Origin of the sequence: Brachybacterium sp. SGAir0954, assembly GCF_005490785.1 — a bacterium.
Lineage (GTDB): Bacteria > Actinomycetota > Actinomycetes > Actinomycetales > Dermabacteraceae > Brachybacterium > Brachybacterium rhamnosum.
The window spans coordinates 1972534-2087876 of sequence record NZ_CP027295.1 but is presented as its reverse complement, the minus strand read 5'-3'; the positions used below and the strand labels follow the sequence as shown (position 1 = coordinate 2087876).

Genomic DNA, 115343 nt, shown 5'->3' with positions numbered 1-115343 from the left:
GGCCCTCGCGGGGCTGAGGGCGCTCACCGGCCGGGAGGACGCCCGGTTCCATGAGGGGCAGTTCGAGGCGATCGAGGCGATCGTCGCGGAGCACCGGCGGGTGCTCGTCGTCCAGCGCACCGGCTGGGGGAAGTCCGCCGTCTACTTCCTCGCCGCGCTGCTGCAGCGCCACCGGGGGGCCGGTCCGGCGCTGATCATCTCCCCGCTCATCGCGCTCATGCGGGACCAGGTCGCCGCGGCCCACCGCGCCGGGGTGCGCGCCGAGGCGATCAGCTCCGCGAACCCCACCGAGTGGCGTGACATCGAGGACGGCCTCGCGGCCGACGCGATCGACGTCCTGCTGGTCTCCCCCGAGCGCCTGGTCAACCCGCGCTTCCGCGAGGAGCAGCTGCCGCGCCTGGTGGACCGCTGCGGGCTGCTCGTGATCGACGAGGCCCACTGCATCTCCGACTGGGGCCACGACTTCCGGCCCGACTACCGCCGGTTGCGGGATCTCGTCACCGAGCTCGGCGGGCACGTGCCCGTCCTCGCCACGACCGCCACCGCGAACTCCCGCGTGGTCGCCGACGTCGCCGAGCAGCTCGGCACCGGCGAGACGGGCGCGGAGGTGCTCACCCTGCGCGGCTCCCTCACCCGCGAGTCGCTGCGGCTCGGCTCGCTGAGCCTGGAGGACGACCGGCAGCGGCTGGACTACCTGGTGCGCCACCTGGACTCCTTCGAGGGCTCCGGGATCATCTACGCGCTGACCGTCTCCGCCGCGGAGGATCTCGCCTCCCTGCTGGACCGGCCGGGGCGGCGCGTGCGCGCCTACACCGGGCGCACCGACCCCGAGGAGCGGGCCGAGCTCGAGCAGGCGCTCAAGGACAACGAGGTCAAGGCGCTCGCCGCGACGAGCGCGCTGGGGATGGGCTTCGACAAGCCGGACCTCGGCTTCGTGATCCATCTCGGGGCGCCCTCCTCCCCCGTCGCCTACTACCAGCAGGTGGGCCGCGCGGGGCGCGCGACCGACCGGGCGGACGTGCTCCTGCTGCCAGGCCGGGAGGACCGCGCGATCTGGGAGTACTTCGCGACCTCCTCGATGCCCTCGCAGGAGAGCGCCTCGCAGGTGCTCACCGCCCTCGCGGAGTCCGGGGCGCCGCTGAGCACCCCGGCGCTCGAGGCGCGGGTGGACGTGCGCCGCAGCGCGCTCGAGCTGCTGCTCAAGGTGCTCGCCGTCGACGGCGCGGTGCAGAACGTCAAGGGCGGCTGGATCGCGACCGGGGCACCCTGGCACTACGACGCCGAGCGCTACGCGACCGTGGCCCGCGCGCGCCGGGAGGAGCAGCAGGCCATGCTCGAGTACGAGCGCCTCGCGGGCGGCCCCGAGCAGTGCCGGATGGTGTTCCTCGCCCGGCAGCTCGACGACGCGACCGCAGAGCCCTGCGGCCGCTGCGACGTATGCGCCGGGCCGTGGTTCCCCACCCCCGACGCCCCGGCCTCCGGTGCCGACGGCTCCGAGGGTGCCGAGGGCGCCGATGCGCGCGTCGCGGCCCTGCTCGACCGGGTCGGGGTGCCGGTCGAGCCGCGGGCGAGCTGGCCCTCGGGCCTGGACCGTCTGCTGGGGGCGGGCGCCCCCAAGGGACGCATCCCGGAGGGCGAGCGTGCCGCGGAGGGGCGGGTCATCGCCCGCATGTCCGACCTCGGCTGGGCGGTCCCGCTGCGGGAGCTCCTGCGCACGGACGAGGACGGCCGCCCCGTGGACGACGTCGTGCCCGAGCGGATCGGCTCCCGGATCGTCGAGGTGCTGAAGGACTGGGACTGGGCGCAGCGGCCCGCGGCGGTCGTCGCCGTCCCCTCGAGCACGCGGCCCCGGCTGGTGGGCTCGCTCGCCGCGGGGATCGCGGGGATCGGCCGGCTCGAGGACCTCGGCGCCCTCGACCTCGCCGCGGGCGCCGGCCCGCTGCGGGGCGGCGGGAACAGCGCCTTCCGCGTCGCGGACCTGTGGGAGCGCTTCACCGTGGGCGAGCAGCTGCAGGCCCGGCTCGAGCAGCTCGACGGTGCACCGGTCCTGCTGGTCGACGACGTGATCGACACCCGCTGGACCATGGCGGTCGCGGCGCGCCTGCTGCGCCGTGCGGGCTCCGGGCCCGTGCTGCCGCTCGCGCTCGCGCAGCAGGCGTGAGCGCCGCGGAAGGTCAGCTGTAGCCGCTCTGCTCCACGGCGAACACCGCACGGAACCCCTCGCCCTCGGTGAGGGACCACAGGAGGTCGGGGCCGTCCGCGTCCTCCCAGTAGCTCAGCGACTGTCCCCAGGAGACCCAGGGATAGGTGGTGAGCGCTCCCTCGCCGGGCCAGTGGGAGAGGGTCTTCCGGCGGGAGCTGTTGAACCACCAGCGCCCGTTGTGGGAGCCGACGCCGTTGAGGTTGTGCAGCGGCACCTCGAGCGCCTCGCTCGCGGTCGTGGACCGGGCGAAGGTGGGGCCGCCCTGCTGGAAGCCGAAGCGAACGGCACGGGTGGTGCCCGTGGGGTGGTCGTCGCAGTCCTCGCAGCGGTACTCGGTCATGACGATCGACCGGGTCACGCGGTCCAGCGAGATCGTCGACCACACGAGCGGCGCGGTGCCCGCGTCCACCTCCGAGGAGATCGTCCCGACCTGCGGCAGGGCGTAGGCGTAGTTGTGCGCGTAGAAGGTCCCGCCCACGCGACCGATCTGGTCCTTCGTACCGCCGGTGTCGGTGGTGAGGATCCTGCTCATGTCGAACACCCGCATCCCGCCGGGCTTCGCCGCGGAGTCCGCGACGTAGAGCAGGTCCCCGTACCAGGCGATCCCGCCGGCGTGGATCTCCACGTCACGGAAGCTGGGCTCCTCCGCGGTCCCGGTCGGCTCGACGAGCAGGATCCGCCGATAGGCGTCGGGATGGTCCGCGTCCCAGTCGATGAGGTTGATGCGGCTGGACTTCGGGGAGTTGTTGTAGAAGCTGACGGCGATCACCTGGCGCCCGTCGTAGCGACCGTTCCCCGCGGTGCCCACCGCGTCGCGGCTCGTGGCGATCCCCTGCGGGAAGGCGTCGGGGTCGTTCTCGTCGCTCGTGGCGAAGCGGAACCCGTGGACCTGCGTGTCGATCACCGTGGCGGGAGTGCGCTCGTGGTTGGCGTGGTCCATCACCTCGCTGACGCTCGCCCGACCGGCCTGCTCCAGCAGCGCCTCGACCCGTGCGGTGAAGGACGTGTAGTCGGCGGTCAGGCGGAAGGCGGCTGGATCCACCGTCGCGGGCGCCGGGGCGGCCTGGGCGGGAGCGATCGCCGCCCCGGTCGCGGCGACGGCCCCGAGCAGACCGGCGCCGCGCAGCAGCGCGCGTCGGTCCACACCGGGGCCAGAGGGCTGCGGGTGAGGGGCCGTGGACCGGCCGGGACGGTGTGCGGGACGTGGGGCGCTCACGGGTGAGCAGCCTTCCTGTCGGGTGCGAGGTGCGTTACACACCGTTCCATCAGCCGTGGGCGATGTCGAGACCGTCGGCCCTCTCGTCCCCGGACGCCGCGAGCGCGGCGAGCCCGTCGGCCACCCGGGCGCGCCCGGCGGCGTCGAGACCGCGCAGCGGGCGTGGGAGGGGATCCTCCCCGACCAGCCCGCGCTGCACGGCGATCTCCGCGATCACGCGCACGCTCCCGCCGTGCTCCGCGAACAGGGAGAAGAAGCCGTCCAGGTGGGCCGCGAGGGCGCGCGCCTCCTCGTCCCGTCCCGCCTCGTGCGCGCGGACGATCGCCATGGTCTGCTCGGGCAGCACCCCGCCGATCGCGGAGAACCACAGGTCGCAGCCCGCCTCGAGGCCCACCGCGCCGACGGCGTCGCCGGAGACGCCCACCCGCACGTGCTCCGGGACCGCGGAGCGCACCTGGGCGACCCGCTCGCGCGCCGCGGGGAGCGCCGCGGGAACCGGCGGGATCTTGATCCCCGCGACGGCCGGCAGCGCCGCGACCTCGGCGTGGAGCTCCGGGGTGAAGGTCACGTGTGTGGTGCCGGGGTTGTCGTAGACCACGAGCGGGACGGACAGCTCCGCGGCGACGTCGGAGAACAGCCCCACCACCTCGGGATCGGCGAGCGGGTGGTAGCTGACGGGAGCGAGGAGCACGCCGCCCGCCCCGGCGGTCTGGGCGTCCTCGGCGAGCGCGAGCACGTCCGCCGTGGCGAGGGCGCCGATCCCGGCGAGGACCGGCACGCCCTCGGAGGCGGCGACGGCGACCTCGATCGCGCGGCGTCGCACGTCCCGGGGCAGGTACGGGTACACCCCCGTCGAGCCGAGCACGCCGATCGACGCGGGGCCCGCCTCGACGATGCTCCGCACGAGGGCGGTGAGGGCATGCTCGTCGAGGGCGCCGTCCCGCAGCGGGGTGAGAGGGAAGGCGCTGAGCCCCCGCAGCCAGGTCGCCTCCGCGCTCATGCCTGCTCCGCCTCGGCCCCGTCGGCGTCGTCGGGCTCCGCCTGCTCGGGCAGCCCGGCAGGCCCCTGCTCGAGCAGGATCGTGAAGCCGGCCTCGTCCAGGATCCGCAGGCCCAGGTCCCGGGCCTTGGTCTCCTTGGAGCCGGCGTTCTCCCCCACCACCACGAAGTCGGTCTTCTTCGAGACGGAGCCGGAGGCCTTGCCGCCGCGGGAGATGATCGCCTCCTTCGCGCCGTCGCGGGAGTAGCCCTCGAGGCCGCCGGTGACGACGACGGTGAGTCCCTCGAGGGTCTTCACGAAGCCCTCCTCGACGTCGTCCGCCATGCGCACGCCGGACGCGGCCCAGGCATCGACGATCTCCCCGTGCCAGTCCACGGCGAACCACTCGCGCAGGCTCTCGGCGATGATGCCGCCCACGCCGTCGGTCTCCGTGAGCGCCTCGAGATCCGCCGCACGGATCGCGTCCATCGTGCCGTAGGCGGTCGCGAGGGAGCGGGCCGCGGCAGGGCCCACGTGGCGGATGGACAGGGCGACGAGCACACGCCACAGCGGCTGCTCCTTCGCCTTGGCGAGCTCGTCCATGAGCTTCTGGGTGTTCGCCCCGGGCGCCGCGGGCTTGGTGAGTGTCCACTCGCCGCGGGACTTGTAGTACCGCCACTGGGGGCGGGACCAGAAGGCGGGCACGAGCTGCCAGTCCCCCGTCGGCTCCCCGTTCCGCCGCAGGGGCTGCCAGACGGCGACCTCCTCCAGCTGCTCGGGGGTGAGGTCGAAGAGGTTCGCCCCGGTCGTGACGACGGGCTGCTGCGGGGCGGGCAGCATACCGGCGGTCTCCTCGGTGATGCGGAGCATGGGGACGCCGTCGTTGCCCTGCGTCTCCTTGCCGCCCCGGACCGTCACGAAGACCGGGGAGTCGAACTCCTCCTCGCGACGCAGCGGCAGGTAGATCGCGTGCCCGGCGCGCAGGGCGGCGAGGGCCTCCTCGCGCCGTCCCTCCGGGTCGGTGAGCGCGATCGCGCTCTCCTCGCCGAGGGTCTCGATGTCGAAGCCGCCGCGGGAGGCGGCGTGCTCGACGCGGCCCGTCACCTGGGCGGGGCAGTCGCGCGTGTTGGGGCAGCGCCAGTCCTTGTCGCCCTCCTTCTCGGGGCGGATCTCCGTGCCGCAGGAGGGACAGCGCTCGGGCATGACGAAGGGCGTCTCGGAGCCGTCGCGCAGGGCGTCCACCGGGCCCAGGATCTCGGGGATCACGTCGCCGGCCTTGCGCAGCACGACCATGTCCCCGATGAGCACGCCCTTGCGCTCGACCTCGAACTGGTTGTGCAGCGTCGCCTTCTCGACCGTGGACCCGGCGACCTGCACGGGCTCCATGACGCCGAAGGGGGTGACCCGGCCGGTGCGGCCCACCTGCACCTGGATGTCGATGAGGCGGGTGGTGACCTCCTCCGGCGGGTACTTGAAGGCGATCGCCCAGCGCGGGGCGCGGGAGGTGGAGCCCAGGCGACGCTGCTGCGCGAAGTGGTCGACCTTCACGACGATGCCGTCGATCTCGTGCTCGACGTCGTGGCGGTGCTCGCCGTGGTGCTCGACGTAGGCGACGACCTCGTCGATCGAGGTGACGACGTCCTTGTAGCGGCTCGTGGGCAGGCCCCAGGAGGCGAGGAGGTCGTAGATCTCGCTCTGGGAGCCGACGGGCGGATCGGGCCAGGCGCCGAGGCCGTGGACGGTGAGCCTCAGCGCCCCGAGGCGCGCCTCCCCCGCCTCGCGCTCGAGGCCCTCCTTCTTCTCGAGCTGCTGGCGCAGGCCGCCCGCGGCGGTGTTGCGGGGGTTCGCGAAGGTCGGGAAGCGACGGGTCGCGGCGAGCTGCTCGCGCTCCTCGTCGAAGGGCCGGGAGGTGGCCAGGCGGGACTCCCAGCGGGTGCGGGACTCGGCGACGGCGCGCTCGCGCAGCTCGACCTGGAGATCGTTGAGTCGGGCGAAGGCGGCGGTGGGCATGAAGACCTCCCCGCGCACCTCGACCAGGGCGGGGTGGCCCTCGCCCTCGAGGCGGCGCGGGATCCCCTCGATGCGCAGGGCGTTGGTCGTGATGTCCTCGCCGGTGCGGCCGTCGCCGCGGGTGGCGGCGGTGACGAGCTCGCCGTGCTCGTAGCGGAGGTTGATCGCGAGGCCGTCGATCTTGAGCTCCGTCAGCCAGCGCACCTCGCCGCCGATCTCCTCCACGGCGTGGGCGCACCAGTCCCGCAGCTCCTGCACGGAGAACACGTTGTCCAGGCTCTGCATGCGCTCGGCGTGGTCGATCGTCGCGAGGCCGGTGGCGGCCCGCCCGCCGACCGTCCGTGTGGGCGAGTCCTCCTTCGCGAGCTGAGGGTTCTCCTCCTCGAGCGCGCGCAGCTCCTTCTCGAGGGCGTCGTACTCGCCGTCGGTGAGGGTGGGGGCGTCGTGCTCGTAGTACTCCGCGCGCGCCTGCTCGATGCGGGCGGTCAGCTCCGCGATGCGCTCCTGCGCGTCGCGGGTCCGGGCGTCATGACCGCCGTCCTCGGGGTCGCGGGGGTCGAGCTCGGCATCGGTGCGGGGGTTCTCGTGCGTCACGCCCGTCATTGTCCTCCATGGCCCCGACGACCCTCCACCCACCCCGCTCCCCCTCGATCCCCCGTTCGCGTCGATAGGGTGCCGGGATGGAGCTGATGGAGGACGTGAGGGCCGGTGACTGGCTGCTGGCCCGCGCCGGCGGCTGGGCGCAGGTGGACGGCGTGGCCGGCACCGGCTTCGAGGCCTATGCCCGCATCCTGCACCCGGTCCCGGCGTGGCGGGTCGAACCGGCCGACACCGATTCCTGGGGGATCCCGACGACGGTCGAGGAGGGCCGTTGGCGCTGGGCGGACGTCGCCGCCCGCACGGGCGCGACCATGCATCCGCTGGTCCAGTGGCGCTCCCTGACCGGCGGCGAGCAGGATCCGGAGCTGCCCGGGGACTGGAGCGTGCAGTCCCCCGAGCAGGGGCTGTTGGACACCGACCTGCTCGCGGCGCTCACCGAGCATCTCGCCCCGGCCACCTCGACCCCGCAGCAGCTCGTCGCCGGTCTCTGGACGGGGCACGGCGAGCTGCACGACGGCGGCGTGCACTTTGTCGCGCTGGTCACCGACGGGGAGGCCCACGAGCTGCCCGACACCGCCCCGGTCACGGAGCACGCGGTGCCCCGCGACGTCCGCGCGCGGGCGCTGTCCGGTCCCTTCCTCGACTGGCCGGGTCGGGAGATGCTCCTGTTCTCCACCTCCGCGCGCGAGCTCGCCGACCCGTCCTGGCCGCGCACCGCGAGGTGGGGATGGTCCGAGGAGTGGGGTGCCGGGATGACCCCACAGCTGCTGTGGCCCGCGGGCCACGAGTGGGCGCTCGCCTCGGAGATCGACTGGGACTCGACGATCGTCGCGGGATCCGCGGAGCTCGTGGCGGCGATCCTCGCCGATCCCCGGCTCGAGGCGTTCCCCGTCGGCCCCGAGGACGCGCTCACCGAGGACAGCGACCTCGTCAACGGCTCCTGAACCGGCGCGTCGCCGGCCCTCGCGCCGGTCAGTCCGCGACGCGCTCCGCCCAGGCGGGGGCGGCGCGCAGCAGGGCGACGAGCGCGTCCTCGTCCAGCAGGTCCTCGATGGCGGGAGCCGTGGAGGGATCCGTGCGTCCCTCGTGGACGCGGTGGGAGGCGCCCGTGTGGGCGATGAGGGTGAACCCGGCGGCGTCGGACTCCGCGTAGCCCAGCTCGTGCCAGATCCGCAGCACCGCCCCGAGCTCCCGCTCCATGCCGCCGGCCGGGCGCGGGTCCACGACGAGCTCGAGCGCCACGCCCGCCTCGTGCACGTTCGCGATCTCCTCCCAGAGCGCCCGCCCGGCCCCCGCGAGGGCGGGGAGGCGGCGCGGGGCGAGGGCGAGCCGACGGGCGCCCGCGGTGCGGGCCTCCGCGATCAGCCGTGCGTCGGCGCCCACCCCGAGCGTCACCTGCGCGGGATCGAGCCCCGCGCCCGTGCGCAGGGCCTCGAGCAGGCTCTGCCAGAGCAGGGCCACACGCGCCGGCGGCACCGGGTCGTAGTGGCGGCGCCCCGAGGGGGTGGGGATCGAACCGGCGACCACGGCCGCGACGGCGTCCTCCCGCACGAGCAGGTGCGGCGCGGCGCCGGGGACCCGCTCGCGCAGGGCGTGCAGGTGCTCCGCGAGCCCCTCGGCGAGCAGCAGCGGCAGGTCCCGCACGGCGCCCGTGTCCGAGAGCGTCCGCTCCCCGGTCGCGACGAAGGTCGAGGCGGCGAGGGTCGCCGGCCCCAGCACGGTGCTCTGCAGCGGTCCCTCGTAGCCGAGCAGGGCGATGCGGGCCGCGTCGAGCATCCGACCGCGCAGGTCCGTCGCATGCGCCCAGGCCCGGCCGAGGCCCGGGCCGATCCGCCAGCCGTAGGGGGCGAGGTCCCCCGTGATGCCGGAGAGCAGGGAGAGCGTCGCGGGGAGCAGGTGGTCGGTGGGGTCCGAGCCGAGGGCGGCGGGCAGCGCGAGCCGGGTCGCGATCTGCGCATCGAGGTCGTCGCCGAGCAGGGCGCGCAGGCGCATCAGCGCGGCGAGCGGCGGATCCGCCGGCAGGTCCAGCCGCTCGATGCGGGAGGCATCGGGGGCGCGAAAGGTGCCGTCACCAGCGAGGGTGACGAGGGTCGGGGCGGGGCTCATGGGGTGCGGCGCTCCAGGGTCGCGGCGGCGAGCACGCGGTCGCCGTCGTAGAGGACGAGGGTCTGGCCGGCGGCGACACCGCGCACCGGCTGCTCGAGGTGCACCCGCAGCAGCGGGTCGCCCTCGGACGGGATCGAGGAGACCTGCGCGGGCACGGCCTCGCCGTGGGCGCGGATCTGCGCGGAGACCGCACGGCCCGGCTCGAGCTCCTCGAAGGTGACGAGGTCCGTCGCCTCGAGCTCCGTGGTGGAGAGCAGCTCGGAGGCACCGATGACGACACGACGGGAGGCGGGGTCGACGTCGACGACGTAGCGGGGCCGGCCGTCCTCCGCGGGGCGCTCCACGCCGAGACCCTTGCGCTGGCCGACGGTGAAGCCGTGGGTCCCGCGGTGGTGGCCGAGCACGGCGCCCTCGGTGTCGACGACCTCGCCGGGGGCCTCGCCGAGGCTCCGCTCGAGGAAGCCGCGGGTGTCGCCGTCGGGGATGAAGCAGATGTCGTAGCTGTCCGGCTTCGTGGAGACGCCGAGCCGGCGCTCGCGGGCCTCGGCGCGCACGGCCGCCTTGTCCTCCATCTCCCCGAGCGGGAACAGGGAGCGGGCCGCGGCCTCCGGGCCCATCACGGCGATCACGTAGGACTGGTCCTTGCGGGCGTCCCGCGAACGATGCAGCGAGGCGGCGCCGCCCGGGCCCTCGGCGCGCACGGAGGCGTAGTGGCCGGTGCAGACGGCGTCGAAGCCCAGCAGGGTGGCCCGCTCGAGGAGGGAGGCGAACTTGATGCGCTCGTTGCAGCGCACGCACGGGTTCGGGGTGCGGCCGGCGGCGTACTCGGCGAGGAAGTCCTCGACGACGAGGTCGTGGAAGTCCGCGGAGAGGTCCCACACGTAGAAGGGGATGCCGATCCGCTCCGCCGCGCGGCGGGCGTCCTCCGCGTCCTCGACCGTGCAGCAGCCGCGCGATCCGGTGCGCCGCGCCTCGCGCGAGGTCGACAGGGCCATGTGCACGCCCACCACCTCATGGCCGGCCTCGGCGGCGCGGGCCGCCGCCACGGCGGAGTCCACCCCGCCGCTCATCGCCGCGAGCACCTTCATCCCGCGCACCTCCTCCGTGTCCCGGGCGAGTCTACGGAGCCGTGCCCCGCTCCCCCGCACCGCGGAGGCGTGAGATGCGTCCAGCGTCCCGGCTCAGCGGGCGAGGGCCCCCACGGCCCGTGCGCGCCGCAGCGACTCCGGCAGCGCCGCGAGCAGCAGGTCGACGTCCTCCGCGGTGCTCGTCCACCCCAGCGAGAGCCGGAGCGCCCCGCGCGAGCGGGCCGCGTCCATGCCCATCGCCGCGAGGACGGGGCTGTGCTGGGTGACACCTGCGGAGCACGCGGACCCCGCGGAGCTGTCCACCCCGCGCTCGTCGAGCAGGAACAGCAGCGCGTCCGAGTCCGCCCCGGGGAAGACCACGTGCACGATGTGCCCGGACTGCGGGGAGTCCTCGGGGAGGGTGAAGCGGGCCTCCGGGTCGATCCGGGCGATCCCCTCCCGCATCCGCGCCGCGAGCTCCCGCAGGCGGCCCGCCTGCTCGGCCCGCTCCGCGAGCACCTCCCGCAGCGCCGCGGCGAAAGCCGCCGCGTGCGGCCCGTCGAGCGTGCCCGAGCGCACGCCGCGCTGCTGGCCGCCGCCGGTCGAGAGCGCGGCGAAGGGCACCTCGGGCCGGGCGACGAGCACGCCGACCCCCACCGGGGCGCCGATCTTGTGCCCGGTCAGCGACATGAGGTCGAGGTCCTCGAGGGCGGGGAGGTCGACGTGCCCGAGCGCCTGCACGGCGTCGGTGTGCACGAGGGTGCCGTGGCGGCGGGCCGCGGCGGCGAGGGCGGCGACGTCCTGCCGCGCCCCGGTCTCATTGTTCACGAGCGCCGCGCTGAGGACGCCGACGGCGCCGTCGGCGAGCACCTGCTCGACCGCCCCGGCGTCCAGCAGCCCCGCGGCGTCCACGGCGAGCTCGCGCGCCTCGATCGTCGGGGCGAGGGAGCGCGCGGTCGCGAGCACAGCGGGGTGGTCGGTCGCGCAGACGGCGACCGCGGTGCGGGCGGGGTCCTGCGCGAGCACGCCGAGCGGGGCGGCCCGCAGAGCGAGGTTGTCCGCCTCGGTGCCCCCGGAGGTCATGATCAGCCAGCTGCGCGGCACCCCGAGCAGCTCGCCGATCTCCTCGAGGGCGTCGTCGAGCACCGTCCGGGCGGCACGGCCCGAGGCGTGCATCGCGGAGGGGTTGCCGCGCACGGCCGCCGCGCGCAGGTACGCCTCGGCCGCGGCCGGCCGCAGGACCGTCGTCGCCGCATGGTCGAGGTAGGCGCGACGCTGCGCGCTCTCCTCAGGATCGGGCACAGCGGGATCGGGCGCGGCGGGATCGAGGGCGCTCACCATGGCTGAGACGGGTCCTCGTCGGTGCCGCCCTCGGTCTCCTCGCCCTCGCCGCCCTGGGCGTCGCGGTTGCGCTGCTCGAGCTCGTCGCCCTTGTCCGGGTCCTCCGTGGGGCCCTCGGTCGTGGCCTCCTCGGTGGGGCCGTCGCCCTCGGGGTCCTCGTGCTTCGGGGTGCCGGGGTCCATCGGCTCACCGCCCCCGGGGTCGGTGCTCTCAGAGCCGTCCTCACCGCGCGCGTCGGGGTCCTTGCCGGCCTGCTCGTCCGCCTCGCGACGCTTCTCCTTGATGCGCTCGCCGTTCTCGCCGGTGGTGCCCTCGTCCTCGTTCCCGGTGCCGCCGCCTCCGCCGCCGCCCTGGCCCTCGCCCTCACCCTCGCCGCCTCCGCCGCCGCCCGCGCACGGGGCGAGCAGCTCCTCGGCCTCGTACAGACGATCCGCCTTCTGGGTGGGATCGGTGAGCTCGTCGGCCTGGTTCTCGATGGAGATCGCGAGATTGTTGAGGATCTTGCACTGGGCGTGGGCCGGCTGGTTGAGGTCCGTGCCCGCCTCCCACGCGGAGAGCGAGGCCCGCAGCTCCTCCTCGGCCTCCGCGTCCTTCCCCTGCCGCAGCAGGTCCGTGCCCTTGGTCAGGTGCGGGAGGTAGGGCTCGAAGCGGTTGACCACCCAGACCGGCGCGAGGCGCTCGATCGCGCCCTCGTAGTCGCCGTCGCCGTACGCGGACTGGTGGTACGCCTGCGTGATCGGCATCGACACGAACTTCACCGCGAGCAGGGACAGGAAGAGGATCGGCAGCGCGAGCACCGCGAAGACGATGATCCGGGTGCGGCGCAGCCGGCGCCGGTTCAGCCCGAAGTCCGCCGGGCGGCCTCCCGCGTCCTGGTGCAGCGGGTCCCCCTCAGGCCGTCCGGACGGGCCCGACGACGGGGCCGACGGGGTCGCCGGGGTCGACGAGGGCTGATCCTGCACGGGTGCGCTCATCGCGAGGCTCCTTCGAGGTCGTGCCGGTCGAGCTTGCGGGGCAGGCGATAGGTCATCTCGCCGAGCTCCCAGATCATCAGGGCGGCGAGAGGGATCGCCGCGATCCAGTACCAGTCGCGGAAGTTCGTCGTCTCGCGGGTGGACTCGATCGGCACCGGGCGCAGCGTCACGCCGTCCATGGTGCCCTCGATCGGCTCGTCCGGCGAGGTCCGGTGCAGATAGGGCACGCCCATCTGCCCGGCGATCGTCTGCAGCTGCTTCTCGTCGATCTTCGACAGGCCCTGCTGGCCCGAGCCGTCGGTGATGTAGTCCCCGTCGTGGGCCCCGCCCTGCGCCCTCATCGGCCCGCCCTCGGCGGTGCCGTAGCCGAGCACGCCGCCGCCGTCCACGAATCCGGCGACGGCGGAGTACGGCTGGGTCTCCTTGCCGTCGGTGTTCTCCCCGTCGGAGAGCACGTAGACGAGCACCGAGGAGTCCGGGTCCTCCCGCTGGGTCTCGGTGACCGCGGTGGTCAGCGCCTGCAGCGGCCGGTCCACGTTCGAGCCCTGCGAGTAGTCGGTGGGCTCGGTGGTGAGCGTGTCGATCCAGGCCTTCGCGGCGCCCGCGTCGGTCGTCAGCGGCAGCTGCTGGGTCGCGGTCGAGTCGAAGGCGATGATCGAGTAGCGCGCCCCCTCGGTCATGCCCATGATCCGGGTCATGTCGGCCTTGACGCCCTCGAGCCGCGGCTGGTCGCCGTCGGCCCCGTAGTCCTCGGCGTTCATCGATCCGGTGCGATCCACGAGGAAGAACACGTTCGCGTCCATGCGCTGGGTCTGGCGGTCGTCGAGCGGCGTCACGGGGCGCAGGGCGACGACGAGCAGCAGAAGGACCATCAGGCAGCGCCGCAGCCAGGCCGTGCGCTGGCGCGGCCGCCGCACCAGCAGCACCACGCACAGCACGAGCATCGCGCCGAAAAGCGGGACCGCGGCCCACGGCGTGAGCAGGGGCTCGAGGCGGATCATCGCGACCTCCATCCGAGCGCGAGGACGGCCATCAGCGCGAGCAGCGTGAGCACGAACATCGGCCCGGGGTGGTCGCTGCGCACGAGCACAGGCTCCGCCCCCATCTCCTGGGCCTGGCTCTTCTGGATCTGCTGGATGATCGTCGGGATCGCCTGCGGGTCCGAGGACTGGTAGAGCTTCCCGTCATGGGACTCCGTCGCGCTGCGGAGCTCCTCGAGGCACTCGGGACCGCATTCGTAGGCGCCCGGGTAGAAGGTGAACAGCGAGATGTCCCGCGAGGTGACGGCGTCCGCCGCCTCGTCGAGCGTGAAGATCGACTCGCCGTTGACCTCGTTGTCCGTCGCGAAGATGATCGAGCGCGAGCGGTCCTCCTCCGCCTGGTCGAACAGCTGGGCGCACGAGGCGAGGCCGTCGGGCACGATCGAGGCCTGGTCCGCGACGCCGCGGGTCCCGTCGACGAAGTCGACGTACTGGCGCACCTTGTCCTCGGAGTAGTCGCGCTGGCCCAGGCGGTAGCCGAACTCGTCGAAGTCGATCGCCTCGGAGCCCTGGCGCAGCTGCTTCTCGATGAGGTCGTAGTCGTTGGTGAGCGGGAAGACCGTGCGGCTGGTCGAGTTGAAGATCGACAGCGCCACCCGCTCCCCGTCGAAGGAGTCCACGAGCTCAGCGAAGGTCGCGAGGATCTGGGTGTCGTACTCGTACATCGACCCGGAGACGTCCAGGCACAGCACGATGTCCCGCGAGGCGAAGGACGGCGTCTCCACGCGCTCGGAGGCCACCCGCCCGGAGAGCACCGAGGAGGAGAGCACACCGATCACGGTGACGCCGACGAGCGCCACCCGGAGCACGCCGGCGACCCGCTGGGCGCGCGTGAAGCTCGGGATGCGGTCCATGAATCGGCTGTTCGCGACCACCACCGGGGAGCGCCGCATCGCCCGGCGGTTCCAGAACGTGATCGCCCAGACCGCGATCGCGGCGAGCAGGAGCAGGAGGGTCACCCACCACAGGGTCATGACCATCGGCGCACCACCTCCCGGGCGCGGCGCACGGAGTCGCGCAGGGCGGTGTCCGAGGCGGCGGCGAAGTCCGGCTCGTAGAGCGCGGCGATCAGCTCGCCCACCTCGCGGGTGCGGGGGTCGGCGCGGAGCGTGCCGACATCCTGGCTCGTGACGTCGTGCCCCGTGGTGCGCCGCACGAAGCGGCGCATGATCGCGGTGAGCTCCTGGTGGCCCTCGCGGGCTTCGAGCTCCCCCGCCTCGTGGCGGTCGGCGAGGTCGTTGACCGCGCGCAGGAACTCCGCCTTCAGGGTGTCGACGTCCGTGGGCCGGGCCCGGTAGGCGATGCGCCGCTCGATGCCGCGGGTGATGCGCAGCGTGCCCACGATCAGCGCGGCCACGACGATCACGCACAGCGCCGCGAGGATCAGCCAGGCGACGGAGTACTGCGGCGGGTCGATGATCTCCGGCGGGGCGGGCTCGGCGAGCACGGTGCCCGCGGCCAGCAGGGGCTCAGGCACGGGCATGGCGGTACTCCCGGGAGCGGAGCATGGCGATCATGTCCTCGACGACGGTGGACTCCCCCTCGGTGATCACGTGCGTGAGGTGGAGGCGGTCGAGCATCTCGGTGATGCCCTCCTCACGGGCGCGGCGATAGTTCTCCACGTCCCGGCGCACGCGCTTCGAGGTGCGGGCGAGAGAGGTCAGGTCCCGCGGGTCCTCGATGTCCACCACGTCGTTCTCGAGCGCCTCCGCCTGCAGCGGGTCCGCGTCCCGGATCCGCACCACGAGCACGTCGTGGCGGGTCGTGAGACGGCGCAGCGAGGCGAAGTCCTCGACGGAGGGGTGCGCCTCGTCGGTGATGATCGTCATGAGGGTGGAGCGACTGGTGACGCGGAAGGCGCGCTCGAGCAGCCAGGCGCTGTCCGGCGCCGGGGAGCTCGCCGTGGTGCCCTGCTGGATCGAGCGCAGCAGCAGCTCGAGATGTCCGTCGCTCGAGCGCGCGGGCAGCTGCATCGGCGAGCGCTCGGAGCCGCCGACGAGCCCCACGAGGTCACCGCTGCGCTGGGCGAGGAAGCAGATGAAGCCCGCGGCCATCACGGCGGCGTCGCGCTTGGAGGTGCCGTCCGCCGCGGTCGCGGACATGGCGGAGGAGGTGTCCGCGACGATCGAGAGGTGACGCACGCGCTCCTCGTTGAACTGGCGGATGAGGGGCTCGCCGGAGCGGGCCGTCGCCTTCCAGTCGATGTCGGAGATCTTGTCCCCGGGCTGGTAGTACTTCAGGTCGTCGAAGTCCTCGCCGCTGCCCTTGAACAGGGACCGGCCGCGGCCCTGGATCAGTCCCCGGGCGCGGTGGGAGGTGTGCAGGTCCACCCGGGCCTTGACCCGGGTGATCAGCGAGGTCGCCATGGCGTGACCTCCTTCCGCGTGCTCGTCGGCACCGATCAGGGCATCGGCACGGCGTGGAAGACCGCGTCGATGATCTGCTCGGGCTTGATGCCGCCGGCGAGGGCGTCGAAGGTCAGCACGAGGCGGTGGCGCAGCACGCCGTAGCGCATGGCGCGGACGTCGTCCGGGGTGACGTAGTCGCGGCCGTGGAGCAGGGCGTGCGCCTGGCCCACCCGCATCAGCGCGAGGGAGCCGCGGGGGCTCGCGCCCACCCGCACGGACTGCGTGAGGTTCGGGACGGGGCGGGGGCCGGAGCCGCGCGTGGTGAAGACGAGGTCGATGATGTAGCGCTTGACGGCCGGGTCGACGTGGACCTGGTCGACCTTCTCCTGGAGGAAGCGGATGTCCTCGAGGGAGACGGTGCCCACGCTCTCGCGGGGCCCGGTGAGGCTGCCCGCCGTCGAGCGGTCGAGGATCTCGTGCTCCTCGCCGGGACGCGGGTAGGTGAGCACCTCCTTCATGAGGAAGCGGTCCATCTGCGCCTCGGGGAGGACGTACGTGCCCTCCTCCTCGATCGGGTTCTGGGTCGCGAGCACCATGAACGGCTCGGGCAGGCGGTGGATCTCGCCGCCGATGGAGGTCTGCCGCTCCTGCATCGCCTCGAGCATCGCGGACTGCGTCTTCGCGCTCGAGCGGTTCACCTCGTCGAGCAGCACGACGTTCGCGTGCACGGGGCCCAGCTGGGTCGTGAAGGTGCTCGTGCCGTAGTTGAAGATCTGCGTGCCGATGATGTCGTTCGGCATGAGGTCGGGCGTGCACTGGATACGCGAGAAGGACCCCGAGATCGCGGAGGCGAGCGCCGAGGCGGCGGTCGTCTTGGCGAGGCCGGGCACGGACTCGAGCAGCACGTGGCCGCCCGCGGCGAGCGCGGTGAGCAGGGTCAGACGGAGGTTCTCCTGGCCCACGACGCGGGAGCCGAAGACCCGCGAGATGGTGCGCACGATCTCCGCGCTGCGCTCCATGTCACCCGGGGCGATCGCGGCGCCGCCCGGAGCGGCGAAGTCGCCGCTGCGGCGGGGACGACCGGTCGCCTGCGCGCCGGGCTGCGCGGGGGCGGGATGCCCGGACGCCTGGACCTGGGGTGACGGCTGGGGCGCGGCGCCGCGCGCGGCGGGCTGCGGGATGGGTGGCTGTGTCATGTGCTGCGTGTCCCCCGTCGGAGCGGCGTGCGCCTAGCGGTCTGCGGTCGTGGACGGACCGTGAGGTCCGCTGCGGTGCGGGTCCCGGCTCCCCCGGGCCGCGTCGGCGCCCGGCCCTCCCCGGAGCGGAGCGCGGGGCACCGGGCCGATCCTAGCCGCTGTGGTCCAGGTCGCGTCGCCGCGGCTCAGGCGCGGGGACGGCGGCCGGCCCCCGGGTGGGAGAATGCGCGGGTGCAGGCAGACCGATTCGACCGCGCGACCCCGCCGCTCGCGCCCACCTCCCCCGGGCTCGTCGTCGACGAGCTGGGTCGCGGGACCTTCGCCGTCGCCGCCCCCCGCGCGACCGCGGTGGACCTGTGCGTGCGCTCCTCCGGGGCGGAGCGGCGCCAGCGCCTGCGGCACTTCGACGGCGGCCTGCGCTGGGACCACGTGACCGGCATGCTGCCCGGCACCCAGTACGGCCTGAGGGTCGAGGGACCCTGGGACCCCGGCGCCGGGCTCTTTGGGAACCCGCGCCAGCTGCTGCTGGACCCCACGGCCCGCGGCATCTCGCACGCCTCGCCGCTGCTGAGCTCCTTCTTCCCCTTCGAGGTGGACTCGATGCTGGAGGCCGTCGGCCCCGCCGCCGAGCCCAGCCCCGTGGACTCGGGCCCCGAGGCCGTGTGGTCCGTCGTCGTGCGGGACGACTTCGACTGGCAGGACGACCTGCGCCCGCTCGTGGACTGGGACGCGACCGTGCTCTACGAGCTCCACGTCAAGGGCTTCACCCGCCTCCACCCGGCGCTGCCGGCCCCGCTGCGCGGCACCTACGCGGGGCTCGGCCATCCCGCGATCACCGGCTACCTGCGCGAGCTCGGGGTCACCTCCGTCGAGCTGCTGCCGATCCACGCGGCGATGGACGAGCCGCACCTGACCCGCCTGGGCCTCACGAACTACTGGGGCTACTCCTCGCTCTCCTTCTTCGCGCCCGAGCCCTCGCTCGCGACCGCCGCCGCCCAGCGCGCCGGCGCGCAGGCGGTGCTCGACGAGGTGCGGACCATGATCCGCAGCCTCCACGCGGCAGGGCTCGAGGTCATCCTCGACGTCGTCTACAACCACACCGCGGAGGGCGGGGCGGAGGGCCCCTCGCTGTCCCTGCGGGGACTGGACAATCTCGCCTACTACGCGATGGACCACGGCTCCTTCCAGGACGTCACGGGCACCGGCGGCACCCTCGACGCGACCTCCGTGCACGTCGTGGACCTCGTGCTGGGCTCCCTGCGGTACTGGGTCCAGGAGATGCACGTGGACGGCTTCCGCTTCGACCTCGCCGCGACGCTCGGCCGGGACGCGGGCGGCTTCCGCCCCGATCATCCGCTGCTGCGCGCGATCGTCACCGACCCGGTGCTGCGCGGGGTGAAGCTCATCGCCGAGCCCTGGGACGTGGGCACCGGCGGCTGGCAGACGGGCGGCTTCCCGCCGCCCTTCGCCGAGTGGAACGACGCCTTCCGCGACGACGTGCGCTCCTTCTGGCTCTCCGACCGCGCCCACCGCGAGCGCTCCGGCGACCGGGCGGTCGGCGGGGTCCGCGATCTCGCGACCCGGCTCGCGGGATCGAGCGACCTGTTCACCGGCGGCGACCCCGAGCACCTGCCGCAGGGGCGCAGCCTCCGCTCCCCCTGGGCATCCGTGAACTACGTGAGCGCGCACGACGGCTTCACTCTCCACGACCTCACGGCCTACGAGGAGAAGCACAACGAGGCCAACGGCGAGGAGAACCGGGACGGCACCGGGAACAACCGCTCGTGGAACCACGGCGTCGAGGGCGAGCCCGAGGACGGACCCGAGGGCGGTGCCGCGCGGGAGTCCCTGCGCCGGGAGCGGCTGCGCACCCAGCGGGCGCTGCTCGCGACCCTGATCCTCGCCTCCGGCACCCCATGCTCACCGCCGGGGACGAGATCGCCCGCACCCAGCGCGGCAACAACAACGCCTACTGCCAGGACAACGAGATCTCGTGGCTGAGCTGGGACGTCGACGAGCTCGCCCGCGTCCAGCGGGAGGCCGTGCGACGGCTCCTGCAGCTGCGGGCGACCTACCCCTCGCTGCGCACCCCTCACTTCCTCCAGCCCGCTCACGCCGAGGCCCTGGACCCGGGGCAGGTCGCCTGGTTCCGCGCCGACGGCGAGGGCATGACCCATGCCGACTGGATGGACCCCACCCGGCACCTGCTCGCCATGCTCCGGCCCGGGATCCCGGGCGAGCCCGGCACCGGGGAGGCGACCGAGCACCTGCTGATCGTCGTCTCCGCGGAGTCCGAGCCGGTGCCGCTGCACCTCCCCGGCGCGCCCTGGCCGCAGGGGGTCGCCCGAGTGCTTTTCGACAGCGATCTCGAGGACATGTCCTCCCTCCCCTCCGCTCCCCTGGCCCCGGGCTCCCGCCTGATCGCCCCCGGGAGCGTCCTCGTGGTCGGGATCGCGGAGCCCTGACCCCGGCGGGACGGCTAGGGTGAGCACCGTCACCGCGCCCGGGTGCGGGCGCGCGTCCGCGCAGTCAGGAGAGCTCGTGTCATCTTCGTCGTCCCCCCTGGACCGGACCCCGGCGACCACCGCTCCCACCGGGAGCGGGAGCCGCCCGCTGCAGCACGCCGCACCGTCCACCACCGCCGCCCCGGCCGTGGCAGCCACGGCGCCGGACCCGCTGGACGCCGGCGTCGGCCGGATCCCGATCATGGGCGTCACCCCCGTGGTCGACGGCGGTCGGTTCCCCGCCTCGTGCGTCGTCGGCGAGAGCGTCCGGATCACGGCGAACGCCTTCCGCGAGGGCCACGACGCGATGGGCGTGCAGGTGGTGCTCACGGACCCGCAGGGCGCCGAGACCGTGCGCCGCCTGCGCTCGACGAACCCCGGCCTGGACCTGTGGGAGACGCGCGTGGGCCCGGACTCCGCGGGTCACTGGTCCTTCCGGATCGAGGCCTTCTCCTCGCCGTACGACACCTGGGCCCACGTGGCGGAGGTGAAGATCCCCGCCGGCATCGACGAGCCGCTCGTGTGCGCCGAGGGCGTCGCCGTGCTGCGCGCCGCCCTCGCCGAGGTCGCCGACGGCACCCGCCCCGCCGCGGACCGCCCCCTGCTCGAGGCCGCGATCGCGAGCCTCCAGGACTCCTCCCTCTCCCCCGCCGCGCGGGTGGCCCCGGCGCTCGCCGCGGACCTCCGCGGGGTGCTCGACGTGCGCCCGCTGCGCGAGGGGGTCACCGTCTCCGGCCCCCACGCGCTCGTCGTGCACCGCCCCCGCGCCCTGTTCGGCTCCTGGTACGAGATGTTCCCCCGCTCCGAGGGCGCGCGCTTCGACCCGGAGAGCGGCTGGGTCTCCGGCACGCTGCGCACCGCGGCCGACTCCCTGGACCGCGTCGCCGCGATGGGCTTCGACGTCGCCTACCTGACCCCGATCCACCCGATCGGCACCGCCTTCCGCAAGGGCCGCAACAACTCGCTGGACCCGCGGCCGGGCGATCCCGGCTCCCCCTACGCGATCGGCGCCGCGGAGGGCGGCCACGACGCGATCCACCCGGACCTCGGCACCATGGAGGACTTCGACGCCTTCGTCGCCCGTGCGAAGGAGCTCGACCTCGAGGTCGCCCTCGACGTGGCCCTGCAGTGCTCGCCGGACCATCCCTGGGTCACCGAGCACCCCGAGTGGTTCGTCGTGCGGCCGGACGGCTCGATCGCTTACGCCGAGAACCCGCCGAAGAAGTACCAGGACATCTACCCGCTGAGCTTCGACACGGACTACGAGGGCCTGTACGCGGCGATCCGCGACGTGCTCGAGCTCTGGGTCGAGCACGGCGTGACCCTGTTCCGGGTGGACAACCCGCACACGAAGCCCGTGCGCTTCTGGGAGCAGCTGCTCGCGGAGTTCGACGAGAAGCACCCCGAGGTCGTCTTCCTCGCCGAGGCGTTCACCCGCCCCACGATGATGCACACCCTGGGCAAGGTCGGCTTCCACCAGAGCTACACCTACTTCACCTGGCGCCACACCCCCGCCGAGCTCCAGGAGTACCTCGAGGAGCTCGTCGAGGCGGCCCCCTACATGCGCCCCAGCTTCTGGCCGACGACCCACGACATCCTCACCCCGTTCATGAGCTCCGGGGGCCGGGCGGCCTTCGCGCTGCGGGCGGTCCTCGCCGCGACCCTCGTGCCCACCTGGGGCATCTACTCCGGCTACGAGCTCGTCGAGGACGTCCCCCGCCCGGGCGCGGAGGAGCAGATCGACAACGAGAAGTACGAGTACCGGCCGCGCGACTTCGCCGGGGCGCTCGCCCAGGGCACGAGCCTCGAGCCGCTGCTGGGCGACCTCAACCGGATCCGTCGCGAGCACCCCGCCCTGCAGACCCTCACCACGATCCGCTTCCACGAGGCGGAGGACGAGGACGTCGTCGTGTTCTCCAAGCACCTGCCGGCCGACGAGTCCCCCACCGGGCAGGCGGACACGGTGCTCGTCGCCTCGCTCACCGTGCACGACCGCGGCGCCTGGACCCGCCTCTCCCTGGACCTCGGCGCCCTCGACGTCGGCGCGTCCTTCGAGGTCGAGGACCTGCTCACCGGGGAGCGCTTCACCTGGGGCGAGGACCCCTTCGTCATCCTCGACCCGCACGACCGCCCCGCGCACGTGCTGCGCATCGTCCGACCCGAGGAGGACCCCCATGTCCGATGACGCGACCCCCGTCGTCCCCGCAGGCGCCGGACCCGCCGGTGACCGGACGACACCCGACGCCGGCCCCTCCCGGCTGCAGCTCGCGGTCCACGAGCTCGGCGCGGCGGCGACCGGCTCGTACCACGACCCGCATTCCGTGCTCGGGGCCCAGCCCTACGAGGGCGCCGTCACCGTCCGCGCCCTCAAGCCGCTCGCGCACGCGGTCGAGGTGGTGCTCGAGGACGGCACCTCCGTCCCCATGGAGCACGAGTACGACGGCATCTGGGTCGCGGTCGTCGACCGCCCCGAGATCGAGCGCTACCGTCTGCGCGTGACCTGGGCCGCCGGGGAGCCCGCGGTCGAGGTCGAGGACCCGTACCGCTTCCTGCCCACCCTCGGCGAGCTCGACCTGCACCTCATCCGGGAGGGCCGCCACGAGGAGCTGTGGCGCGCGCTCGGCGCGCACGTGCGCACCGTCGACGGCGTGCCGGGCACCTCCTTCGCGGTCTGGGCCCCCGGGGCAAGGGCCGTGCAGGTCATCGGCGCGTTCTCCGGCTGGGACGGCCGACAGACCGCCCTGCGCTCCCTCGGCGCCTCCGGCGTGTGGGAGATCTTCCTGCCCGGGATCGGCGCGGGAGAGGTCTACAAGTTCCGGATCCTCAGCGCCGACGGCACCTGGCGGGACAAGGCGGACCCGATGGCCCGCCGCGCCGAGGTCCCGCCCGCGACCGGCTCGATCGTCGCCGAGAGCGACTACGAGTGGACGGACGACGCCTGGCTCGCCCGGCGTGCGCAGCAGCAGCCCGTGAGCTCCCGCATGTCGATCTACGAGCTGCACCTGCCGAGCTGGCGACCGGGCCTCGGCTACACCGAGCTCGCGACGGAGCTCGTGGACTACGTGGTCGAGATGGGCTTCACGCACGTGGAGTTCATGCCGCTCGCCGAGCACCCCTTCGGCGGCTCCTGGGGATACCAGGTGACCGGCTACTACGCCCCCACCTCGCGGCTGGGCTCCCCGGACGAGCTGCGCGCGCTGATCGACGCCCTGCACGCGGCGGGGATCGGCGTGATCATGGACTGGGTGCCCGCCCACTTCCCCAAGGACGAGTGGGCCCTGGGCCGCTTCGACGGCACGCCCCTGTACGAGCACGCGGACCCGCGGCGCGGCGAGCACCCCGACTGGGGCACCTACGTGTTCGACGTGGGACGCCACGAGGTGCGCAACTTCCTCGTCGCCAACGCCTGCTACTGGCTCGAGGAGTTCCACGTCGACGGCCTGCGCGTGGACGCCGTCGCCTCGATGCTCTACCTGGACTACTCCCGCGAGGAGGGCCAGTGGGTGCCCAACGTCCACGGCGGGCGGGAGGACCTCGAGGCGATCGCCTTCCTCCAGGAGGCCAACGCGACCGCCTACAAGCGGGCCCCGGGCATCGTCATGATCGCCGAGGAGTCCACCTCGTTCCCCGGGGTCACGCGCCCCACGGACGCCGGCGGACTGGGCTTCGGCTTCAAGTGGAACATGGGCTGGATGCACGACACCCTCGAGTACCTCGGCGAGGACCCGGTGCACCGTCAGCACCACCACGGCGAGCTGACCTTCTCGATGGTCTACCAGTACTCCGAGAACTTCGTGCTGCCGATCTCCCACGACGAGGTCGTCCACGGCAAGGGCTCGCTGCTGCGCAAGGCGCCCGGCGACGACTGGCAGCAGGCCGCCTCGCTGCGCGTCTACCTGGCCCTGCAGTGGACCCATCCTGGCAAGCAGCTGCTGTTCATGGGCAGCGAGTTCGCCCAGGGCACCGAGTGGTCGGAGCAGGACGGCCTGCCCTGGTGGCTCGTCGAGTACCCGCTGCACCGCGGCGTCCAGCAGCTCGTGAAGGACCTCAACGCGCTGCAGGCGGAGCTCCCGGCCCTCCACGAGCTGGACCAGGACCCCGCGGGCTTCGAGTGGCTGATCGGGGACGACGCGGGCCACAACCTCGTGGCGTTCGTGCGCCGCGACGGCGCCGGGGACCCGGTCGTCGTGGTGCTGAGCTTCTCCCCCGAGCCGTGGCTGGACCTGCGGGTCCCGCTGCCCGAGGGCGGCACCTGGCTCGAGGTCCTCAACTCCGACGCGACCGTCTACGGCGGCAGCGGCGTGGGCAACCTCGGCCGCGTCCACGCCGAGACGGTGGCGGCGCACGGCCGGGAGCACTCCGTGCGGCTCGCGGTCCCGCCGCTCGGCGCCGTGGTCCTCGTGCCCGCACGGCTCCGCGAGGGCTGAGCGCGCCGCCTCCGATGCACGAGGGCCTGCCCGATCCGCGGATCGGGCAGGCCCTCGTGCGTGCCCCGGCCGCCCGCGAGGGGCGGGCGGGACGGTGCGCTCAGTAGAGCAGGTTCGCGAGGCGGCGGCGCGCCGGCCCCACCCGCGGGTCCTCGGCTCCGGCGACCTCGAACAGCTCGAGCAGCCGGGCGCGCACGGCGTCCTTCGTCTCCTGGTCGGCGCCGCGCAGGAGGTCGAGCAGGCGCCCGAAGGCGTCGTCGACGTGGCCGCCGAGCATGTCGAGGTCCGCGACGAGCAGCTGCGCGTCGAGATCGGCGGGAGCCTCGGCGGCGGCGGTGCGGGCGGCCGCGGGATCGGCCTGCTGGGTGCGACGCATGAGCTCGACGGTGGCGCGTCCGGCCTTCGCCTCGTCGTCCGCCGGGCTCTGCTGGAGGCGGCGGTCGTAGGCGTCGACGGCGGCGTCGAGGTCCCCGCGCTCGATCGCGGCGTAGGCCTCGGCGATCAGCGGGTCCAGGGGCTCCTCCGCCGGGGCGTCGGCCGCGTCGTCGGCGCCGGCCGCGGCGCCGGAGACGTCCATGCCCTGCTGCTGGGCGAGCTGGACGACCTGGTCGAGCAGCGGGCCGATCTCCTCCGCGCCGAGCACGGAGTCCACGATCGGCTGGAGCTGACCCTGCAGGAGCAGGAGGAGCGTGGGTAGCTGCTGCACGCGGAGGGCGCCCGCGACGCGGGGCTGGGTGTCGGCGTCGACGACCGCGAGGCGCACGGCGCCGCCGCGCGCGGTCACGCCGTCGCGGAGCGACTGCAGGAAGGCCTCGCCCTCGGGGACGCGGGAGCTCGTGACGAGCAGCAGCGTCGCGACCTGCTGGGAGTCGGCGATGAGCTGCTCGAGCCCCTGCTCGGTGACCGCGACCTCGTAGGGACCGGCGGTGCCGGATGCGCCGACCGCGTCCCCCGCGGGCTGCTTGAGCTGGGCGAGATCGATGATGCCGTAGGGATCGGACACGGAGGAGCTCCTTCGACGGGGGCGGAAACCCCCTCAGTCTACGAAGCCCGCGGCCGCCGGCCGCTCGTGTTCGCCAGCGGCTGTGCGCCGCGCCCCGGGAGCGTCCCCGGGCGGGAGCGCACCGGGACGACAGCGCCCCGGGCCCGCCATGGCGGGGTCCCGGGGCGCGTCACGGGGAGGGCCGGTCAGGAGCCGCTCGTGCCCGTCGCCGTCTGGGTCGCGCCGATGGGCTGGACCTGGGCGTCGGAGTCCTTCGCGGGGATGTACACGGCGACCTGGGTGCCGAACTCGCGGATGAACTCCTTGGTGAACTCCTTGGTGCCGATCACCGTCGTGTACTTGTTGTCCTCGGCGTAGCGGACGGTCGCGCCGTCCTTGATCGCCACCTTGCGCACGGACGTGAGGGTCGCGAGCACGATGGCGCCGCCGTCCGCGGTGCGCAGACCGGCGAACTCGTCCTCGACGACCGTGAACACCTCCTTGATGGTGGCCACCTCGTCCTTCTCGACGCCCGCGTTGAGCTCCTTGCGCTCCGTCTGGATGCGCTTGTGGGTCTCGGTCTGGAACGGGTTCTCGGCGAGCTTGTCGTCCTTGTCGGCGGCGTCGCCGTCGGAGAGCACCTTCGCGTAGAGCGCGAGGGCGTCCTTCGGGGTCATCAGCAGGTCGTCGGTGTCCGGGGTGACCGGAGCGGAGCCCACGACATCCGCGGGGACCTCCGGCATCTCGACGCCGCTCGCCTGCTGCGCCCAGCCCCAGGTGGTGTACGGGGAGCGGGCATCAGCCTGCTGGAGCGCCATGAACATCGGCACGCCGTCCTTCGCGGAGCTCGCGACCAGCGCGATCGCGGTGCGCGGGAACTCGGCGTCCGTCGAGGTCATGGGGACCATGAGCGACTCGCCGGGAGCGGTGAGGTCCTCCGCCCACTGGTCGTCCTTCTCGATGAGGCCGTACATCGCCTTGCGGAACGCGGCGACGGAGCCGACGACGCGGGGTGCCAGCTTGCCCGCGTCCCGGGCCTTGTCCGCCGCGGCGACGGCAGCGCTGATCTCGGTGACGACGGTCGTGAGCTGGCCCTCGGTGGTGTTGGGGGTGGGCTCGGCGAGGGTGGGGCCGGCCTCGGCGGCGGGCGGGGCCTCGGGGGTCTCGGCGCACGCGGCGAGGAGGCCGGCGAGGGCGAGACCGCCTCCACCGAGCACGAGACGACGCCGGGCGACGGTGCGGGGGCGGGGGCTGGTCATCGGTCCTCCTCGGGGGACTCGACGCGGCGCTGGTCCTCGTCGACCACGGACCAGAGGTCGGCGTCGTCGGCGGAGGCCGGGGCCTCCGGGGCGGTGGGGGCGGTGGGAGGGGTCCGGTCGGAGGCCGCGGTCGCGGCGCCGGCAGCGCTCGACGAGGTGGGCGCGAGCGGGGCGCCGCCGTCCTCCGCGCGCGGCAGCTCCTCGGTGGGATCGACGGCGGCGACAGGCTCCTCGCCCTCCGCGCTCCCGTCCGCATCCTCGATCCCCTCGTCGCGGCGGCGGCCGCCGCCCAGGGAGACCACGAGCAGCACGAGGCCGATCACGGCGATCGCGGCGCCGCCGGCGTAGGCGAAGGGCACCCAGCGGTTCTCCGCCTCGACCGGCCAGGTGATGCTGACCTTCTCCGCGCCCGCGGACTTCCCGTCCGTGACCAGGAGGATCGGGCGGTACTCCTGCTCCTCGTCCCCGGTCTCCGCGGCCGCGAAGTCGGCGATGTCGATCGTCACGGGGCTCGGGGAAGTCTCCACCGTGCGCCACAGGTCCGAGCTGGTCGGGTCATCGATCTCAGTCGCGCCGTCCGCGCCCACGACCTCGGTGGTCAGCGTGGACCAGTCGCTCGCGCCCGTGATGCGGGTGTACTTCGTGCCGTCGAGGTAGGCGGTCACGTCGCCCTCGGGGGCGGTGATGACGGAGACGTCGGAGGCACCGGTCACCGTGACCGTGCCCTCCTTGCCGCCGATGTACAGCACTCCGGGATCGATGACGACGGCGGGGCCGGCGTCGGCGAGCTCCGCGGTCGCGGTGACCTCGGTCGCGGGAGCCCAGGTGGTCTCTCCGAGACGGCCCAGCACGAGACCGATCACTCCGATCAGGACCAGCAGGATGGCCAGCAGACGTTGCACGGTGGCAGCTCCTTCGAGTTTCACCGGGCACCGCCCGGGCAGGGGACCCGCCCACGATACGGGCGCTCACTCGACGGGACCACCCCCACGTGAGCACTCGCACCCGGCGCCGCTCCGCGATCGGCTAGCCTTACCGGGTGCGTCTCGTGGTTGCCCGTTGCTCCGTCGACTACACCGGTCGACTCACCGCCCATCTCCCGCTTGCCCCTCGGCTCCTGATCCTCAAGGCCGACGGCAGCGTGCTGGTGCATTCCGACGGCGGCAGCTACAAGCCGCTGAACTGGATGAGCCCGCCCGCGACCCTGCGCACCACCGAGCGCTCGGCCGCCGAGGCCGAGGCCGATCCGGAGGGCGCCTGGATCCAGCAGTGGGACGTGACCCACACCAAGACCGGCGACACCCTCCGCGTGCGGATCCACGAGCTGATCGAGGAGTCCGCCCACGAGCTCGGCGAGGACCCCGGTCTGCAGAAGGACGGCGTCGAGGCGCACCTCCAGGCGCTCCTGGCCGAGCACATACACACCCTCGGCGAGGGCTGGAGCCTGGTGCGCCGCGAGTACGGCACCGCGATCGGCCCCGTGGACATCCTCGCCCGCGACGCGCAGGGACGCGCGGTCGCCGTCGAGATCAAGCGGCGCGGCGAGATCGACGGCGTCGAGCAGCTCACCCGCTACCTCGAGCTCCTCAACCGCGACCCCCTGCTCGCGCCCGTGCGCGGCATCTTCGCCGCCCAAATCATCAAGCCCCAGGCCCGCGTCCTCGCGCAGGACCGCGGCATCGAGTGCGTGACCCTCGACTACGACGCCCTGCGCGGCATGGACGACGCGGAGTCCCGCCTGTTCTGACGCGCACCCAGCAGTTCCCACCCCGCCCGGATTCCGGGACCCGTCCCGCCCCGGCCCTGTCCCACCGAGGAGTCCCGTCGTGAGCACCACCCCCTCTCCCGCCGTTCCCCACGGCGGCGACGCCGACCTCGCGGTGCGCGGCACGGCCGTGCTGCCCGGCGGGCTCGTGCCCGACGCCCTCGTCCTCGTCGCCGGCGGGACGATCCGCTGGTCCGGACCCGCGGCGTCCGCGCCGGAGCATCGCGCGACCCGCACGATCGAGCACGAGGGCCTGATCCTCCCCGGCCTCGTCGACCTCCACTGCCACGGCGGCGGCGGCGCGTCCTTCCCGGACTCCACCACCTCCGAGGAGATGCTCACCGCGGTCCACGAGCACCGGCGCCACGGGACCACCTCGCTCGTCGCCTCGCTCGTCACCGCCTCCGCGGACACGCTCCGCGCCCGCGTGCGCGACCTCGCCCTGCTCGCCGCGGCCGGGGAGATCGTGGGGATCCACTCCGAGGGCCCCTTCGTCTCGGTCGAGCGCCGCGGCGCCCAGAACGCGCAGCACATCGTCGACGGCGACCCGCACCTCGTCGCGGAGCTCGCGGAGCTGGGCGGGGGCGCCCTCGCGACGATGACGCTTGCCCCGGAGACCCCGGCCGCCGAGGCCGTCATCGACGCCCTCGCCGCCGCCGGCGCCGTCCCCTCCCTCGGGCACAGCGACGGCTCCAGCGCGGAGATGACGGCCGCGATCGCCCGCTCCACGCAGGCGCTGCGCCGTCACCGCGGCCGCAGCCCGCTGCCCACCGCGACGCACCTGTTCAACGGCATGCGCCCGGTGCACCACCGCGATCCGGGTCCTGCGCTCGCGGCGCTCGACGCGGGGGCCCGCGGCGAGATGGTCCTCGAGGTCATCGCCGACGGTGTCCACCTCGACGCACGGACCGTCGCCCATGTCCTCGCGATCGCCGCCCCGGACCACGTGGCCCTCGTGACCGATGCGATGGCCGCCGCCGGCATGGCGGACGGCACCTACACGCTCGGCGCGCAGGAGGTCACGGTCGCCGGCGGCACCGCCACGCTCACCGACGGCGGGGCGATCGCCGGCGGCACGGCGCACCTGATCGACGTGGTGCGCTTCGCGGTGCAGGAGGCGGGCGTCGATCTCGCGGTCGCCGTGCGCGCCGCGAGCATCGTCCCGGCCCGGGTGCTGGGGCTCGAGGACTCGATCGGCTCTCTCGCCGCCGGCCGGAGCGCGGACCTGCTGCTCACGGATCGAGGTCTCCAGGTCACCGAGGTGCTGCGCCGCGGGGAGATCGTCACCGTCTGAGCCGGGGCGCGGCCCCGGGCCCGAGGGTCAGTCGGCGTCGCCGAGGACGAGGCCCGTCGGCGCCGCCTCGAGCCAGGACTGCAGCGCCGCGGCGGCGGGGGCGTCCATGAGCGCCTGCACGGTGCGGCCGCCCCGCAGGAAGAAGGCGACGAGCACGCGCTCGGGCGCCGGTCCTCCGGGTCCCGTCGGGCCCGAGGGCTCTACGAGCCGTTCCCGCTCGACCTCGAGGATGTCCCGGCGCGGGATCATCAGCTGCGGCCCGGGCAGCAGCGACAGGTCACGGAACCAGCGCAGGCGGTCGTTGCCCACCTGCAGCACGCCGTGCTGCCAGACCTCGCGGCGCCCCAGGAGGCTCCGCGCCATCTGGCACTGGACGGCGCCCGCGCGGTCGAGGACGACGGCGCGGCGCACGTTGAGCGCGAAGAGCACGACCAGCGCCAGAACGACGAGCATCCCGACCCCCACGAGGAGGATCGGGATGCTCGGATGATGCATCGGCGTCAGCGCCGGTTCAGCGCTCGGCCGGATCGCGGCGCGCCGCGCGGTCGACAGCGATGGTGACGACGTCGGCGTCCACGGAGACGAACCCGCCCGCGACCTCGCGCTCGGTGACCTGGCCGGACTCGTCGTGGATGCGCACCACACCGCGGTCGAGGATCGCGAGGGTCGGCTGCATGCGGGGCAGGATGCCCATCGAGCCGTCCGCCGCCGGCACCACGACCTGAGAGGCGCTGCCGGACCACACGGTCCGGTCCGAGGTGACGAAGGTGACCGCGAGGGAGCTCACTGGCCGAGCTCCTTCTGGATGTTGTGCCAGTTCTCGAGCACCATGTCGATGCCGCCGACGTTGAAGAACGCCTGCTCCGGGACGTGGTCGAACTCGCCGTCGCAGATGCCCTTGAACGACTCGATGGTGTCCTTGAGGGGCACGTCGGAGCCGTCCACGCCGGTGAACTGCTTGGCGAGGTGGGTGTTCTGCGAGAGGAACTGCTGGATGCGCCGTGCACGCGACACGGTGACCTTGTCCTCCTCGGAGAGCTCGTCGACGCCCAGCATCGCGATGATGTCCTGGAGCTCCTTGTTGCGCTGCAGGATCTGCTTCACGCGGACCGCGACGTCGTAGTGCTCCTGGCCCACGTAGCGCGGGTCGAGGATGCGCGAGGTCGAGGACAGCGGGTCGATCGCCGGGTACAGACCGCGCGAGGCGATCTCACGGGAGAGCTCCGTGGTCGCGTCCAGGTGGGCGAAGGTGGTCGCCGGCGCCGGGTCGGTGTAGTCGTCCGCCGGCACGTAGATCGCCTGCATCGAGGTGATCGAGTGGCCGCGGGTCGAGGTGATGCGCTCCTGGAGCACACCCATCTCGTCCGCCAGGTTGGGCTGGTAGCCCACGGCGGAGGGCATGCGGCCCAGCAGCGTGGAGACCTCGGAGCCCGCCTGGGTGAAGCGGAAGATGTTGTCGATGAACAGCAGGACGTCCTGCTGCTGCACGTCGCGGAAGTACTCGGCCATCGTGAGGCCGGTCAGCGCGATGCGGAGGCGCGTGCCCGGCGGCTCGTCCATCTGGCCGAAGACCAGGGCGGTCTTCTCGATGACGCCGGACTCCGTCATCTCCTCGATGAGGTCCCAGCCCTCACGGGTGCGCTCGCCCACGCCGGCGAACACGGAGACGCCGTCGTGGTTGTTGGCCACGCGGTAGATCATCTCCTGGATGAGCACCGTCTTGCCCACGCCCGCGCCGCCGAACAGGCCGATCTTGCCGCCCTGCACGTACGGGGTGAGGAGGTCGATCGACTTGATGCCGGTCTCGAACATGGTCGTCTTCGACTCGAGCTGGTCGAAGTTCGGCGCCTTGCGGTGGATGGGCCAGCGCTCGCTGACCTGCACCTCGGAGGCGGGCTTGTTCAGCGGGGTGCCGGTCACGTCGAAGACGGTGCCCAGGGTCGCGTCGCCCACGGGGACGGAGATCGGGGCGCCGGTGTCGGTGACCGCCTGGCCGCGGACGAGGCCGTCGGTCGGCTTCAGGGCCACGGCGCGGACCATGCCGTCGCCGAGGTGCTGAGCCGTCTCGAGGGTCAGGGTCGAGGGCTCGAGGCCCGCGCCCTGGACCGAGATCTCGGTGGTCAGCGCGTTGTACAGCTCGGGGATGTCCCCGGGCGGGAACTCGATGTCGACGACCGCGCCGGTGACACGGGCAACCCGGCCCGTGCCCTTCTGCGCGGGCGCCGCGGTGGCGTCAGTGGTGTCGGTGATGCTCATCTGCATTCTCTCCAAATGGTTCGGGCCGGCGCTCGGTGCGCTCGAGGCGGCTCAGCGTTCCTTGCGACCGGATCCCGAGAGGGCGTCGGCGCCGCCGACGATCTCCGTGATCTCCTGGGTGATCTCCGCCTGACGGGCCGAGTTGGCCAGGCGGGTGAACTTCTTGACCTGGGTCTCCGCGTTGTCCGTCGCCGTCTTCATCGCCCGCTGCGTGGCCGCGTGCTCCGAGGCCATCGACTGCAGCAGGATGTTGACGAGCTTGGACTCGAGGTACCGCGGCATGAGCTCGTCCATGACCTGCTCGGCGTCCGGGGTGAACTCGTACAGCGGGTACGTGGGGCGGGCGGTGCCGTGATCCTCGTCCGCGTCGACGACCTCGATCGGGACCAGACGGGTGGCGCGGGCGACCTGCTGGAAGCGGGTCTTGAACCGCGTGCCGACCAGGTACAGCTCGTCGAGGTGGGTCTCCGGGTCCTCGCTGAGGAGGTCCGCGGTGACCCGCTGGGCGATCTCGTGGCCGAGCTCGGGGAGCTCACCCTCGTGGTACGGGGCCCAGGCCTCGTGCGGCGGGCGGTTGCGGAAGCGGTAGTAGGTCTCGCCCTTGCGGCCGACGACGTACAGGACGGGGGTCTTGCCCTCCTCCTGCAGCGCGTTCGCGAGCTCCTCCGCAGCGCGGATGACGTTGTGCGAGTACGAGCCGGTCATGCCGCGGTCCGCGGTGATCAGCACGATCCCGGCGCGCCCGCTCGAGGAGCGCTCCTGGTCCAGGAACGGGTGGGCGACGTCCCCGGAATGGGTCGCCACCGCGCCGATGGCCCGGGTGATCGCGTCGGCGTACGGGGTCGTGGCCAGCACGCGGGCATGCGCCTTGGCGATGCGCGAGGCGGCCACCATCTCCTTGGCCTTGAAGATCTTCTTCATGCCCTGGGCGGAGCCGATCCGCTTCTTGTACTCCCTCTGCTGGGCTCCCATGTCTCTCCTTCGCGGGAAGCGCCGTGCGGGTGGTCCGGGCCGCCCGCCCCGAGGGGCGGGCGGCGAGCCGGATCATCCGCGGACGATGCGCTCCTGGTCGATGTCCTCGTCGGAGGCGCTGGTGTGGACGTCGCTCACCGCGGAGCCCTGACCCTTGCCGGCCAGGTAGTCCTTCTTCACCTGGTCGAGGATCGTGGAGAGCTCCTGCTCGGTCGCGTCGGAGAACTTCTTCGAGGTGCGGATGTCCTCGAGCACGGAGCCGTTGTGGCGGAGGTGCTCGAGCAGCTGCGCCTCGAACTCGCGGACGTCCTCGACCTCGATGTCGTCGAACTTGCCGGTGGTGCCGGCCCAGATCGAGACGACCTGCTCCTCGTCCGGGAACGGTGAGGACTGCGCCTGCTTGAGGAGCTCCATGAGGCGGGCACCGCGGTTGAGCTGCTGCTTGGACGCGGCGTCGAGGTCGGAGGCGAACATCGCGAAGGCCTCGAGGTCGCGGTACTGGGCGAGCGAGATCTTCAGCGTGCCGGAGACCGACTTCATCGCCTTCGTCTGCGCCGAGCCGCCCACGCGGGAGACCGAGATGCCGACGTCGACCGCCGGGCGCTGGTTCGCGTTGAACAGGTCCGACTGCAGGAAGCACTGGCCGTCGGTGATCGAGATGACGTTGGTCGGGATGTACGCCGAGACGTCGTTGGCCTTGGTCTCGATGATCGGCAGACCGGTCATCGAGCCGCCGCCCATCTCGTCGGACAGCTTCGCGCAGCGCTCGAGGAGGCGGGAGTGCAGGTAGAAGACGTCACCCGGGTAGGCCTCTCGACCCGGCGGGCGGCGCAGCAGCAGCGACACGGCGCGGTAGGCCTCGGCCTGCTTGGACAGGTCGTCGAAGACGATGAGGACGTGCTTGCCCTCGTACATCCACTGCTGGCCGATGGCCGAGCCGGTGTAGGGGGCGATGTACTTGAAGCCGGCCGGGTCCGAGGCGGGGGCGGCGACGATCGTCGTGTACTCGAGAGCGCCGGCCTCCTCGAGGGTGCCGCGGACCGACGCGATGGTCGAGCCCTTCTGGCCGACGGCGACGTAGATGCAGCGGACCTGCTTCTCCGGGTCGCCGCTCTCCCAGTTCTTCTTCTGGTTGAGGATCGTGTCGAGCGCGACCGTGGTCTTGCCGGTCTGGCGGTCGCCGATGATCAGCTGGCGCTGGCCGCGGCCGATCGGGGTCATCGCGTCGATCGCCTTGAGGCCGGTCTGCATCGGCTCCTTGACGCTCTTGCGCTGCATGACGCCGGGCGCCTGCAGCTCGAGGGCGCGGCGGCCGGAGGTCTCGATGGCGCCGAGGCCGTCGATGGGCTGGCCCATCGGGTCGACGACGCGACCGAGGTAGCCCTCGCCCACGGGCACGGAGAGGACCTCGCCGGTGCGGCGGACCGTCTGGCCCTCCTCGATCCCGGTGAACTCGCCGAGGATCACGCAGCCGACCTCGCTGAGGTCGAGGTTCAGCGCGAGGCCGAGGGTGCCGTCCTCGAAGCGCACCAGCTCGTTGGCCATGATGTTGGGCAGGCCGGCGACGCGGGCGATGCCGTCGGCCGACTCGGTGACGCGGCCGATCTCCTCGCGGTCGGGAGTGCCGGCCTGGTAGGTGGACACCGCGGTGTCCAGGGCGTTCCGGATGTCCTCCGGGCGGATCGTGAGCTCAGCCATCGCGGTGCTTCGCTTCCTCTTCTCCCCCAAGCGGGGGCTGTGGTCTCGGGTGGGGTTCGCCTCGGGGAGGGGCCGTCAGGCCACCAGGCGGGTGCGCGCCTGGGCGAGGCGCGCGAGGACGGTCGCGTCGTAGAGGTCGTCGCCGACCTCGATGCGCAGACCGCCGACGACGTCCTCGTCCAGCTCGGTGTTGATCTGGACCTCGCGGCCGTAGATGCCGGCGAGGATCGAGCCCAGACGGTCCAGCTGCTCGGGCGCCAGCGGGCGGGCGCTCGCAACGACCGCCAGCAGCCGGCGGCGACGCGCCGAGGCGATCTCCGCGAAGGCGAGCAGGCGACGGGCGGGCTTGAGGTCGCTGCGACGCTCCACGCCGCGGGCGGCGAGGGCGACGGTCAGCGGGTGGGCACGGCCCTCGAGCAGGCGGGTGATGATGCCCTCCCGTCGGCCCGGGGTCCCCCGGGCGTCGTCGAGGGCTGCGCTGAGCTCGCCGCTGTCCTCGATGAGGCGCGAGACCTGGAAGAGCTCCTCCTCGACCGCACCGAGGGCGTCCTCGCGGGAGGCCTGCTCCAGGAGGGCCTCCACGCCGAGCTGCTCGAGGGCGTCCAGGACGTCCTCCTGCTCGGACCAGCGGCGGCGGACGACCTCGAGCGTGAGCTCGAGGGCGACGGGGCCGACCTTCCCCTCGAAGAGCGAGCGGACCACGGACTCCTTGACCTCGGCCGGACGGCCGCCGTCGCTGAGGGTCCGCACCAGCTGGTTGCTGGAGTCGATCGCGTCGGCGATCCCGAACAGATCCGCGGCGACCGTCCCCAGGACGACGTCGTCGCCCCGGAGCAGCTGCTCGAATCGCTGGGTCACCTCACGCAGGGAGGTGGAGGAGGTTCCTCGCATCTGGTGTCCTTATCGGGTCGCGGTCGGGGACGACTCGAGGTCGTCCAGGAACCGGTCGATCACTCGGCGGGAGCGCTCGTCGTCGGAGAGGGACTCCCCCACGATCTTCGAGGCGAGGTCGCTCGCGAGCGTCCCGACCTCTCCGCGCAGCTGGGCGGCGGCGCTCGTGCGCTCCGCGTTCAGCTGCTGGCGCCCGGCGGTGAGGAGCCGCTCGTTCTCGGAGCCGGCCTGGGCCTTGGCCTCCTCGATGATGCGGGCGCCGTCCTGGCGGGCGCGGTCGCGGATCGCGGACGCCTCCTGACGGGCCTCGGCGAGGGCCTGCTCCTGATCGGCCTTCAGCTGGTCGGCCTGGTGCTGGACCTCCTCGGCCTTCTTGAGGCCGCCCTCGATCTTCTCCGCACGCTCCTCGAGCACGGCGTTGAGCCGCGGGAGGATGAACTTCATGAAGACCAGGGCGAAGATGACGAGGAAGATCAGCGTCCAGACGATCTCCTGGGGCTGGGGCACCAGCAGGCGCCAGCCCGGCACACTCTCTTCAGCCTGAATCATCAGCGGGTCCTCAGAAGATGAAGCCGGTGACGATGGCGAGGAGCGTCAGGATCTCGGTGAACGCGATACCGATGAACATCGTGGTCTGGAGCTGACCGCGGAGCTCGGGCTGGCGAGCCATGGCCTCGGCGGTCTTGCCGACGATGATGCCGATGCCGATGCCCGGTCCGATCGCGGCGAGACCGTAGCCCACGGTCGCGATGTTGCCCTCGAGAGCGGCGATGAGCGAGGTGTCCACAGGGGGTTCCTTTCGTTGTGCCGACCGATCGGACGGCAGCGGTGTGGGGGTGGAGCAGGGGGTGGGGGCGATCAGTGCTCGTCCGAGGTCGCCATCTGGATGTACACCGCGGTGAGCATCGTGAAGATGAAGGCCTGGAGGGCGGCGACGAAGATCTCGAAGCCGTAGATCCCGATCGCGAGCGCGCCGGAGAACGGGGCGAGCGCGATGAGCGCGGAGCCGGAGAAGAGCAGGGCCTGGGTCATGCCGATGAAGACCACCATCATGATGTGCCCGGCGACCATGTTCGCGAGCAGTCGGATGGTCAGCGACGCCCAGCGAATCAGGATGACCTGCAGGAACTCGATCGGCACGAGCAGGATGTAGATCGGCTTCGGGACGCCGGGGGGCATCGTCTCGTGCTTGAGGTAGCCGCCCAGGCCGTGCTTCTTCACGCCGAAGACGACGTAGGTCACGAAGGTCCAGAGGGCCAGAAGCAGCGGCATGCCGATCACGGAGGTGCCGGCGAGGTTGAGCCCCGGGATCACCCCGCCCAGGTTCATCGCGAAGATGAAGAAGAACATCGTGATGAGCATCGGGGCGAAGCGCTTGCCCTCGCGCAGACCCAGCGTGTTCTGGATGATCGAGTTGTTGACGAACTCGATGAGGATCTCGACGATGCTCTGCGCCTTGCCCGGCACGAGCTTGGCGCGGGAGGCGATGATCGCGAGCACGATGAGGGTCACGGCCAGGATGATCAGGCGGACCAGCTGCACGCGGTTGAACTCGAACCATGTCCCCTCGAAGAGGATCGCGTCCGGGAAGAACTCCCCGATCGTCGGGACGTGGAAGAACGAATCACCCTCAGCGAGGACGTGGGCGGTGTCGGAGGTGTTCAGCGCGAGCTCCCGTGGTCAGGTGTGGCATCCGGAGGTTCGCGGCGGGATTCCGGGCCGTCCCGCGGTGCGGGGGCCCGGGCGCGTCCGGCCCGGATGGTCGTGCGGTGTCCCTGCACCCGCGGACCTCGGCCCGGGGTGTCTCACGACCTCTCCACCGCGGACCTCGACCCGGGGAACGGGCGTGGCCTCTGCGGTGGCACCGTCGCCGTCGGTTCCGGCACTTCGCCTCGCGTGGAGATCCGCTCAGGGCTTCCCTGCGGCGAGGGAGGAGGGTGCCGTCACCAGCGTCGGCTCAGGCCGCGTGAAGACGATGTGAGCATATCAGAGCGTCACTGCTCACCGGGGTCGCGCGGGGTCGTCGGGGCGACCTCCAGACGAGGCCTTCCTCGCATCATGCCGACGGCCTCCGTGACCGCCGAGACGATCGCTCCCGCGAGCAGCGCGAGCCCCAGCCAGGGGCGGGACAGCCACTCCGCGTCCCTGAGCAGGAGCAGCGCGATGATCAGCACGAACATCTTCACCATCCAGCTCCCCATGAGCACCATCGCCCACGCCGTGGCGTCGAGCCGTCGGGCCGCGAGGGCGCTGCCCACTGTGGGCAGGGTCACCACGAGCGCGAGGGCCGATCCGACGAGCGCGCCGGCCACCGCGCCGTCCTTCCCGACGCCGAGCGCGACCAGGATCACGACGAGGTCGATGACGACGCCGGCCGCGACGGCGAGCAGCAGCGCGCGCAGCAGCATCCGCTCGTTGCGGGCGCGGGCGGTGCGGATGCCGTCGGCCTGGTCGGGGCGGGGGGTCTCAGCGGGGGGCATGGTGGTCCTCGAGATCGGGGGCGGGGCCGGCGGCGGGGCCGGGATCGGATCGTGCGGCGCGCCGGCGGCGCAGGCGGGTGAGCGGGTCGAGCGTGACGAGCACGGCGACGAGGAGTCCCAGCACCCAGGCCACGACGACGGTGCGCAGCGGCAGCACGAGCGGAAGCAGCAGGCCCACCGAGACCAGCACGGTCCAGACGTACATGATGAGCACCGCGCTGCGCTTGGAGTGGCCCAGCCGCAGCAGGCGGTGGTGGAGATGGGACTTGTCGGCGTGGAACGGGGAGCGCCCCGAGCCGATGCGACGCACCACCGCCATCGCGAAGTCCAGGAACGGGATGATCATGACGCCGATCGGCAACAGGATCGGCAGGAACTGCCCGAAGAAGTCCGCGCCGGAGAGCGCCGCGGGGTCCACCTGCCCGGTCACGGCGATGGTGGAGGCGGCGAGCAGCAGCCCCAGCAGCATCGAGCCGGAGTCCCCCATGAAGATCCGGGCGCGATGGAGGTTGTGCGGCAGGAAGCCCAGGCAGGCGCCGATCATCGCGGCGGTGACGAGCGCGGCGAGGGAGGAGTAGTCCGTCGCGGAGTTGTCCCTGGTGAGCAGGTAGGCGTAGAGGAAGAAGGCGGTGCCGCCGATCGCCATGACGCCCGCCGCGAGCCCGTCGAGCCCGTCGACAAAGTTCACGGCGTTCATGCACACGATGACGACGAGCACGGTGAGGATGATCGAGGTGTGGCTCGAGAGCAGGGTGACGCCGCCGATCGGGAGGGACACGAGCTGCACGCCCTGCCAGGCCATGAGCAGCGCGGCGAGCGCCTGACCGGCGAGCTTCGTCCACCAGTCGAGGTCCCACTTGTCGTCCGCCGCGCCGAGCGCGCAGACGAGGCCCGCCGCGCCGAGGATCGCCCACGGCTGGTGGGAGTCCTCGTAGACGGGGGCGAGGAACGGGATCCTCGACCCCACGAGCATCGCCACCGCGACCCCGGCGAACATGGCGACCCCACCCAGCCTCGGCGTCACGGCGTCGTGCACGTCCCGCTCGCGGACGGCGGTCATCGCCCCGAGCCGGCGCGCGGCCAGGCGGACCGCGGGTGTGGTCAGGTAGGCGACCGCCGCCGAGATCAGGAGGACGAAGAGGTAGATCCTCACCCGGCGGGGTTCTCCTGCCGCGGGGTGCCGGCGGCCCCGTCGGCGGCGCCGGCGGCGTCGGCGGCATCGGAGTCGACCGCCCCCTCGCTCGCGGCACCCTCGTCGACCTGCGGGCTCGGCGTGGTGATCTCCGACTCCGCGGGCAGGTCGAGGCCTCCGGCGGCCGGGGCGACGGCGGCCGAGGACGCGGGCTCGTCGGCCGACGGGGACACGGCCCCTCCCTCGGCGACGGGAGCGGAGTCGCCGACGGTCCCGGCCTCGGTCCCGCCGTCGGCCGCCGCGCCGGAACCGGTCGCTGTCTCCGTGCCCTCGGCCGGTGCCGCCTCGTCGCCGGACGCCGGATCCTCGGCCGGATCGGACTCCGGGTCCTGCTCGGGCTCCGGGGCGGTGAAGACGTCGCCGACGAGGTCCACGATCTGCTCGCGGGTGATGGTGCCCTCACGCAGGATCACGGCCGGGGTGACGGTCGCGTCCACGATCGTCGAGCTCGTGCCGATACGCGCCTGGCCGCCGTCGAGGTAGACCTCCACCGCGTCGCCGAGCTGGGTCGCGGCGTCGAGGACCGTCAGGGCAGCGGGCTTCCCGTGCCGGTTCGCGCTCGAGACGGCGAGCGGTCCCGTGCGTCGCAGCAGCTCGAGGGCGGTCTCGTCATCGGGCATGCGCAGCGCGACCGTGCCCCGGGTCTCCCCGAGGTCCCAGGTCAGCGAGGGCTGCGCCGAGAGGATGAGGGTGAGCGCCCCGGGCCAGAACTCCTCGGTGAGGCGCTCCGCCCACTCGGGGACGTCGACCGCGAGGGCCATGAGCACGGCGTGGTCGCCCACGAGCACCGGCGGCGGCGTGTCGCGGCCGCGGCCCTTCGCGTCCAGCAGCGCCTGCACGGCGTCCGGGGTGAAGGCGTCCGCGCCGATGCCGTAGACGGTGTCCGTGGGCAGGACGATCAGCCTGCCGTCGCGGACGGCCGCGACGGCCGCCTCCAGGGAGTCGTCGCGGTTCTCGGGGTTCTGGGTGTCGTGCACGCTCACCGGGTCAGTCTCTCACTTCCCCGCCTGGGAGCACCGTTGCGCCACCAGGAAGCGGTCACGGCCCGTGAGGTCCTGCGCGGTGCGGATCGCGGTGAAGCCGCCGTGGCGGGCGGCGAGCTCCCGGGCGGCGGGGCCCTGGACGTCCGCGTGCTCCATGACGAGCACACCCCCGGGGCGCAGCAGGGCGTGCGCCCAGCGGAGCACATGGGCGGGGAGGGCGAGGCCGTCCGCTCCCCCGCCGTAGAGGGCGCGCTCGGGATCGTGGTCACGCACCTCCGGCTCGCGCGGCACGGCGCCCGGCGGGACGTAGGGCGGGTTCGAGAGCACCGCGTCCACCCCGCCCGCACCGTCGACGGCCTCGGCCCCGGCGAGCTCGCGCAGCACGGCGGCGGCCGGGTCGTCGACGTCGACGGAGAGGTCCAGCTGCAGCACCCGGCCACGGCCCGAGCCGGCGGCGTCGATGTTCTCCGTCGCGAGCGCCACCGCGGCGGGATCCACGTCCACGGCCGTGGCGGTCGCCCGGGGCATCTCGTCGAGGACGGCCGCGGCGAGTGCCCCGCTGCCCGTGCAGAGGTCCACGACGCGCGACGGGACCCCGCCGAGCTCCTGCGTCATGAGGTCCACGGCGAGCTCCGTCTCCGGGCGCGGGACGAAGACCCCCGGCCGCACCGTGAGCTCGAGCCGGCGGAAGGGTGCGCGGCCCAGGATGATCTGCAGGGGCTCGCGGGAGGCGCGCCGGGAGACCAGCTGCTCGAGCCGCTCCTCGAAATCGGCGGGCAGGTCGTCGAGGAGGACCAGCGGTCCCTCGTGGCGCGCCGCGGCGACGATCAGCGCGCGGGCGTCGACGCTCGGGGACGGCACCCCGGCGCGGCCCAGGGTCTCCGTGCTCGCGGCGAGGGCCGCCCGCAGCCGGGTGCGGTCCTCCCCGATCATTCCGCGCCCTCCGCGCTCTCGGCGAGGCGGGCGGCGCGCTCGGCCTCGCGGGAGGAGCCGATCAGCGCGTCGAGGTCCCCGGCGAGCACCTGCGCGAGGTTCCCGGCCTTGTAGCCCGTGCGGTGGTCCGCGACGCGCGACTCGGGGAAGTTGTAGGTGCGGATGCGCTCGGAGCGGTCCACCGTGCGCACCTGCGAGCGGCGCGCGGCCGAGGCCTGGGCGTCCTGCTCCTGGCGGCGCACGTCGAGCAGCCGCGTGCGCAGGATCCGCAGCGCCTGCTCGCGGTTCTGCAGCTGGCTCTTCTGGTCCTGGCAGGAGACGACGATGCCCGAGGGGAGGTGCGTGATCCGCACGGCGGAGTCCGTCGTGTTGACGCTCTGCCCACCGGGACCGCTCGAGCGGAAGACGTCGATGCGCAGGTTCGCGGGCGCCATCTCCTCCGCGAGCAGCTCCGCCTCGTCGGTGGTGTCCGCCTCAGGGAGCACGAGCACGCCGACGGCGGAGGTGTGGATGCGGCCCGCGGACTCGGTGACGGGGACGCGCTGCACCCGGTGCACCCCGGCCTCGTGCTTGAGGTGCGCGTAGACGCCGTCCGCCGGGGCCGCAGCGGACCGGGCGCCGATCGCGACCGTGACGTCCCGCAGCCCGCCCAGATCGGAGGGCGAGGAGCTCATGACCTCGACGGTCCAGCCCTTCGACTCGGCGTAGGCGCGGTACATGCGCAGCATCTCCGCGGCGAACAGCGCCGACTCCTCGCCGCCCGCCCCGGCCTTGATCTCGAGCAGCACGTCGCGCCCGTCGTCGGGGTCACGGGGGGCGAGCAGCTCCTCGAGCTCCGCCTCGAGCTCCTCGGCGCGTGCGGCGAGGAGCTGCGCCTCGGCGGCGAACTCCGGGTCCTCCTCGGCGAGCTCCCGGGCGGTGGCCAGGTCCTCGAGGACGGCGTCACGGGCGTCCGCCGCAGTGACGATCTGGCGCACCTCGGCATAGCGGCGGCCCACGGAGCGCGCTCGTGAGGCATCCTCGTGGAGGGAGGGATCACCCATCGCCTGCTCGAGGCGGGCGTGCTCACGGCGCAGGGCGTCGAGCCCCGCCCTCTGCGCGTCGGTGCTGCTCATCCTCGCTCCCCCCTCTCTCCGGATCGGGCCTCGCGGCCCCGGACACGACGACGCCGGCGCCGCCCCAGGGGCGGACGCCGGCGTCGGAGACCTGCCTCAGGCTGACCTGGCGCAGATCGACCTGTCGATCAGGCTGTGCTCTCTGCCTGATCTCCTACCGCTCGTACCTCGCAGTACGTCGATCAGGTGAAGCTTGCCCGCCTGATCTCCTACCGCTCGTACCTCGCAGTACGTCGATCAGGCCTTCTTCTTGCCGTAGCGGGCCTCGAAGCGGGCCACGCGGCCGCCGGTGTCGAGGATCTTCTGCTTGCCGGTGTAGAACGGGTGGCACTCGGAGCACACCTCGGCGCGCATCTCGCCGTCGGTCTTGGTGCTGCGGGTGGTGAACGTGTTGCCACAGGTGCAGGTCACCGTGGTCTCCACGTATGCGGGGTGGATGTCAGCCTTCATGAGAGTCTCCTTCGTCCGGGTCGCTGGGTCGTCGCCCGGCGGGCGCCGTGAACCAGAACCGACGCACCATCCTGCCACGAGCGCGGCCACCGGCGCGAGAGCGGGCGATGCGGCGTGGGCAACATCGCAGGCCCCGGGCGCCGGCGCTCTCGCCCGCCGTGCTCAGGCGGAGCCGCGGCGGATGAGCCGGTAGGGCAGCTCGCGCCGGGACCGCTCGCCCTGCAGCGGCAGCGCCCCGGAGAACATGCCGTCCACGAGGTCCACCGCCTCGCGGGCCATGGCCTCGAGGTCCACGCCGAGGCTCGTCAGCTCCGGGGTGACGAGCGTGCCGATCCCGAGGCCGTCGATGCCCATGACACGCACCTGCTCGGGGACGGCGACGCCGCGCGACCGGAGCTCCTTGAGCGCCGCGAGGGCGTGCGCGTCGTTCCATCCGATGAGGAGGTCCGGGGACCCGGCCATCGCAGCGTCGACCTGCGCCCGGACACCGTCCGGCACCATCGGCACGACCTCGAGCTCCTCGAGCACCCCGGCGAGCCCCTCCCGGACGCGGCGCGCGCGATCGGAGGGGCCGGTGAGGTCGTTGTCCAGGAGGGCGGCGCGGCGCACCCCCTGGGAGCGCAGGTGCGCGGCGAGCTCCTCGAGCGCGGGGTCCAGCGTGAAGAGCACGCCCGGACGATCACCCGCGCGCGGCCCATCGAGCTGGAGGATCGGCATCCGCTCCGGGACGGCGTCCCCCGTGCGCTGCGGCAGGCCGTAGCCCACGAGCGCGTCGACACGGCGTGCGAGGTCGCGGCCCACCTCCTCCGGGTCCTCGGCGCCGCCGGTCTCGGCGACGAGCACGGTCCAGCCGCGCTCGGAGGCGGCGCGGATCATCGCGCGGGCCATCTCCGGGAAGAAGGCGTTGGCGAGGTCGTCCACGAGCAGGCCGAGCGTGGGCGGTCCCGCGCTCACCAGACCCCGGCCGAACCGCGAGGGGCGGTAGTGGAGCTCCTCGGCGGCCGCGAGCACGCGCTCCCGGGTGCTCGTGGAGATCCCCGGCATGTCGTTGATGGCCCGGGAGACCGTCTGCCGGGAGACCCCGGCGCGCGCCGCGACGTCGATGATCGTCGCCCGGCGCGCGCCGGGGCTGCTGTCCTGCTGCGTCATGCGCGGGAGTCTGTCACGCCGGCCGGTCGGAGCGCAGGTCCAGCCATGCCGTCTGCTCGGGGGTGAGCGAGATCGACAGGCCTGTCATCGAGGAGCGCATCTCCTCGATCGAGCGGGGCCCGAACAGCGGGAAGGTGGGGAAGGGCTGCGCGAGCACGTAGGCGAGGGCGACCGCGGTGGTCGGCACGCCGAGCTCGGCGGCGAGGGACCCGGCGCGGTCGAGGCGCTCGAAGTTCTCGTCGGAGTAGTAGCAGCGCACGAGCTCCGCGTCGGAGAGGTCGTCCTTGCGGGCGCGCCCCGTGAAGAACCCGCGGGCCTGCGAGGACCACGGGAACAGCGGGATCCTCCGCTCCTCGAGCCAGGCCTTGGACGCCGGGTCGGTCGCGTGCACGCAGCCGGCCCACGGCACGTCGAGCGCCTCGGCGAGACCGAAGTGGTTGCTCAGGAGGCTGAAGCCCTGCTTGCCGTTCGCGGCGGCGTAGGCGTTGGCCTCGTCGACGCGCTCGGGGGTCCAGTTCGAGCCGCCGAAGGCGCGGATGCGACCGGCGCGCACGTGCTCGTCGAGCACGTCGACGAACTCCCCGACGGGGATGTCGAGGTTGTCGCGGTGCATCATGTAGAGATCCGCGTAGTCCGTCTGCTGGCGCTCGAGTGACTCGCCGAGCTGGCGGGTGATCGACTCGGGATCGCAGTGCGGGGTGTGGGCGCCCTTCATGATCACCACGACGTCCTCGCGGACCCCGCGGTTGGCGACCCACTGGCCCAGGAGCACCTCGTGGTGCCCGCCGCCGTAGATGTACGCGGAGTCGAAGGTCGTGCCGCCCTCCTCGAAGAAGGCGTCGAAGAGCGCGGAGGCGTGGGCGAGGTCGCCCTGGTTGTCGCAGCCCATGACGAGGCGGGACACCTTCTTGCCGACCCCGGGGATCTCCCCGTAGGGCATCGCGGCGCCGTCGCGCACGCGCAGCGGGTCACCGGAGACGGTGGGGATCGCGGCGGTGTCCGCCTCGAAGGGGTAGCGCAGGCCCAGCTGTGCGCGCCAGGCGTCCAGCGACTTCGCCTGGGCGTGGCTGAAGGCGAGCGTGAGCTCGGGGACCTCGCTCTGCCCGGCGGCGACGGCGCGGGCGAGGGCGTCGGCCTCGAGCGCGTAGGCGTGAGCGGGCTCGATCTCGATCTCGCGGCCCTCCTCCCCCACCACGTCGACCCGGATGATCTGCCGATCGGTGAGCGCCCACGGGTCCTCGAGGCGCAGCACGCCGCGCGTGCCGGTGATCGTCGCGGACTGCGGGTCCGCCAGGCGCACACCGGTGCGGAGCGAGGCGGTGGTGCCGGAGGGGAAGACGAGCTCGGCGGTGGCCCACTCGTCGACGCCCGTCGGGCCGAGGGTGCCGGAGCCTGTGAGCGAGCTGGGCTCCACGGCGAGGGTCCCGGCGGCGGCGCCGGCCACGAGGCGGGCGAGGGAGAGCGGGTAGCAGCCCACGTCGAGGATGCCGCCGCCGGCGACGTCGGTCCCGAAGAGGCGGCCCTCGCGGCGACCGGTGTCGAAGGAGAAGGAGGCGTCCACGTGGGTGATCTCGCCGAGCTCGCCGGAGGCGACGATCTCGAGAACGCGCAGGGTCTGCGGGTGGAAGCGGTACATGAAGCCCTCGAGGAGGACCTTCCCGCTGCGGCGCGCGGCGTCGGTGATCGCCATGACGGTGCCGGAGTTGGGGGCGAGCGGCTTCTCGCACAGCACGTGCTTGCCGGCGCGGAGCGCGGCGATCGCGAGCTGGGCGTGGCCGGTGTGCACGGTCGAGACGTAGACGGCGTCGATCGCGTCGGAGGCGAGGACCTCGTCGTAGTCGCCGATGACGGCGTCGGCGCCCAGGTCGAACTCCTCCGCGAAGGCGCGGGCACGGCCGGCGTCGCGGCTGCCGACGCCGGCGAGCTCGCCGAGCTCGCTGTGCGGGAGATGGGTGGCGAAGCGGCGGGCGATCGAGCCCGGGCCGAGAACGGCCCAGCGCAGACGGGTGCTCATGGAGACCTCACTGTCTTTCGGAGTCGGGGCGTGAACGTTCACGCCTTGTACGACGCTACACGCCATGCGCCGGCGGGGCAACGCGCTTCCCACCATGGCCCCGCCTCACCTGGCCGCTCTCGCTCACCACGACTCCCCCGGGGCGGCCGACACCCGTCGATCCGCGACGTGATGCTTGACACACGGCCTCCCCGGTGCCACTGTCCTCCCAGCCGTGAACGCTCACGGCGCAGGACCTCAAGGACGAGGGGCACCCATGACACCACCCACACGACGACGGCTGCTGCAGGCCGCAGGACTCGCGGGCCTCGGCGCCGCAGGCCTCTCCGCCTGCGGCTCGAACGCGTCGATCTCGGACGACCCCCACGAGCTCGTGCTCTGGTACTGGAACCGCTCGGCGAGCCCCGAGCTGCTCGAGGAGGCCGCGACCTCCATCCCCGGATCGGACTCCCACGTGCGGGCGGACGTCATCGGCACCACCTTCGACACGAAGCTGCGCACGAGCCTCGCCGGTGGCGCCTACATCCCGGACATCACGTACATCAACTCCAACAACGCCCTCTACTTCCGCAACGAGGACCAGTTCCTCGACATGGCCGAGCTCGGGGCCGACGAGGTCAAGGACGACTACTACCCCTGGAAGTGGGACCTCGGCACCACCCCGGAGGGACGCTTCTGCTTCTTCCCGCTCGACATCGGTCCCACCGGCTTCTTCTACCGCCAGGACGTCTTCGAGGAGGCCGGACTCCCCACCTCCCCGGACGAGGTCTCCGCCGCGGCCACCACGTGGGAGGACTGGATCGCGCTCGGCACCGAGCTGCTCGGCGCGACGAAGGCGAGGCTCGTGAACACCGGCCGCCACGTCTACGACCAGTTCCTCAACGCGAGCCCCGAGCGCTACCTCGACGAGGACGATGCCCCGCTCTACCTCGAGGACGGCTCGGCCGTGCGCGAGGCCTGGACGACGGCCGTCGCCGCGATCGAGGCCGGCATCACCGCCGGCATCCCCGACGCCCGCGGCCCCGACCAGAACGCCGCCTGGTCCAACGGGTCCACCGCCGGCCACATCAACGCCGCCTGGTGGGCGCAGATCCTCCAGGAGTCCGCCCCGGACACCGCCGGTCTGTGGCGCCTCGCCGAGCAGCCCGTGCGCCCCGGCAACTCCGGCGGCTCCTTCGCCGCGATCCCCCGCACCTGCAAGGACCCCGAGGCCGCCATGGCCTTCATCCGCTGGATCAACACCCCCGAGAACCAGGCCCGCGCCTACGAGGACGTCCAGCTCTTCCCCTCCTGCCCCGCCTCCTTCGACTCCCTGAGCTACTCCGGGGACTTCTTCGGCGACCAGGATCCGCTCGCCTTCTTCTCGAAGGCCGCGGAGTCCGTGCCCAGCTCCTTCATCTCCACCTGGGAGTCCCTCGTCTCCGGGAGCTTCGCCCTCGAGCTCGACAACGTCGAGTCCTCCGGCAAGGACCCCGACGCCGCATGGGACGACGCCGTCGCCGCGGCGAAGAAGGTCCTCACCAAGAGAGGAGTGCTCTCATGAGCGCCACCACGCCCATCGCCCCCTCCGCCGCCGGAGCCCGTCGCACTGACGCGGCCGTCCCCCGCAGCCACGAGAAGGGCTGGCGCGCCCTGCGCGCCCACTGGCCCCAGTACCTCGCGATCAGCCCCTTCTACGTGCTGTTCCTGGTCTTCGGCCTGTTCCCGATCCTCTTCTCCATCGTCCTGTCCTTCACGAACTGGGACGGCATGGGGAAGATCGAGTTCGCCGGGCTCGCCCAGTACGCCTACCTGATCCAGGACAGCCGCTTCTGGAACGCCGTGGGGAACACCTTCATCATCTGGCTCCTCTCCACGGTGCCGATGCTCGCGCTCGCGCTCGGGATCGCCTTCCTGCTCCACCAGAACATCCGCCTGCGCGGCATCTACCGCGTCGCGTTCTTCCTCCCGAACGTCACCTCCATGGTCGCCATGGCGATCGTGTTCGGCTCGGTCTTCTCCGACTCCTTCGGCCTCGTGAACTCCGCGCTCACGGCGATCGGCGCGGACTCGATCCCGTGGCTCTCGAGCAGCTGGGGCATCAAGGTGACGATCGCCGTCATGGTGATCTGGCGCTTCACCGGCTACAACGCGATCATCTACCTCGCCGGCCTACAGTCGATCCCCACGGACCTCTACGACGCCGCGAAGATGGACGGCGCCTCGACCTGGCAGATCTTCACCCGGGTCACCGTGCCGATGCTGCGACCGGTCATCCTCTTCACCGTCATCACCTCAACCGTGGGCGGCCTGAGCCTGTTCACGGAGCCGCAGGTGCTGCTCGGCAACGAGGGCGGCGTGGGCGAGGCCGGCATGACGATCGTGCTCTACCAGTACAACCAGGCCTTCACCCAGTTCGACTTCGGCTACGGCTCCGCGATCGCGTGGGCCCTGTTCGTCATGGCCTCGATCTTCGCGATCATCAACTGGCGCCTGCTCAGCGAGCGTGACCGCACGCCGCGCGCCGCCCGCCGCTCGAAGGGAGCGCGCTCATGACCACCGCCGACCCCACCCGCACCGCCGCGGGCCCCGCCCCCGCCGCGCGCCGCACCGCGGGCGACCGCCGCGCGATCCTCGCGGACCGCGTCGAGAAGGTGCTCACCCACGTGCTGATCCTCGTGGGCGTGCTGCTGTCCGTCTTCCCGTTCTACTGGCTCGCGGTCATGTCGACCTCGACGACCGGGGAGATCTTCGGCTACCCGCCCCGGCTGTGGCCCAGCGACTCGCTCGTGACGAACCTGCAGAACCTGTTCTCGAGCGTCGACATCCTCGGCGCCCTGCTGAACACGATCATCGTCTCGACGCTGTGCGCCGTGCTCGTGATGTTCTTCGACTCGCTCGCCGCCTTCGCGTTCGCGAAGTACGACTTCCCGGGCCGCAACGTGCTGTTCGTGCTCATGCTCGCGACGTTCCTCATCCCGGGCAGCCTCTCGCTCGTGCCGAGCTTCATGCTCATGTCCTCGATCGGCTGGGTGGGCACGCTGCAGGCGCTCATCGTGCCGGGCGCCGCAAACGCCTTCGGCATCTTCCTGCTGCGTCAGATGGCGGCGGGGTCGATCCCCCACGAGCTCGTCGAGTCCGCGCGCATCGACGGGGCCGGGTTCTTCACCACGTACTGGCGGATCGGCGTGCCGATGATGCGCGGCGGTCTCGCGTTCCTCGGCATCTTCACCTTCATCACCGCCTGGAACGACTACGTGTGGCCGCTCATCGTGCTCGTGAACCCGGGCAGGCAGACCCTGCAGACCGCCCTGCAGAACCTCAACTCCCTCTACCTCACCGACTACGGGATGGTGATGGCGGGAGCGCTCGTCAGCGTGCTCCCGCTGATCGGTGTGTTCATCATCGGCTCGCGGCACTTCATCGCGAACATCGCCGCTGGCGCCCTCAAGGGCTGAGGGACCGGGGACCGGATCCCCGCACCCCGGCAGTACGGCCGACGGGCCGTCCCGGACCACCTAGCGGTGGTGCGGGACGGCCCGTCGGCTGTGCGGGGCGAGGTCAGTCTGCGGCGCGCTGGCCGACGCTCGGCGTGTTCTTCTGGACCGTCATGAGGAACTCGGTGTTGGACTGGGTCTTCTTGACCCGCTCCAGGAGCAGCTCGAGCGCCTGCTGCTGCTCGAGGGACCCGAGCACACGGCGGAGCTTCCACATGATCGCGAGCTCCTCCTTGCCCATGAGCTCCTCCTCGCGGCGGGTGCCGGAGCCGTTGACGTCCACGGCCGGGAAGATGCGCTTGTCCGCGAGGTGGCGGGACAGCCGCAACTCCATGTTGCCAGTGCCCTTGAACTCCTCGAAGATCACCTCGTCCATCTTCGAGCCCGTCTCGACGAGCGCCGAGGCGAGAATGGTCAGCGAGCCGCCGTTCTCGATGTTGCGCGCCGCGCCGAAGAACCGCTTGGGCGGGTAGAGCGCCGAGGCGTCGACACCGCCGGAGAGGATGCGGCCCGAGGCGGGCGCCGCGAGGTTGTAGGCGCGCGACAGGCGGGTGAGGGAGTCCAGCAGCACGACGACGTCGCGGCCCATCTCCACGAGACGCTTGGCCCGCTCGATGGCGAGCTCGGCGACGATCGTGTGGTCCGAGGCGGGACGGTCGAAGGTCGAGGCGATGACCTCACCCTTGACCGTGCGCTGCATGTCGGTGACCTCCTCGGGGCGCTCGTCGACGAGCACCACCATGAGGTGGACCTCCGGGTTGTTCTGGGTGATCGCGTTCGCGATCTGCTGCATGATGATCGTCTTGCCCGCCTTCGGCGGCGCGACGATGAGGCCGCGCTGGCCCTTGCCGATCGGCGAGACGAGATCGATGATCCGCGGGGCGACGGAGGTGCCCGTGGTCTCCAGGCGCAGCCGGGAGTCCGGGTAGAGCGGGGTGAGCTTGCCGAAGTCCACGCGCTGGCGGGCCCGCTCGGGGGTCATGCCGTTGATCGCGTCGACCTGGACGAGCGAGGAGTAGTTGCCCTTGCCCTGGTTGCCGCCCTTGCCGCGGCGGTTGCGGCCGCCGGAGTACTGCTGCTCGACGTGCTGCTGCTCCTCGCCGTCGCGGGGGGCCTTGACGAGACCGGTGAGCGCATCGCCCTTGCGCAGGCCGTACTTGCGCACCTGGTTGATGCTCACGTGCACGTCGCTCGGACCGGGGAGGTAGCCGGTGGTGCGCACGTAGGCGTTGTTGTCACGGATGTCGAGGATGCCGGCCACGGAGACAAGCTCCTCGCCGTCGCGCACCTGGTCGTCCTGGCGGTCGTCGCCGCGCTGACCGCCCTGGTTGCCCTGGCTTCCCTGGTTGCCGTAGCCGCCCTGGTCGTTCTGGCCGCGGCCGCGACGCTTGCGGTCGCGCGAGCGGGTGCGGCTGCGGCCGCGGGAACGGCGGTCGTCGTCGTCCTGGCCGCCGCGGTCGCGGTCGTCGGACTCGCCGGAGCGGTCCGGGAGCTCGATGTCCTCGACGCGCGCAGGGCGGTCGCCGCGCTGCTGGCCACGGTCGCCGCGGTCCTGACGATCGTTGCGGTCGCCCCGGTCGTTTCGATCCTGACGGTCGCCCCGGTCCTGACGATCGTTGCGGTCCTGACGGTCACCGCGGTCCTGGCGGTCGCCACGGTCCTGACGCTCACCGCGCGAGCCGGAGCGGTCTCCGCGACCGGAGGGGGCGGACTCGCCGGAGGGCGCATCGGCGGGGGCCGACGTCGACTCCGCGGACTGCGCGCCGCGGTCCTGGTTCTCACCGCCGGAGCGGCCGCCGCGGGAGCGACGACCCTCGCGGGCACCCTGCTCCTCACGACGCTCGCCGCCCTCGGGCAGGCGGATCGCGAGCTCGGGCGCCGACTGCTGGGAGGCGCCGCGCTCCTCACGGGCGGGTCGCTCCTCGCGCGGGGCGCGCTGCTCGCGCGGCGCGGACTGCTGCGCCGCGGCCTCGGTGGTCGCCGCGGGCACACGGCCCGTGCGGATGGCCTCGACGAGCTCGCCCTTGCGGAGGCGGCCGGCGCCGCGGATACCGCGCTCGGCGGCGAGAGCTCGCAGCTCGGGGAGCTTCTTCGCGGCGAGATCCGAGGATCCGCCTGCGGTGGGGGTGGTGTCGTTCACCCGATGTCCTTCCTCGTCGGACCGTCGTGCGGTCCCGTGTGGATCAGCATGGGCCGAGGCCCGGGGCTGGGGCGTGCGCCGGCAGAGGGGCCGGGACTCGGCGGGCAGGTGCCTGATCAGCGGTGCGGGGCATCGGGGACCGGCCTGCCGGATGGTTCTGGGGGTGCGCCGGCGCCGGAGCGCAGGGGTGCGCGCGAAGATGCGATGCGCGAGATCCTGCGGGGGACGGGGCAGGCGGTGCAGTCAGGAAACTGAACTCTCAGTGAGCTGACGGGAGCATCGGAGACGTCGGGTACGGGGTGTGGTGCCAGCCCGCCCGCGGTCTTCGCCGCCTGGACGCGCGGTCAATCTACCACACAGCGGGCGCCGTCCTCGCGCAGCGGCACGGCCGCGATGCGCCAGGCGGCGGTCTCGGCGACCACGCGCCGCACGAGCTGCGCGACCTCCGCGCGGTCACCGCGCAGCACGAGCAGCGAGGGGCCGGCCCCGGAGATCACCGCGGGATGCCCCTCCTGGCGCAGCACCCGCAGCAGCTCGACGCTCTCCGGCATGCCGGGCGCCCGCTGCTCCTGGTGCAGACGGTCCTCGGTCGCCGTGAGCAGCAGCGACGGATCCGTGGCCAGGGCATGCACGAGCAGCGCCGCGCGCGAGGCGTTGAAGGCCGCGTCGCCGTGCGGGACCTCCTCGGGCAGCAGGCCGCGGGCCTGGTGCGTCGCGAGGGTGGTGCGGGGAAGCAGCACGAGCGGTCGCAGCGCCTCCCTGTGCAGCGCCAGGTTCACGGCGCGGGCCCGCTCCTCGCCGCGCGAGGCCTCCGTCCAGGAGAGCACCGCCCCGCCGAGCAGCGCGGGCGCGGCGTTGTCGGGATGGCCCTCGAAGGCGGTCGCGAGCTGGAGCACCGCGTCGTCGTCGAGCGCCGCGGGATCCGCGAGCAGCCCGCGGGCGAGCAGCAGGCCCGCGACCGTCGCCGCGGCGCTCGAGCCGAGGCCGCGGCCGTGCGGGATGCGGTTGCGGGTGCGCAGGCGCACGCCCACCTGCGGGGCGCCCGCATGGTCGAGACCGCGTCGCAGGGCGCGCACCACCAGGTGCTCCTCCCCCGTCGGCACGGAGCCGGCGCCCTCGCCCTCGGCGAGGACCTCCACGCCGCCCGTGGTCGCCTCGAGCTCGAGGTCGTCGACGAGATCGAGGGCCAGGCCCAGCGCGTCGAAGCCCGGCCCCAGGTTCGCGGAGGTCGCCGGGACCTGCACCCGCACGCGGGAGTGCTCGATCCTCACAGCCCCATGGCCTCCGCGGCCGCGGAGATGTCCACGGGGATGACGGTCGGCGTGAGGTCACGGCCGCTGAGCGCGGTGTCCACGTCCTTGAGCCCGTTGCCGGTCACGGTGATGACGATCCGCGCGCCGGCGGGGACCAGGCCCTGCTCGGCTTTCTGCAGCAGCCCCGCGACGCCCGCCGCGGAGGCCGGCTCGACGAAGATCCCGACCTCGGCGGCGAGGAGGGCCTGCGCGGCGAGGATCTGCTCGTCGGTCACGGCGTCGATGCTGCCGCCGGAGTCGTCGCGCGCGGCGACGGCGAGGTCCCACGACGCGGGGGCGCCGATCCGGATCGCGGTCGCGACCGTCTCCGGGTCGAGGATCGGGCGGCCCGCGACGAACGGCGCCGCGCCCGCGGCCTGGAAGCCCCACATGCGCGGCACGGAGTCCGAGATCCCCTTCTCGCGGTACTCCTGGTAGCCCATCCAGTAGGCGGAGATGTTGCCCGCATTGCCCACCGGCAGCAGGTGGAGGTCGGGCGCCGCGCCGAGCGCGTCGACGATCTCGAAGGCGGCCGTCTTCTGCCCCTGCAGGCGGTAGGGGTTCACCGAGTTCACGAGCTCGACGGGATGCTCGGCGTCGAGCTTGCGCGCGATCTCGAGGCAGTCGTCGAAGTTGCCCTGCACCTGCACGAGCTTCGCCCCGTGGACGACGGCCTGGGCGAGCTTGCCCGCGGCGATCTTGCCCTCGGGCAGCAGCACCACGCAGGTGAGGCCGGCGGCGGCCGCGTAGGCCGCAGCGGAGGCGGAGGTGTTGCCCGTCGACGCGCAGACGACGGTGGTCGCCCCGTCGTTGAGCGCCTTCGACATCGCGGAGACCATGCCGCGGTCCTTGAAGGAGCCCGTCGGGTTCTGGCCCTCGACCTTGATGTGGACCTCGGCCCCGACCTTCGCCGACAGCGCGGGCGCGGCGACGAGCGGGGTCCCGCCCTCGCCGAGGCTCAGCAGCGTGTCCGTGGAGGAGAAGGGCAGGTGATCGGAGTACTCGGCGAGGACGCCGCGCCACTGGTGTGCCATGCGGGTCATTCTCCTTCGATGCGCAGGACGGAGTCGATGGACAGGACGGTGGAGGTGGAGGAGAAGTCGTCGAGCGCGGCGGTCATCGCGGACTCGAGCGCCCGGTGCGAGGTGATGCCGATGTGCGCGCGACCCGGGGCGTCCTCATCGGCCGCGAGGAGCTCCTGGTGGATCGTGGAGATCGAGATGCCGTGGCGGGAGAGGGTGCCGGCGATCTCGGCGAGCACGCCGGGCCGGTCCTGCACCGTGAGGGAGACGTAGAAGGCGCTGCGCAGCTCGTCGATCGAGGCGACCGGGAGGTCCGCGTAGTTCGACTCGCGGGGCCCCACTCCCCCGGAGACCCGGTGGCGGGCGGCGGAGACGACGTCGCCCATGACCGCGGAGGCCGTGGGCGCACCGCCCGCGCCCTGGCCGTAGAACATGAGGGAGCCGGCGGCCTCCGCCTCGACGAAGACCGCGTTGTACGCCTCGGCGACGGAGGCGAGGGGGTGGGAGTCCGGGATGAGGGCCGGGTAGACGCGGGCGGAGACCCGCTCCTCGGTGCCGTCCTCGATGCGCTCGACGATCGAGAGCAGCTTGATGGTGCGGCCCATGCGGGCGGCCGCGGCGATGTCCTGGGCGGAGACCGCGGTGATGCCCTCGCAGTGCACGTCGCCGATGCCGACGCGCGTGTGGAAGGCGAGGGAGGCGAGGATCGAGGCCTTCGCGGCGGCGTCGTGGCCCTCGACGTCGGCCGTCGGATCCGCCTCGGCGTAGCCGAGCTCCTGGGCGGAGGCGAGCGCGTCGTCGAAGCCCGCGCCGGTGCTCGCCATCGCGTCGAGGATGTAGTTCGTGGTGCCGTTGACGATGCCGAGCACACGCTGGACGCGGTCGCCCGCGAGGGACTCACGCACCGGACGGACGATCGGGATCGCCCCGGCCACGGCGGCCTCGAAGTAGATGTCCACCCCGTGCTCGTCCGCCGCCTCGTAGAGGGAGGCGGCGTCCTGCGCGAGCAGCGCCTTGTTCGCGGTCACGACGCTCGCGCCGTGCGCCATCGCCTCGAGCAGCAGCCCGCGGGCGGGCTCGATGCCGCCCATCACCTCGATGACCAGATCGGCCTCGCGCACGAGGGCGCTCGGCTCCGTGGTGAGCAGGGCGGCGTCCACGTGCGGGCCGCGGTCGCGCTCGGCGTCCCGCACGGCGACGCCGATCAGCTCGAGGCGGGCGCCGATGCGCTGGGCGAGGTCCTCGCCCTGCTGCGTGATCAGGCGGATGACCTCGGTCCCGACGGTCCCGGCGCCGAGCACGGCGACGCGCAGGGCGGGGAGCTGATCGGAGGGCGAGGGGGTCGTGGAGACCATGGGGTGAAGTCCTTCCGCGGGGTCCAGGGGCGGCCTGGGAGGCACACGGCACTGTATCCGAGCAGGTGCCGGGCGGATGTCCGGGGATGAACGCATGAGACGCGCTCCCCGGACGCACGCCGCCTCAGCCGATGTCGAGGGCGAGGAGGTCGTCCTCCGTCTCGCGGCGCACGAGGGTGCGCAGCTCGCCGTCCTTGACCGCGACCACCGGGGGGCGCGGCACGTGGTTGTAGTTCGAGGCGAGGGAGTAGCAGTAGGCGCCGGTCACGGGCACCGAGACGAGGTCCCCGCGATGGACGTCCGCCGGCATGTACTCGTCCTTGACGACGATGTCCCCGCTCTCGCAGTGCTTGCCGACCACGCGCACCACCTCGGGCCGCTCCCCCGAGACGCGGGAGGCGAGCAGACACGAGTAGTCCGCGTCGTAGAGCGCGGTGCGGATGTTGTCGCTCATCCCGCCGTCGACGGAGACGTAGACGCGGTGGTGCGGGCCGCCGAGGCTCACGTCCTTCACGGTGCCCACGCCGTAGAGGGTCTGCGTGGAGGGGCCGGCGATCGCGCGCCCCGGCTCGAAGGACACGTGCGGCACGTCGAGCTCGAGCTCGTGGCACTGCTTCTCGACGATGCCCGCGATGCCCGCGGCGAGCGCCTCGGGCGTCGAGGGGGTGTGCTGGGTGTTGTACATGACGCCGAAGCCGCCGCCGAGGTCGAGCTGGGTGATCGTGTGCCCGAGCTCGTCGCGCACCTGCGCGACGAGGTCCAGCACACGCCGCGCCGCGACCTCGAAGCCACCCGTGTCGAAGATCTGGGAGCCGATGTGCGAGTGCAGGCCCACGAGCTCGAGGTGCTCCGCCGCGAGCACGTCCCGCACGCCCTCGAAGGCCCGGCCGCCGCTCAGGGAGAGGCCGAACTTCTGGTCCTCGTGCGCGGTCGCGATGAACTCGTGGGTGTGCGCCTCGACGCCTGTGGTCACGCGGAGCATGACGGCGGTCGTGGTCCCCGCCTCGGCGGAGAGCGCGTCGATGCGGGCGATCTCGTCGAGGGAGTCGGCGACGATGCGGCCCACCCCGACCTCGATCGCACGGCGCAGCTCGGCGTCGGACTTGTTGTTGCCGTGCAGGGCGATCCGCTCGGCGGGGAAGCCCGCGCGCAGCGCCACGGCGAGCTCGCCGCCGGTGCAGACGTCCAGGCCGAGGCCGTCCTCCTGCACCCAGCGGGCGACGGCGCCGCACAGGAACGCCTTGCCCGCGTAGTAGACCTGGGCGCCGGCGTGGGGGCGGAACGCCTCCGCGAAGGCGTCACGGAAGCCGCGGGCGCGCTCGCGGAAGTCGTCCTCGTCCAGGATGAAGGCGGGGGTGCCCACCTCCTCGGCGATCCGGGTGACGCTCACGCCGCCCACCTCGAGGGCGCCGTCGGCCCCACGCACGGTGGTGCGCGACCACAGCCCGGGGATCAGCGCGTTGACGTCGGTGGGGAACGGGAGCCAGGTGGGGGCGGCGTCGTTGCCGTGGAGGGCTCCGGCTTCGTGGGCGCGCATGGGGCTGCTCCTTGATGTCTGCGGGGGCGGGGATCGCGGTGTGGGGCGGGGTCACCGGGGGCGACGCCACGACCCTAGACGGCGGCGTCGCCGGCGCGCCCCGACCGTCCGGCCGACGGTCCGCCCGGCTGCTCCCGGCCCCGCAGAGCCCCGCGCATCGCCGCCCGTCCGCGCAGGTCATGACGCTGATGGCGCGGCCCCGGCACGGCACCCCCACGGTCCGAGTGAGGCATCGCACTTGATAGCCTGGACCCGCACGCACCGGCCCGACACGGAGGAGCTCCCATGCCTGATCCCCAGACCGGCCCCGAGGACGCGCAGCGGCCGGAGGCGGGCCACGAGCTCGTCGTCGTCGCCAACCGCCTCCCCGTCGACTCCCGGACCCTCCCCGACGGCGCGACCGAGTGGGTGACGAGCCCCGGCGGCCTGGTCACCGCGATGGAGTCGGTCATGCGCACGGTGGACTCGGGCGCCTGGGTGGGCTGGGCCGGCGGCACGGGCGAGGCCCCCTCCCCCTTCGTCGCGGACGGCATGCACCTGTACCCCGTGCCGCTCGACGGCCACGAGGTCGAGCGCTACTACGAGGGCTTCTCCAACGCGACCCTGTGGCCGCTGTACCACGACGTGATCGTCGACCCCGAGTTCCACCGCACCTGGTGGGACGACTACCAGCGCGTCAACCGCCGCTTCGCCCGCGCGGCCGCGGAGGTCGCCGCCCCGGGCGGCATCGTCTGGGTGCACGACTACCAGCTGCAGCTCGTGCCCGCGATGATCCGCGAGACCCGGCCCGATGCGCGCATCGGGTTCTTCAACCACATCCCCTTCCCCCCGGTCGAGCTGTTCAGCCAGCTCCCCAAGCGCAACCAGATCCTGCGCGGGCTGCTCGGCGCGGACGTCCTCGGCTTCCAGCGCGAGGGGGACACGCTGAACTTCGTGGCCGCGGTGCGCAAGCTCCTCGGCTACCACACCGACGGCCAGACGATCACGGTGCCCGGGCTCGGCACCGCCCCCTCCCGTGAGGTCCAGGCGCGCACGTTCCCGATCTCGATCGACTCGCAGTCCGTCTCCGACCTCACCGAGGACCCGGACATCCAGGAGCGCGCGCGGCAGCTGCGCGCGGACATGGGCGACCCCGCCAAGATCGTCCTCGGCGTGGACCGCCTGGACTACACCAAGGGCATCCGGCACCGGCTGAAGGCCTGGGGCGAGCTCCTGGCCGACGGTGCGATCGACCCCCACGACGCCGTCATGATCCAGGTCGCGACGCCGTCCCGCGAGCGGGTGGACGCGTACCGGCAGCTGCGCGACGAGGTCGAGCTGACCGTCGGGCGGATCAACGGCGACCATGCGCCGATCGGCCGGCCCGCGATCTCCTACCAGCACCGCTCCTTCGACCGCCGCGACATGACCGCCCTCTACATGGCGGCCGACGTCGTCCTCGTGACCGCCCTGCGCGACGGCATGAACCTCGTGGCGAAGGAGTACGTCGCCTCACGTACCGACGAGCAGGGCGTGCTCGTGCTCTCCGAGTTCGCGGGCGCCGCGGACGAGCTGCGGGCGGCGCTGCGCGTGAACCCCCACGACATCGACGAGCTGAAGTCCTCGATCCTGCGGGCCCTCGCGATGGGCGAGGACGAGCAGCGCGAGGCGATGACCTCCCTGCGCCGCCAGGTCATGGACCACGACGTGCAGGCCTGGGCCCACGCCTTCCTCGACGAGCTCGAGAGCGTGGGCCGGGACGAGATCACCACCCGCCGGATCCGTCTCACCGGGGAGACGCCCACCCCCGAGGCCGAGCTCGAGGCGAGCCTGCGGACCTTCGCGGAGGTCCCCCGCATCCTCGTCGCGAGCGACTTCGACGGCGTCCTCGCGCCGATCGTCGCCGAGCGGGACGCCGTGCAGCCCGATCCCGAGGCGATCGTCGCCCTCCGCGAGCTCTCGGAGATGCCGGGTGTCTCGGTGGCGCTCGTCTCCGGGCGCTCGCTGACGAACCTCGACCACCACACACGCATGCCGAGCTCGGTCGTGCTCGTGGGCTCGCACGGCGCGGAGGTCGGCGCGCTCCCGCCGTGGATGCACGCGGAGGTGCTGGACTCCTTCGCGCTGACCATGTCGCCGCAGAAGGAGCAGCTGCTCGAGTCGATCACCCACACCCTGCACCGGATCGCGAGCGCGAACCCGGGCGCGGAGGTGGAGACGAAGCCCGCGGCGGCCGTGCTGCACACCCGCCGCGCCCGGGGCCGCGGCGCCGGGAACGCGACCGAGGCAGCGCTCGAGTACGCCCTGAGCCTCCCGGACGTCACCGTGACCCCCGGCAAGGAGGTCGTCGAGTTCTCCGTCGTGGACGCGAACAAGGGCGTGGCGATCGAGGCCCTCGCCCGCGCGAGCGCGGCGGACGCCTGGCTCTACCTGGGCGACGACGTCACCGACGAGACGGTCTTCGACCAGCTCGGCGACGACGACCTCGGCATCAAGGTGGGTCCCGGGGACACGGGCGCCGGGCTGCGCGTGGAGGGCACCGCGCAGGTGCGCGAGCTGCTCACCCACCTCGCCGCGCTGCGCCGCGCCCGCGGCTGAGCGGGCCGGCTCAGCCCAGGAGCCGTGCGGGTCGTCGACCGCGGACGCTGCTGAGCAGGGCGATCCCCTCCGCCGCGCGCAGATCCGCCTCGGTGAGGGGACGCTCGCGGATCTCCCCCGCCTCGAGGGCGAGCCGCCTCCCCACCCCGGGGAGGCAGCCGTCCTCGAGCGGCGGGGTCCACCAGCTCCCGCCGAGCCGGACGATCAGCGTCGCGATGGTGGACTCGGTGACCCGTCCGTCCCGCCCGCGCAGGAGCACGTCCTGCACCGCCGGTGAGCGCCGCCGCGCCCGCTCGAGCGCCCGCTCCAGATGCGCCCGGTCGGTGCTCTTGTGCCGGAGCGCCGGGGAGTCCGGGTCCTGGACCTCGTCGTCGAGCACGAGCAGCACCGGGCCCTCGGACGGTGCGGGCAGCGGGCGCTCGGTGAGCGTGGCCGCGCCGTCGAGGCCGAGCGCGAGCCGGAGCACGGCCCCCTGCTCCCCCGCCGCGAGGGCGCGCTCCCGCAGCTGCTCCGCGAGGGCGGGCCGGTCGCAGGGGATCATGAGCTCCGCCGCGGAGGACTCCAGCCGGTCCAGGTGCACCTCGAGGTCCTGGAGCCGTCCCCCGCGCGCCGCGAGGGTCTCCAGGAGCGCGAAGCCCGCGGGATCCGGCGCCGCACCCCCGTCGGCGACCGGCACGACGGGAGCGGACGTCGTCCCGGGACGGGGCCGGTGCGCCGGGCGCGGCGTGATCGCCTCGAGCACCCGGGCCTTCACCTGCAGCTCCTCCCATTCCGCGGCCGCCTCCGAGGCCCACGTGATCCCGCTGCCCACGCCGTAGGTCGCGGCGCCGTCGGCCCGGTCCACGACGATCGTGCGGATCGCGACGGAGAAGGAGCTGCTCGCCGGCCGCCGACCACCCGGGGTGTCGCGCGCCGGCGCCATCCAGCCGACCGCGCCGCAGTAGGCGCCGCGCGGGCCGTCCTCGAGCCGGGCGAGCAGCGCCGTCGTCGCGGCCTTCGGCGCGCCCGTGATCGAGCCGCACGGGAACAGCGCCGTCATGGCCTCGGCGAGCCCGGTCCCGGCGGCGGCACGGGCGGTGACGGTGCTCGTCATCTGCCACAGCGTGGGATAGGGCTCGGCGTCCAGCAGCGCGGGCACCGCGACGGTGCCGGGCTCGGCGCAGCGGGCCAGGTCGTTGCGCAGCAGGTCGACGATCATGATGTTCTCCGCCCGCTCCTTGGGGCTGCGCAGCAGGTGCGCGCGGGCGGCGGCGTCCGCGGCGGGGCCGCTCCCCCGGGGCGCCGTGCCCTTCATCGGCCGGGTCGTGAGCCGGTCCCCCTCGCGCCGCACGAACAGCTCGGGACTGGCCCCGAGCACGACATGGCTCCCCAGGTCCAGGTAGGCGCCGTGGCGCGTGCGCTGGCGGTCGAGGAGATCGCGGTGGCAGGCGAGCAGGTCCCCCTCGATCCGGCCGTCGAGGCGGGTCGTGAGATTCGCCTGGTAGGTGGTCCCCTCGGCGATCGCCTCGCGCACGGCGCCGACGGCCCGGGCGTGCTCGGCCGCGCTCCACCGCGGCGTCCACGGCCCGGTGCGGTAGTCACCGTGCGGGCGGGGAGCGTGGGCCACGTCCTGCTGATCAGGGGCGTCGGCGATGACGAACCACACGAGCGGCAGCGGGGCCGGGGCGGGCGCGACCGTCAGCGCCGGGTCCAGCCCGGGCGCGGCCTCGTAGGCGATCATGCCGGCCGCCCAGGCCCCGGCGTCGACCCGCGCCTGCACGGCGTGCAGGGCGGGGAGCACCTGGTCCGGGGTGCGGGCGACGATCTCCTCCTGCACCCGGCTCAGCTGCAGCACCTCCCCGGTCCCCGGGTCCTCGAAGCGGGCACGAGGTGCGGCGGGGTGCACGGGGCCTCCAGGGTGCGGTCAGGGGGGCGCCGGGGAGGGGCGCCGCGCCCACCCTAAAGCAGGTCCCGGTGGCGGGATCCTCCGCGTCGGGGTCACGCCTGCCCCCTGAGGAGACGTTCACCGCCGTGAGGACGGGGGTGATCACGTCGACGCGGATCGCCTCCGGGGGGGCGCCGCCGCCCGACCGGTCCGGCGGAGGGGCGGGCGCCCGGGGACCAGAGGACCCCGCCCTCCGGCCACGTGGGCCGGCGGACGGGGTCAGGGGTGCCCGCGACAGGATTCGAACCTACGACCTTCTGCTCCGGAGGCAGACGCTCTATCCACTGAGCTACGCGGGCCGACTTCGGCATCCTAGCAAGCCGTGCGGCCCGAGCGGACCGCGCGGGCCCTGCAGGGCCGCGGGAGTGAGGCAGGCCTCATCGCAGGAGCGGCAGCTGGGCCCCGTGGAGGACGGCGGAGGGATCCGCGGGGATGCCGAGGCCGCTCGGCTCCGCGCCGGAGCGCACGAGCAGGTCCCCGATCGCAGCGATCATCGCGCCGTTGTCGGTGCACAGGCGGATCGGCGGGATCCGCAGCGTGATGCCGAGGGACTCGCAGCGCTGCCGCGCCGCCTCGCGCAGCCGGGCGTTCGCGGCGACGCCGCCCACGATGACGAGCGTGTCCAGGCCCCGGTCGCGCACGGCGCGCACGGCCTTCGTGACGAGCACGTCGACGACGGCCTGCTCGAAGCTCGCGGCCACGTCGGCCACGGGCACGGCCTCGCCGGCGCGCTCGATGGTCTCGACGGTGCGGGCGACGGCGGTCTTGAGCCCGGAGAAGGAGAAGGTGTAGGGCGCATCGCCCTGGCGCAGCATGGCGCGCGGGAAGGAGAAGGCGGTGGGGTCGCCGCCCGCCGCGGCGCGGGAGATCGCGGGGCCACCGGGGTAGCCGAGGCCCAGGAGGCGGGAGACCTTGTCGAAGGCCTCGCCGGCCGCGTCGTCGAGGGTGTCGCCGAGGTGCTCGATCGGGTCGCGCACGAGGTCGCCGACGGCGAGGATCGAGGTGTGCCCGCCGGAGACGATGAGGACGATCGAGCGCTCCGGCAGCGGGCCGTGCTCGAGGGTGTCCGCGGCCGCGTGGCCGGCGAGGTGGTGCACGCCGTAGAGCGGGACGTCGAGCGACCAGGCCACGGACTTCGCCGCGGCGAGGCCCACGTGGACGGCGGTGGCGAGGCCGGGACCGGAGGTGGCGGCGACGTGCGTGATGTCGCCGAGCTCGACGCCGGCGTCGGCGAGGGCCAGGCGGAGGGTCGGCACCGCCGCGTCGAGGTGGGCGCGGGCGGCGATCTCGGGGACCACGCCGCCGAAGTCGGCGTGCTGGGCCGCGCTCGAGGCGAGGCCCTGGCCCAGCAGGACCCCCTCGGAGACTATCCCGAAGCCGGTCTCGTCGCACGAGGACTCGACGCCGAGGACGACGGGGGTGCGCGTCACCTCAGCAGCGCCATCGGGTCGGAGTAGGTGCCGGACTCGTCCATCTTCGCGAAGTGGAGGTGGCAGCCGGTGGAGCGGCCGGTGGAGCCGACGTAGCCGATGACGTCGCCCTGCTCGACCTTCGCGCCCACCTCGGTGTTGAAGCCCTGCAGGTGGTAGTAGCCGGTGACGACGCCGTCGCCGTGATCGATCTTCACCCGGTTGCCGGAGGCGGGGTGGTTCTCGACGGCGACGACGGTGCCCGCCGCGGAGGCGTGGACCGGGGTGCCGCACGCGGAGCCGAAGTCCACGCCGTCGTGTCCCTTGCCGTAGCCGAGCACGGGGTGGATGCGGTAGCCGTAGCCCGAGGTGATGGGGCCGCTCACGGGGCGGATGAAGCCCTCGGCGCTCGCGGTGAGCTCCTCGCCGGTGGCCTCGTCGACGATCTCGGGGGCGGGGGCCTCGACCTCGATGCCCGTCGAGGCGGTCGCCGGGTCCACGGCGGCCGCGTCGTCGGCGACGTCCGCGCTGTCCGTGGAGGTGCGCTCCTGGCTGCGGTCCGCGGCGTCGCCGCCCCGGGTCGCGGTCGCGGAGGCGACGTCGGCGACGGGCAGCGCGACGGGGGCGGTGGCGGACTCCGCGAGGGCGGGGACGGCGTCCGAGGCCGGGGTCGCGACCTCGGCGACGGCCTGGGACTCGTCCACCCCGGCGGCGGCAGCGGCGAGAGGGGCGGCGATGGTCGCCGTGGCGAGCGCTCCGAGCACCCCGACCTTGACGACTCCGGCGGTCAGCGTGGAGTCGCGGTGGGTGCCGCCGGTGACCCGGCTTTTGCGGACGTTCGCCCGCCCGGTGGCGCGATGATTCGCCAAGAGATCAGCCTGCTTCCTACGTCAGTTCTGGGCATCGGTCCGAGATCGACGCCGGACTGGGGGGAAGGAGCGTCTCCGAACAACGCGTACCAACCTAGGGGCCCGCACGGAGGGGTTCGAGCCCGGGCCAGCGGCCTTTGCCGACTTTTTGCGGTCTTGGTGAAAAGGGGGAAGGGCTCTTGACGTGCCGCCCCGCGAGCCGACCCTCCCGATACCCGGACACCACTCCCGCGACCGTCCGACACCCAGGACGTGTCCCGGGCCGCGGTCTACAGTGACGCCATGCCGACCCCGGATCTCCCTGCCCCCAGCAGCTCCTCGGCCCCCGGCGCGGACCCCGTGCGCGTGGTGGTCGTCGAGGACGAGCCGACGATCACGCGCGCGATCGCGGACCGTCTCACCGCGGAGGGCTGGGAGGTGACGACCGCACCGGACGGCCCCTCGGGGGTGCGCACGGTGCTCGAGGTCCACCCGGACCTGGTGGTCCTCGACGTCATGCTCCCCGGCTTCGACGGGCTCGAGGTGTGCCGCCGGATCCAGGCCGCGGACCCGGTCCCCGTCCTCATGCTCACCGCCCGCGACGACGAGACGGACATGCTCGTAGGGCTCGGCGTCGGCGCCGACGACTACATGACCAAGCCGTTCTCGATGCGCGAGCTGGTCGCCCGGCTCAAGGCTCTGCTGCGCCGGGTGCGCCGCGCGCCCGCCCCGGCCCCTGCGGGCGGCTCACCCGCCGAGCCGCAGCTCGCCCTCCAGATCGGCGACCTCGTCATCGACCGGGCCGGGCGCCGTGTCATGCGCGCCGGGGTCCCGGCGCACCTCACCCCCACGGAGTTCGACCTCCTGCTGTGCCTCGCGACGGCGCCCGGGACCGTGCTCACGCGCGAGCAGCTCCTTGCCGACGTCTGGGACTGGGTCGACGCGACGGGCACCCGCACCGTCGACTCCCACGTCAAGGCGCTGCGCCGCAAGCTCGGCGCGGACCTCGTGCGCACGGTGCACGGCGTGGGCTACGCACTCGAGGCCCCGGAGGACGCCGACGGCGGCGAGGGCGGCGGGAGCGGCCTCCCCGCCGACGCGGGCACCGGCACGGGCATCCCCGACCTCGAGCAGCCCCGGGATCCCTCCGGACCCTCCACCGCACCGTGATCCCGGCCGAGCGCCGGGCCACCGCCCTGCACCGCGTCGAGGAGCGCTTCGACGTGCGTCCCCTGGACCGTGTGAGCTCCTTCAAGGTCAAGCTCGGCGTGCTCGTGGCGGTCGTCGTCACGGTCGCCTCGCTGCTCGCCTGGGCCGGCTTCTACGCGGGCCTGCAGCCGCTGCTGACGATCCCGATCGTCGTGGTCCTCGCGCTCGTCGTCACGCAGCTGCTCGCCCGCGGCATGACCTCGCCGCTGCGGGAGATGACCCGTGCCGCGGTGGCCATGTCCCGGGGCGACTACTCCCAGCGGATCCGTGCGAGCAGCCGCGACGAGGTGGGCGAGCTCGCGGCGGCCTTCTCGACGATGGCCGCCGAGCTCGAGCACACCGATCAGCTGCGCCGCGACCTCGTCGCGAACGTGTCCCACGAGCTGCGCACACCGGTCGCCGGCCTGCGGGCGCAGCTCGAGAACCTCGTGGACGGCGTCACCGAGCCCGATCCCGCCGCGCTCGAGGTCGCCCTCGGGGAGACGGAGCGGCTCTCCCTCCTCGTCGACCATCTGCTGGACCTCTCCCGCCTGGACGCCGGGGTGGTCGAGCTGGACCTCGAGAGGGTCGAGCTCACCCCCTTCCTCCACGAGGTCGCGGACGCGGCCGATCTCGCCGCCGGCCAGCGGGACGTCCGCTGGATCGTCGAGGTCGAGCCGCCGGACCTCGCCGTCACGGCCGACGCCGCGCGCCTGCACCAGGTCATCCACAACCTGCTCGACAACGCGGCCCGCCATTCCCCCGCGCGCGGGCGGATCCGGATCATGGCGCGCGGCGACGCTGCGCGCGGCACCGTGAGCATCGACGTGCACGACGAGGGGCCCGGGATCGCCCGCGAGGACCGCTCCCGCGTCTTCGAGCGCTTCCAGCGCGGCGGTGCACCGGACTCCTCGGGCGGCACCGGGCTGGGGCTCGCGATCGCCCGCTGGGCCGTGGGGCTGCACGGCGGCAGCATCGAGGTCCTCGACGACCCCCGCACCGAGCAGGCGCGCTCGGGGCGCTCCTCCCTCATCCGGGTGACGCTCCCGCAGGAGCCGCCGTCCCTCCGCTGAGGCCTCCCGGAGGAGCCCCGCGCGGTCCGGTGCACGGGCCGCGGGAGGCCTCCGACCACCCGGCGCGGGGTGACCTCTCCCACCTGGACGGCCCTGTCTGTGAAGGACCTGCGCACAAGCGACGTCGGTGCTCCCCGCCTCCGTTAGGGTGGTGCCATCCGCATCACCCGACCGTGAGAAGGCTGGCGATCTCAGAGTGTCACAGACGACACAGGGCCCGGACACCTCCCCCGTTCCGGAGACCCCGGACTTCGGACCCAATCAGTGGCTCGTGGACGCGCTCCGCGAGCAGTGGCAGCAGGATCCCGCGAGCGTCGACCCGAGCTGGGCGGAGTACTTCGCCCGCTCCGCCGAGGACTCCCCCGCCGCCCCCGCATCATCCGCATCGACCGACGCCCCCACGTCGGGCAAGGAGGGCGACGATGCCCCCGGGCCCGCGACGGTGAGCGCACCGGACCCGGCAACCGAGCCCGCGGAGCCCGTGACGGAGCAGGAGCCCGCCGCGGCGCCCGCGCCCGCCGCGCAGGTCCCCGCCCCGGAGCCCGCCGGGACCGGCATCCCCCGCACCACCGCCTCCGGGGACCGCACCCCGGACGCCGCCCCCGACTCCCCTCCCGCCGCGAAGGAACCTGCCGCCGTGACCGACCAGCCCGCGAAGGAGACGCGGAGCGCCGCCGTCTCGACCACCTCGGACCGCCCCGCGAAGGTCCCCACCACGACCGCGCAGATCCCCGCGGTGGAGCTGCGCGAGCCCGTGGTCGCCAAGCTGCGCGGCCCCGCGGCCGCCGTCGTGCGGAATATGGACGAGTCGCTCACCGTCCCCACCGCGACCTCGGTCCGCGACGTCCCGGTCAAGCTGCTCTTCGACAACCGCATCGTCATCAACAACCACCTCAAGCGCCACCGCGCCGGCAAGGTGTCCTTCACCCACCTCATCGGCTGGGCGATGGTCGAGGCGGTCTCCGAGATCGGCGACCTCAACAACGGCTTCGACGTCGACGAGAAGGGCAAGCCCGTCATGCTCGTCCGCGAGGACGTGAACTTCGGCCTCGCCATCGACATGCCCCGCCCGGACGGCTCCCGCGGCCTCGTGGTCCCCAACATCAAGGCCGCGCAGCGCTTCGACTTCCGCGGCTTCTGGCGCGCCTACGAGGAGGTCGTGAGGAAGGCCCGCGCGGGCAAGCTCACGATGGACGACTTCACCGGCACCACCGTGTCGCTCACGAACCCCGGCGGCATCGGCACCGTCCACTCGATCCCCCGGCTCATGAAGGGCCAGGGCGTCATCGTCGGCGTCGGCGCCATGGACTACCCGGCGCAGTTCCAGGGCGCGAGCCCCCAGACCCTCGCCGATCTCGCGGTCTCGAAGGTCATGACCATGACCTCGACCTACGACCACCGGATCATCCAGGGCGCGGCCTCGGGCGAGTTCCTCAAGGCCATCGGCGACAAGCTCCTGGGCAAGGACGGCTTCTACGACCGGGTCTTCGCCTCGCTGCGGATCCCCTACAAGCCCGTGCGCTGGGTCGCGGACAACCCCTTCAAGGACTCGAAGTCCGAGCGCCTCGCGCGCGTCATGGACCTCATCCACTCCTTCCGCGTGCGCGGCCACCTCATGGCGGACACCGACCCGCTGCAGTACCGCGTGCGCCACCATCCCGACCTCGACGTCGAGACCTACGGCCTCACGCTGTGGGACCTCGACCGCACCTTCCCCACGCGCGGGCTGGGCGGCAAGGAGGAGATGCCGCTGCGCGACATCCTCGGGGTGCTCCGGGATGCGTACTGCCGCACCATCGGCATCGAGTACATGCACATCACGGACACCGACGAGCGCGCCTGGCTCCAGCGGGAGATGGAGACGCCGCGACGCCCCTTCGCCAAGGAGGAGCTCGCGCACATCATGGACCGCCTCAACGCCGCGGAGGCGTTCGAGACCTTCCTGCAGACCAAGTTCGTGGGCCAGAAGCGCTTCTCGCTCGAGGGCGGCGAGTCGGTCATCCCGATGCTCGACGCGATCCTCGAGGGCTCCGCGCACGAGGGCATCGAGGAGGTGGGCATCGGCATGTCCCACCGCGGTCGCCTGAACGTCCTCTCGAACCTCGCGGGCAAGAGCTACGGGCAGATCTTCCAGGAGTTCGAGGGCAACTTCGGGCAGAACCTGGGCTCCGGCGACGTGAAGTACCACCTGGGCACCGAGGGCACCTTCACCGCGGTCGACGGCTCCACCACCAAGGTGTACCTCGCGGCGAACCCCTCGCACCTCGAGGCCGTGAACCCTGTGCTCGAGGGCATCGTCCGCGCCAAGCAGGACCGCCTCGAGAAGCCCACCGAGTTCCCCGTGCTGCCGATCCTGGTGCACGGCGACGCGGCCTTCGCCGGCCAGGGCGTCGTGACGGAGACCCTCAACCTCTCCGAGCTGCGCGGCTACCGCACGGGCGGCACGATCCACGTGGTCATCAACAACCAGATCGGGTTCACGACGCTCCCGGACTCCTCGCGCTCGTCCTACTACTCCACGGACGTCGCGAAGTCGACGCAGCTGCCGATCTTCCATGTGAACGGCGACGATCCCGAGGCGTGCGTGCGCGTCGCGGAGATCGCCTTCCGGTACCGCCAGAAGTTCCACCGCGACGTCGTCATCGACATGGTCTGCTACCGCCGCCGCGGGCACAACGAGGGCGACGACCCCTCGATGACGCAGCCGCAGATGTACAGCCTGATCGGGGACAAGCCCACGACCCGCAAGGTCTACATGGACTCCCTCATCGAGCGCGGCGAGCTCACCGAGGAGGAGACCGGGAAGCTCGTGAAGAACTTCCAGGACCACCTCGACGAGGCCTTCGCCTCGACCCGCAAGGACTCGGGCTCGGGTGCGGGCGAGACCGAGCGCTCCGTGCAGGGGCTCGAGAAGCCCGTCGCCCAGCGCGGCGGCGAGTCCTCGGGCGACGAGGACACGGCCGTCGACGCCGAGGTCATCACCCGGATCGGGCAGGCGCACTCCGAGGTGCCCGAGGGCTTCACCGTGCACCCCAAGCTCGCTTCGCTGCTGAAGAAGCGCACGCAGATGTCCGCCGAGGGCGGGATCGACTGGGCCTACGGCGAGCTGCTCGCCTTCGGCTCGCTGCTCCTCGAGGGGCGCCGTGTGCGTCTCGCCGGGCAGGACTCCCGACGCGGCACCTTCGTGCAGCGCCACAGCGTGCTCATGGACCACACGGACGGCGAGTCCTGGACCCCGCTGCACCACCTCGGCGAGGGCCAGGGCCGCTTCAACGTCTACGACTCCTCGCTCTCGGAGTTCGCCGCGCTCGGCTTTGAGTACGGCTACTCCGTCGAGGACACGGACGCCCTGGTGCTGTGGGAGGCGCAGTTCGGCGACTTCGCCAACGGCGCGCAGACGATCATCGACGAGTTCATCTCGGCCTCGGAGCAGAAGTGGGGCCAGAACTCGGGTGTGGTCATGCTCCTCCCCCACGGCTACGAGGGCCAGGGGCCGGACCACTCCTCCGCCCGCATCGAGCGCTTCCTCCAGCTGTGCGCGGAGGACAACATGCGCGTCGCGATGCCGTCCACCCCGGCCAGCTACTTCCACCTGCTGCGCCGCCAGGCGAAGCTCGAGCCGCGCCGGCCGCTCATCGTCTTCACCCCGAAGTCGATGCTGCGCAACAAGGCCGCGGTGAGCGCCGTCGAGGACTTCACGAGCGGCGGCTTCCGCCCGGTCCTGCCCGACACGACCGTGGACCCGCAGCAGGTGCGCCGCGTGATCCTCACCTCCGGCAAGGTCTACTGGGACCTCGTGGCACGCCGCGAGAAGGACGGTGTCACCGACACCGCGATCGTCCGTCTCGAGCAGCTCTACCCGCTGCCCACCGCGGAGCTCGTCGAGGTGCTCGGGGCCTACCCGGATGCTGAGCTCACCTGGGTCCAGGACGAGCCGAGCAACCAGGGCTCCTGGTCCTACATGGCGATGAACTTCCCCGTCGAGGTGGGCCGCACGCTCCGCGTGGTCGCCCGCCCCGCCTCCGCCTCGCCCGCGACCGGCTCCAACAGCGCCCACAAGGCGGAGCAGGAGGACCTGGTGCAGCGCGCGCTGCACTCCTGAGCGCCGGTAGAGTGTCCCGTCCTGTCCCCTGACCCTCCAGGAGGTCCCGGTGCCCGCACCGTCCACCAGCCCCGTCACGCCCACCACTCCCCGGGTGCGGGTCATCGCGCTCGGCGACGAGCTGCTCGCCGGGGTCGGTGACGCGCGTGCCCTGGGCTGGCTCGGTCGTGCGGTCGCGAGCGCGCAGGACCCCTCCGCCCGGATCGACGTGTTCACCTCGGCGCTGCCCGGCGAGACCTCCGCGGAGCTCGCGGAGCGCTGGGACGACGCGGTGCGGCGCCGGATGGATCCCGAGGCGCAGGCCGACGGCTCGATCGAGCACCGCGTGGTCATCGCCCCGGGCCGGGCCGACGTCGAGCACGGGGTCTCCATGGCCCGCGCACGGCTGAACCTCGCGAAGATCCTCGACGGGCTCGAGCGCCTGCGGGTCCCCGCCTTCGTGGTGGGACCGCCGCCGAGCCGCGACCGGGGTCGCAGCGCGGCCGTGCGCGAGCTCTCCGACGCGTACGCGGACGTCTGCTCGCGGCGACGGGTCCCGTTCGTGGACATGGTGGCCGGTCTCGAGGGCCACGAGCAGTGGGAGGGCGACCTCGCGCGCACCGACGGCGACCACCCCGGGCAGACGGGCTACGGCCTCATGGCCTGGCTCGTGCTGCACAGCGGCTTCGAGGACTGGGTCTCGGGCCGCGCCTGAGGGCAGTGACTCGCGCCTCAGGTGCGGGCACCTGACGGGGACCGGCGCGACCTGTGGCAGAATTGCGGGGTTGCCCGGGCGAAGGAAGGAGAGCGTGATGAGCAAGCGTGGACGCAAGCGCAAGAGCCGCCGCAAGAGCGGCGCCAATCACGGCAAGCGCCCCAACGCCTGATCCGTGAGGCGTCGGCCCGCCGGCCGACGCACGACGAGGGCCTCCATCCTGACGGATGGAGGCCCTCGTCGTCGTCCGGTCCCGGGAGCGGGCACCCCGGCCCGCAGGGCCCCGGGGACCGCCCCGGGACCCGAGCGGTCAGGAGCTCCAGCTGGTGCGCGTCACCCGCACGGTCGTGCCGTCGGCATCGGTGGAGGTGACGGTGACGGTGCGGCACTGCAGCGCGATCCGGTCGCGCAGCTCCGAGGGGGCCGGGGTGTCGCAGCAGCTGCGTCGCACGAGCTCCTTCAGACGCCTCAGCCGCTCGACCTCGTCCGCGCACTCCGGGCAGTCCGCCGTGTGCGCGGACATCCTCTCCGCGAGCTCCTGGGGCACCTCGCCGTCGAGGGCCTCCTCGAGCCCGTAGCGCAGGTCGCGACGGGGATCCACCTCCGGCGTGTTCCGCGTGCTCATCGTTCCTCCTCCCCGGCCTCGTGGTCGGTCGTGTGCTGATCGGTGGTGCCCGCCTCGGCGCGGCGCAGGTAGCCGAGCGAGCGGGCATGGTCGGAGAGCAGGTCGCGCAGCTGGCGACGTCCCCGGTGGAGCCGCGACATGACCGTCCCGATGGGGGTGTCCATGATCTCGGCGATCTCCTTGTAGGCGAAGCCCTCGACGTCCGCGAGGTACACCGCCATGCGGTAGTCCTCGCGCAGCTCGGCGAGGGCGTCCTTCACCGCGGAGTCCGGGAGGCTCTCGAGGGCCTCGGTCTCCGCGGAGCGCAGCCCGCGGCTGGTGTGGGACTCGACCTCGGCGAGCTGCCAGTCCTCGACGGAGTCGCTCCAGGACTCCTTGGGACGGCGCTGCTTCTGCCGGTAGGTCGAGATGTAGGTGTTGGTCATGATCCTGTAGAGCCATGCGCGCATGTTCGTGCCGGGGGTGAAGCGGTCCGCCGCGCGGAAGGCCTTCATGAAGGTCTCCTGGACGAGGTCCTCCGCGTCCTGCGGGTTGCGGGTCATGCGCAGGGCACCGCCGTAGAGCGCGTCGAGGTGCGAGAGCGCCTCGGTCTCGAAGTCGAAGGCGTTCTCCGGGGCCGGGTCCGGGGTCACGGCGAGGGGTGCGGGGTCGCTCGAGCTCATCGTGTCCCAACTTACGCCAGCATCACCGGGGCACGCGCCCCGGCCGCCGCCCGCGAGGGCTGTCGCCGTCATCCGCTCTCCGTCCGTCCCGTCCGATCGGTCCCTGGGCGGCGCGTCGTGCGCACCACCCCCCGGTGCAACGCCCCGGACGGCCCGGGTGTTCCCCGCGCGGTAGGCTGGCGCCGGTGACAGGGATCTCCCCGTCCGCCCCCGGCCGGTCCGGGAACCGGGCGCGACCCCGTCGCACCGCCGCAGCCGTCGACATCGTGAGGACACCGAGGACACCATGGCACTGGTCCGTCGCATCGCCCGCCCCCTGCTCGCCGCCCCCTTCATCCTCGAGGGCGTGCGCACCGCGCTGCACCCCGAGCGGGAGACGGAGGTGTACCCGAAGGCCTTCGAGTCCGCGGACGCCAAGCTCGCGCAGTCCTCGGCCCCGGGCTTCGTCGACGTGCGCACCGTGGTCCGCGCGACCGGCGTCGTCGCCGCGGGCGCCGGCCTGCTCTACGCCACCAACCGGGCGCCGCGCGCCGCGGCCGTGGCCCTGCTCGCCACGACCTCCGTCGGCTGGGTCGGCCGCAAGAAGGTCTGGGAGCTCCGCGGTGAGGAGCGCCTCCGCGAGGTGCAGTCGATCCTCGTCGACGCCGGTCTCCTCGGCGGGCTGCTGCTCGCGACCGTCGACCACGACGGCCGTCCCTCCCTGGGCTACCGCATGGACCGTCTGGTCGAGCGCTCGCAGAAGGCCGCCGCCGCGAAGCAGCGCGAGCTCGGGAAGAACGCCGCCAAGGCGGAGAAGAAGGTCGGGAAGTCCGTGAGGGACGCGAAGGGCACGGCCGAGAAGAAGCTCGCCGCGGTCCAGGGCTGAGCGCGTGACCACCGACGTCCTGTGGACCGCCCCGGTCGCACAGGGGCCGGTCGACGCCCTCGTGAGGGTGCCGGGCTCGAAGTCGCTCACGGCCCGCTGGATGCTGCTCGCCGCGATCGCGGACGAGCCCTCGCGGCTCACGGGCGCGCTCGTCTCCCGGGACACCCGCCTCATGCGCGATGCGCTCGAGCGGCTCGGCGCCCTGTTCTCCGTCGAGGACGGCGCGCTCTCGGTGGTGCCGATCCCGCCGCCGGGCGAGCACCCGGCGGAGCCGATCGAGATCCACTGCGGCCTCGCGGGCACGGTCATGCGCTTCGTGCCGATGCTCGCGGCGCTCCACCACGGCGACGTCCGCTTCACCGGTGACGAGGGCGCCCTCGTGCGGCCCATGGGCGCGGTACTCCAGGCCCTGCGTGCGCAGGGCATCGAGGTCACCGAGCACGGCGAGCCCGATCGCCTGCCCTTCACGGTCCACGGCCGCGGGAGCCTGCGCGGCGGCCGCATCGAGGTCGACGCCTCCGCCTCGAGCCAGTTCGTCTCCAACGTGCTCCTCACCGGCGCGCGCGGCGAGGAGGACCTCGAGCTCGTCCACGTGGGGGCGACGCTCCCCTCGCTCCCCCACATCGACATGACGCTCGAGACCCTCGCGCAGGCCGGTGTCACCGCCTCGCACGACGTCGATCCGGACGGCCGCCACCGCTGGCGCGTGGCCCGCGGCTCCCTCCACCTGGACGAGATCACCGTCGAGCCGGACCTCTCCAACGCCGGTCCGTTCATCGCGGCCGCGCTCGTCACCCAGGGCACGATCGCCGTCTCCGACTGGCCGGAGACGACGACGCAGCCCGGGGACGGATACCGCGAGTTGCTCACCCGCATGGGGGCGGAGGTCTGGCGCGAGGAGGACGAGATGCTCTTCCGCGGCGACGGCAGCCTCCACGGGATCGATGCGGACCTCTCCGCCGTCGGCGAGCTCACCCCCACCATCGCGGCGCTCTGCGCGCTCGCGGACTCCCCCAGCCGGCTCACGGGCGTCGCGCACCTGCGCGGCCACGAGACCGACCGTCTCCAGGCCCTCGCCGCGGAGCTCACCAAGCTCGGCGCGCGCACCACGGAGCTCGAGGACGGCCTCGAGATCGTCCCCGGTCCCCTGCGCGGGACGGTCTTCGAGACCTACGCGGACCACCGCATGGCGACGGCCGCGGCGATCATCGGGCTGCAGGTGCCCGACGTCCGCGTCGTGGACGTGGCCTGCACCTCCAAGACGCTCCCGGACTTCGTGGGGATGTGGCTGTCGATGCTGCACACGGAGGCCCCGGAGGGCGGCACCCCGTGAGGAGGGGTGCGCGGGACCTCGACGAGTCGGACGTCCGCGTCCGTCCCAACCGTCGCGGGTCCCGTCCGCGCACGAAGGACCGCCCCGCCCACGCGGATGCCGTGCAGGCGCGCGTGATCGCCGTGGACCGCGGCCGGTGGCGCACGGTGGTCGACGCCGGTGGCGAGGGACAGCGGATCGTCACGGCGATGCGCGCCCGGGAGCTGGGCCGCTCCCCCGTGGTCCCCGGGGACCTCGTGGGTCTCGTCGGCGACACCTCCGGCCGCGACGGCTCGCTCGCGCGGATCGTCCGCATCGAGGAGCGCAGCTCTTTCCTGCGCCGCAGCGCGGACGACGACGACTCGACCGAGCGGCCGCTCGTCGCGAACGTCGACCTCATGGTGATGGTCACCGCGCTCGCGGACCCGGAGCCCCGCGGCGGCATGATCGACCGCTGCCTGGTCGCGGCGTTCGTCGCCGGGATCCCCGCCCTGCTCGTGCTCACGAAGGCGGATCTGCGCGCCCCCGAGGAGTTCCTGCGCACCTACGCGCCGCTCGGGCTGGACCACGTCGTCACCCATCAGGAGGCCGACGGGACGATCGTGGGGCTGGACGCGCTGCGGGAGCGGCTCGAGGGGAAGGTGAGCGTCCTCGTGGGCCACTCCGGCGTCGGGAAGTCCACGCTGCTGAACGCCCTCGTGCCGGGCGTGGGGCGGGCCACCGGAGCCGTCAACGATGTCACCGGCCGCGGCCGCCACACCTCCTCCTCCGCGCTGGCCGAGCAGCTCCCCGGCGGCGGCTGGGTCATCGACACCCCCGGGGTGCGCTCCTTCGGCCTGGGGCATGTCGCGCCCGAGCAGCTGCTGGACGCCTTCGCCGATCTCGCGGAGCTCGCCGAGCAGTGCCCCCGCGGGTGCACGCATCTCGAGGACGCCCCGGACTGTGCGCTCGACGCGCTCGTGGAGGCCGGGGAGGCCGGCACCGCCGGGCCCGCCCGCCTCGCCTCGTACCGGCGCCTCGCGGTCACGCTGCGCAAGAACGATCCTTGGGACGTCTGAGCGCGGCGACGTGCAAGGCCGGGTCCTCGCGTCGCTGCGGGCCCGGTGGGTCGCGACCGCCTAGGGTGTGACGCATGTCCAGCCGATTCGCCGATGACCTGCGCCTCGCCCACGTGCTCGCCGATGCCGTGGACCAGCTGACGATGTCCCGCTTCAAGGCGCAGGACCTCGAGGTCTCCACCAAGCCGGACCTCACCGAGGTCACCGACGCCGATCGCTCCGCGGAGGAGATGGTGCGCGCGCAGCTCTCCCGCTCCCGCTCCCGGGACCAGGTGATCGGCGAGGAGTTCGGCTCGAGCGGCTCCTCGCCGCGGCAGTGGGTCATCGACCCGATCGACGGCACGAGCAACTTCGTGCGCGGGGTCCCCGTGTGGGGCACCCTGATCGGCCTCGTCGAGGACGGCGAGCCGGTGGTGGGTCTCGTCTCCGCGCCGGCGCTGTCGCGGCGCTGGTGGGGCGGAGAGGGAGCCGGCGCCTGGACGGGGCCGCGGCTGAGCTCGGCGAGCCGGCTCCAGGTCTCCTCGGTGGACAGCATCGAGGAGGCGTCGCTGTCCTACTCCTCCCTGCACGGCTGGGCGGACATCGACCGCCTCCCCCAGATGCTGAACCTCATGCAGCGCTTCTGGCGCACCCGCGCCTACGGCGACTTCTGGTCCTACATGCTGCTCGCCGAGGGCGCCGTCGACGTCGCCACCGAGCCCGAGCTGAAGCTCCACGACATGGCCGCCCTCGTCCCGATCATCACGCAGGCCGGCGGCCGCTTCACCTCGCTCGACGGCGAGCCCGGCCCGTTCGGCGGCAACGCCGTGGCGACCAACGGCCTGCTCCACGAGGAGGTCCTCGAGGCGCTCGCGGCACGCGGCTGAGCCCGTCGCCGCCGAAGGAACTGAGCGACGCGCGACGGCCGTGCACCGACGCCGCTCGGACGGACGGGATCCGTGGAGCGGCCCCCGCTACGATGTGAGCGACCTGCGCGCCGGGACCCGGGAGGGTCCGCCGCGCGCCTGCCATCGGACCCTCGGAGGACCTGCCTCATGACCGTCAAGCGCGTCGCACTGCTCACCGCCGGGGGCTACGCCCCGTGCCTCTCCTCCGCCGTCGGCGGTCTCATCGAGCGCTACACCGAGCTGGTGCCGGACGTCGAGATCATCGCCTACAAGCACGGCTACTGGGGCCTGCTCTCCGACGAGAAGATCGTCATCGACGAGACGGTGCGCGCCAGCGCCCACGTGCTGCACGACTTCGGCGGCTCGCCGATCGGCAACTCCCGCGTGAAGCTCACCAACACCGCCGACCTCGTCAAGCGCGGCCTCATCGCCGAGGGCGAGGACGCCCTCGAGGTCGCCGCGAAGAAGCTGCAGGCGGACGGTGTGGACGTGCTGCACACGATCGGCGGCGACGACACGAACACCACCGCCGCGGATCTCGCGAAGTACCTCGCGGACAACGACTACCCGCTGCAGGTCGTCGGGCTGCCCAAGACGATCGACAACGACATCGTCCCCGTCAAGCAGTCCCTCGGCGCGCGCACCGCCGCGGAGCAGTCCAGCCTCTTCGCGCAGAACGTGCTCGCCGAGCACGGCTCGAACCCGCGGATGCTCATCATCCACGAGGTCATGGGCCGCGCCTGCGGCTACCTCACCGCGGAGGCCGCCCGCTACTACCAGCAGTGGCACTCGCGCCAGCAGTGGCTCCCCCAGATCGGCCTCTCCGCCGAGAAGTGGGATGTCCACGCCGTGTTCCTGCCGGAGCTGAAGCTCGACATCGACGCCGAGGCCGCGCGCCTGCGCACCGTCATGGACGAGGTCGGCAACGTCAACATCTTCCTCTCGGAGGGCGCCGGCATCCCCGAGATCGTCGCCGAGATGCAGGCCCGCGGCGAGGAGCCCGAGAAGGACCCCTTCGGCCACGTCAAGCTCGACACGATCAACCCCGGCCAGTGGTTCGCGAAGCAGTTCGCGGAGAAGCTCGGCGCGGAGAAGGTCATGGTCCAGAAGTCCGGCTACTTCTCGCGCTCCGCGAAGGCGAACGCCGACGACCTGCGCCTGATCAAGTCGATGACCGATCTCGCCGTGCAGGTCGCCCTCGAGGGCGGCTCCGGCCTGGTGGGCCACGACGAGGAGCAGGGCGACGTGCTGCGCGCGATCGAGTTCTCCCGCGTCGCCGGCCACAAGGCCTTCGACGTCTCCCAGCCGTGGTTCCACGAGGTCATGGAGCGCACCGGCCAGGGCGTCGTCCCCGCCGAGAAGCACTGAGCCCGGCCACCCCGAGCCGCTGAGATGGCGCCGCGGATCCTCACCTGGCGCCGCGGCCTGCGCGCGCTCCTCCGTCCCGGAGGGGCGCGCGCCGTCGTCTCCCGGGTGGACGACTCGCCCCTATGGGCGCCCGGCCGGCCCCGGCAGGGCATGCTCGGCGACTGCTGGGTGATGGCCTCGATGCTCGCGGTCCACGAGACCGCGCCGGAGCGCCTGCGCGCCCTGCTCGCCGAGCAGGCCGACGGCGCCGTGCTCGTCACCCTCCCCGGGGCGGCGCCCATACGCGTGGAGCGCTCACTGCCGGTCGACGAGCACGGCCGCTTCCTCTACGGACGGATCGACGGGCGCGGCCCCGGCTGGGCGGGCGTGCTCGAGAAGGCGATCGCCGAGCACGTCGCCGGCGGGTACGGCTTCCTGCAGCGGGGGTTCGCCCGCTACGGGCTCCAGATCCTCACCGGCGGCCGCGGGCGGATGCTGCTGCGCTCCCCCGACGCCGGGACGATCCGCCGCTGGCGCGCGGAGCACCGCGCGATCACCGCGTCGACGCATCCGCTGAGCCCGCGCGTCAGGACCGAGCACGGGCCGCTGCCACCCGACCACGTGTTCGCCGTGGTCGACGCCGATCCGCGCACCGGGCACGTGCAGCTGCGCAACCCCGTGCGCCCCGCCGCGCTGCTGCGGGTCGACGCCCGCAGCTTCCGCCGCGGCTTCCTCGCCGTGGACGTCACCGCTCCCCTGCGCTGAGCGCGCCTCCCCGCGGCCGACGGGGCCGCGCCGCACCAGGGGCCCGGCACGGGCGCTCCGGGCTCAGGAGCGGCGGGCGACCGTGTGGTCGAGCGTGCCGAAGACGTCCAGCCAGGCGTCCGCCACGAGTCGGTGTCCGGCGATCGTGGGGTGCACACCGTCCTGGGCGATGCTCGCGGGCGTGTGCCCGACGGCCCAGGCGTCCTCGAGCACGGCCTCGAGGTCGACGATCGCGGAACCGAACTCCTTGCCGAGCGCGCGAATGATCGCGATCTTGCGATCCAGCTCCCCGTGATACCCGGCCTTCTCCTCGTCGACGTCCGCCACGAAGGGCAGCACGAGCAGCACCGGCAGGCCCGGGCGGGACGCGGAGAGCTGGTCGAGCAGGAAGCGGTAGTCCGCCTCGAAGTCCTCGTCGGTGACGTGCTCACCGCGGGTGAAGCCGTGCCACACGTCGTTGACGCCCACGTAGATCGTCACGACGTCCGGGCGCAGGTCCAGGCAGTCCGCGTCGAAGCGCTCACGCAGGTCCAGGACCTTGTTCCCGCTGATGCCGCGGTTGATCACGGTCGCGGTGGGCTCGTGGGCGGCGAAGTGCTCGGCGAGCAGGCGCACGTACCCGAAGCCGAGGCCCTCGGGATCCTCGGTACGGCTGCAGTCGGTGATCGAGTCGCCGATGAACACGAAGGTGCGGGGCGCGGGCGCGGACGTCATGGTCATGCGCACATCCTGCCAGAGCAGGGGCATCCTCCCCCGCGCGGCGCGAGCTCCGTTCAGGACCGGGCCGAAAGCGCGAGACCGCGGCAGCAAGACGACGTGAAAGACAAAGGGAAAGGGCCCGTGTCCAGCATTTCTGCTGGACACGGGCCCTTCTTCGTAGCGGGGGCAGGATTTGAACCTACGACCTCCGGGTTATGAGCCCGGCGAGCTACCGAACTGCTCCACCCCGCGGCGACATGAGTAACTCTACGACGACCGAACCCGCAGGTCCAATCCATAGGGGTCGAACGTGGGCCAAGCCACGTTCACGCGCTGTTCGCGCGCGTTCCCGTGCCCGAGCGGCCTGCCCGCCCGCCGTGATCGACGGGCGGGCAGGCCGCGAGGATCGGGTCGGTCAGCCCTCGCCGCCGTCGGACGGCGACCCGGTGGGAACGCTCTGCCCCATCTCCTCCTGCGCCGCGATCGCGCGGTTCAGCGCATCGGAGACGCGGTCCTGGGCCTCGCCGTAGGCGGCCCAGTCCCCCTTCTCCATCGCCGCATCCGCGTCCTTGACGGCCTGGTCCATGTCCGCGAGCGCCTGGTTCAGGCGCTCCTCGGCGGAGCCCTGGTCTCCGCTCGCCGGGGCCTCGGTCTGCGTGCCCTCGTCCCCTGCGGGAGGCTCCGTGGTCGTGGCGTCACCGGTCTCGGCGTCGACGGCGCCGCTCGCACCGCCGGTGTCGCTCACGGAGGCGTCACCGGCATTGGCGCCGGAGTCACCGCCGAAGACGAGGTCGAGCGCCTCGTCCAGCGTGGGCGCGAAGCCGATCTTGTCGCCGAAGGAGACCAGCACCATCTGCAGCAGCGGGTACTGCGTGCCGCCGCCCGCGGAGGAGGACTGCAGGTACACCGGCTGCACGTAGAGCAGACCGCCGCCGACCGGCAGCGTGAGCAGGTTGCCGTTGATGACCTCGGAGTTGCCGGACTTCAGCAGGTTCAGCGCCCGCGAGACGTTCGGCTCCGAGTTGAACGTCGCCTGCACCTGCCCCGGGCCGTTGACCGGGTTAGACGCCGGCAGCACGAGCAGGCGCATCTGGCCGTAGCTCTCCGCAGGGTTGCCCTTCTCGCTGCCGGTCTCCGAGTCCACGGCGAGATAGCCGGTGAGGACGTTCTGGCCCTGCGCCGGGCGGTAGGTCGAGGACACGGTGAAGCGTGGTTCGTCCGCTCCCGGCACCTGCATCGTGAGGTAGGTCGGGGGCTGCGCCGCCTGCTCCCCCGCGGTGCCGTCCGGGTTCTCCGGGGCCGGCTTCGTGGGATCGGGCGTGACCTGCCAGAAGTCCTGCTGACCGAAGAACTCCCCGGCATCCGTCACGTGGTACTTCGAGAGCTGCTCGCGCTGGGCCTTGAAGTAGTCCGCCGGGTAGCGCAGGTGGCTCATGAGCTCGCTGCTGATCTCGGTGTGGTCGTGCAGGGACTTCGGGAACACCTCGTTCCACGCCTTGAGAATCGGGTCCTCGGTGTCCCACGCGTAGAGGGTCACCGAGCCGTCGTACGCGTTGACCGTGGCCTTGACCGCGTTGCGCATGTAGTTCGCGTTCGGCACCCGGTTCCGCGAGGTGTCCCCCGCCGAGGTCTGCGAGTCCGTGACGACGGTGTCGAGGTCCAAGGACGTCGAGTACGGGTAGCGGTCCGACGTGGTGTAGCCGTCGACCACCCACACGAGCGAGCCGTCCACGACCGCCGGGTACATCTGCGAATCCAGCGAGAGGAACGGGGCGACCTCGCGAACACGCTCCTGCGGGTCGCGGTCGTAGAGGATCTGCGACTCGTCGTTGACGTAGCTGGAGATGAGGATGTTGGGATCGCGGAACTTGATCGCGTACAGCAGCCGGTTCACGAAGCTGCCCACGGACGGGCCGCCGTCCCCGGTGAAGGTGTAGTTGACCTGGTCGCCGCCCTCGTCGTCGGTGCCGCCGGACTGGTAGTCGAACTCCTCGAGCTCCGAGCCCTCCGGGGCGCCGACGATCGAGTAGTCCGGGGAGTGCCGACCGAAGTAGACCCGCTCCTCGTAGTCCCCGAACGCGCCGGAGCCCGGCACACCCGACTCGAGGAAGGTGGGCTCGCCGTCGCTACTGCGCTGGTTGCCGTAGGCCGCGGCGGTGCCGTAGCCGTGGGTGTAGACGATGTGCTGGTTGACCCAGCCCTGGGTGTCCAGCTGGAACCGGTCCGGGCGCAGCTCGCGCACGCCGATCACGGTGTCCTGCTGCTGCCCGTCGATCTCGTAGCGGTCCACGGAGAGCACGTCGTCGAAGCCCCAGTAGCGACGGTTCGCCTCACGCTGCTGGAAGGTCGGCGCGATGACGTTGGGATCCATGAGGCGGATCTGGGCGGTGGTCGCCGCGTCCTCGCGCAGGGCGCCGGGCTCGGCGTCCGTCGTCGCGGTGTAGGGGACCTCCTCGACGTCGTCGATGCCGAAGGCCGCACGGGTCGCGTCGATGTTGCGCTGGATGTACGGCTGCTCGAGGGTGCGCTCGTTCGGGCTCACCTGGAACCGCTGCACGGCCCAGGGGTAGATGTTGCCGACCACGAGGGTCGCGAGGATCATCAGCCCGGCGCCCACGGCCGGGATCCGCCAGTCCGACCGGAAGATCCACAGGACGAACAGCGCGGCCACCACGATCGCCGAGATCGCGAGGATCGTCTGCGCCGGGAGGATCGCGTTGACATCAGTGTAGGAGGCGCCGTCGAAGCGGCTGTGCGTGCCCACGAGGAGGTCGTAGCGGCGGAACCAGTGGCCCGCGCCGAGCAGCACCACGTAGATCGCAGCGAGCACGCCGAGGTGGCGACGGGCCGATCGGGTGACCTCGAGGCCGCTCTCCTGGCCCCAGGCGACGCCGCCGTAGACGAAGTGGCCGATGAGCGCGCCGACGATCGCCACGAGGAGGACGAACTGCCCGAAGGAGATCACGAGGTCGATCAGCGGCAGCTGGAAGACGTAGAAGGAGATGTCCTTGGCGAAGATCGGATCGGTCTCGCCGAACTGCTGCGGGTGCAGGAAGAGCTGCACGTCCTGCCAGCGTCGCGCGGCCGCGAGACCGCCGAAGGCGCCGATCACGATCGGCGCGGCGATGGTCAGCCCGCGCCGCAGCGGCTCCACGGCGGTGCGGAACTGCTCGAGCGCCTCCTGCTCGCGCGTGACCGGCGGGTACACCGGGCGGCGCAGGTAGGACAGGCGGAGGCTGAGGAAGAGCGGGGCCGCGAACAGCAGGAAGCCGAGCACGAAGAGCACCGCCTCCGTGCCCCAGCGCACCACGAGCACCTCGGTGACGGCCAGCTGGTCGAACCAGAGGTACTTGGTCCAGACCTCGGAGGCCAGCAGCAGCACGAGCACGACGAGGGCGAGCACGCCGAGGGTGATCGCCAACGGGGAGATCCGCCGCCGGCTCGGGGCGCCTCCCTCCGGCGCAGGTCGGGGTCGGGGGGTGTCGCCGAAGGGCGCGGAGAAGCTCACAGATGTCCTCGGGTCGTGCAGCTGGGGACCCCGACGTGCGAACGACGGACCGCGGGCCCCGGATACAGTGGGGAGTGACCACCGGCAGTGGTGGTCCCCACCATTCTGTCAGGTCGACCGCGAAGGGCGGCTCACGATTCGATGACGACTCCGGACCCTCTGGACGCCCCCACCGCCGCGCTCGCGGCCGCCGTGCTCGAGGTCGCCCGTCACGTGGCCGAGGAGCCGCTCCCCGCGCCGCGCTGGTTCGCGCTCGCGCGGGTCTCCGAGCTGCTCGCCGCCTCGCCCTCGCTCGCCTCGCTGCTGGGGGTCGAGGAGGCCGCCGCCGGGGAGAGCGCCGCGGACGAGCACGCCTTGACCCCCGTCGAGCTCGACGACGCCGCGGCCGCCGGGCCGGGCACCGCGCCCACGGACCCGCTCGAGGGCCTCGCGAGCATCGCCTGGCCCGATCTCGCCGTGGGCGGGGCGCTGGTCTGCGATCTCGCCGCCTCCGCCTGGACGGTGCGCGTCGAGGAGGGCCAGGAGACCCTGCCGGCCGGCTCGACGCTCCGGATCGTCGTCGCCGCTCTCGAGGACGGCACCACGTGGTCCGCCGTGCGCAGGCCCGGCGGGGACGGATTCGTGCTGGGCGAGGCCCTCGTGCCCGAGCTGTCCTCCGCCCTCCTGCAGTCCCTGCGCGAGGACGGCTGAACCCCGCCCTCGTGCTCGGGGCGCTCCTCCCGCTCGGGGCCGGGACGATCCTGCATCACCCCGGCCCCGGTGGATGGGCCTGCGCTCACGCGACGGCGACGGCCTCCTCGGGGATCGTGACCTCCTCCTCGCCGGGGGTGAGGACCTCCCCGGTGCTCGGATCGTGCTCGGGGATGGTGTCCAGGCGCAGGCGTCCCTTGTAGGTGGCGCTGCCCCAGACGAGGTCCACGGCGACGCTATCGGCGTTGATCTGGAGGTCCGTGCGGTCCGTTCCGGCGTCGTCCTGCCAGGTGTTCGTGCTCAGCCGCCCGGTGACCACGACCGGGTTGCCCTTGCGGACCGAGGAGAGCACGTTGGCGCCCAGCGCGGGGCCAGTGAAGACGGTGTAGAACTCGGACCTGAGGTCCTTCCAGGTCTGCGACTCACGGTCGAAATAGCTGTCGGTGACCGCGACCCGCAGCTTGGCGCCGTTGCCCTGGGTCTTGGGCTGGGGGTCCTCGGTGAGGTTCCCGCGGATGGTGATGACGGTGGCGTCCTTCATGGGGGATGTCCTTCCCTGTGCCGGGAGGCTCCCGGCGCCGGCACCGTGCCGACTGCCCTCACTGTCCCGTCGGCCCGCCCGTCGGAGCCATGCCCCCGGCGGGGCTGTGGACGGACCCCCGCTGGGGAGGAACGATCGGTCCCCGGACGCGCGAGGACGGCCGGCCCCCTCGCGGGGACCGGCCGTCCGTCGGCTGCCCGGGACCTGCCGGGCGGGGTCGATCAGGCCTGCGGCACGACCAGGCCGGAGGCGGTCGAGGTGGCGGCCTCGAAGCGCTTCTGGACGTCGGCCCAGTTCACGATGTTCCAGATCGCCTTGACGTAGTCCGCCTTGACGTTCTGGTAGTCGAGGTAGAAGGCGTGCTCCCACATGTCCAGCTGGAACAGCGGGATCGTCGCGACGGGCACGCCGTTCTGCTGGTCGTAGAACTGCTCGATGACGAGATTCCCGCCCACGGGCTCGTAGGCGAGGATCGCCCAGCCGGAGCCCTGGATGCCCAGCGCCGCGGCGGAGAAGTGCGCGCGGAATGCGTCGAAGGAGCCGAACTGGTCGTCGATCGCGGCGGCGAGCTCGCCGGTCGGCTTGTCGCCGCCCTCCGGCGAGAGGTTCTTCCAGAAGATCGAGTGGTTGGTGTGACCACCGAGGTTGAAGGCGAGATCCTTCGACAGCTGGTTCACGGTGCCGAAGTCCTCGGCCTCGCGGGCCGCGGCGAGCTTCTCGAGCGCCGTGTTCGCACCCTTGACGTAGGTCGCGTGGTGCTTGGAGTGGTGCAGCTCCATGATCTTGCCGGAGATCGACGGATCGAGAGCGCCGTAGTCGTAGTCGAGATCGGGAAGCGTGTACGTGGACGCAGCCATTCGGATCATCCCTTCGAGGTGTCGTGCGCGGGAGCCGCAGGTGCGGGTCCCGCCGTGGATTCATCCTGCCACGTGCGCTCCTCGAATGGTCCGGGCAGTTCACAGGGAGCGAACACTCCCGGCCTCCTCCTGAGCCGTCCGGGGCCGGCGCGCCGCACGATCGTCGTCCCTGCGCGCCACAATGGGCGGATGCGCACCGGCCCGCAGGACCCTGACCCCGCCTCCGGGGAGGGCACCGGCCTGCCCGCCTCCTTCTCCCCCGCGACGACCGCCTGGTTCGCCGAGTCCTTCGCGGGCCCCACCCCGGCGCAGCGCAGCGCCTGGGCCGCGATCGAGCGCGGGGAGGACACCCTCGTCGTCGCCCCCACCGGCTCCGGCAAGACCCTCGCCGCCTTCCTCACCGCGATCGACCGCCTCACCATGGCGGCGCCGGAGGAGACTCCGTCGCCGCCCCGCGGTGCTCGCTCCGCGCGCGGTCCCCGGGAGCGACGGCGCACCTCCGTCCTCTACATCTCGCCGCTCAAGGCGCTCGGGGTGGACGTGGAGCGGAACCTCACCTCGCCGCTCGTCGGCACCGCCCGCGCCGCCGAGCGGCTCGGCCTGCCGCGCCGGGAGATCAGCGTCGGCGTGCGCACTGGGGACACTCCGGCCGCGGAGCGCCGCCGGCTCGTGGCGCATCCCCCGGACGTGCTCATCACGACCCCTGAGTCGCTTTTCCTCATGCTCAGCTCCCAGGCGCGGGAGACGCTCACCTCCGTGGACACGGTGATCATCGACGAGGTCCACGCGGTCGCCGGCACCAAGCGCGGCGTGCACCTCGCGCTGTCGCTCGCCCGCCTCGACGCCTTTCTCGAGCGGCCCGCGCAGCGGATCGGGCTCTCCGCGACGGTGGAGCCGGTGGACGAGGTCGCCGCCTTCCTCTCCGGCGCGGGCCGGCATCGGGACGTGACCGTGGTGCGACCGCCCTCGACGAAGCGCTGGGACCTCACGATCACGATGCCCGTCCCCGATCTCCAGGCGATCGAGCCGCCGGTCGACGCGGTCGACGACGAGGACGTCTCCGGCACCATCTGGCCGCACGTAGAGCGGGCGGTGCTCGCGGAGGTCCTCGCCCACCGCTCGACGATCGTGTTCACGAACTCCCGCAGCCAGGCGGAGCGGCTGACCGGCAAGCTCAACCGGCTCCACGCCCGCCGCATGGCCGCCGATCCCTCGCCGCTGTCCGACGGGGCGGAGCGGGTCGAGAGCCCCGACGGCACCGAGCTGGAGGACATCGCCCGCGCCCACCACGGCTCCATGTCCAAGGAGATCCGTGCCCAGATCGAGGACCAGCTGAAATCCGGCAGCCTCCGCTGCGTCGTCGCGACCTCCTCCCTCGAGCTCGGCATCGACATGGGCGCCGTCGACCTCGTGCTGCAGGTCGCCGCGCCGATGAGCGTCTCGAGCCTGCTGCAACGCGTGGGGCGTGCCGGGCACGACGTCGGCGCCGTCTCGAGAGGCGTGCTGCACCCGCTGCACGCGATGGACGTGCTGCGCTCCGCCGTCGCCGTGCAGGAGGCGTTCGCGGGCCGCATCGAGCCGCTCTCCGTCCCGCGCAACGCCCTGGACGTGCTCGCCCAGCACACCGTCTCCGCCGCCGCGATGGAGGACCTCCAGGTCGAGGAGTGGTTCGAGCTCGTGCGCAGCGCGCACCCCTATCGCGCCCTGCCCCGCGCGGCCTTCGACCAGACGATCGACCTGCTCGCCGGCCGCTACCCCTCGACCGCCTTCACCGAGCTGCGGCCCCGGCTCGTCCACGACCACGAGGCGGGAACGCTCTCCGGGCGCCCGGGTGCCCAGCGCCTCGCGGTGACCAGCGGCGGCACGATCCCGGACCGCGGCCTCTACCCCGTGCACCTGGTCACCGGGGACGACGACACGCAGCAACGGCGCGTGGGAGAGCTCGACGAGGAGATGGTCTACGAGTCCCGCCGCGGCGACGTCATCACGCTGGGCACCACGAGCTGGCGGATCGAGGAGATCACCGCCTCCAGGGTCACGGTCTCCCCCGCCTTCGGCCTGACGGGCCGGATCCCCTTCTGGCACGGTGACGGCGACGGCCGCCCCGCGAGCCTGGGCCGTGCCCTGCAGGCCGCGCAGGCGGAGCTCGCCGCCCTCCCCCGCGAGGAAGCGGAGAGCCGGCTCGAAGCGCTGGGGCTCGACGGCAACGCCCGCACCGTGCTGCTCGACCAGCTCGCCGAGCAGCAGCAGGTCACGGGGGCGGTGCCCGGCCCGAGGCAGCTCGTCGTGGAGCGCTTCCTCGACGAGCTCGGCGACTGGCGGGTGGTCCTGCACTGCGCGCTCGGCCAGCGGATCACGGGCCCCTGGGCCCTCGCCGTCGGCGCCCGCGTCGAGGAGCGCTACGGGCTCGACGGCCAGGTCATGGCCGCGGACGACGGCATCGTCCTGCGGATCCCGCACGGCGAGCAGCCGCCCGGCGCGGACCTCTTCGTCTTCACCCCGGAGGAGATCGAGGAGGAGGTGCGGCGGCTCGTGGGCTCCTCCGCCCTCTTCGCCTCCCGCTTCCGCGAGTGCGCGGCGCGGGCGCTGCTGCTGCCGCGCCGTGACCCGAACCAGCGGGCACCGCTGTGGCAGCAGCGCCAGCGCTCCGCCCACCTGCTCGAGGTGGCGCGCCCGTACCCGGACTTCCCGATCATGCTCGAGGCCGCGCGCGAGTGCCTGCAGGACGTCTACGACCTCCCCTCCCTCGTGGACCTGATGTCCCAGGTGACACGGCGGACGGTGCAGGTGCGCGAGGTCGAGACGGAGGCGCCGTCCCCCTTCGCCCGCTCGCTGCTGTTCGGCTACCTCGCCCAGTTCATCTACGACACCGACGCTCCGCTCGCGGAGCGCCGCACGGCCGCGCTCGCCCTGGACCAGTCGCTGCTCGCGGAGCTGCTGGGATCGGTGAGCCTGCGCGAGCTGCTGGACGCGGAGGTGATCGCGGAGGTCGAGCAGCGCCTGCAGGGTCTCACCGAGGAGCGCGCGCTGCGCACTGCGGAGAACGTGGCGGACGCCCTGCGCCGGCTGGGACCGCTCACCCGCGCCGAGCTCGCCCATCGCGCCGCCGGCGAGCTCGACGTCGACGCGGCGATCGAGGAGCTCGAGCGGGCGCGGCGCGTGATCATCGTGCGCTTCGCGGGGGCCGAGCACGTGGCCGGGATCGAGGACGCCGCGCTGCTGCGGGACGCCCTCGGCGTGGCTCTGCCGCCCGGTCTCCCCGAGTCCCTGCTCGCTCCCGTGGACCGCGCCGTCCCCCAGCTTCTGCAGCGCTGGGCGCGCTCCCGCGGCCCCTTCCCCGCGGAGCACGTGGTCGAGGCGCTCGGTCTCGCCCCCGGCGTGGCCCGGGCCGCGCTCGAGCAGCTCGCCTCCGAGCGTGTCCTCCAGACCGGCGAGTTCACCCCCGGCCGCACCGGGGAGGAGTGGGTGGACGCGGAGGTGCTGCGCCGGATCCGTCGGGCGAGCCTCGCCGCGTCCCGGCGCGACATCGCTCCCGTGCCCGGCCCCGTGTACGCGCGCTTCCTCGGCACCTGGCAGCACCTGGTGCCGCGCCGGGCCGACGGCCGCCGCGCCCGCCCCGACTGGCACGGCCGGGACGGGCTGCTCTCGGTGATCGACCAGCTCACCGGGGTGTCCCTGCCGGCCTCCGCCTGGGAGTCGCAGGTGCTCCCGGCGCGACTGCCGGAGATCACGCCGGCGCTCGTGGACTCCGCCTTCGCCGCCGGCGAGCTCGTGTGGACCGGGCACGGCCGGCTCGGCGCCGACGACGCCTGGGTGCGCCTGCACCTCGCGGACGCCCTGCCGCTCGGCCTGGACGCCGCGGAGCTCGAGTCCTCGGCCGCCGCGCTCCCGGAGGGCTCCACCGCGGCGCGGCTGCTGGCCCTGCTGCGCGGCACGCCCGGTGCGCTCCGGACCGGGGAGCTCCTCACCGCCCTCGCGGAGGACGGAGCGGCGGTCCCGCCGGAGGAGCTGCAGGAGGCGCTGTGGGAGCTCGCGCTCGCCTCCCTCGTCACGAACGACTCCTTCGAGGCGCTGCGCGTGCTCACCCGCGGCAGCGCCCCACGCTCCGCCCGCTCGCGCACGCCCGGACGCTCCCGGCAGCTCAGCCGTCGCGGCGCCGCCCGGCTCTCCGCGGCGATGATGCGGCAGGGCGCGTCGAGCCCGTCGGAGCTGGTCACCGGGCCGACGGGCGCCGGCCGATGGTCGGCCGTGAGGGTGGAGCCGGTGGACCCGGCCGCACGGGCCGGTGCGCTCGCGACGCTGCTGCTGGACCGGCACGGGGTCGTCACCCGCGGCGCGATGGACGTCGAGGACCTGCCGGGCGGCTTCGCGGGCGTGTACCGGGTGCTGTCGGTGCTCGAGGAGAACGGCAGCTGCCGCCGCGGCTACTTCGTGGACGGCCTCGGCGCCTCCCAGTTCGCACCGGTCGAGGCCGTGGACCTGCTGCGGGACCGCGAGCGGGAGGCGGAGGAGCACTCCGGGCCGTCGCCGGAGGCGGGCGCCGTGGCGCTCGCCGCGACGGACCCCGCGAACCCCTACGGTGCGTCGCTGCCCTGGCCGCCTCTCGCCCCTGCCCCACCGGAGGGAGCGACCGTCCGACCGGCCCGCCGCGCGGGCGCCCTCGTGATGCTCGTGGACGGCCATCCCCTCGCGGTCGTCGACAAGGGCGCCCGGAGCCTGCTGTGGTGGGCAGACGGCGAGCTGATCACCCCGGCCGCGGAGCAGCTGGTGCGTGCCGTCGTCGAGGACTCCCGCCTCCCCCAGCTGCAGATCGAGCGGATCAACGGCCATGCGATCGGAGCCGAGGCCGTCACGGGGATCGCGCAGGCGCTCGTGGACGCCGGCTGCTACCGCTCTCCGAAGTCGCTGCGCGTGCGGGCAGGAGGCCGCTGATGCCGGAAGGGGACACCGTCTTCCGGCAGTGCCGGATCCTTCACGAGGCGCTCGCGGGCGCGACGCTCACGTCGAGCGAGCTGCGCGTCCCCCGGCACGCGACCGCGGATCTCACGGGCTGGAGGGTGCGCGAGGTGCGCCCACGCGGCAAGCATCTGCTGATCCGTCTCGTCCCGCCGGAGGGCTCCGGGGCGCCGCCGATGACCCTGCACTCCCATCTGATGATGGACGGCATCTGGCGCGTGGACGGCCGCGCCCTCCGCTCGAGCGACACGAGCGCCGGCCCGCGCGACCCCGCGACGATCCGGATCCGGCTCACGGCACGGCACGACGACGGCCGCGAGGTGCGGGCGATCGCCTACGAGGTCCAGCAGGTGCGGCTCCTGCGCACGGCCGACGAGGCCGAGCTCGTGGGAACGCTCGGACCGGATCTCCTGGACCCCGGTTGGTCCGAGGGGCACCGGGAGCGCGCGATCGCGAACCTCGCCACGGAGCCCGACCGGTCGATCGGCCTCGCCCTCCTGGACCAGCACCTCCTGGCAGGGGTGGGCAACATCTATCGCAGCGAGCTGTGCTTCCTGCGCCGGGTGCATCCCGCGGCGACCGTCGCGCAGGTCGGGGACCTCGGCACGCTCGTGGACCTCGCCCGCCGCCTGCTCCTGCTGAACGCCGAGCGGGAGGTGCGGGTCACCACCGGCGGCATGCTGGGGCGGGACGGCGACCTCTGGGTGTACGGGAGGGGCGGGCAGCAGTGCCGCCGCTGCCGCGCCCGGATCCTGCGCTCCGAGATCGCCGAGCCGCGCCTCGAGGGGACCGAGGGCCGGGTGTTCTGGACCTGCCCGCGCTGCCAGGGCGAGGACCCGCGCGGCACGTCGACCGGGGCCCGGGCCTGGTCACCGCACGCGGGGCGCGGACCGCGGGGTCGCACCGGTCGTTAGACTCTGTGCGGCGCCGATCCGGACCAGCTCCGGCCCACCGCGCCGCGCCTCCATAGCTCAATGGATAGAGCAACGGCCTTCTAATCCGTCGGTTCCCGGTTCGAGTCCGGGTGGGGGCACTGGCCAGCACAAACGTCGTGGAGTGCCCCAAGCAACGGCGAAACGACGAGGTTACTCGGGCTGTACGTGTGTACTTCCTTCCAGGCCGCTCAGAGCCCCCACCGGATCAAGTCCGCGGTTCCAGTAGGCCCTGTGCGCGGTGACGCTCGTGTGCCCCATCACCCGCTCGATCAATCGAGGATCCGTGCCGCTGCTGATCAGCCGGTTCTCGACCGTACGTCTGAGGGTGTGCACCGTCGCCCAGGGCAGGCCAGCACGATCCAGGGCTCGCCGCACAGCAGCGGCCATGTTGTCCGGGTCGGGACGCATCCCACGCGGAGAGGTGAAGACCAACCAGGACCCTGCCGCTTCCGACTCCTCAGGACGTCGCGCCCGACGCCGGTCGAGGAGCGTTCGAGCACCTTTCGTCAGGGGGACCACCCGAGTCTCCGGGCCGGTCTTCAACCCCGCTCGCCACTGCAGCCCCTCCCCCTTGATGCGGACGATCTGTCCCGCAAGCGTCAGGGTCTCGTCGGACACGTCGTCCCAACGAATGCTGATGAGCTCACTGATGCGCGCGCCCGTTTCCAGAGCGAGGGCGAGTGGGTCTGCGATGCCCTCCGTCTTCGCTCTGTCGTCCGACGCAAGGAACTCGCGCAGATCCTTCTCCTGCTCAGGAGTCAGCGCATTGTCGACGAAGCGAGGTGCCCCGTTCGCATAGACCTTGGTGCCGCGAGGTGGCGCCGGAGGCAAGGTGAGCCCGGAAGCCGGGTCGACAACGATCAGCCGAAGGGCGAGGGCGCGCGCCGTCGACTTCCGCCACATCGCGCGGACGTGCCGCATTGCCGAGGCGCCGCCCGCTGCGGCGATGGCCACGAGTTCGTCTTGCAGGTCACCGGGCGTGAGGTCAGCGATGGGGGTCGTGATGATGTCCGTACGGTAGTGGTGAGTTCGCTCGCCCTCCTGGGGACCGAGCCCGCACCAGGTGGCCAGGACCGCGAGGTACTGGCCCCGCGAACGAGGCGAGGTGACGTTCGGGTCATCACCAGCATCGATACGCGCGCGGACCCATTCGAGCATGCTGCCAAGAGTCGGCGCCTTCGGATCCACGGACAGTGAGTCCACGAGCACCTGGACAGCGGCCCGCGTCGCATCAGCGGCCTCGGAGTGCGTCGGTGCGATTCGGCTGACGACCCGCGAACCGTCCGTCGTGCCCACGCTCTGGAGCACGCGCCAGGCGCGACCCACCCTGGCGCGGGTCCACCCCTTCTTACGTGCATCGTCCAACAGGACAGCTCGCCATGGCTCAGTGGGCGCCTGGCGCACCTGATAGCGCAGTTCACCAGTCTCGCCGCGGGGTATCGAAGGGCGCCCCATCAGCGGCCGTCGCCGGAAGACGTAGGCGCGATCGTGGCCGCAAGCGCATAGGCAGGACTGGCGTCGAGGTTGCCCGCCGCGCGCACATACCGCTGGGTCGTCGTCAGGCTGCTGTGCCCAAGCATCGCCCGAACCGCCTCGACGTTCGCCCCACCCGCCAGCGCCAGACTCGCGGCAGTGTGCCGGAGGACATGCGGATGCAGATCCATACCGAGCTTCCGACCGACACGGCTCAGTGAGTCGCGAGCCTCTCGCTGATCCCACGGCCGCCCAGTACGGGTTCGGAAGTAGACGCCTTCGTCTGCCGGTCGAATCACATCCAGGCGCTCGACAGCAAGCGGCGGGACAACGACTGTCCTCACTCGCTCCCCTTTGCCAGTGATCGTTGCCGTCACGCGACCACCGCCACCGACACGGAGGTCCCCCACCGTCAGAGCGAGCGCCTCATGGATCCGCAGGCCGGTTGTGAGGAGGACGGAGACCAGCGCAGCCATCCTCGGCGAATGCACATCAGCTGCCGACATAAGTCGAGACGCTTCACTAGAACTGAGCCCAACGAGCCGCGCGTCGTCTTGCCCTCGAACGCGCGGGCGGGCGCCACGCGGCAGTTCCGGCACCGCCGTCACTATCCCCTCATCCCGAAGCCACGCGTAGAAGCTCCGCACCCCGGCGACACGTCTCGCCCGCGTGCTCGGCGCGAGCGCGTCGAGGGTCGCAACCCAGCCGGCCAGATCACGCCCGGTCGCGGCCTTGGGGTCGATGCCGCTCGATGACGCATACGAGAGCCAGGCACGTGCGTCTGCGGCATAGCCGGTGCGAGTCGCTGGAGCGAGCGCACCAAGCCATCGCGAAGTGAGGGTGTCGAGGTCGACAGGTACCTGCATCTGAGGCACGAGCGCGCCGGTGGAAGACATGCTTCGAGTCTATCCGAAAAGAATAGTTATCGGCTAGGCACAGTTCCTCGACGTCATCGCAGATGTCCCCCTCCCCCAACATCTGCTACCGTTGCATTTACCCATCGGGGCTGCGGTCGATCCCGCGAGACGACCAAGGCTCTGGAAATAGAAACGAGGTACTACCCATGTCCGAGATCATCACCATCGAGCAGGCCGCACGCCGAGCCACCGAGGCTTTGCGGGGCGCGAACGTGCTGCACCTCAGGGGCGCATATCAGCTTCACGCCCAGGAGCTTCCGACCGTGACTCCCGCCTGCATCGCGGACCTCGTCACGATGCATCGCCTCACCACCTCCACCACCCCCGCCATGGTCAACTCCGAGGAAGTGGAGAATCTGTTCTCCCGCACCCGCGTCATCAACGGCGTTGGCCTGAGCGTGCTACGGGTCTCGATCGGCCCGCTCCGCCCAAGCGGCCCCTGCGACCCCCTCCACCCCAGTCTCCAGCCCCGGCGTTGGGCGGGCTGGGACTTTGCCAACCTGGCAGGCCTGTCCAAGGCCGAGGAGTGGGCCGGGATCTCGGGAGTGTGGCCCATGTCAGAGGAGAACGCCCAGCGCGCGAAGGCAGTAGGGGCGATCTTCGCACCCTCGATCAAGGGGTTCGTGGACGGCTCCCTGGTCCGCCACGTGACCGGCTACTCACTCGACCTGACGACTCGGCGGCGCTGGTTCGAGACGCAGCCCCTTTCTCCCTCCGCCCGCTCGGCCGTGTTCGGGAAGGACCGCTTGGATCGAGAGCGGGAGCATCTGTGGATCTCCGTACAGCGGGGGGCCGTCGCCGGGTTCGAGGCCGGAGCCACTGCTGTCGACACCAAGCTCGAAATGAGCATCTGACCCCAGAAATCCACGTCCCGCCCGCGGGTTAGGGACAGCCACTTAGCGAGATGGGTCCGATCGAAGACCGGACCCATCTCTTCGCTGCGGTGCCGCGCCCGCCTCTCAGTCGCGAGGACCAGCAGGGCCCCGTTTTGCCGCAAAGTGACAATCGAGGCGCCTAATGATCCGATCGAAAAGCAATCGATCTGACTGGAACAGGCAGATAGAGCACAAGATGGATAATACTCTCCTAGAAACCACGCACCCCCGTCACCCCGCGGTCGCGTTGGTCAAAGCTATCGAGTATTACGAGCAGGTGCCGTGCAATCCCGGCACCTAGCAAGAGTCGGACTACACGTTCGTTACGCCGAAAGGAACGTGAACGCTAGGCACAACCTTCTGCGCCCCTTCCAAATGCCCCCGTTGGTCGTCGAAGAAAATATGAGGCTTCAGCACCTCAAGGACCCCGGCCTTGTCTACCCCGCCAAGGAAAAATGCATCATTCACCCGCAATCCGACTGAACGCAGGTGCTTGATCGCCCTCTCATGAGAAGGAGCATTTCGAGCAGTCACGATAGCTACATGTAGACGCCTATTATAGACGGCCCCGTCCGTCTTCGCCTCGCGAACTAATGCATCTTCTACGTCCTGTACGCGATTGATGCCTCGAAGAAAATCTGATAGCGGCCCCTCCATCATCGGCTCCGCCACACGCTCAGTCTCATGCTCATGAAATGCCTCGAGACCGCTCTCCTGCATAACCTGCTCCGATTCATCCCCAGCGATCACTCCGTCAAAGTCGAAGGCAATTCTAAGATCCCCACTCTCCGGAGAAGCCTGCGGGTCCCCGACCACCTGGCCGGCAGCAACCCCCTGCTTAATCGCATCCTTGACGTCCTCTGCATCACCCGATAAAAATAGGGACATCGACAATGCTTTCCCGAAGCGATAGGGAGAGCGGCCTTGCATAAAAATCGCTCGAGTAATATCCAACCCATGTGCCTGAATAGATTTCATGACTCGCAACCCAGTGTCGGGGTCATTCCTGGACATGACAATAACCTCAACGAGCTTGCCGCCACCCTCAACGAGGTCATTAAGACCCAGGAGGCGCTTTATGAAAGAAAAGGCAACTCCGGGCTCCAGGGTGTCATCTATTCGATCGTCCTGATACTTGCGATACGCATCTTCGCCATGCTCTCGGAAAAACCTATCGGACTCATTAAGATTGAATAGGGCGCTTGAAGCCACCCCCACCACTAGCAGATCATCAAGTCGGTAAGGCACTTTACCTCCTTCAAGCGCGACGCCTACGGTCGCTTCTGCGGCTAGCTTACCCACGGCACTTAGGCAGGACGTAGGGACTGAGGCGACTGTCGTGGTGTCAGGCACCGACGCTCCTGCGCTCCAGGTACAGAGCCACCTGCCCCGACACCACTGAAAGGATCGCCGCCACGACGAGGTAGGTGAGGACGCTCAGGATGTTGTCCATCGCCATGGATCCTGCGGCCGGCGGGACGAGTCCCGTCATCTCGTTGACAGAGAACAGGGCATCGATCCATGGCAGAACCGACATGAGTGCCGTCATCACGAACACGAAGAGCGCGAGCGCCATGACCCACCAGGACCGACGGATTGCGAGCCATACGCTCATGACCAGGAACATCAAGGGCACTAAGGGGAGGCTCGCCGCCCACGCGTAGCCGAGCCCCATGGTGTCGCGGCTGTGCGCGAGCAGATACATGGACACGAATGTCGCCGGGAGGAGTATGACGATGCAGAACGCGCAGGCTCCCACCAGAAGCGGCCAACGGCGCCGCCCCTCGGGCAGTGCCAGCAGAGTCAGGCACACCACCGCCAGGACGATAGGCGTGACGAACCATCGGGCGATCCCCATGGTGATGCCCACGAACAGGAAGGCGACACCGAAAGCAGCGAACAGACCCGCAACCAGGGTGACACCTCCGAGCACCGCGAACTGCGACATCACCGCACCGAAGGTCACGAAGGTCGGCGCGTCCACCACCTTCCAGTACCCATGGTTATCCCTGCTCGTGACGTCGTACGTGTACCCCGATCTTGGGGATGTCCAGAGCTTGGCCATGTGCTTCCTTTCGGAGGAAGAGAAGATGGTCTAAGGCAAGGAGGGAAAACCTTTGAGCCCGGCGGCGCGCCACCCAGGGGTGAGTCAGCCCCCAGAACCGCCTGAGCAGTCCACCTGCCCGGGAATCTGGACGCGGACCTCGCCCTCGTCGCTCTTGGTGGTCGCCTGGCGCAGACCGGAGCCGAACTCCAGGATGCCGGTGTCGGACCACGAGACAGGCTCCCCGGTCTGCATCTCGTCCACGAAGGGCTTCTCGTCGTCGGCGGTCGCGCCGTCGCGGACCTCCCAGGTGAACTCCTCGCCGTCCATGGTCAGGGTTCCGCCCGCGAGTCCACTGCCCTCGTCGGGCTGGGTGGTCGTGAACTCGGCCCCGTCGTCGCTCGCGGTGATCGTGGCGGTGATGGTCCCGCCCTTCTCACTGCACGTGACGGTCACGGTGTCGGAGCGGTGCAGGTTCCCGACATAGAAGGAGGAGTCCCCGTTCGCCACGGTGAACTCCCCTTCGTACTCGCTCGTGCTGCCGCATCCCGCCAGAGCGAGGCCGACGGCTACCAGTCCTGCCGTCGCGCCTGCAGCGTGCGTGCGCCCTCTCCGAGCCATGTGCCTCTCCTCCTTGTAGGCGACGCCGAGGTGTGATGTCGTAGACAACGATAGTCGCAAATTTGCGACTGTACTGGTGCTCTGAAGTGCCCAGCCTTGCGAGGTGACCCAACCCACCCCCTCTCCCGACGCAGATCTGCGAGCGCTCGGGATGGAGGTCGCAAAGGCGCGTTCTGCCCGTGGCTTCAGCATCGACGCGGTTGCCGGGGCTGCGGGAATCGATCGCACGACCTTGATGAGGCTCGAAGCGGGCGACCACGCCGTGAGCGTTCGGGTGCTGCACAATGTCGCGCACGCGCTCGGCACCCCGATCGGCGACCTCGCGGAGTCCCTGTGCGGCGATCGACCGCAAGCCGCCCATCGGCCATGACCCTCTCGGACGAAACCCCACGTCCTTGACTGCAAGTCGACCGCACGCGCGGAAGCCGTACTTCTCGCACGTCGCGGCCTACACCAGCACACCTGAGAGATACTGGGGCACATGTCTGCTCCCACGGCGCTCACCGCGCTGAAGCTCTTCGACCGCATGTACAACGAGGCCACGTCGACGGCCGATCAGGGAACGCGGTTCGAGCAGTTCACCAAGTCGTTCCTGCAGACGGATCCGCTGTGGGCGAGTCAGTTCTCGACGGTGTGGATGTGGGACCAGTGGCCGGGCAAGTGGGGGCACGACACGGGCATCGACCTGGTGGCCGAGCGGCGCGATGGCGGGCTGACGGCGATCCAGTGCAAGTTCTACGCGCCCACGCATCGGATCTCGAAGGGAGACCTGGACAAGTTCCTCGCGGCCTCGGGTCGTGGTGGGTTCTCGGAGCGTCTCGTGGTCTCGACGACCACGCAGTGGGGAGCGAACGCCGAGGAGACGATCCGCGAGCAGGCGATCCCGGTACGGCGCCTGGGGCTGGAAGACTTCGAGGACTCCCGAGTCGACTGGGCATTCTTTGACCCGGCAACCCCCACAGTTCTCTCCCTCGCGGGCGCGTCGGACCTGCGTCCGTATCAGCGCACGGCGATCGAGGACGTGACCGATGGGTTTTCGGAGCATGACCGTGGCCGGCTGATCATGGCATGCGGGACCGGCAAGACGTTCACGTCGCTGCGCCTGGCAGAGGAGTACGTGGGCGCTGCGGGCAGCGTCCTGTTCCTGGTGCCGTCGATCGCCCTGCTCTCCCAGGCCCTGCGCGAGTGGTCGAACAACACGGAGCTGGGTATCACGTCGATGGCCGTGTGCTCGGACGCGAAGGCCTCCCAGGGGCGGAAGTCCTCACAGGACACCGCGGAGATCTCGGTCGTGGACCTTGCGCTGCCTGCGACCACGGACCCGGAGCGCCTGGCGCAGCGGATGAAGGACGCCCGCACGAACGGCGAGGGCATGCGGGTCGTGTTCGCGACATACCAGTCGATCGACGTCGTCGCGCAGGCGCAGAAGATCGCCGGGCTCGAACCGTTCGACCTGGTGATCTGCGATGAGGCGCACCGAACCACAGGCGCGACGCTCGCGGGCACGGAGGAGTCCGCGTTCGTGCGGGTCCACGATCCTAAGTACCTCAAGGCGTCCAAGCGCCTGTACATGACGGCGACTCCGCGCATCTACGACGATGCCTCGAAGGCGAAAGCTGGGAAGGCGCAGGCTGTCCTGGCGTCGATGGACGACGAGGACGTGTTCGGCCCGGAGTTCTACCGTCTGGGCTTCGGTGAAGCAGCGGGCCTGGGGATGCTCACCGACTACAAGGTTCTGATCCTCACGGTGAATCAAGAAGCCGTCAACGAGTCGATGCAAGAGGCCTTCGCCCAGAACGGCGAGCTGACCCTCGACGATGCCACGCGACTGATCGGCTGCTGGAACGGCCTGGCCAAGCGCGGAGACGCCGAGCACGCCTTCGGACTGGACCCCCAGCCGATGCACCGCGCGGTCGCGTTCGCGAAGGACATCAAATCCTCGAAGCAGATCGCCGAGCAGTTCACCGACGTCGTCTCCACCTACATCGAAAACCACGAGGACGAGAATCCCGAAGACCTCCTCGCCGTCCGGGCGCGCCACGTGGACGGCACGATGAACGCGATGGAGCGCGCCGAACTCCTGGACTGGCTGAAGGAGGACGCTGGGGAGGACACCTGCCGAGTGCTGTCCAACGCCCGCTGCCTGTCGGAGGGCGTGGACGTGCCCTCGCTGGATGCGGTGATGTTCCTGAACCCTCGCCGCTCGGTCGTTGACGTGGTGCAGTCCGTGGGCCGCGTCATGCGCCTGGCGAAGGGCAAGCGGTACGGCTACATCATCCTTCCTGTGGTGGTCCCCGCGGGTGTCGCGCCAGAGAAGGCGCTGGACGACAACCGCAACTTCCAAGTCGTCTGGGACGTCCTGCAGGCCCTGCGCGCCCACGACGAGCGGTTCGACGCGATGGTCAACAAGGTCGAGCTGAACACGAAGCGCGACGAGAAGATCAACGTCATGGGCGTCGGCTACGGGTCCGACGGGGGCGCAGACGATCCAGGCAACGAATCCGGTGACGGCCCCGGTTCCGACGACCCCTCCGCAGGCAACGCCCAGGGCGCGCTGGCGCTGCGGCTCTCGCAGATGGATGAGCTGCGCAACGCGATCTACGCGCGGATGGTGAAGAAGGTCGGATCCCGCACCTACTGGGACCAGTGGGCCAAGGACATCGCCCAGATCGCCCAGGCCCACATCGCCCGCATCACCGCACTCGTGGACGATCCTGACACCGCGGCCTCCCAGCAGTTCGGGGTGTTCCTCGATGCGCTGCGACGGAACCTGAACGAGTCGATCACCCGGGACGGGGCGATCGAGATGCTCGCCCAGCACATGATCACCAAGCCGGTGTTCGATGCCCTCTTCGAGGGCTACGCCTTCACAGAACACAACCCCGTCTCCCAGGTCATGGACCGCATGGTCGATGCACTGACGGCGATGCATGTGGACGCTGAGGCGGAGTCCCTGGAGAAGTTCTACGACTCTGTGCGGCTGCGGGCGGCCGGGATCGACAACGCCGAGGGCAAGCAGAAGATCATCACCGAGCTCTACGAGAGCTTCTTCAAGAACGCCTTCCCCCGCGCAGCCGACGCCATGGGTGTCGTCTACACCCCCATCGAGATCGTCGACTTCATCCTCCGCTCCGTGGGCGACGTCCTGAAGCAGGAGTTCGGCCGCTCGATCAGCGACGAAGGCGTCCACGTGCTCGACCCCTTCACCGGCACCGGCACCTTCATCGTGCGCCTGCTCCAGTCCGAGCTCATCGACCCCGCCGATCTGGCACGCAAGTACGCCTCAGAGCTGCACGCGAACGAGATCCTGCTGCTCGCCTACTACATCGCCGCAATCAACATCGAGACCACCTTCCACGACCTCCAAGCCCAGGCCCACGGGGTGAACCCGTCGGTGGAGGACTACGAGCCGTTCGACGGCATCGTCCTGACGGACACGTTCCAGCTCACCGAAGACGGCGACCTCATCGACGAGACTGTCTTCCCCGCGAACAACTCCCGCGCAGAAGCCCAGAAGAAGCTCGACATCCGCGTGATCGTCGGCAACCCGCCCTACTCCGTCGGCCAAACCTCCGGCAACGACGACAACGCCAACGTCAAGTACCCCACTCTCGACGCTCGCGTGCGAGACACGTTCGCCGCACGGACGGATGCGACGAACAAGAACAGCCTCTACGACTCCTACATGCGCGCCATCCGCTGGGCCAGCGACCGCATCGGCGACGAAGGCGTCATCGGCTTCGTCACCAACGGCGGCTGGATCGAGGGGAACACCGCCGCAGGAGTCCGCAAGACCCTCGCTGATGAGTTCACCTCCATCTACGTGTTCAACCTCCGTGGCAACCAGCGCACCGCCGGAGAGACGAGCCGCAAGGAGGGTGGAAAGGTGTTCGGCTCCGGCAGCCGCAACACTGTGGCGATCTTCCTCCTGGTCCGCACGAAGCACCACAAGGGACCCGCGACCATCCACTACCGCGACATCGGCGACTACCTCACCCGCGAGGACAAGCTCCGCATCGTCGCGGATTCCACCCTTGACTCCGTGACCTGGCGCAAGATCACCCCCAATAGCCACGACGACTGGATCAACCAGCGCGACGAGGACTACTTGACCTACCCCATCCTCGGAGGCACAGCGGGGGGTGAGCTCCGAGCCTTCGGGGACTACTCGCGCGGCCTGGAGACCAACCGTGATGCCTGGGTCTACAACTCATCGAGCGCCGCTCTCAACAGCCACCTGACCCGGTTCATCGAGACCTACGACGCCGAGCGTGAACGGTTCGCCGAGTACGCCGAAACCCACAAGCTCGCTTCGCCCAAGGGGCCGGACACCGTCGGCGTTGTCATCACCGACGAGACCCGCATCAAGTGGAACAGGTCGCTCCGAGACCGTCTCGCTAAAGGCCGCCCCCTCACGCGCCAGCCAGGCCGCACCACGCTCAGCCTCTACCGGCCGTTCATGGCCCAGCACATCGACCACTCGGACGGCCTCGTCTACCTCCCCGCCGTTGCCCGCCGCTACTTTCCCACCGCGAAGCACGACAACTACGGGTTCTACGTGACCGGCGTTGGCTCGGACAAGGCATTTTCCGTTCTGGCCTCACGACTCGTGCCGGACCTCGCTCTCTGGGGGTCCTCAAACGGCCAGTTCTTCCCCCGTTACCGCTGGGAGCCCGTCGACGACGGCACCCTCTCTCTGGACGTCGACGGCGAGGCGGTCGACGGCTATCGCCGCGTCGACAACATCACTGACGAGTTCCACCGGCTGATGCGCGAACGGTACGGGAACGAGGTCACCAAGGATGACGTCTTCTTCTTCCTCTACGGTCTGCTGCACTCCCCCGAGTACCGCGAGCGCTACGCCGGGGAGCTGAAGCAGATGCTCCCGCGCGTGCCGGACGTTCCCGCGGGAACGTTTCCGGCGTTCGCCGCCGCGGGCCGGGAGCTGTTCCACCTGCATGCCGACTACGAGGACGCTGACCGGTATCCGCTGGAGGTGGTCGGCGGGGAACAGCCGCCGCTCGGCGGCCCCGAGGAGACAGCGGAGTACTACCGCGTGCAGAAGATGCGCTTCCCCGCCGGTCAGAAACCTGCCGACGCCCCCGACACTCTGATCCTCAACCCGCAGATCACGGTGCGCGGCATCCCCGAGGAGGCATACCGCTACCATCTGGGCTCCCGCAGCGCGATCGAATGGATCATCAGTCAGTACCAGGTCGTCACCGACAATACGTCGGGCATCGTCAACGATCCAAATCAATGGGGTATCGAGCACGGTAACCCGCGTTACATCCTCGACCTCCTCCAAAAGGTCGTCACCGTGGCGATCCGCACCGTAGAGATTGTCGAAGCTCTGCCCAAACTCGATGCTGAGTGAAGGGCAGGGTGGCCATGGTCGATCCGTCCACGCGCAAGTCTCGCCGGAGGTGACCTATACGGCGACATCGCAAAGAACGGGCATTTCCCTGTCGCGCGGCGCCCTACAAGACAGCACCGCCCTTCACCTCTCGACAACCGAGCGGAAGTAGCAGAAGCGAGAGTCACATGAAGAAGGATAAGAAAGCTCTCGAGCTGAGCTACGACCCAGATGAGTACTTGTGCACGTGGAGCATCCCCGACGGCGCGGGCGGCTGGCGAGCGTTATCGGGGAGCGTAGACGTGCAACCAAATTGGCCTCCTCGAGGTCGCGTGCATGGCGAGGTGCCGCTTCTAAACACCTCCAGCACACCCGGCCAAGCGCGCTTCGCGTTCCCTCAACGCACAGAAGCCCCTGTGCTGCGCGCGGTTCTAGCGAACGGCGGCACCCTCCTCGTGCTGGACGCGACGATTACGTACTGGAGCACTGGTGCGGGGAGAATCAGCGGCAGTGCGGCACTGCTCGGGCGGGGACATGGCCACTATGCTCCGGGAAAGCCCACTACGGATCCTTCGGATCAGTCGCGTCCGATGATCAAAGGGGCACGCATTCAGACTACTGCGCTCGATGCTGTCCTCGGTACGGCCCCGATCAACGAAGTGTCTTTTCCATCATCTTCTGAATCAACTATACGAGAGTGGGCTGCTCGCACTAATCCCGAGGCAAGCTGTGAGTGGGCTTCCGAAACGGCGACCCTCCGCGTGAGCTATGACGGCCGCATGCGAACCACGGATGCCTTCGAGTTTCGGCTGCGATTCAGCCCTGTCGCAACCTTGCAGCTCGAAGAAAGCCTGACGCTCCGCGGCTTGGTGGACGAGTACGTCGAACCGCTACGACGATTCGTCGCCATTGCAACAGGAAAAGCCCAGGATCTGACTTACCTTGCCGTCGAACTTGAAGCAGAGAGTGGCTGGTTCCAAGTCTTCGGGACGGCAATCACCCAGGAACCGTACGAGTCATCGTCTGACGCAGTCAGAGGCGCATCAAGCGCGGTGAGTGCATATGAGGATGACCTCTCACTGCTGGAGCTCGTCTCCCGATGGCGAGACCTCGAAGCCAAGCACCATCCGCTTGCAGAGACGTACGGCTCAATGCTTCACGCGGAGGACCAACACCCGCGATCTCGCTTCCTGCTCCTGATTCAGGCACTGGAGGGAATGCATGGAGCCGAGACCCGCGAGCAGTACGAGGACCAGGTCAAAGTACACACACAACGCCGCACCGCCTTGCTAGAGAAGCTCCAGCCTTTGGCCGGTGAGAGCAGCACTGAGGAGGAGACGGGCACAGAGATTCTCACCGACGCAGATCGCCGGTTCCTCAAGAAGTTCCTAATGAAGAGACCGATCAGCAACCTCGACGGCGCTCTGAGCGCGATGGCAAGTTCCCTACCAGTCAACGGCATGGACGCCCTCAAGAAGACCGTTCTTGTCAAAGGCCTGCTCAGTTCTGAACGAGCAGAGTCCGCACCGGCGGCACTACGGATCGTCCGCAACGACCTTGCCCATGGGAACCGTGGCTATCCGTCCGACGATCTCGACGAAGTCGTCACCCTGCTTGAGCAGATCGTGCGCGCCCATGCACTGCGCCTCCTTGGATGCCCGGATCCTGTAGTTTCCCGCGTGTTCGGGGACGATTGAAGAGCGCTCTGGAGGCGCCAAGAGATCGCGAGTGCGGGATGGGTGCGGGAAGGAACGAGGGGACGGGGTGGGTGGACATCGCTACCTCAACAGGATGCCCGAGCTGCGAGCGCCACGGAGAAGGTGCCCGCAGAAGGGAACACGGGAGGATGAACGGCCAGCGTCCTCCCGTGGCGGCACCAGGGTCGCCCATACCCGACGAGCGCAGCCACTCCCGGCCCGCTACCGCAGATGCACGTTCCACTTACGGATGCATTCGTTGGACCAGGCGTAGACCTCATTGGAGGCATTGAATCCTCTGTACCCCGATGGTGACGACCTCACTCGATCAAGTAAGGTCTCATAGGCTCTCCTGCGCGAACGACGTCGTCACGCAGTCCTGGGTCCTCAAGACAGCTTCGCCCTGGAAAACTGATTGATCTAATGGACACCCGGATGGGCGCGAAAGCACTGTCAGCGAGTGCTCACAGGTGCAACGCGAGGAAACCGCGCCATCGCACAGCCGCTCGCACTTCCTCCGGGAAATTAAGGTTCATCCGACGGAACCGGCACCCCCGAGGTCTCCAATGCCACCATTGGAGACATTGCATCCTTTGGGGGCATTACCTCCATTGGAGTCATTGGATCCTTTGCGCCCATTGCACCCACAGGGACCTCATCGGGATGAGGAACAGACCTCACACGGCGACAGTGGTCTACCGCGGACTACGACCTGCCCTCTTGAACCTCCATGGACCCACAGGAATCGAGGCCTCCCCGCATCTTCTCCATCCTCGAAGCCAGATCCGCGACCGTCTCCCCCATCTCCCTCAACCAGAAGTTCTATCCCACTCGCACCCTCGATTGCCCCCCGCGAAGGCACCTGCGTATCGCCAGGCCGATCCAAGCTCACGACACCCATACAGACACGACGTCAGGACCAGTGCGAGACGATGGACGCCACCATCGGTACGCCAACGTAGTGACCCACGGCTCCAGTCCGGCTCGCGACCTTCTCAACTGCGTCCCTGCCACGCCAATCAGCACCCCGCGAGCCACGATGCGATCAGAGCACATCGATGGCGAGCACTCTGCACAACGATTCACACCCAAGTGCAGGCCTAAGTGCAGGCCGATCCGCAGGTTGAGTACCCCTCGCGCTCCACTCGACACTCACCAAGGGTCTGGAAACTCCAGACCTTCTCCGGCTGGGAGGGTCTCGAGTTTCTAGACCTTCGCCCTCAATGGTCTCGAAACTCCAGACCTTCGAGATCAGCTCGCCCAGACGAGCCCATCCTCGTCGACCTGCGGCGTTTCGGAGCCCGAGTTTCTCATGTCCCTTGCCAGCGCCTGCTTCACTGCACCAGGAGACGTCCCCATGACCGTGGCTATCTCGTCCGGAGTCATTCCGGCACGCACCATCGCGGCCCGTGCACGCCGGCGAGTCTCTGCCAGCTGACGGCGTTCAGCGGTGGCCGCCGCCGTCCTGATTCCACGGTGCTTGTCCATCATTGCGCCTCCACACGCCCGTCAGTGGATCCTGGGAAGCTCGCCAGTGGCGCCTCGCCGCAGGAAAGTCGACCTTCCGCAAGTCGACCATTCCAGACTACCTACCCCGAACATCGCCATTCCTTCCCAAAGCCCCATCGGCCACAACACGAGGCACGAGCGCACCGATGAGATCTGCGCTATCGCGACCAGTCATCCGCATCCGCCGCAGGAAACACGTCCTGTATCGAGGTCTGCGGCGGAGGCCTCATCCTGAAGGCTCGTGCCCACAAGCCTCCGGCCAAGGCGCACGTCGCCCTAGGCACGACGGCGAATACGAGAGCCAGGGCCAGGAGGACTCCTTCGAGGATCCCTCGGAGGAGGCTGACACAGGACCCATTCGTCTGTTCACGCCTGGGCCGGACTGCCTGAGGGGTAGGAACCCGCCCAGGGGCCCCGTTCTCCGCCCTCCACACCTCACGATCCGCTGCGACTGCCTCTGAAAGCTGGTCGCGTGCTGCCGCGAGTCCGCCATATCGCGCGAACGACATGAGAACCGAGCGCGCAGCAGACGGACGCCGCCGTGCCGCGCTCCGGATTACTGGGAGCGGCCACGACGAGGCCACCGCTTGAAGTGCAGGCGACAAAGGGATCCGCAACCAGTCCAGAGCGAGAACGAACCAACCGGCCGCGGTGAGCCCATCTGGATCGAACGCCGCATGCGTTGGGTCGAGGTGGGGTGGAGGAGCATCGATCAGTGCCCTCAGAGCGGACAACACTTCCGAAGCCCCTTCATCCCATGCGAGAAGGGGCTCGACGAGCCGCGCATCCAACAGCGGATCGTCGCGGGTTGCGACCACCCGTGCAGAGTTCTTGGATGGAGGGTGGAGCTCGGCAAGAGATAGTCCCAGGAGGTCACGAATCCTCTGCCCGGCCGCAGGGACCGAGAGACCGAGGCTCAGAGCTACGTCGCGGACGGCGAGGGCACGAGCACCCTCGGCAGGGACCTGAAGGAAAATGAGAACTCGCTCCGCGTCGACCCGCGTGCGCGTCGACGCGCACGGACTCGCGGACACAAGTGGGTCAGTGGAGGCGGCGCGCCCGGATGCGATGACGCGCGCGCCGGTTGTACTCTGGCGCATGAAGTGATCTCCGACGCGGCCTCCGCCCGGACTGCAATCCGGGACCAACGGGGGCCGCGTCCTCATGTCTACACGTCGCCGCTCCAGGTTTCACGGGACACGCCGGAACCCTGATGAGGACTGCGATTTGCATTCTGACCTGCAGGTATGCCACCGTAGAGACGACGAGAAAACGACGTCGAAACCCCACGAAGGCAGAGCAGCAACGAAGGCAGTTACGGTATTACGCCTGCAGATTCACACCAAGTGGTTACCTCGTTGTCGAATGCGACCTACATGCCTCTGACCTGCAGTGATGAGGCGATGAGGGTCCCTACCGCCTAATCCGTCGGTTCCCGGTTCGAGTCCGGGTGGGGGCACCGACCTGTCGCCCGGACGAGGAGGGATCCGATGCTGAAGCTCGTGACCCTCGGGGCGATCGTGCTGCTGGTCCTCCTGCGCCTCGCCGGCACCCGCCTCGGCGCCCGACTGCTGGGCGTCTCCCACCGGGTGCTGGCGTTCGTCTACCTCGCGGCGCTCGTCGTCGCCGGGGTCGCGGCCGTCGCGACCGAGCAGTGGACGCTGCTCGCCGTGGTGGGGGTCCTGCTGGTGATCAGCGGCGTCCAGGAGCTGCGGCGCCGGCTCGCGGGCCGTGATCCCGTCAGGAGGCGGTGACCTCGACCGTCGTCGTGACGGGGGTCGGGTTCTGGAAGAGGTCCATCACGGGGCAGTGGGCGTCGACGGCGGCGCGGAGCTCCTCGTAGCGCTCGGCGGTCTCCGGGCCCGTGAGGCGCACGGTCAGGCGCACGTCCCCGAAGCCGGCGCGCACGGACTCGTCCTTGCCGAAGAGGCGCGCGGCGTCGAGGTCGCCCTCGGCGGTGACGTCCACGTCGTCCACCTGGATGCCGAGCGCGTGGGCGTACAGGCGGTACACGACGACCTGGCAGGAGATCAGCGCGCCGAGCGCGACCTCGACCGGGCTCGCGGCGAGGTCGTCGCCGGCGAGCGCGGCGGGCTCGTCGACCGCGAACTCATGCTTGCCGGCGGTGATCCGGGAGGCGACGGAGCCGACGCCGGTGCCGGTGACGCGGTAGGTGAGGTGGGCGGAGTCGCGACGGGCGTCGATGCGCTCGCCCCAGGCCTGCCCGGCGGCGGTGAGGCGCTCGGGCCGGGCGGCGGCGCTCTCGGCGAGGGCGGTGTCGAGGGAGGTGCTGTCGGTGAGGGTCATGGGCACACGCTAGGGATCGTGCACGCGGAGGTCACCAAGCTCCGCCACATACCGTCATCAGCACAGGTGATGACCCCGGTGCGGCACCGTTCCTCTCCCCCGGACGCGCGGGAATCCGGCATCCCGGACGCGACCTGCATCGATGTCGTGTCCGATCGGTAGTAGGGGGCCGCCTGCTCCGTAGGATGCCCCCCATGACTTTCACGCCGCCGAGGATGGACGCCACCGAGTCACGGGCCTGGCTGGCGCTCATCGCGACCTGCGAGCTGCTCCCTGCGGCGCTCGACGCCGAGCTCCAGGCGGACGCCGGCATGACCCACTTCGAGTTCCAGCTCCTGGGCCGGCTGAACCTCGCCTCGCGGCACACGCTGCAGATGAAGGAGCTCGCCGTCGCGACGAACTCCTCCCTCCCGCGGCTCTCCAAGGCGATCAAGCGGCTCGAGCACCGCGGCTGGGTCTCGCGCACCCCGCACCCGGAGGACCGTCGCGCGACCAATGCGACGCTCACCCAGGACGGCCGGCGCGCGATGATCCTCGCGACGCCCGGGCACCTGGAGACCGTGCGCGCCGGGGTGCTCGAGAAGCTCAGCCCCGCCCAGATGGAGCAGCTGGCCGACGCCCTCGAGCCGATCGTCGCGGGTCTGGATCCCAAGGACCATTTCCGGCTCACCCGCGCCGAGGACGCCGACTGACGTCCACCCGGTCCGCTCAGCGTCCGCGGTCGTTCTCCCCCACCGCGCGGCTGTGCGCCGAGGACTCCTCGTTCCAGCGCTCGACCCAGTCGGGGACCACCAGGTGCTCCGGCATCGGGCCTGCGCCCTCGAGCACCTCGGAGACGTCCACCGAGCCGCCCTTCCAGCGCAGGAAGCGGGCGCGCACGATGGCATCGGCGTAGACGGTCTCCCCCACCCGGAACACCTGCTCCATGTAGATCCACCGCTCGTCGTGGCCAAGCACGCGCGTGGAGAGGTGGTAGCGCTGGCCGAGCGTGAGCGAGCGGCGATAGGTGATGGTCTGCCCGGCGACGATGGGGTACCAGCCCTGGGCGGAGATGTGCTGCCAGAACCCGGAGCGGATCATGAGGTCCATCCGGCCCAGGTCCATGAGGGAGAGGTACCGGCCGTTGTTCATGTGCCGCTGCACGTCGAGGTCGAGCGGGTTGACGCGGAACGCCGTGCGGGAGGTGTCCCAGATGCTCAGGGCGTGGCCGCGGCGCAGCCGCAGGCGGATCATCAGCCACAGCAGGCGCAGGTACATGTTCATCGGTGAGGTCCTCCCGGCGACGGTGCCGTGCGGGGCGGGCCCGCGACGATGACTCGATGGTAACTACTCGCGGCGCCGACGGGGGCGCCCGGTTCCGCGAGCAGGGCCCGGCGAGCGGGCCGGTGCTCGGCGTAGGGTAGGCGCTCGTGACCTCCACCAGCGCCCGCGCCGCCTCTGACCGCATCATCTGGGTCGACTGCGAGATGACCGGACTCGACAAGCAGAACGATGCTCTGATCGAGATCGCCGTCCTCGTGACCGACGCCGACCTCAACATCCTCGGCGAGGGGGTGGACGTCGTCGTGAAGCCCCCGGCCGGGGCGCTCGACGGCATGGACCCCTTCGTCGTCACCATGCACACCACCTCCGGGCTCATCGACGAGCTCGACGGCGGCATGAGCATGCGCGAGGCGGAGGAGCTGTGCCTGGCCTACGTCAAGGAGCACTGCCCCGAGCCGGGCAAGGCGCCGCTCGCCGGGAACAGCGTCGGCACCGACCGCGCGTTCCTGGACCGCGACGTGCCGGAGTTCGCGAGCTGGCTCTCCTACCGCACGATCGACGTCTCGAGCCTCAAGGAGCTCGCCAAGCGCTGGTTCCCGCGGGTCTACTACAACGTCCCCAAGAAGCACGGCGGCCACCGGGCGCTCGCGGACATCCGCGAGTCCATCCAGGAGCTCAAGTACTACCGCCAGGTGCTGTTCGTCGCCGATCCCGGCCCGACGACCGCCCAGGCGCAGGAGGCCTCCCGCGCCTTCGAGCTGCCCGCCGGCTCCGTCGCCGCCCCCGTCGAGGCCGCGCGCCCGCCGCGCACCCCATGGCTCGACGCCCCGGCCCATCGGACCTGGCTCGAGGGCGAGGGTGACGACCTCCTGCTGTTCGGCTCGGAGTCCGTGCGCGAGGACGGCGGCTTCGCCTGGCTCGACGAGAACGGCGAGCCCGATCTCTCCCGTCCCTCGGAGCTGTGGATCACCTGCCGCATGACGCACTGCTTCTCCCTGGGCCACCTCCTGGGGCGCCCGGACTTCGGCCGCTTCGCCGATCACGGGATCGCCGCCCTGACCGGGGTCTTCCGGGACCGCGAGCACGGCGGCTGGTTCGCCGCCGTCGAGGGCGGCAAGGTCGTCGACGACACCAAGCAGGCCTACGCCCACGCCTTCGTGGTGCTCGCCGCGGCCTCTGCGACCGCCGCCGGCCGGCCCGGCGCCGCCGCGCTCCTGGACGAGGCGCTCGAGGTGCTCGACGCGAAGTTCTTCGACGCCGAGGCCCGCCTCAGCGTCGACACCTTCGACCGCACCTTCACCGATCTCGAGGACTACCGCGGGATCAACGCGAACATGCACACCGTCGAGGCGCTCCTCGCCGCGGCCGACGTCACCGGCGACCGCCGCTGGCTGGACCGCGCCGTCGGCATCGCGACCCGCGCGATCGACGAGTTCGCGCGCGCCAACGACTGGGCGCTGCCGGAGCACTTCGACACCGACTGGAACCCGCTGCTCGAGTACAACGCCGACGAGCCCAACCACCCGTTCCGCCCCTACGGCGCGACGATCGGTCACTGGATCGAGTGGGCGCGGCTCGTGCTGCAGGCCCGCTCCGCGCTCATCGCGGCGGACGGCGAGGCGCCCGAGTGGATGCTCGAGGCGGCGACCGCGCTCATGGAGAAGTCCGCGGCGACCTTCGGACTCGACGGCGCGCCGGGCTTCGTCTACACGGTGGACTGGGACGGGAAGCCCGTCGCCCAGGAGCGCATGCACTGGGTCGCGGCGGAGGCCGTGGGCGCCGCCGCCGTCATGTACCGCGTCACCGGCGACCCGGTGTGGGCCGAGCGCTACGAGCAGTGGTGGGAGTACGTCTCCACGTACCTGCTGGACGCCGAGGGCGGCTCATGGTTCCACGAGCTCGACGCGGACAACGAGGTGCAGGGCGTGACCTGGCCCGGGAAGCCGGACATCTACCACGCCTTCCAGGCCACGATCATCCCGCGCCTGCCGGTCGCCCCGGCGATGGCGGAGGCGCTGCGCGAGGGGCTCCTGGACAGCCAGGTCTGAGGGAAGCGACCCCGACGCCGACGGGCCCGGGGAGCGACGCCGACACGGCGATCTCCCCGGGCCCGTCCGCGCACCGGGAGGAGGCGCGGGGTTCAGCCCCGCTCGAGCCGCTCCACGGCCGCGTCGAGGCGCTCGATCTTGCCGTCGAGCTCGCCGGCGTCGTGGCCGGGACGGATGTCCGCCTTGAGCACGAGGGAGATCCGGGAGCCGTAGCGGCCGGCCTCGAAGGTGGCGGCCTTCACCACGGCCATCACCTCGTCCCACTCCCCCTCGATCTCGGTGAACATCGAGCTGGTGCGGGTGGGCAGGCCCGAGTCGCGGACCACGCGCACGGCGGCGGCGACCGCGTCGTGCACGCTCGCGGCATCCGCCCCCTCGCCGAGCGTGCGCTCGAGATGAGGGTCGGAGGGGGTGCCGGTGGGCTGGACGGAGAAGGCGACGATCATGCCTGCAGTCTCCTCCACGGGGCGCCCGGGCGGGGCCCCCGCCCGGATGGGGCGCGTCTCACACCACGAATCCCGCTCCGTGGTGCGGAGATCCGCTCCGAGGACGGTATGCTCGGTTCTCGTTGCGGAGCTCGCTCCGCACATGGTGGTCGTAGCTCAGTTGGTAGAGCTCCTGGTTGTGGTCCAGGCGGTCGCGGGTTCAAATCCCGTCGATCACCCCAAGAAACGCCCTGGCGACAGGGCGTTTTTTCATGTCTGCGCGCCCCTGTCCCGCCCCGCGGTCACCGAGGGGCACCGCGGTCCCTCCTCATGCGGCGTCCCAGCCGCCCGGGTCCTGGCTCTCCTCGCCGACCTCGTCGCGCCACCACGTGGAGGCACGAGGACCGCGCGTGACCAGGCCGAGCTCGAGCTCCGCCTGTCGGGCGTCGACCCGCTCGCGCACCTGATGGGCCCACAGCGCGTACCGCTCCTTCGTGCTCATGCCCGTGAGTCTGCCGCCCGGGTCCGACGCACGAGCCGCCCGTGCGGTCCCCCAGCGCGCGAGGACAGAGCGCCGATCGCACGACGGTCGGGGCGCTCAGCCGGACGAGCACCTCGAGGCGGCGCTCCGGGTGCTGCGCATCATGCTGGCCGCCCTCGGCGACGTGGAGCGCGGCTGATCACTGCGCGAGGACGCCCGGGCGTCTGCCAGCTCCCCGTGTCACCATCGATCCTCCTGCACCCGACGGAAGGACCCTGCGATGACCGCGACGCCTGGAGACGCCGACGTCCCCGACCGGGTGCGGGACATGGTGGCGGCGCGCCAGCAGCAGCTCGCGACCGTCGGCGCGGATCCGCAGGCGCTCGCGGAGCAGCTCCGCCAGGTGTTCGAGGAGTTCACCGAGCTGCGGATGCACTACCAGTTCGGGATCGACGAGGTCCTGACAAAGGTGGAGATCCTCCGCAAGGAGTTCGAGCAGATGCACGACTACTCCCCCATCGAGCACGTGCGCACCCGGCTGAAGTCCGTGGAGTCCCTCGTCGAGAAGGCGCTGCGCACTGAGGGGGAGATGACCGTGCGGGCGATCCGGGAGCGGATCCACGACATCGCGGGGATCCGCATCACCTGCAGCTTCGTCTCCGACGCCTACTGGGTCGCGGAGATGCTCGCCGCGCAGGGCGACCTCGAGGTGCTCACCGTCAAGGACTACATCGCCTCCCCGAAGGCCAACGGCTACCGCTCCCTGCACCTCATCGTGCGGGTGCCCGTGTACCTCTCCACGCACGTCGAGCAGGTCCCCGTGGAGCTGCAGATCCGCACGATCGCCATGGACTTCTGGGCGAGCGTGGAGCACAAGCTCTCCTACAAGTACGAGCGGAACCTGCCGCCCGAGCTGCGCGCGGAGCTCGACGACGCCGCCCGGGTCGCCGACGACCTCGACGCCCGCATGGAACGGCTGCGCGGGGAGATCCGCCCCATGCCCGTCCACGAGGGCAGTCTGTTCGCCCAGCGGCCCGCACCGCCCGCGGAGGGCTGAGCACCGCGGCCCCGTCGGCCGGTCTCCCCCGCGCGGGGTTGTCGGCCCCGCGGGCGCCGGGGATCATGAGCCGATGCAGACCCCGGCTCCGTGGACGAGCACCCTCGCCTTGATGCTGCGCCTCGCGCTCGCCGCGGTGGTCCTCGCGGCGCTGACCTCCGATGCGGTGCACGCGGCCCGCGACGGGCTGCTCGCGCAGGACGTCTCCTACTTCACCAACCAGAGCAACGCGATGCTCGTGGTGCTCGCGGTGGCGACGGCGTGGATGGCGGTGCTCCCCCGCCGCATCGACGACCTGCGCGGTGCGGTCGCCTTCTACCTCGTGATGACCGGGCTCGTGTACGCGCTGCTCGTGGCACCGCTCTCCGAGCTGGGGCGCTGGGACATCGGCTGGCAGGGCATCGTGCTGCACCGCCTCGCCCCGCTCGCCGCGCTCGCCGACTGGCTGCTGACCCCGCGGCGCGGCCCGGCCCGTCGCACCCGGATCCTGTGGTGGCTGGTCTATCCGCTCGCCTATCTGGCGCTCACCTGGATCCGCGGCGCGATCACGGGCTGGTACCCCTACGCCTTCCTGGACCCGACCGTCGCCGGCTGGGGTCCGGTGCTGGTGACGGTCCTCGTGGCGCTCGCCGCCTTCGTCGCCGTCGCGACGCTCCTGCATCTCGCGGGCGGGCGGCTCGCCCGGGGCGGCCCGGTCCCGGCGCGGCGCTCCCCCGCCCGGGCACGCCCGGCCCGCCGGGCGAGCGGTCACCCGGCGGGCGTCCCCGCTCCCGGCGCCGAGGGCACCGGGAGCGGGGAGGGCAGGGGCGATCAGCCCTGACGCAGCTGCTGCCGGTAGGCGCGGCGGTACTGCGGCGGGATGATCTCGGCGTCGCCGTGCAGCGCGATCACGGCATGGAGAGCCCAGGCGGGGTCGCGGAGGAACGCGCGGCCCACACGGACCACCTCGGCCTGGGCGGTGACGAGCACGTGCTCGGCCTGGAAGGGCTCGTCGATCATGCCGACCGCGGAGATCGGCACGTCCGTGTGCGCGCTGAGGTGCGCGGCGAGCGGGGTCTGGTAGCCGGGGCCGACCGGGATCGTGGCGGGCACGTTGCCGCCGGAGGAGACGTCGACCATGTCCACGCCGTGCTCGCCGAGCCAGGTGACGACCTGGGTGGTCTCCTCGAGGTCGAAGCCGCCGTCGGTCCACTCGGTCCCGGAGAGCCGTGCGAGCAGCGGCATGCCCTCGGGGATCCGCGCGCGGACGGCGTCGACGACGCGCAGCATCAGCTTCGCGCGCCCGGCGAGGTCGCCCCCGTAGGAGTCGGTCCGGCGGTTGCTCAGCGGCGAGAGGAACTCGTGGAGCAGGTAGCCGTGGGCGCCGTGGATCTCGAGGAGGTCGAAGCCCGCCTCGACGGCGCGCTCGGCGGCGGCCACGAAGGCGTCGACGACGCGGTCGATCCCGGCCTCGTCGAGGGCGACGGGATCGGCGAGCCCCTCGTAGGGCACCGTGGAGGGCGCCAGCGTGGTCCAGCCGCCCTCGGACTCCGGGAGCGACTGGCCGGGGCGGCCGGTCCCCCACTCGGCGCCGGTGGAGGCCTTGCGACCGGCGTGCGCGAGCTGGATGCCGGCGACGGCGCCCTGCTCGTGGACGAGCTCGACGACGGGCCGGAGGGCGTCGCGCTGCGCGTCGTCCCAGAGGCCGAGGTCGGTCGGCGAGATGCGGCCCTCGGGGACGACGGCGGTGGCCTCGACGATCACGGCGCCCGCCCCGCCGCGGGCGAAGGAGCCGTAATGCATGAGGTGCCAGGGGGTGACGACGCCGTCGCGGCCGGTGGCGGAGTACTGGCACATGGGCGGGACCCAGATGCGGTTGCGCACCGTGAGGTCGCGCAGGGTGATCGGGGACAGCAGCTGAGAGGGCACCGGAGGGGTCTCCTTCGCACGAGGGGATGTTCCGGCCCGCTCGGGAGCGGGCCCACCGGGCCAACTCGTTGCGTGCGCGCTTTATTTCTTCCTGCTCCATTGCAGCGCGCAGGTGTCGGACCCGTCACATCGTGGTGCGGACCATCCGGACATCCCGCCCGCCCGGACCCCAGCGCGATGTCCGTGGGTCAGATCGGGGCCACGCCGCCGGGACGTGCGGCGGACGACGCGTCGACCGTCGTCGCCCGAGCGACCGCCGCCCGCACGTGCGCGCGGTGCGCCCGCAGTGTGAGCACGAGCAGCGCGCCGACGCTCACCACGCCGATCACCACGTGCACCGCCATGCTGGAGGTCGCGTCCCAGGCGGTGTGCAGCACGATCGCCGCGACATAGGTCGCCGCGAGCTCGAGGACCGCGAGCACCTTGCGCGAGGAGGCCACGAGATGCCACAGGGCCGCGCAGATCGCCCCGGTCCACGCCACATGGCCCGCCGGGACGAGCACGCCCCGCAGGATGAGCGTCGCGTCCAGCTGGGCGAGGCCCCCGCCCCTCTCCAGGAGCGCGTTGAAGCCGTAGCCCATCGTCTCGAGCACCGCGAAGCCGGTTCCCGCGGCGATCCCCACGACGATCCCGCCGCCGCGGGTGGTGCGGTGCGCGGTCGCGAGCACCACGAGCGGCACCACGAGCTTCGCGGTCTCCTCGATGACCCCCACGAGCAGGATCGACTCCCGGCCCAGGAGCGCCCCCGCGATCGACTCCTCGAGCCCCGCGATCGTGATGCCGACGAGCCCGGCGAGCACGACCGTGACGAGCACGACGGGGGTGGGCACGAGAGCGCCGGCCCGGCTGGACTGGGCGAACAGCAGCACCGTGAGCGGGACCGTCGCCGCGCCGACCAGCAGGACGCTCGGGAGCATCGTCGAGTTCCGGGTGAGCAGCATGACGACGAAGAGCACGACGTAGGCGACCACCCCCACCACCAGGGCGGCGATCCACGAGAAACGGAAATACCACGGGTAGGCGGTCGGCATGACGGGTTCCCTTCGACTCGATGAGGATCAGTATGCGTGTTGCCCAGGTCACCCGGGGACGGGATCATCGGGGCATGAACGAACGACGCCGCGTCCTCATCACCGGAGCCACCGGAGGCGTGGGCCTCCACCTCGTCCAGGGGCTGGGCGAGGAGTACGACCTGATCCAGCACGGCCGCACCCCGCGCACCCCCGAGCAGGAGGGCGCCCTGCACACGGCCGACATCTCCGCCTACCCCGAGGTGCTCGCCCTCATGGACGGCGTGGACACCGTCGTCCACCTCGCGGGCGCCGCCTCCCCGGAGTCCACCTGGGACGACGTGCTGGGCGCGAACATCGTGGGCACCCGCAACGTCCTCGAGGCCGCCCGCGAGGCCGGCGTGCGCCGCGTGGTCCTCGCCTCCTCGAACCATGCGATGGGCATGTACGACCGCCTCGAGCAGTGGCCCGTCTACCCGGACACGCTCCCCCGCGCCGACTCGCTCTACGGCGTCTCGAAGATCTTCGGCGAGGCGCTGGGCCGCTTCTACCACGACGAGCACGG

At 71.7% G+C, this 115343-nt stretch carries 93 protein-coding genes and 4 tRNA genes (2 of these 97 only partly in view); 38 read left to right on the top strand and 59 right to left on the bottom strand.

The features are described 5' to 3' along the window. On the top strand, window positions 1–2161 hold the 3' portion of the coding sequence (locus tag C1N80_RS09375) for a RecQ family ATP-dependent DNA helicase (protein ID WP_137770512.1). Its footprint begins 56 nt before the window's first position; the window shows 2161 of its 2217 coding nt (coding positions 57–2217); the start codon falls outside the window, past its left edge; the stop codon is at window positions 2159–2161. A gap of 13 nt (window positions 2162–2174) precedes the next feature. Here the strand turns inward: C1N80_RS09375 and C1N80_RS09370 are convergent, their stop codons facing one another. The 3 genes from C1N80_RS09370 to C1N80_RS09360 all read right to left on the bottom strand — a co-directional run bounded on the left by C1N80_RS09370 (window position 2175) and on the right by C1N80_RS09360 (window position 7010). After that, entirely contained in the window at window positions 2175–3347 is a 1173-nt protein-coding gene (locus C1N80_RS09370) for a hypothetical protein (protein WP_205750636.1), read from the bottom strand. Window positions 3348–3468: 121 nt separating this feature from the next. Further along, window positions 3469–4419: a dihydrodipicolinate synthase family protein gene (locus C1N80_RS09365; protein WP_137770511.1), complete on the bottom strand. Its 951-nt coding sequence runs from the start codon at window positions 4417–4419 to the stop codon at window positions 3469–3471. Next, a complete protein-coding gene (locus C1N80_RS09360; RefSeq protein ID WP_137770510.1) occupies window positions 4416–7010 on the bottom strand; it encodes an NAD-dependent DNA ligase LigA in 2595 nt (864 codons plus the stop codon). The genes C1N80_RS09365 and C1N80_RS09360 overlap by 4 nt, the downstream gene beginning before the upstream one ends. A 77-nt stretch (window positions 7011–7087) precedes the next feature. On the opposite strand from C1N80_RS09360, the gene C1N80_RS09355 reads away from it, so the two are divergent. Continuing rightward, entirely contained in the window at window positions 7088–7951 is an 864-nt protein-coding gene (locus C1N80_RS09355) for a hypothetical protein (RefSeq protein ID WP_137770509.1), read from the top strand. Window positions 7952–7979: 28 nt separating this feature from the next. Here the strand turns inward: C1N80_RS09355 and C1N80_RS09350 are convergent, their stop codons facing one another. The 9 genes from C1N80_RS09350 to C1N80_RS09310 all read right to left on the bottom strand — a co-directional run bounded on the left by C1N80_RS09350 (window position 7980) and on the right by C1N80_RS09310 (window position 17079). Beyond that, window positions 7980–9113 carry a hypothetical protein gene (locus tag C1N80_RS09350; RefSeq protein ID WP_137770508.1) on the bottom strand — a complete coding sequence of 378 codons (1134 nt, stop codon included), beginning with the start codon at window positions 9111–9113 and terminating at the stop codon, window positions 7980–7982. After that, complete coding sequence (gene mnmA, locus C1N80_RS09345) at window positions 9110–10201, bottom strand: tRNA 2-thiouridine(34) synthase MnmA (RefSeq protein ID WP_137770507.1); 1092 nt, start codon at window positions 10199–10201, stop codon at window positions 9110–9112. Before mnmA ends, C1N80_RS09350 begins: the two co-directional genes overlap by 4 nt. 93 nt (window positions 10202–10294) lie before the next feature. Next, the gene (locus C1N80_RS09340; protein WP_137770506.1) at window positions 10295–11521 is read right to left on the bottom strand and encodes a cysteine desulfurase family protein; all 1227 of its coding nucleotides are present in this window, start codon (window positions 11519–11521) and stop codon (window positions 10295–10297) included. Further along, window positions 11515–12495 (bottom strand): hypothetical protein, encoded by a 981-nt coding sequence (locus C1N80_RS09335; protein WP_240811080.1) that lies wholly within the window; start codon window positions 12493–12495, stop codon window positions 11515–11517. Before C1N80_RS09335 ends, C1N80_RS09340 begins: the two co-directional genes overlap by 7 nt. Next, window positions 12492–13496: a VWA domain-containing protein gene (locus C1N80_RS09330; RefSeq protein ID WP_240811079.1), complete on the bottom strand. Its 1005-nt coding sequence runs from the start codon at window positions 13494–13496 to the stop codon at window positions 12492–12494. The genes C1N80_RS09335 and C1N80_RS09330 overlap by 4 nt, the downstream gene beginning before the upstream one ends. Continuing rightward, window positions 13493–14515: a VWA domain-containing protein gene (locus tag C1N80_RS09325; RefSeq protein WP_137770505.1), complete on the bottom strand. Its 1023-nt coding sequence runs from the start codon at window positions 14513–14515 to the stop codon at window positions 13493–13495. Before C1N80_RS09325 ends, C1N80_RS09330 begins: the two co-directional genes overlap by 4 nt. Next, window positions 14506–15018 (bottom strand): hypothetical protein, encoded by a 513-nt coding sequence (locus C1N80_RS09320; protein ID WP_137770504.1) that lies wholly within the window; start codon window positions 15016–15018, stop codon window positions 14506–14508. The genes C1N80_RS09325 and C1N80_RS09320 overlap by 10 nt, the downstream gene beginning before the upstream one ends. Beyond that, window positions 15005–15901: a DUF58 domain-containing protein gene (locus tag C1N80_RS09315; protein WP_137770503.1), complete on the bottom strand. Its 897-nt coding sequence runs from the start codon at window positions 15899–15901 to the stop codon at window positions 15005–15007. Before C1N80_RS09315 ends, C1N80_RS09320 begins: the two co-directional genes overlap by 14 nt. A 35-nt stretch (window positions 15902–15936) precedes the next feature. Next, complete coding sequence (locus tag C1N80_RS09310; RefSeq protein ID WP_137770502.1) at window positions 15937–17079, bottom strand: MoxR family ATPase; 1143 nt, start codon at window positions 17077–17079, stop codon at window positions 15937–15939. Window positions 17080–17310: 231 nt separating this feature from the next. On the opposite strand from C1N80_RS09310, the gene C1N80_RS09305 reads away from it, so the two are divergent. From C1N80_RS09305 to glgB, 4 genes are all read left to right on the top strand, one after another. Next, complete coding sequence (locus tag C1N80_RS09305) at window positions 17311–19080, top strand: glycogen-debranching protein (RefSeq protein WP_240811078.1); 1770 nt, start codon at window positions 17311–17313, stop codon at window positions 19078–19080. Beyond that, on the top strand, window positions 18996–19544 hold the full coding sequence (locus C1N80_RS15805) for a hypothetical protein (RefSeq protein ID WP_240811077.1): 549 nt from the start codon (window positions 18996–18998) through the stop codon (window positions 19542–19544). Before C1N80_RS09305 ends, C1N80_RS15805 begins: the two co-directional genes overlap by 85 nt. A gap of 241 nt (window positions 19545–19785) precedes the next feature. Next, entirely contained in the window at window positions 19786–21768 is a 1983-nt protein-coding gene (locus tag C1N80_RS09300) for an alpha-1,4-glucan--maltose-1-phosphate maltosyltransferase (RefSeq protein ID WP_137771718.1), read from the top strand. Then, a complete protein-coding gene (glgB, locus tag C1N80_RS09295; protein WP_137770501.1) occupies window positions 21758–24010 on the top strand; it encodes a 1,4-alpha-glucan branching protein GlgB in 2253 nt (750 codons plus the stop codon). Before C1N80_RS09300 ends, glgB begins: the two co-directional genes overlap by 11 nt. Window positions 24011–24110: 100 nt before the next feature. On the opposite strand, the gene C1N80_RS09290 is transcribed toward glgB, so the two are convergent. The 3 genes from C1N80_RS09290 to C1N80_RS09280 all read right to left on the bottom strand — a co-directional run bounded on the left by C1N80_RS09290 (window position 24111) and on the right by C1N80_RS09280 (window position 27153). After that, on the bottom strand, window positions 24111–25013 hold the full coding sequence (locus C1N80_RS09290) for a co-chaperone YbbN (protein ID WP_137770500.1): 903 nt from the start codon (window positions 25011–25013) through the stop codon (window positions 24111–24113). A gap of 185 nt (window positions 25014–25198) precedes the next feature. Continuing rightward, window positions 25199–26251, bottom strand: coding sequence for a hypothetical protein (locus tag C1N80_RS09285; protein WP_137770499.1), 1053 nt, complete (start codon window positions 26249–26251; stop codon window positions 25199–25201). Then, entirely contained in the window at window positions 26248–27153 is a 906-nt protein-coding gene (locus C1N80_RS09280; RefSeq protein ID WP_240811076.1) for a hypothetical protein, read from the bottom strand. The genes C1N80_RS09285 and C1N80_RS09280 overlap by 4 nt, the downstream gene beginning before the upstream one ends. Window positions 27154–27290: 137 nt before the next feature. Here C1N80_RS09280 and nucS point away from each other — a divergent pair, with 137 nt between their 5' ends. Both nucS and C1N80_RS09270 read left to right on the top strand, forming a co-directional pair. After that, entirely contained in the window at window positions 27291–27998 is a 708-nt protein-coding gene (nucS, locus tag C1N80_RS09275; RefSeq protein ID WP_137770498.1) for an endonuclease NucS, read from the top strand. A gap of 79 nt (window positions 27999–28077) precedes the next feature. Then, a complete protein-coding gene (locus C1N80_RS09270; protein ID WP_137770497.1) occupies window positions 28078–29310 on the top strand; it encodes an N-acetylglucosamine-6-phosphate deacetylase in 1233 nt (410 codons plus the stop codon). Window positions 29311–29337: 27 nt separating this feature from the next. Here C1N80_RS09270 and C1N80_RS09265 read toward each other — a convergent pair whose 3' ends face one another. From C1N80_RS09265 to C1N80_RS09185, 17 genes are all read right to left on the bottom strand, one after another. Next, complete coding sequence (locus tag C1N80_RS09265; RefSeq protein ID WP_137770496.1) at window positions 29338–29805, bottom strand: DUF2550 family protein; 468 nt, start codon at window positions 29803–29805, stop codon at window positions 29338–29340. Between the two features lie 16 nt (window positions 29806–29821). Continuing rightward, window positions 29822–30097 (bottom strand): F0F1 ATP synthase subunit epsilon, encoded by a 276-nt coding sequence (locus C1N80_RS09260; protein WP_137770495.1) that lies wholly within the window; start codon window positions 30095–30097, stop codon window positions 29822–29824. Further along, window positions 30094–31566 (bottom strand): F0F1 ATP synthase subunit beta, encoded by a 1473-nt coding sequence (gene atpD, locus C1N80_RS09255; RefSeq protein WP_168198074.1) that lies wholly within the window; start codon window positions 31564–31566, stop codon window positions 30094–30096. Before atpD ends, C1N80_RS09260 begins: the two co-directional genes overlap by 4 nt. A gap of 51 nt (window positions 31567–31617) precedes the next feature. Then, window positions 31618–32538, bottom strand: a complete 921-nt coding sequence (locus tag C1N80_RS09250; protein ID WP_137770493.1) for a F0F1 ATP synthase subunit gamma — start codon at window positions 32536–32538, stop codon at window positions 31618–31620. 72 nt (window positions 32539–32610) lie between these two features. Continuing rightward, complete coding sequence (atpA, locus tag C1N80_RS09245) at window positions 32611–34236, bottom strand: F0F1 ATP synthase subunit alpha (RefSeq protein WP_137770492.1); 1626 nt, start codon at window positions 34234–34236, stop codon at window positions 32611–32613. 75 nt (window positions 34237–34311) lie between these two features. Further along, entirely contained in the window at window positions 34312–35127 is an 816-nt protein-coding gene (locus C1N80_RS09240) for a F0F1 ATP synthase subunit delta (protein WP_137770491.1), read from the bottom strand. Between the two features lie 9 nt (window positions 35128–35136). After that, on the bottom strand, window positions 35137–35676 hold the full coding sequence (locus C1N80_RS09235) for a F0F1 ATP synthase subunit B (protein WP_137770490.1): 540 nt from the start codon (window positions 35674–35676) through the stop codon (window positions 35137–35139). A gap of 10 nt (window positions 35677–35686) precedes the next feature. Further along, window positions 35687–35914 (bottom strand): ATP synthase F0 subunit C, encoded by a 228-nt coding sequence (atpE, locus tag C1N80_RS09230; RefSeq protein WP_137770489.1) that lies wholly within the window; start codon window positions 35912–35914, stop codon window positions 35687–35689. A gap of 71 nt (window positions 35915–35985) precedes the next feature. After that, window positions 35986–36669: a F0F1 ATP synthase subunit A gene (atpB, locus tag C1N80_RS09225; protein ID WP_240811075.1), complete on the bottom strand. Its 684-nt coding sequence runs from the start codon at window positions 36667–36669 to the stop codon at window positions 35986–35988. Between the two features lie 452 nt (window positions 36670–37121). Beyond that, on the bottom strand, window positions 37122–37607 hold the full coding sequence (locus C1N80_RS09220; RefSeq protein ID WP_137770487.1) for a hypothetical protein: 486 nt from the start codon (window positions 37605–37607) through the stop codon (window positions 37122–37124). After that, window positions 37594–38760: a glycosyltransferase family 4 protein gene (locus C1N80_RS09215; protein WP_137770486.1), complete on the bottom strand. Its 1167-nt coding sequence runs from the start codon at window positions 38758–38760 to the stop codon at window positions 37594–37596. Before C1N80_RS09215 ends, C1N80_RS09220 begins: the two co-directional genes overlap by 14 nt. Further along, window positions 38757–39782: an L-threonylcarbamoyladenylate synthase gene (locus C1N80_RS09210; RefSeq protein ID WP_137770485.1), complete on the bottom strand. Its 1026-nt coding sequence runs from the start codon at window positions 39780–39782 to the stop codon at window positions 38757–38759. The genes C1N80_RS09215 and C1N80_RS09210 overlap by 4 nt, the downstream gene beginning before the upstream one ends. Before the next feature lie 12 nt (window positions 39783–39794). Then, entirely contained in the window at window positions 39795–40715 is a 921-nt protein-coding gene (prmC, locus tag C1N80_RS09205; protein WP_137770484.1) for a peptide chain release factor N(5)-glutamine methyltransferase, read from the bottom strand. Next, on the bottom strand, window positions 40712–41830 hold the full coding sequence (gene prfA / locus C1N80_RS09200; RefSeq protein WP_137770483.1) for a peptide chain release factor 1: 1119 nt from the start codon (window positions 41828–41830) through the stop codon (window positions 40712–40714). Before prfA ends, prmC begins: the two co-directional genes overlap by 4 nt. Before the next feature lie 237 nt (window positions 41831–42067). Next, the gene (rpmE, locus tag C1N80_RS09195; RefSeq protein WP_137770482.1) at window positions 42068–42280 is read right to left on the bottom strand and encodes a 50S ribosomal protein L31; all 213 of its coding nucleotides are present in this window, start codon (window positions 42278–42280) and stop codon (window positions 42068–42070) included. A 162-nt stretch (window positions 42281–42442) separates the two neighbouring features. Then, window positions 42443–43429, bottom strand: coding sequence for a LacI family DNA-binding transcriptional regulator (locus C1N80_RS09190; RefSeq protein WP_137770481.1), 987 nt, complete (start codon window positions 43427–43429; stop codon window positions 42443–42445). Between the two features lie 13 nt (window positions 43430–43442). Beyond that, window positions 43443–45443 carry an aldo/keto reductase gene (locus tag C1N80_RS09185; protein WP_137770480.1) on the bottom strand — a complete coding sequence of 667 codons (2001 nt, stop codon included), beginning with the start codon at window positions 45441–45443 and terminating at the stop codon, window positions 43443–43445. Between the two features lie 256 nt (window positions 45444–45699). Here C1N80_RS09185 and C1N80_RS09180 point away from each other — a divergent pair, with 256 nt between their 5' ends. Genes C1N80_RS09180 through C1N80_RS09170 form a run of 3 tightly spaced genes read left to right on the top strand, consistent with a single transcriptional unit; the run spans window position 45700 to window position 48880 of the window. Next, window positions 45700–46986, top strand: a complete 1287-nt coding sequence (locus C1N80_RS09180; RefSeq protein WP_137770479.1) for an ABC transporter substrate-binding protein — start codon at window positions 45700–45702, stop codon at window positions 46984–46986. Then, window positions 46983–47978, top strand: coding sequence for a carbohydrate ABC transporter permease (locus C1N80_RS09175; RefSeq protein ID WP_137770478.1), 996 nt, complete (start codon window positions 46983–46985; stop codon window positions 47976–47978). Before C1N80_RS09180 ends, C1N80_RS09175 begins: the two co-directional genes overlap by 4 nt. Beyond that, complete coding sequence (locus C1N80_RS09170; protein WP_137770477.1) at window positions 47975–48880, top strand: carbohydrate ABC transporter permease; 906 nt, start codon at window positions 47975–47977, stop codon at window positions 48878–48880. Before C1N80_RS09175 ends, C1N80_RS09170 begins: the two co-directional genes overlap by 4 nt. A 103-nt stretch (window positions 48881–48983) precedes the next feature. On the opposite strand, the gene rho is transcribed toward C1N80_RS09170, so the two are convergent. The 5 genes from rho to lysA all read right to left on the bottom strand — a co-directional run bounded on the left by rho (window position 48984) and on the right by lysA (window position 56265). Beyond that, the gene (rho, locus tag C1N80_RS09165; RefSeq protein WP_137770476.1) at window positions 48984–51059 is read right to left on the bottom strand and encodes a transcription termination factor Rho; all 2076 of its coding nucleotides are present in this window, start codon (window positions 51057–51059) and stop codon (window positions 48984–48986) included. A 344-nt stretch (window positions 51060–51403) separates the two neighbouring features. Further along, window positions 51404–52330 (bottom strand): homoserine kinase, encoded by a 927-nt coding sequence (thrB, locus tag C1N80_RS09160; protein WP_137770475.1) that lies wholly within the window; start codon window positions 52328–52330, stop codon window positions 51404–51406. Continuing rightward, window positions 52327–53385: a threonine synthase gene (thrC, locus tag C1N80_RS09155; RefSeq protein WP_137770474.1), complete on the bottom strand. Its 1059-nt coding sequence runs from the start codon at window positions 53383–53385 to the stop codon at window positions 52327–52329. Before thrC ends, thrB begins: the two co-directional genes overlap by 4 nt. Before the next feature lie 5 nt (window positions 53386–53390). After that, a complete protein-coding gene (locus C1N80_RS09150; RefSeq protein WP_137770473.1) occupies window positions 53391–54728 on the bottom strand; it encodes a homoserine dehydrogenase in 1338 nt (445 codons plus the stop codon). A 124-nt stretch (window positions 54729–54852) separates the two neighbouring features. After that, window positions 54853–56265 carry a diaminopimelate decarboxylase gene (gene lysA / locus C1N80_RS09145; RefSeq protein WP_137770472.1) on the bottom strand — a complete coding sequence of 471 codons (1413 nt, stop codon included), beginning with the start codon at window positions 56263–56265 and terminating at the stop codon, window positions 54853–54855. A 285-nt stretch (window positions 56266–56550) separates the two neighbouring features. Between lysA and C1N80_RS09140 the strand changes: the two genes are divergently transcribed. After that, window positions 56551–58842, top strand: a complete 2292-nt coding sequence (locus C1N80_RS09140; RefSeq protein WP_137770471.1) for a bifunctional alpha,alpha-trehalose-phosphate synthase (UDP-forming)/trehalose-phosphatase — start codon at window positions 56551–56553, stop codon at window positions 58840–58842. A gap of 10 nt (window positions 58843–58852) precedes the next feature. Here the strand turns inward: C1N80_RS09140 and C1N80_RS09135 are convergent, their stop codons facing one another. The 4 genes from C1N80_RS09135 to C1N80_RS09120 form a co-directional block, all read right to left on the bottom strand. After that, window positions 58853–60727 carry a bifunctional chorismate-binding protein/class IV aminotransferase gene (locus C1N80_RS09135; RefSeq protein ID WP_137770470.1) on the bottom strand — a complete coding sequence of 625 codons (1875 nt, stop codon included), beginning with the start codon at window positions 60725–60727 and terminating at the stop codon, window positions 58853–58855. Window positions 60728–60992: 265 nt separating this feature from the next. Next, window positions 60993–61065 (bottom strand) — tRNA-Arg (locus tag C1N80_RS09130). 78 nt (window positions 61066–61143) lie between these two features. Next, entirely contained in the window at window positions 61144–62196 is a 1053-nt protein-coding gene (gene tsaD, locus C1N80_RS09125) for a tRNA (adenosine(37)-N6)-threonylcarbamoyltransferase complex transferase subunit TsaD (protein ID WP_137770469.1), read from the bottom strand. Next, on the bottom strand, window positions 62193–63044 hold the full coding sequence (locus C1N80_RS09120; RefSeq protein ID WP_137770468.1) for a M23 family metallopeptidase: 852 nt from the start codon (window positions 63042–63044) through the stop codon (window positions 62193–62195). Before C1N80_RS09120 ends, tsaD begins: the two co-directional genes overlap by 4 nt. 282 nt (window positions 63045–63326) lie before the next feature. On the opposite strand from C1N80_RS09120, the gene C1N80_RS09115 reads away from it, so the two are divergent. The 5 genes from C1N80_RS09115 to C1N80_RS16000 all read left to right on the top strand — a co-directional run bounded on the left by C1N80_RS09115 (window position 63327) and on the right by C1N80_RS16000 (window position 70252). After that, window positions 63327–64193: a response regulator transcription factor gene (locus tag C1N80_RS09115; protein ID WP_240811074.1), complete on the top strand. Its 867-nt coding sequence runs from the start codon at window positions 63327–63329 to the stop codon at window positions 64191–64193. Further along, window positions 64190–65284: an ATP-binding protein gene (locus tag C1N80_RS09110; protein WP_137770467.1), complete on the top strand. Its 1095-nt coding sequence runs from the start codon at window positions 64190–64192 to the stop codon at window positions 65282–65284. The genes C1N80_RS09115 and C1N80_RS09110 overlap by 4 nt, the downstream gene beginning before the upstream one ends. A gap of 271 nt (window positions 65285–65555) precedes the next feature. Next, entirely contained in the window at window positions 65556–69386 is a 3831-nt protein-coding gene (locus C1N80_RS09105; protein ID WP_240811297.1) for a multifunctional oxoglutarate decarboxylase/oxoglutarate dehydrogenase thiamine pyrophosphate-binding subunit/dihydrolipoyllysine-residue succinyltransferase subunit, read from the top strand. 49 nt (window positions 69387–69435) lie between these two features. Further along, window positions 69436–70080 (top strand): GDSL-type esterase/lipase family protein, encoded by a 645-nt coding sequence (locus C1N80_RS09100; protein WP_240811073.1) that lies wholly within the window; start codon window positions 69436–69438, stop codon window positions 70078–70080. A gap of 97 nt (window positions 70081–70177) precedes the next feature. Further along, entirely contained in the window at window positions 70178–70252 is a 75-nt protein-coding gene (locus C1N80_RS16000; protein WP_370297284.1) for a 50S ribosomal protein bL37, read from the top strand. 138 nt (window positions 70253–70390) lie between these two features. Here C1N80_RS16000 and C1N80_RS09095 read toward each other — a convergent pair whose 3' ends face one another. Both C1N80_RS09095 and C1N80_RS09090 read right to left on the bottom strand, forming a co-directional pair. Next, the gene (locus C1N80_RS09095) at window positions 70391–70705 is read right to left on the bottom strand and encodes a zf-HC2 domain-containing protein (RefSeq protein WP_137770465.1); all 315 of its coding nucleotides are present in this window, start codon (window positions 70703–70705) and stop codon (window positions 70391–70393) included. Then, the gene (locus tag C1N80_RS09090; protein ID WP_137770464.1) at window positions 70702–71367 is read right to left on the bottom strand and encodes a sigma-70 family RNA polymerase sigma factor; all 666 of its coding nucleotides are present in this window, start codon (window positions 71365–71367) and stop codon (window positions 70702–70704) included. Before C1N80_RS09090 ends, C1N80_RS09095 begins: the two co-directional genes overlap by 4 nt. A gap of 286 nt (window positions 71368–71653) precedes the next feature. Between C1N80_RS09090 and C1N80_RS09085 the strand changes: the two genes are divergently transcribed. The 6 genes from C1N80_RS09085 to C1N80_RS09060 all read left to right on the top strand — a co-directional run bounded on the left by C1N80_RS09085 (window position 71654) and on the right by C1N80_RS09060 (window position 77601). Continuing rightward, a complete protein-coding gene (locus C1N80_RS09085; RefSeq protein ID WP_137770463.1) occupies window positions 71654–72232 on the top strand; it encodes a hypothetical protein in 579 nt (192 codons plus the stop codon). Window positions 72233–72236: 4 nt separating this feature from the next. Next, on the top strand, window positions 72237–73565 hold the full coding sequence (gene aroA / locus C1N80_RS09080) for a 3-phosphoshikimate 1-carboxyvinyltransferase (RefSeq protein ID WP_137770462.1): 1329 nt from the start codon (window positions 72237–72239) through the stop codon (window positions 73563–73565). After that, complete coding sequence (rsgA, locus tag C1N80_RS09075) at window positions 73562–74602, top strand: ribosome small subunit-dependent GTPase A (protein WP_137770461.1); 1041 nt, start codon at window positions 73562–73564, stop codon at window positions 74600–74602. Before aroA ends, rsgA begins: the two co-directional genes overlap by 4 nt. Before the next feature lie 74 nt (window positions 74603–74676). After that, the gene (gene hisN, locus C1N80_RS09070; RefSeq protein WP_137770460.1) at window positions 74677–75468 is read left to right on the top strand and encodes a histidinol-phosphatase; all 792 of its coding nucleotides are present in this window, start codon (window positions 74677–74679) and stop codon (window positions 75466–75468) included. A 168-nt stretch (window positions 75469–75636) separates the two neighbouring features. Further along, window positions 75637–76857 carry a pyrophosphate--fructose-6-phosphate 1-phosphotransferase gene (locus C1N80_RS09065; protein ID WP_137770459.1) on the top strand — a complete coding sequence of 407 codons (1221 nt, stop codon included), beginning with the start codon at window positions 75637–75639 and terminating at the stop codon, window positions 76855–76857. Window positions 76858–76881: 24 nt separating this feature from the next. After that, a complete protein-coding gene (locus C1N80_RS09060) occupies window positions 76882–77601 on the top strand; it encodes a C2 family cysteine protease (protein ID WP_137770458.1) in 720 nt (239 codons plus the stop codon). Window positions 77602–77664: 63 nt separating this feature from the next. On the opposite strand, the gene C1N80_RS09055 is transcribed toward C1N80_RS09060, so the two are convergent. From C1N80_RS09055 to C1N80_RS09045, 3 genes are all read right to left on the bottom strand, one after another. Then, a complete protein-coding gene (locus C1N80_RS09055) occupies window positions 77665–78321 on the bottom strand; it encodes an SGNH/GDSL hydrolase family protein (protein WP_137770457.1) in 657 nt (218 codons plus the stop codon). Between the two features lie 157 nt (window positions 78322–78478). Beyond that, a tRNA-Met gene (locus C1N80_RS09050) sits at window positions 78479–78552 on the bottom strand. 163 nt (window positions 78553–78715) lie between these two features. After that, a complete protein-coding gene (locus C1N80_RS09045; RefSeq protein WP_137770456.1) occupies window positions 78716–81808 on the bottom strand; it encodes a UPF0182 family protein in 3093 nt (1030 codons plus the stop codon). A 141-nt stretch (window positions 81809–81949) separates the two neighbouring features. On the opposite strand from C1N80_RS09045, the gene C1N80_RS09040 reads away from it, so the two are divergent. After that, entirely contained in the window at window positions 81950–82498 is a 549-nt protein-coding gene (locus C1N80_RS09040; protein WP_137770455.1) for a PPA1309 family protein, read from the top strand. Between the two features lie 85 nt (window positions 82499–82583). On the opposite strand, the gene C1N80_RS09035 is transcribed toward C1N80_RS09040, so the two are convergent. Both C1N80_RS09035 and C1N80_RS09030 read right to left on the bottom strand, forming a co-directional pair. Then, window positions 82584–83039 (bottom strand): single-stranded DNA-binding protein, encoded by a 456-nt coding sequence (locus C1N80_RS09035; RefSeq protein WP_137770454.1) that lies wholly within the window; start codon window positions 83037–83039, stop codon window positions 82584–82586. Window positions 83040–83260: 221 nt separating this feature from the next. Next, a complete protein-coding gene (locus tag C1N80_RS09030) occupies window positions 83261–83896 on the bottom strand; it encodes a superoxide dismutase (protein ID WP_137770453.1) in 636 nt (211 codons plus the stop codon). Window positions 83897–84085: 189 nt separating this feature from the next. Between C1N80_RS09030 and C1N80_RS09025 the strand changes: the two genes are divergently transcribed. From C1N80_RS09025 to C1N80_RS09015, 3 genes are all read left to right on the top strand, one after another. Next, on the top strand, window positions 84086–88828 hold the full coding sequence (locus C1N80_RS09025) for an ATP-dependent helicase (protein ID WP_137770452.1): 4743 nt from the start codon (window positions 84086–84088) through the stop codon (window positions 88826–88828). Continuing rightward, window positions 88828–89766, top strand: coding sequence for a DNA-formamidopyrimidine glycosylase family protein (locus C1N80_RS09020; protein WP_137770451.1), 939 nt, complete (start codon window positions 88828–88830; stop codon window positions 89764–89766). Before C1N80_RS09025 ends, C1N80_RS09020 begins: the two co-directional genes overlap by 1 nt. 46 nt (window positions 89767–89812) lie before the next feature. After that, window positions 89813–89885, top strand: a tRNA-Arg gene (locus C1N80_RS09015). A 52-nt stretch (window positions 89886–89937) separates the two neighbouring features. On the opposite strand, the gene C1N80_RS09010 is transcribed toward C1N80_RS09015, so the two are convergent. Together C1N80_RS09010 and C1N80_RS09005 are read right to left on the bottom strand one after the other, a co-directional pair. Then, on the bottom strand, window positions 89938–91083 hold the full coding sequence (locus C1N80_RS09010) for a site-specific integrase (protein WP_168198073.1): 1146 nt from the start codon (window positions 91081–91083) through the stop codon (window positions 89938–89940). A 158-nt stretch (window positions 91084–91241) separates the two neighbouring features. After that, window positions 91242–92156 carry a tyrosine-type recombinase/integrase gene (locus C1N80_RS09005; protein ID WP_137770449.1) on the bottom strand — a complete coding sequence of 305 codons (915 nt, stop codon included), beginning with the start codon at window positions 92154–92156 and terminating at the stop codon, window positions 91242–91244. Window positions 92157–92323: 167 nt separating this feature from the next. Between C1N80_RS09005 and C1N80_RS09000 the strand changes: the two genes are divergently transcribed. Further along, on the top strand, window positions 92324–93031 hold the full coding sequence (locus tag C1N80_RS09000; RefSeq protein WP_137770448.1) for a hypothetical protein: 708 nt from the start codon (window positions 92324–92326) through the stop codon (window positions 93029–93031). Between the two features lie 333 nt (window positions 93032–93364). Here the strand turns inward: C1N80_RS09000 and C1N80_RS08995 are convergent, their stop codons facing one another. The 3 genes from C1N80_RS08995 to C1N80_RS08985 all read right to left on the bottom strand — a co-directional run bounded on the left by C1N80_RS08995 (window position 93365) and on the right by C1N80_RS08985 (window position 95606). After that, window positions 93365–94405, bottom strand: coding sequence for a 5'-nucleotidase (locus C1N80_RS08995; RefSeq protein ID WP_240811072.1), 1041 nt, complete (start codon window positions 94403–94405; stop codon window positions 93365–93367). After that, window positions 94398–95117, bottom strand: coding sequence for a hypothetical protein (locus C1N80_RS08990; protein ID WP_137770447.1), 720 nt, complete (start codon window positions 95115–95117; stop codon window positions 94398–94400). Before C1N80_RS08990 ends, C1N80_RS08995 begins: the two co-directional genes overlap by 8 nt. 84 nt (window positions 95118–95201) lie before the next feature. Next, window positions 95202–95606 (bottom strand): hypothetical protein, encoded by a 405-nt coding sequence (locus tag C1N80_RS08985; protein ID WP_137770446.1) that lies wholly within the window; start codon window positions 95604–95606, stop codon window positions 95202–95204. A 214-nt stretch (window positions 95607–95820) separates the two neighbouring features. On the opposite strand from C1N80_RS08985, the gene C1N80_RS08980 reads away from it, so the two are divergent. The 4 genes from C1N80_RS08980 to C1N80_RS08965 all read left to right on the top strand — a co-directional run bounded on the left by C1N80_RS08980 (window position 95821) and on the right by C1N80_RS08965 (window position 106033). Then, window positions 95821–96087, top strand: a complete 267-nt coding sequence (locus C1N80_RS08980; RefSeq protein ID WP_137770445.1) for a helix-turn-helix domain-containing protein — start codon at window positions 95821–95823, stop codon at window positions 96085–96087. A gap of 111 nt (window positions 96088–96198) precedes the next feature. After that, window positions 96199–101094: a type ISP restriction/modification enzyme gene (locus C1N80_RS08975; RefSeq protein ID WP_137770444.1), complete on the top strand. Its 4896-nt coding sequence runs from the start codon at window positions 96199–96201 to the stop codon at window positions 101092–101094. A gap of 167 nt (window positions 101095–101261) precedes the next feature. After that, window positions 101262–102770 carry a hypothetical protein gene (locus C1N80_RS08970; RefSeq protein WP_137770443.1) on the top strand — a complete coding sequence of 503 codons (1509 nt, stop codon included), beginning with the start codon at window positions 101262–101264 and terminating at the stop codon, window positions 102768–102770. Between the two features lie 2999 nt (window positions 102771–105769). Continuing rightward, window positions 105770–106033, top strand: a complete 264-nt coding sequence (locus C1N80_RS08965) for a hypothetical protein (RefSeq protein ID WP_137770442.1) — start codon at window positions 105770–105772, stop codon at window positions 106031–106033. Here C1N80_RS08965 and C1N80_RS08960 read toward each other — a convergent pair. After that, window positions 106020–106586 (bottom strand): OsmC family protein, encoded by a 567-nt coding sequence (locus tag C1N80_RS08960; RefSeq protein ID WP_137770441.1) that lies wholly within the window; start codon window positions 106584–106586, stop codon window positions 106020–106022. The two genes, C1N80_RS08965 and C1N80_RS08960, sit on opposite strands and share 14 nt — an antisense overlap. A 194-nt stretch (window positions 106587–106780) precedes the next feature. Here C1N80_RS08960 and C1N80_RS08955 point away from each other — a divergent pair, with 194 nt between their 5' ends. Then, entirely contained in the window at window positions 106781–107278 is a 498-nt protein-coding gene (locus C1N80_RS08955) for a MarR family winged helix-turn-helix transcriptional regulator (protein WP_205750635.1), read from the top strand. 16 nt (window positions 107279–107294) lie between these two features. On the opposite strand, the gene C1N80_RS08950 is transcribed toward C1N80_RS08955, so the two are convergent. Then, on the bottom strand, window positions 107295–107849 hold the full coding sequence (locus C1N80_RS08950) for an acyl-CoA thioesterase (protein ID WP_137770439.1): 555 nt from the start codon (window positions 107847–107849) through the stop codon (window positions 107295–107297). Window positions 107850–107995: 146 nt separating this feature from the next. Here C1N80_RS08950 and orn point away from each other — a divergent pair, with 146 nt between their 5' ends. After that, window positions 107996–109897, top strand: a complete 1902-nt coding sequence (orn, locus tag C1N80_RS08945) for an oligoribonuclease (RefSeq protein WP_137770438.1) — start codon at window positions 107996–107998, stop codon at window positions 109895–109897. A 92-nt stretch (window positions 109898–109989) separates the two neighbouring features. Here the strand turns inward: orn and C1N80_RS08940 are convergent, their stop codons facing one another. After that, window positions 109990–110343, bottom strand: a complete 354-nt coding sequence (locus tag C1N80_RS08940; protein WP_137770437.1) for a thiamine-binding protein — start codon at window positions 110341–110343, stop codon at window positions 109990–109992. 145 nt (window positions 110344–110488) lie between these two features. Here C1N80_RS08940 and C1N80_RS08935 point away from each other — a divergent pair. Next, window positions 110489–110564: transfer RNA gene (locus C1N80_RS08935), tRNA-His, on the top strand. Window positions 110565–110650: 86 nt separating this feature from the next. Here the strand turns inward: C1N80_RS08935 and C1N80_RS15525 are convergent. After that, a complete protein-coding gene (locus C1N80_RS15525; protein WP_168198072.1) occupies window positions 110651–110824 on the bottom strand; it encodes a hypothetical protein in 174 nt (57 codons plus the stop codon). Between the two features lie 259 nt (window positions 110825–111083). Here C1N80_RS15525 and C1N80_RS08930 point away from each other — a divergent pair, with 259 nt between their 5' ends. Next, on the top strand, window positions 111084–111860 hold the full coding sequence (locus tag C1N80_RS08930) for a GTP pyrophosphokinase family protein (RefSeq protein WP_137770436.1): 777 nt from the start codon (window positions 111084–111086) through the stop codon (window positions 111858–111860). 73 nt (window positions 111861–111933) lie between these two features. Then, window positions 111934–112680 (top strand): Pr6Pr family membrane protein, encoded by a 747-nt coding sequence (locus C1N80_RS08925; RefSeq protein WP_240811071.1) that lies wholly within the window; start codon window positions 111934–111936, stop codon window positions 112678–112680. Here the strand turns inward: C1N80_RS08925 and C1N80_RS08920 are convergent. Both C1N80_RS08920 and C1N80_RS08915 read right to left on the bottom strand, forming a co-directional pair. Then, window positions 112671–113768: an NADH:flavin oxidoreductase/NADH oxidase gene (locus tag C1N80_RS08920; RefSeq protein ID WP_137770435.1), complete on the bottom strand. Its 1098-nt coding sequence runs from the start codon at window positions 113766–113768 to the stop codon at window positions 112671–112673. The genes C1N80_RS08925 and C1N80_RS08920 overlap by 10 nt on opposite strands. Window positions 113769–113956: 188 nt before the next feature. Beyond that, entirely contained in the window at window positions 113957–114799 is an 843-nt protein-coding gene (locus tag C1N80_RS08915) for a PrsW family glutamic-type intramembrane protease (protein ID WP_137770434.1), read from the bottom strand. Window positions 114800–114873: 74 nt separating this feature from the next. Between C1N80_RS08915 and C1N80_RS08910 the strand changes: the two genes are divergently transcribed. After that, window positions 114874–115343 carry the 5' portion of an NAD(P)-dependent oxidoreductase gene (locus C1N80_RS08910; protein ID WP_137770433.1) on the top strand. 313 nt of this gene lie beyond the right edge of the window, so only the first 470 of its 783 coding nucleotides appear in the window; its start codon is at window positions 114874–114876; the stop codon falls past the right edge of the window.

Coding starts and splice junctions, on each gene's coding strand:
- C1N80_RS09350 (WP_137770508.1), bottom strand. CDS start 9,113: ATGAGCCCCGCCCCGACCCTCGTCACCCTCGCTGGTGACGGCACCTTT.
- C1N80_RS15805 (WP_240811077.1), top strand. CDS start 18,996: ATGCTCACCGCCGGGGACGAGATCGCCCGCACCCAGCGCGGCAACAAC.
- glgB (WP_137770501.1), top strand. CDS start 21,758: ATGTCCGATGACGCGACCCCCGTCGTCCCCGCAGGCGCCGGACCCGCC.
- atpA (WP_137770492.1), bottom strand. CDS start 34,236: ATGGCTGAGCTCACGATCCGCCCGGAGGACATCCGGAACGCCCTGGAC.
- C1N80_RS09005 (WP_137770449.1), bottom strand. CDS start 92,156: ATGTCTTCCACCGGCGCGCTCGTGCCTCAGATGCAGGTACCTGTCGAC.
- C1N80_RS09065 (WP_137770459.1), top strand. CDS start 75,637: ATGACCGTCAAGCGCGTCGCACTGCTCACCGCCGGGGGCTACGCCCCG.
- C1N80_RS09315 (WP_137770503.1), bottom strand. CDS start 15,901: ATGGCGACCTCGCTGATCACCCGGGTCAAGGCCCGGGTGGACCTGCAC.
- C1N80_RS09020 (WP_137770451.1), top strand. CDS start 88,828: ATGCCGGAAGGGGACACCGTCTTCCGGCAGTGCCGGATCCTTCACGAG.
- C1N80_RS09030 (WP_137770453.1), bottom strand. CDS start 83,896: ATGGCTGCGTCCACGTACACGCTTCCCGATCTCGACTACGACTACGGC.
- C1N80_RS09185 (WP_137770480.1), bottom strand. CDS start 45,443: ATGAGCACCCGTCTGCGCTGGGCCGTTCTCGGCCCGGGCTCGATCGCC.
- C1N80_RS15525 (WP_168198072.1), bottom strand. CDS start 110,824: ATGAGCACGAAGGAGCGGTACGCGCTGTGGGCCCATCAGGTGCGCGAG.
- C1N80_RS09250 (WP_137770493.1), bottom strand. CDS start 32,538: ATGGGAGCCCAGCAGAGGGAGTACAAGAAGCGGATCGGCTCCGCCCAG.
- C1N80_RS09025 (WP_137770452.1), top strand. CDS start 84,086: ATGCGCACCGGCCCGCAGGACCCTGACCCCGCCTCCGGGGAGGGCACC.
- C1N80_RS09365 (WP_137770511.1), bottom strand. CDS start 4,419: ATGAGCGCGGAGGCGACCTGGCTGCGGGGGCTCAGCGCCTTCCCTCTC.
- C1N80_RS08960 (WP_137770441.1), bottom strand. CDS start 106,586: ATGACCCTCACCGACAGCACCTCCCTCGACACCGCCCTCGCCGAGAGC.
- C1N80_RS09320 (WP_137770504.1), bottom strand. CDS start 15,018: ATGCCCGTGCCTGAGCCCCTGCTGGCCGCGGGCACCGTGCTCGCCGAG.
- C1N80_RS08965 (WP_137770442.1), top strand. CDS start 105,770: ATGCTGAAGCTCGTGACCCTCGGGGCGATCGTGCTGCTGGTCCTCCTG.
- C1N80_RS09000 (WP_137770448.1), top strand. CDS start 92,324: ATGTCCGAGATCATCACCATCGAGCAGGCCGCACGCCGAGCCACCGAG.
- C1N80_RS09095 (WP_137770465.1), bottom strand. CDS start 70,705: ATGAGCACGCGGAACACGCCGGAGGTGGATCCCCGTCGCGACCTGCGC.
- C1N80_RS08975 (WP_137770444.1), top strand. CDS start 96,199: ATGTCTGCTCCCACGGCGCTCACCGCGCTGAAGCTCTTCGACCGCATG.
- C1N80_RS09140 (WP_137770471.1), top strand. CDS start 56,551: ATGCCTGATCCCCAGACCGGCCCCGAGGACGCGCAGCGGCCGGAGGCG.
- C1N80_RS09060 (WP_137770458.1), top strand. CDS start 76,882: ATGGCGCCGCGGATCCTCACCTGGCGCCGCGGCCTGCGCGCGCTCCTC.
- C1N80_RS08970 (WP_137770443.1), top strand. CDS start 101,262: ATGAAGAAGGATAAGAAAGCTCTCGAGCTGAGCTACGACCCAGATGAG.
- C1N80_RS09265 (WP_137770496.1), bottom strand. CDS start 29,805: ATGCATCATCCGAGCATCCCGATCCTCCTCGTGGGGGTCGGGATGCTC.
- C1N80_RS09235 (WP_137770490.1), bottom strand. CDS start 35,676: ATGATTCAGGCTGAAGAGAGTGTGCCGGGCTGGCGCCTGCTGGTGCCC.
- thrC (WP_137770474.1), bottom strand. CDS start 53,385: ATGGCACACCAGTGGCGCGGCGTCCTCGCCGAGTACTCCGATCACCTG.
- rpmE (WP_137770482.1), bottom strand. CDS start 42,280: ATGAAGGCTGACATCCACCCCGCATACGTGGAGACCACGGTGACCTGC.
- C1N80_RS09325 (WP_137770505.1), bottom strand. CDS start 14,515: ATGGTCATGACCCTGTGGTGGGTGACCCTCCTGCTCCTGCTCGCCGCG.
- mnmA (WP_137770507.1), bottom strand. CDS start 10,201: ATGAAGGTGCTCGCGGCGATGAGCGGCGGGGTGGACTCCGCCGTGGCG.
- C1N80_RS09360 (WP_137770510.1), bottom strand. CDS start 7,010: ATGACGGGCGTGACGCACGAGAACCCCCGCACCGATGCCGAGCTCGAC.
- C1N80_RS09115 (WP_240811074.1), top strand. CDS start 63,327: ATGCCGACCCCGGATCTCCCTGCCCCCAGCAGCTCCTCGGCCCCCGGC.
- C1N80_RS09240 (WP_137770491.1), bottom strand. CDS start 35,127: ATGCGAGGAACCTCCTCCACCTCCCTGCGTGAGGTGACCCAGCGATTC.
- C1N80_RS09340 (WP_137770506.1), bottom strand. CDS start 11,521: ATGGTGAGCGCCCTCGATCCCGCCGCGCCCGATCCCGCTGTGCCCGAT.
- C1N80_RS09175 (WP_137770478.1), top strand. CDS start 46,983: ATGAGCGCCACCACGCCCATCGCCCCCTCCGCCGCCGGAGCCCGTCGC.
- C1N80_RS09150 (WP_137770473.1), bottom strand. CDS start 54,728: ATGGTCTCCACGACCCCCTCGCCCTCCGATCAGCTCCCCGCCCTGCGC.
- C1N80_RS09220 (WP_137770487.1), bottom strand. CDS start 37,607: ATGCCCCCCGCTGAGACCCCCCGCCCCGACCAGGCCGACGGCATCCGC.
- C1N80_RS09085 (WP_137770463.1), top strand. CDS start 71,654: ATGGCACTGGTCCGTCGCATCGCCCGCCCCCTGCTCGCCGCCCCCTTC.
- C1N80_RS09040 (WP_137770455.1), top strand. CDS start 81,950: ATGACGACTCCGGACCCTCTGGACGCCCCCACCGCCGCGCTCGCGGCC.
- C1N80_RS09335 (WP_240811080.1), bottom strand. CDS start 12,495: ATGAGCGCACCCGTGCAGGATCAGCCCTCGTCGACCCCGGCGACCCCG.
- C1N80_RS09035 (WP_137770454.1), bottom strand. CDS start 83,039: ATGAAGGACGCCACCGTCATCACCATCCGCGGGAACCTCACCGAGGAC.
- C1N80_RS09300 (WP_137771718.1), top strand. CDS start 19,786: ATGGGCGTCACCCCCGTGGTCGACGGCGGTCGGTTCCCCGCCTCGTGC.
- C1N80_RS09310 (WP_137770502.1), bottom strand. CDS start 17,079: ATGACACAGCCACCCATCCCGCAGCCCGCCGCGCGCGGCGCCGCGCCC.
- C1N80_RS08915 (WP_137770434.1), bottom strand. CDS start 114,799: ATGCCGACCGCCTACCCGTGGTATTTCCGTTTCTCGTGGATCGCCGCC.
- C1N80_RS09355 (WP_137770509.1), top strand. CDS start 7,088: ATGGAGCTGATGGAGGACGTGAGGGCCGGTGACTGGCTGCTGGCCCGC.
- C1N80_RS08990 (WP_137770447.1), bottom strand. CDS start 95,117: ATGGCCAAGCTCTGGACATCCCCAAGATCGGGGTACACGTACGACGTC.
- prmC (WP_137770484.1), bottom strand. CDS start 40,715: ATGATCGGGGAGGACCGCACCCGGCTGCGGGCGGCCCTCGCCGCGAGC.
- lysA (WP_137770472.1), bottom strand. CDS start 56,265: ATGCGCGCCCACGAAGCCGGAGCCCTCCACGGCAACGACGCCGCCCCC.
- C1N80_RS09285 (WP_137770499.1), bottom strand. CDS start 26,251: ATGACCAGCCCCCGCCCCCGCACCGTCGCCCGGCGTCGTCTCGTGCTC.
- C1N80_RS09170 (WP_137770477.1), top strand. CDS start 47,975: ATGACCACCGCCGACCCCACCCGCACCGCCGCGGGCCCCGCCCCCGCC.
- C1N80_RS08925 (WP_240811071.1), top strand. CDS start 111,934: ATGCAGACCCCGGCTCCGTGGACGAGCACCCTCGCCTTGATGCTGCGC.
- C1N80_RS09330 (WP_240811079.1), bottom strand. CDS start 13,496: ATGATCCGCCTCGAGCCCCTGCTCACGCCGTGGGCCGCGGTCCCGCTT.
- C1N80_RS08955 (WP_205750635.1), top strand. CDS start 106,781: ATGACTTTCACGCCGCCGAGGATGGACGCCACCGAGTCACGGGCCTGG.
- C1N80_RS09055 (WP_137770457.1), bottom strand. CDS start 78,321: ATGACCATGACGTCCGCGCCCGCGCCCCGCACCTTCGTGTTCATCGGC.
- atpD (WP_168198074.1), bottom strand. CDS start 31,566: ATGAGCATCACCGACACCACTGACGCCACCGCGGCGCCCGCGCAGAAG.
- C1N80_RS09190 (WP_137770481.1), bottom strand. CDS start 43,429: ATGACGCAGCAGGACAGCAGCCCCGGCGCGCGCCGGGCGACGATCATC.
- prfA (WP_137770483.1), bottom strand. CDS start 41,830: ATGAGCAGCACCGACGCGCAGAGGGCGGGGCTCGACGCCCTGCGCCGT.
- C1N80_RS09180 (WP_137770479.1), top strand. CDS start 45,700: ATGACACCACCCACACGACGACGGCTGCTGCAGGCCGCAGGACTCGCG.
- C1N80_RS09090 (WP_137770464.1), bottom strand. CDS start 71,367: ATGAGCTCGAGCGACCCCGCACCCCTCGCCGTGACCCCGGACCCGGCC.
- C1N80_RS08940 (WP_137770437.1), bottom strand. CDS start 110,343: ATGATCGTCGCCTTCTCCGTCCAGCCCACCGGCACCCCCTCCGACCCT.
- C1N80_RS08950 (WP_137770439.1), bottom strand. CDS start 107,849: ATGAACATGTACCTGCGCCTGCTGTGGCTGATGATCCGCCTGCGGCTG.
- C1N80_RS08930 (WP_137770436.1), top strand. CDS start 111,084: ATGACCGCGACGCCTGGAGACGCCGACGTCCCCGACCGGGTGCGGGAC.
- hisN (WP_137770460.1), top strand. CDS start 74,677: ATGTCCAGCCGATTCGCCGATGACCTGCGCCTCGCCCACGTGCTCGCC.